The sequence below is a fragment of the Blastocatellia bacterium genome, from assembly GCA_035275065.1.
Classification (GTDB): Bacteria; Acidobacteriota; Blastocatellia; order UBA7656; family UBA7656; genus DATENM01.
In genome coordinates this window covers 1-115,343 of the sequence record DATENM010000023.1, presented here as the reverse complement: position 1 = coordinate 115,343, position 115,343 = coordinate 1, and the positions used below count along the sequence as shown (strand labels likewise).

93 protein-coding genes and 2 pseudogenes (1 of these 95 running past the window's edge) are annotated in these 115,343 nt (G+C 60.5%); 29 read left to right on the top strand and 66 right to left on the bottom strand.

Annotated elements, in window-relative coordinates; all coding sequences use genetic code 11:
• The 15 genes and pseudogenes from VJ464_04480 to VJ464_04410 form a co-directional block, all read right to left on the bottom strand.
• Positions 1–771 carry the 5' portion of an alcohol dehydrogenase gene (locus tag VJ464_04480; GenBank protein HKQ04364.1) on the bottom strand. Its footprint begins 234 nt before the window's first position, so the window shows 771 of its 1,005 coding nt (coding positions 1–771); it begins with the start codon at positions 769–771; the stop codon falls past the left edge of the window.
• Between the two features lie 570 nt (positions 772–1,341).
• A pseudogene (locus VJ464_04475) lies at positions 1,342–1,500 on the bottom strand (SDR family NAD(P)-dependent oxidoreductase).
• Between the two features lie 139 nt (positions 1,501–1,639).
• Positions 1,640–2,329 carry a VOC family protein gene (locus tag VJ464_04470; GenBank protein ID HKQ04363.1) on the bottom strand — a complete coding sequence of 230 codons (690 nt, stop codon included), beginning with the start codon at positions 2,327–2,329 and terminating at the stop codon, positions 1,640–1,642.
• Positions 2,330–2,391: 62 nt separating this feature from the next.
• On the bottom strand, positions 2,392–2,958 hold the full coding sequence (locus VJ464_04465; protein HKQ04362.1) for a cytochrome P460 family protein: 567 nt from the start codon (positions 2,956–2,958) through the stop codon (positions 2,392–2,394).
• Positions 2,959–3,257: 299 nt separating this feature from the next.
• On the bottom strand, positions 3,258–3,527 hold the full coding sequence (locus tag VJ464_04460) for a UBP-type zinc finger domain-containing protein (protein ID HKQ04361.1): 270 nt from the start codon (positions 3,525–3,527) through the stop codon (positions 3,258–3,260).
• A 13-nt stretch (positions 3,528–3,540) separates the two neighbouring features.
• Positions 3,541–5,220 (bottom strand): FAD-dependent oxidoreductase, encoded by a 1,680-nt coding sequence (locus VJ464_04455; protein HKQ04360.1) that lies wholly within the window; start codon positions 5,218–5,220, stop codon positions 3,541–3,543.
• A 100-nt stretch (positions 5,221–5,320) separates the two neighbouring features.
• Positions 5,321–6,325 (bottom strand): alpha/beta hydrolase, encoded by a 1,005-nt coding sequence (locus tag VJ464_04450; protein HKQ04359.1) that lies wholly within the window; start codon positions 6,323–6,325, stop codon positions 5,321–5,323.
• Positions 6,326–6,486: 161 nt separating this feature from the next.
• Positions 6,487–6,912 carry a DoxX family protein gene (locus VJ464_04445; GenBank protein HKQ04358.1) on the bottom strand — a complete coding sequence of 142 codons (426 nt, stop codon included), beginning with the start codon at positions 6,910–6,912 and terminating at the stop codon, positions 6,487–6,489.
• Positions 6,913–7,054: 142 nt separating this feature from the next.
• Complete coding sequence (locus VJ464_04440) at positions 7,055–7,684, bottom strand: response regulator transcription factor (GenBank protein ID HKQ04357.1); 630 nt, start codon at positions 7,682–7,684, stop codon at positions 7,055–7,057.
• Positions 7,685–8,959 carry a histidine kinase gene (locus VJ464_04435; protein HKQ04356.1) on the bottom strand — a complete coding sequence of 425 codons (1,275 nt, stop codon included), beginning with the start codon at positions 8,957–8,959 and terminating at the stop codon, positions 7,685–7,687.
• 170 nt (positions 8,960–9,129) lie between these two features.
• Entirely contained in the window at positions 9,130–12,099 is a 2,970-nt protein-coding gene (locus VJ464_04430; protein ID HKQ04355.1) for a two-component regulator propeller domain-containing protein, read from the bottom strand.
• 100 nt (positions 12,100–12,199) lie between these two features.
• Positions 12,200–13,132 (bottom strand): glycoside hydrolase family 16 protein, encoded by a 933-nt coding sequence (locus VJ464_04425; protein ID HKQ04354.1) that lies wholly within the window; start codon positions 13,130–13,132, stop codon positions 12,200–12,202.
• Positions 13,133–13,755: 623 nt separating this feature from the next.
• Positions 13,756–14,280, bottom strand: coding sequence for a cytochrome P460 family protein (locus VJ464_04420; protein HKQ04353.1), 525 nt, complete (start codon positions 14,278–14,280; stop codon positions 13,756–13,758).
• A gap of 137 nt (positions 14,281–14,417) precedes the next feature.
• A complete protein-coding gene (locus VJ464_04415; GenBank protein HKQ04352.1) occupies positions 14,418–14,936 on the bottom strand; it encodes a hypothetical protein in 519 nt (172 codons plus the stop codon).
• A 6-nt stretch (positions 14,937–14,942) separates the two neighbouring features.
• Positions 14,943–15,404 carry a hypothetical protein gene (locus tag VJ464_04410; protein ID HKQ04351.1) on the bottom strand — a complete coding sequence of 154 codons (462 nt, stop codon included), beginning with the start codon at positions 15,402–15,404 and terminating at the stop codon, positions 14,943–14,945.
• A gap of 338 nt (positions 15,405–15,742) precedes the next feature.
• Between VJ464_04410 and VJ464_04405 the strand changes: the two genes are divergently transcribed.
• The gene (locus tag VJ464_04405; GenBank protein ID HKQ04350.1) at positions 15,743–16,657 is read left to right on the top strand and encodes a pirin family protein; all 915 of its coding nucleotides are present in this window, start codon (positions 15,743–15,745) and stop codon (positions 16,655–16,657) included.
• 359 nt (positions 16,658–17,016) lie between these two features.
• Here VJ464_04405 and VJ464_04400 read toward each other — a convergent pair whose 3' ends face one another.
• Positions 17,017–17,412, bottom strand: coding sequence for a hypothetical protein (locus VJ464_04400; protein ID HKQ04349.1), 396 nt, complete (start codon positions 17,410–17,412; stop codon positions 17,017–17,019).
• Positions 17,413–17,558: 146 nt separating this feature from the next.
• Here VJ464_04400 and VJ464_04395 point away from each other — a divergent pair, with 146 nt between their 5' ends.
• Positions 17,559–18,890, top strand: coding sequence for a sigma-54 dependent transcriptional regulator (locus VJ464_04395; GenBank protein HKQ04348.1), 1,332 nt, complete (start codon positions 17,559–17,561; stop codon positions 18,888–18,890).
• Between the two features lie 38 nt (positions 18,891–18,928).
• Here the strand turns inward: VJ464_04395 and VJ464_04390 are convergent, their stop codons facing one another.
• The 32 genes from VJ464_04390 to VJ464_04235 all read right to left on the bottom strand — a co-directional run bounded on the left by VJ464_04390 (position 18,929) and on the right by VJ464_04235 (position 60,165).
• Positions 18,929–19,264: a hypothetical protein gene (locus VJ464_04390; GenBank protein ID HKQ04347.1), complete on the bottom strand. Its 336-nt coding sequence runs from the start codon at positions 19,262–19,264 to the stop codon at positions 18,929–18,931.
• Positions 19,261–19,989, bottom strand: coding sequence for a hypothetical protein (locus tag VJ464_04385; GenBank protein HKQ04346.1), 729 nt, complete (start codon positions 19,987–19,989; stop codon positions 19,261–19,263). The genes VJ464_04390 and VJ464_04385 overlap by 4 nt, the downstream gene beginning before the upstream one ends.
• Positions 19,990–19,998: 9 nt before the next feature.
• Entirely contained in the window at positions 19,999–24,306 is a 4,308-nt protein-coding gene (locus tag VJ464_04380; GenBank protein HKQ04345.1) for a hypothetical protein, read from the bottom strand.
• Position 24,307: 1 nt separating this feature from the next.
• A complete protein-coding gene (locus VJ464_04375) occupies positions 24,308–26,326 on the bottom strand; it encodes an ATP-binding protein (GenBank protein HKQ04344.1) in 2,019 nt (672 codons plus the stop codon).
• A 239-nt stretch (positions 26,327–26,565) separates the two neighbouring features.
• Positions 26,566–28,584 (bottom strand): hypothetical protein, encoded by a 2,019-nt coding sequence (locus VJ464_04370; protein ID HKQ04343.1) that lies wholly within the window; start codon positions 28,582–28,584, stop codon positions 26,566–26,568.
• Positions 28,585–28,604: 20 nt separating this feature from the next.
• Positions 28,605–29,858 (bottom strand): hypothetical protein, encoded by a 1,254-nt coding sequence (locus VJ464_04365; GenBank protein ID HKQ04342.1) that lies wholly within the window; start codon positions 29,856–29,858, stop codon positions 28,605–28,607.
• 27 nt (positions 29,859–29,885) lie between these two features.
• Positions 29,886–32,402 (bottom strand): hypothetical protein, encoded by a 2,517-nt coding sequence (locus VJ464_04360; protein ID HKQ04341.1) that lies wholly within the window; start codon positions 32,400–32,402, stop codon positions 29,886–29,888.
• Between the two features lie 15 nt (positions 32,403–32,417).
• The gene (locus VJ464_04355; protein HKQ04340.1) at positions 32,418–34,310 is read right to left on the bottom strand and encodes a helix-hairpin-helix domain-containing protein; all 1,893 of its coding nucleotides are present in this window, start codon (positions 34,308–34,310) and stop codon (positions 32,418–32,420) included.
• A gap of 19 nt (positions 34,311–34,329) precedes the next feature.
• The gene (locus VJ464_04350) at positions 34,330–35,727 is read right to left on the bottom strand and encodes a hypothetical protein (GenBank protein HKQ04339.1); all 1,398 of its coding nucleotides are present in this window, start codon (positions 35,725–35,727) and stop codon (positions 34,330–34,332) included.
• Positions 35,728–35,743: 16 nt separating this feature from the next.
• On the bottom strand, positions 35,744–38,404 hold the full coding sequence (locus tag VJ464_04345; GenBank protein HKQ04338.1) for a phage tail protein: 2,661 nt from the start codon (positions 38,402–38,404) through the stop codon (positions 35,744–35,746).
• Positions 38,405–38,412: 8 nt separating this feature from the next.
• On the bottom strand, positions 38,413–40,356 hold the full coding sequence (locus VJ464_04340; protein ID HKQ04337.1) for a putative baseplate assembly protein: 1,944 nt from the start codon (positions 40,354–40,356) through the stop codon (positions 38,413–38,415).
• Between the two features lie 4 nt (positions 40,357–40,360).
• Positions 40,361–40,768: a GPW/gp25 family protein gene (locus VJ464_04335; GenBank protein HKQ04336.1), complete on the bottom strand. Its 408-nt coding sequence runs from the start codon at positions 40,766–40,768 to the stop codon at positions 40,361–40,363.
• Positions 40,761–41,150: a PAAR domain-containing protein gene (locus VJ464_04330; protein HKQ04335.1), complete on the bottom strand. Its 390-nt coding sequence runs from the start codon at positions 41,148–41,150 to the stop codon at positions 40,761–40,763. The genes VJ464_04335 and VJ464_04330 overlap by 8 nt, the downstream gene beginning before the upstream one ends.
• Before the next feature lie 10 nt (positions 41,151–41,160).
• On the bottom strand, positions 41,161–41,739 hold the full coding sequence (locus tag VJ464_04325) for a phage baseplate assembly protein V (protein ID HKQ04334.1): 579 nt from the start codon (positions 41,737–41,739) through the stop codon (positions 41,161–41,163).
• On the bottom strand, positions 41,736–42,860 hold the full coding sequence (locus VJ464_04320) for a hypothetical protein (protein HKQ04333.1): 1,125 nt from the start codon (positions 42,858–42,860) through the stop codon (positions 41,736–41,738). The genes VJ464_04325 and VJ464_04320 overlap by 4 nt, the downstream gene beginning before the upstream one ends.
• Entirely contained in the window at positions 42,861–43,559 is a 699-nt protein-coding gene (locus VJ464_04315) for a peptidoglycan-binding protein (protein ID HKQ04332.1), read from the bottom strand.
• A 9-nt stretch (positions 43,560–43,568) separates the two neighbouring features.
• On the bottom strand, positions 43,569–43,766 hold the full coding sequence (locus VJ464_04310; GenBank protein HKQ04331.1) for a hypothetical protein: 198 nt from the start codon (positions 43,764–43,766) through the stop codon (positions 43,569–43,571).
• 48 nt (positions 43,767–43,814) lie between these two features.
• The gene (locus VJ464_04305; protein HKQ04330.1) at positions 43,815–44,255 is read right to left on the bottom strand and encodes a phage tail protein; all 441 of its coding nucleotides are present in this window, start codon (positions 44,253–44,255) and stop codon (positions 43,815–43,817) included.
• Positions 44,248–45,936, bottom strand: a complete 1,689-nt coding sequence (locus VJ464_04300; protein ID HKQ04329.1) for a phage tail sheath C-terminal domain-containing protein — start codon at positions 45,934–45,936, stop codon at positions 44,248–44,250. Before VJ464_04300 ends, VJ464_04305 begins: the two co-directional genes overlap by 8 nt.
• A gap of 16 nt (positions 45,937–45,952) precedes the next feature.
• Positions 45,953–46,387 (bottom strand): phage tail protein, encoded by a 435-nt coding sequence (locus tag VJ464_04295; GenBank protein ID HKQ04328.1) that lies wholly within the window; start codon positions 46,385–46,387, stop codon positions 45,953–45,955.
• Between the two features lie 14 nt (positions 46,388–46,401).
• Positions 46,402–48,045 (bottom strand): phage tail sheath C-terminal domain-containing protein, encoded by a 1,644-nt coding sequence (locus VJ464_04290; protein ID HKQ04327.1) that lies wholly within the window; start codon positions 48,043–48,045, stop codon positions 46,402–46,404.
• Positions 48,046–48,055: 10 nt separating this feature from the next.
• Positions 48,056–48,991 carry a carboxypeptidase-like regulatory domain-containing protein gene (locus VJ464_04285; protein ID HKQ04326.1) on the bottom strand — a complete coding sequence of 312 codons (936 nt, stop codon included), beginning with the start codon at positions 48,989–48,991 and terminating at the stop codon, positions 48,056–48,058.
• 31 nt (positions 48,992–49,022) lie between these two features.
• The gene (locus tag VJ464_04280) at positions 49,023–49,616 is read right to left on the bottom strand and encodes a DUF4255 domain-containing protein (protein ID HKQ04325.1); all 594 of its coding nucleotides are present in this window, start codon (positions 49,614–49,616) and stop codon (positions 49,023–49,025) included.
• A 12-nt stretch (positions 49,617–49,628) separates the two neighbouring features.
• A complete protein-coding gene (locus tag VJ464_04275; protein HKQ04324.1) occupies positions 49,629–49,877 on the bottom strand; it encodes a DUF3467 domain-containing protein in 249 nt (82 codons plus the stop codon).
• Between the two features lie 42 nt (positions 49,878–49,919).
• Positions 49,920–50,717 (bottom strand): hypothetical protein, encoded by a 798-nt coding sequence (locus VJ464_04270; GenBank protein HKQ04323.1) that lies wholly within the window; start codon positions 50,715–50,717, stop codon positions 49,920–49,922.
• A gap of 497 nt (positions 50,718–51,214) precedes the next feature.
• Entirely contained in the window at positions 51,215–53,722 is a 2,508-nt protein-coding gene (locus tag VJ464_04265; GenBank protein HKQ04322.1) for an HYR domain-containing protein, read from the bottom strand.
• Positions 53,723–54,037: 315 nt separating this feature from the next.
• Complete coding sequence (locus tag VJ464_04260; GenBank protein HKQ04321.1) at positions 54,038–55,060, bottom strand: SDR family NAD(P)-dependent oxidoreductase; 1,023 nt, start codon at positions 55,058–55,060, stop codon at positions 54,038–54,040.
• A 97-nt stretch (positions 55,061–55,157) separates the two neighbouring features.
• Complete coding sequence (gene xth, locus VJ464_04255; GenBank protein HKQ04320.1) at positions 55,158–55,925, bottom strand: exodeoxyribonuclease III; 768 nt, start codon at positions 55,923–55,925, stop codon at positions 55,158–55,160.
• Between the two features lie 34 nt (positions 55,926–55,959).
• Complete coding sequence (locus tag VJ464_04250; GenBank protein ID HKQ04319.1) at positions 55,960–57,153, bottom strand: PQQ-binding-like beta-propeller repeat protein; 1,194 nt, start codon at positions 57,151–57,153, stop codon at positions 55,960–55,962.
• Between the two features lie 165 nt (positions 57,154–57,318).
• On the bottom strand, positions 57,319–59,091 hold the full coding sequence (locus tag VJ464_04245) for an SLC13 family permease (GenBank protein ID HKQ04318.1): 1,773 nt from the start codon (positions 59,089–59,091) through the stop codon (positions 57,319–57,321).
• A gap of 46 nt (positions 59,092–59,137) precedes the next feature.
• The gene (locus tag VJ464_04240; GenBank protein ID HKQ04317.1) at positions 59,138–59,527 is read right to left on the bottom strand and encodes a response regulator; all 390 of its coding nucleotides are present in this window, start codon (positions 59,525–59,527) and stop codon (positions 59,138–59,140) included.
• A 203-nt stretch (positions 59,528–59,730) separates the two neighbouring features.
• Entirely contained in the window at positions 59,731–60,165 is a 435-nt protein-coding gene (locus tag VJ464_04235; GenBank protein HKQ04316.1) for a hypothetical protein, read from the bottom strand.
• A gap of 39 nt (positions 60,166–60,204) precedes the next feature.
• Between VJ464_04235 and VJ464_04230 the strand changes: the two genes are divergently transcribed.
• From VJ464_04230 to VJ464_04220, 3 genes are all read left to right on the top strand, one after another.
• Positions 60,205–61,218, top strand: a complete 1,014-nt coding sequence (locus tag VJ464_04230; GenBank protein ID HKQ04315.1) for an abhydrolase domain-containing 18 — start codon at positions 60,205–60,207, stop codon at positions 61,216–61,218.
• Between the two features lie 215 nt (positions 61,219–61,433).
• The gene (locus tag VJ464_04225; protein ID HKQ04314.1) at positions 61,434–61,700 is read left to right on the top strand and encodes a zinc ribbon domain-containing protein; all 267 of its coding nucleotides are present in this window, start codon (positions 61,434–61,436) and stop codon (positions 61,698–61,700) included.
• Between the two features lie 253 nt (positions 61,701–61,953).
• Entirely contained in the window at positions 61,954–62,214 is a 261-nt protein-coding gene (locus VJ464_04220) for a hypothetical protein (protein ID HKQ04313.1), read from the top strand.
• A gap of 109 nt (positions 62,215–62,323) precedes the next feature.
• On the opposite strand, the gene VJ464_04215 is transcribed toward VJ464_04220, so the two are convergent.
• The 3 genes from VJ464_04215 to VJ464_04205 form a co-directional block, all read right to left on the bottom strand.
• Positions 62,324–63,505: a tetratricopeptide repeat protein gene (locus VJ464_04215; GenBank protein ID HKQ04312.1), complete on the bottom strand. Its 1,182-nt coding sequence runs from the start codon at positions 63,503–63,505 to the stop codon at positions 62,324–62,326.
• Between the two features lie 165 nt (positions 63,506–63,670).
• Positions 63,671–64,534, bottom strand: a complete 864-nt coding sequence (locus VJ464_04210; protein HKQ04311.1) for a 3-hydroxybutyryl-CoA dehydrogenase — start codon at positions 64,532–64,534, stop codon at positions 63,671–63,673.
• Between the two features lie 64 nt (positions 64,535–64,598).
• Positions 64,599–66,611: a tetratricopeptide repeat protein gene (locus VJ464_04205; protein ID HKQ04310.1), complete on the bottom strand. Its 2,013-nt coding sequence runs from the start codon at positions 66,609–66,611 to the stop codon at positions 64,599–64,601.
• A gap of 273 nt (positions 66,612–66,884) precedes the next feature.
• Here VJ464_04205 and VJ464_04200 point away from each other — a divergent pair, with 273 nt between their 5' ends.
• Complete coding sequence (locus VJ464_04200) at positions 66,885–67,835, top strand: hypothetical protein (protein HKQ04309.1); 951 nt, start codon at positions 66,885–66,887, stop codon at positions 67,833–67,835.
• Between the two features lie 118 nt (positions 67,836–67,953).
• On the opposite strand, the gene VJ464_04195 is transcribed toward VJ464_04200, so the two are convergent.
• A complete protein-coding gene (locus VJ464_04195) occupies positions 67,954–68,346 on the bottom strand; it encodes a response regulator (protein HKQ04308.1) in 393 nt (130 codons plus the stop codon).
• Between the two features lie 334 nt (positions 68,347–68,680).
• Here VJ464_04195 and recF point away from each other — a divergent pair, with 334 nt between their 5' ends.
• The 3 genes from recF to VJ464_04180 all read left to right on the top strand — a co-directional run bounded on the left by recF (position 68,681) and on the right by VJ464_04180 (position 73,240).
• Positions 68,681–69,961 carry a DNA replication and repair protein RecF gene (gene recF, locus VJ464_04190; GenBank protein HKQ04307.1) on the top strand — a complete coding sequence of 427 codons (1,281 nt, stop codon included), beginning with the start codon at positions 68,681–68,683 and terminating at the stop codon, positions 69,959–69,961.
• 10 nt (positions 69,962–69,971) lie between these two features.
• Complete coding sequence (gene gyrB, locus VJ464_04185) at positions 69,972–72,401, top strand: DNA topoisomerase (ATP-hydrolyzing) subunit B (protein HKQ04306.1); 2,430 nt, start codon at positions 69,972–69,974, stop codon at positions 72,399–72,401.
• Between the two features lie 140 nt (positions 72,402–72,541).
• The gene (locus VJ464_04180) at positions 72,542–73,240 is read left to right on the top strand and encodes a hypothetical protein (GenBank protein HKQ04305.1); all 699 of its coding nucleotides are present in this window, start codon (positions 72,542–72,544) and stop codon (positions 73,238–73,240) included.
• A 7-nt stretch (positions 73,241–73,247) separates the two neighbouring features.
• On the opposite strand, the gene VJ464_04175 is transcribed toward VJ464_04180, so the two are convergent.
• The gene (locus VJ464_04175; protein HKQ04304.1) at positions 73,248–74,249 is read right to left on the bottom strand and encodes a YafY family protein; all 1,002 of its coding nucleotides are present in this window, start codon (positions 74,247–74,249) and stop codon (positions 73,248–73,250) included.
• Between the two features lie 141 nt (positions 74,250–74,390).
• Between VJ464_04175 and VJ464_04170 the strand changes: the two genes are divergently transcribed.
• The gene (locus tag VJ464_04170) at positions 74,391–75,239 is read left to right on the top strand and encodes an LLM class flavin-dependent oxidoreductase (GenBank protein HKQ04303.1); all 849 of its coding nucleotides are present in this window, start codon (positions 74,391–74,393) and stop codon (positions 75,237–75,239) included.
• A gap of 42 nt (positions 75,240–75,281) precedes the next feature.
• On the opposite strand, the pseudogene selD reads toward VJ464_04170, so the two are convergent.
• Positions 75,282–76,262 (bottom strand): annotated as a pseudogene (gene selD / locus VJ464_04165) (selenide, water dikinase SelD).
• Positions 76,263–76,544: 282 nt separating this feature from the next.
• Here selD and VJ464_04160 point away from each other — a divergent pair.
• Positions 76,545–76,790: a hypothetical protein gene (locus tag VJ464_04160; GenBank protein ID HKQ04302.1), complete on the top strand. Its 246-nt coding sequence runs from the start codon at positions 76,545–76,547 to the stop codon at positions 76,788–76,790.
• A 9-nt stretch (positions 76,791–76,799) separates the two neighbouring features.
• Here the strand turns inward: VJ464_04160 and VJ464_04155 are convergent, their stop codons facing one another.
• The 5 genes from VJ464_04155 to VJ464_04135 form a co-directional block, all read right to left on the bottom strand.
• Positions 76,800–77,762: a threonine/serine dehydratase gene (locus VJ464_04155; GenBank protein ID HKQ04301.1), complete on the bottom strand. Its 963-nt coding sequence runs from the start codon at positions 77,760–77,762 to the stop codon at positions 76,800–76,802.
• Positions 77,759–79,117 (bottom strand): 16S rRNA (cytosine(967)-C(5))-methyltransferase RsmB, encoded by a 1,359-nt coding sequence (gene rsmB, locus VJ464_04150; GenBank protein ID HKQ04300.1) that lies wholly within the window; start codon positions 79,115–79,117, stop codon positions 77,759–77,761. Before rsmB ends, VJ464_04155 begins: the two co-directional genes overlap by 4 nt.
• A gap of 63 nt (positions 79,118–79,180) precedes the next feature.
• The gene (locus VJ464_04145) at positions 79,181–79,585 is read right to left on the bottom strand and encodes a YkgJ family cysteine cluster protein (GenBank protein ID HKQ04299.1); all 405 of its coding nucleotides are present in this window, start codon (positions 79,583–79,585) and stop codon (positions 79,181–79,183) included.
• Positions 79,586–79,825: 240 nt separating this feature from the next.
• Positions 79,826–80,005: a lysine biosynthesis protein LysW gene (locus VJ464_04140; GenBank protein ID HKQ04298.1), complete on the bottom strand. Its 180-nt coding sequence runs from the start codon at positions 80,003–80,005 to the stop codon at positions 79,826–79,828.
• Positions 80,006–80,219: 214 nt separating this feature from the next.
• Entirely contained in the window at positions 80,220–80,972 is a 753-nt protein-coding gene (locus VJ464_04135) for a hypothetical protein (protein HKQ04297.1), read from the bottom strand.
• Between the two features lie 269 nt (positions 80,973–81,241).
• Between VJ464_04135 and VJ464_04130 the strand changes: the two genes are divergently transcribed.
• Positions 81,242–81,631 carry a hypothetical protein gene (locus VJ464_04130; GenBank protein ID HKQ04296.1) on the top strand — a complete coding sequence of 130 codons (390 nt, stop codon included), beginning with the start codon at positions 81,242–81,244 and terminating at the stop codon, positions 81,629–81,631.
• Positions 81,632–81,660: 29 nt separating this feature from the next.
• On the opposite strand, the gene VJ464_04125 is transcribed toward VJ464_04130, so the two are convergent.
• A complete protein-coding gene (locus VJ464_04125; protein ID HKQ04295.1) occupies positions 81,661–82,047 on the bottom strand; it encodes a hypothetical protein in 387 nt (128 codons plus the stop codon).
• Between the two features lie 118 nt (positions 82,048–82,165).
• On the opposite strand from VJ464_04125, the gene VJ464_04120 reads away from it, so the two are divergent.
• From VJ464_04120 to VJ464_04080, 9 genes are all read left to right on the top strand, one after another.
• A complete protein-coding gene (locus tag VJ464_04120) occupies positions 82,166–85,156 on the top strand; it encodes a ComEC/Rec2 family competence protein (GenBank protein ID HKQ04294.1) in 2,991 nt (996 codons plus the stop codon).
• A 406-nt stretch (positions 85,157–85,562) separates the two neighbouring features.
• Positions 85,563–86,708, top strand: a complete 1,146-nt coding sequence (locus VJ464_04115) for an AAA family ATPase (protein HKQ04293.1) — start codon at positions 85,563–85,565, stop codon at positions 86,706–86,708.
• A gap of 51 nt (positions 86,709–86,759) precedes the next feature.
• Positions 86,760–87,170, top strand: coding sequence for a response regulator (locus VJ464_04110; protein ID HKQ04292.1), 411 nt, complete (start codon positions 86,760–86,762; stop codon positions 87,168–87,170).
• Between the two features lie 417 nt (positions 87,171–87,587).
• Positions 87,588–88,073, top strand: coding sequence for an ATP synthase F0 subunit B (locus tag VJ464_04105; GenBank protein HKQ04291.1), 486 nt, complete (start codon positions 87,588–87,590; stop codon positions 88,071–88,073).
• Complete coding sequence (gene atpF / locus VJ464_04100) at positions 88,070–88,621, top strand: F0F1 ATP synthase subunit B (GenBank protein ID HKQ04290.1); 552 nt, start codon at positions 88,070–88,072, stop codon at positions 88,619–88,621. The genes VJ464_04105 and atpF overlap by 4 nt, the downstream gene beginning before the upstream one ends.
• Entirely contained in the window at positions 88,618–89,166 is a 549-nt protein-coding gene (gene atpH, locus VJ464_04095; protein ID HKQ04289.1) for an ATP synthase F1 subunit delta, read from the top strand. Before atpF ends, atpH begins: the two co-directional genes overlap by 4 nt.
• Positions 89,167–89,275: 109 nt before the next feature.
• Entirely contained in the window at positions 89,276–90,808 is a 1,533-nt protein-coding gene (gene atpA / locus VJ464_04090) for a F0F1 ATP synthase subunit alpha (protein ID HKQ04288.1), read from the top strand.
• A 127-nt stretch (positions 90,809–90,935) separates the two neighbouring features.
• On the top strand, positions 90,936–91,853 hold the full coding sequence (atpG, locus tag VJ464_04085) for an ATP synthase F1 subunit gamma (GenBank protein HKQ04287.1): 918 nt from the start codon (positions 90,936–90,938) through the stop codon (positions 91,851–91,853).
• 131 nt (positions 91,854–91,984) lie between these two features.
• Complete coding sequence (locus tag VJ464_04080) at positions 91,985–92,482, top strand: VanZ family protein (GenBank protein ID HKQ04286.1); 498 nt, start codon at positions 91,985–91,987, stop codon at positions 92,480–92,482.
• Positions 92,483–92,561: 79 nt separating this feature from the next.
• On the opposite strand, the gene VJ464_04075 is transcribed toward VJ464_04080, so the two are convergent.
• The 4 genes from VJ464_04075 to glpX all read right to left on the bottom strand — a co-directional run bounded on the left by VJ464_04075 (position 92,562) and on the right by glpX (position 98,482).
• Positions 92,562–94,715 (bottom strand): DUF4910 domain-containing protein, encoded by a 2,154-nt coding sequence (locus VJ464_04075; GenBank protein ID HKQ04285.1) that lies wholly within the window; start codon positions 94,713–94,715, stop codon positions 92,562–92,564.
• 177 nt (positions 94,716–94,892) lie between these two features.
• Complete coding sequence (locus VJ464_04070; protein HKQ04284.1) at positions 94,893–96,809, bottom strand: glycosyltransferase; 1,917 nt, start codon at positions 96,807–96,809, stop codon at positions 94,893–94,895.
• A 90-nt stretch (positions 96,810–96,899) separates the two neighbouring features.
• A complete protein-coding gene (locus VJ464_04065) occupies positions 96,900–97,409 on the bottom strand; it encodes a hypothetical protein (GenBank protein ID HKQ04283.1) in 510 nt (169 codons plus the stop codon).
• Positions 97,410–97,450: 41 nt separating this feature from the next.
• A complete protein-coding gene (gene glpX / locus VJ464_04060; GenBank protein ID HKQ04282.1) occupies positions 97,451–98,482 on the bottom strand; it encodes a class II fructose-bisphosphatase in 1,032 nt (343 codons plus the stop codon).
• A gap of 294 nt (positions 98,483–98,776) precedes the next feature.
• Here glpX and VJ464_04055 point away from each other — a divergent pair, with 294 nt between their 5' ends.
• The 4 genes from VJ464_04055 to VJ464_04040 all read left to right on the top strand — a co-directional run bounded on the left by VJ464_04055 (position 98,777) and on the right by VJ464_04040 (position 110,125).
• Positions 98,777–104,737 carry a lamin tail domain-containing protein gene (locus VJ464_04055; GenBank protein HKQ04281.1) on the top strand — a complete coding sequence of 1,987 codons (5,961 nt, stop codon included), beginning with the start codon at positions 98,777–98,779 and terminating at the stop codon, positions 104,735–104,737.
• Positions 104,738–104,770: 33 nt separating this feature from the next.
• Positions 104,771–105,742 (top strand): MBL fold metallo-hydrolase, encoded by a 972-nt coding sequence (locus VJ464_04050; GenBank protein HKQ04280.1) that lies wholly within the window; start codon positions 104,771–104,773, stop codon positions 105,740–105,742.
• A 757-nt stretch (positions 105,743–106,499) separates the two neighbouring features.
• Positions 106,500–108,245 (top strand): vanadium-dependent haloperoxidase, encoded by a 1,746-nt coding sequence (locus tag VJ464_04045; GenBank protein HKQ04279.1) that lies wholly within the window; start codon positions 106,500–106,502, stop codon positions 108,243–108,245.
• 224 nt (positions 108,246–108,469) lie between these two features.
• Positions 108,470–110,125 (top strand): amidase, encoded by a 1,656-nt coding sequence (locus tag VJ464_04040; protein HKQ04278.1) that lies wholly within the window; start codon positions 108,470–108,472, stop codon positions 110,123–110,125.
• An 86-nt stretch (positions 110,126–110,211) separates the two neighbouring features.
• Here the strand turns inward: VJ464_04040 and arsM are convergent, their stop codons facing one another.
• Positions 110,212–111,114 (bottom strand): arsenite methyltransferase, encoded by a 903-nt coding sequence (gene arsM, locus VJ464_04035; GenBank protein ID HKQ04277.1) that lies wholly within the window; start codon positions 111,112–111,114, stop codon positions 110,212–110,214.
• A 134-nt stretch (positions 111,115–111,248) separates the two neighbouring features.
• On the opposite strand from arsM, the gene VJ464_04030 reads away from it, so the two are divergent.
• Positions 111,249–111,644 (top strand): metalloregulator ArsR/SmtB family transcription factor, encoded by a 396-nt coding sequence (locus tag VJ464_04030; GenBank protein ID HKQ04276.1) that lies wholly within the window; start codon positions 111,249–111,251, stop codon positions 111,642–111,644.
• A 10-nt stretch (positions 111,645–111,654) separates the two neighbouring features.
• On the opposite strand, the gene VJ464_04025 is transcribed toward VJ464_04030, so the two are convergent.
• Positions 111,655–113,217 carry a putative porin gene (locus VJ464_04025; protein ID HKQ04275.1) on the bottom strand — a complete coding sequence of 521 codons (1,563 nt, stop codon included), beginning with the start codon at positions 113,215–113,217 and terminating at the stop codon, positions 111,655–111,657.
• Between the two features lie 226 nt (positions 113,218–113,443).
• Between VJ464_04025 and VJ464_04020 the strand changes: the two genes are divergently transcribed.
• From VJ464_04020 to VJ464_04010, 3 genes are all read left to right on the top strand, one after another.
• Positions 113,444–113,746, top strand: a complete 303-nt coding sequence (locus VJ464_04020) for a PilZ domain-containing protein (GenBank protein ID HKQ04274.1) — start codon at positions 113,444–113,446, stop codon at positions 113,744–113,746.
• 81 nt (positions 113,747–113,827) lie between these two features.
• Positions 113,828–114,595, top strand: a complete 768-nt coding sequence (locus VJ464_04015) for a glucose 1-dehydrogenase (GenBank protein ID HKQ04273.1) — start codon at positions 113,828–113,830, stop codon at positions 114,593–114,595.
• Positions 114,596–114,697: 102 nt separating this feature from the next.
• Complete coding sequence (locus VJ464_04010; protein HKQ04272.1) at positions 114,698–115,291, top strand: DUF3471 domain-containing protein; 594 nt, start codon at positions 114,698–114,700, stop codon at positions 115,289–115,291.
• Positions 115,292–115,343: the final 52 nt, after the last annotated feature.

Sequence of the window (115,343 nt, the reverse complement as noted above, 5' to 3'; positions counted from 1 at the left end):
GACCATTAGCTTGCCGTTCGGCCCAAGACCGTCAATCACCTCAGACATTGCTTTCGAGCTTGGCGCCGTCGCCAGAATTACCTTTGCGCCGCCCAGCTTTTGCAGCTCCTCTGCCGCGTTCGCCGCCCGGCTGTCTATATACACAGCCGCTCCGAGTTGCTTTGCGAGCGCGGCGTTTTCCGGCCCACGCCCGATGGCCGCGACCCTGTAGCCGAATTTGTTGGCGAATTGAATGCCGAGATGGCCCAAGCCACCGATGCCCTGTACCGCCACCAAATCGCCCGGCGACGCGCCGCTGTGTCGCAGCGCGTTGAAGGTGGTGACCCCTGCGCAGAGCAGCGGCGCGGCTTCTGTGTCGCTCAGACTTTCCGGTATCGCCGCCAGAGCTTCAGCGGGAGCGATCATGTACTCCTGATAGCCGCCGTCATAGCTGATGCCCGCAATTTTCATATTCCGGCAATTGATAAAATCTCCGCGCCGACACGCGCTGCACGTGCCGTCGTAGCCGCCATGCCAGCCGACGCCGACGCGCTGTCCCACTGTCCACTCGGAAACGCCGGCACCTACTTCATCAATGATGCCCACGACTTCGTGTCCCGGCACGCGGGGATACTGAATGCCAGGCAACCCGCCGTCCTTCGTGAGCACATCGCTGTGGCAGACGCCGCATGCCTGCACCTTGATGCGCACCTGTCCCGCGTCGGGGGTGGGAATCTCGCGTTCGACGATCTGGAAATCGGCTCCCGGCGTAGGAACCTGCGCCACCTTCATTGGCGCTGTTGCGGCTTTTGTCGTTGCCATAAGTCCTCCATGAATTTGAAGCCATTGTTGAAAGGCACTCGCTGCCGCCTTCGTGCCCTTTGCCTACTAACCATCGCCTGGTTCATCGCTCTTGCGACTACAGACTATGAACCTTCGGAGTAGGTTATACATCACGAAATCGAATAGTTTTTCACTACCACTTTCAAGGGTAGCGAGGCATCCCTATTTCGTGGTACTACGGTTCGCTTATGCAGTGCCGGTCTTTGATCAGCAGCTAAGCGAGGACCATCCTGGCCCGGGCTACTAAGCCAAAATCTGGTCTCCCATACCGCCGTACATAAAGGTACGCGGCAGTTCCTTCTCCCTTCGTTGTTGCTGTTGCGATTTGTGTCTTTGCCATCACTCCTAATGATGGGATAGTCAATCCCGAGTCTCGCGGTCAGGCGATTTTGATTCCAGGCATTCATAGTCGGACACCTCTAAGACCACTTCAATCTTAACGGGAACCCGAGTGGAAAGCTTGCGACCTCGTACACTAAACAGCAAGGGCTTTGTCTCCTTGAAGCGTCAGGCTTCAACCGCGTCAAAGGCGGCGCTGCTCCGCGCATCGAGTTCTCGCGCCGCCTGCTGGAGGCGCTCCGGGTTGCGTCCGGTGATGACAACGTCGGCTCCCTCGGCGCGTGCTCGTCTGGCTGTCTCAAGTCCGATTCCGGAGCTGCCGCCGATCACGACGACGATCTGCCCCTGAAGTTAGGGTTCGCGCAGGGGCGGAGAGATTGTGTTTGTGGTGGTCATGGTTTCCTCAGGCAGTCACTGTAGAAGACAGTCACTACCCCAGCGGTCGGCTGACTTGGAGAATGCCTTCGCTCGTAGGGCTTCATCGGGGAAGAATGTGAAGGACCTCCTCCGCGTAGCGGTCGGCTGCGGCGGCGGCCTGCTCCGGACTGCTCCCCTGCTGGCGCGCGCTCAGGTAGGGCGCGTACCAGTCCGACCAACGGTGCTCGGCATGCGTCTTCTCGAATTGGCCGTGGTGCTCCTCTGTCTCGTGAAGAAGCTCTGCAAGGGTTGCGACATCCGTAGCTTCGGCTCGCGTCTCCTCCCACTCGCGGCCCGGAAGCCGCGTCGTGACCTCCTGGAGCAGCCAGCCATTTCCATCCGGGTCACTGAATGTGGCGAACGAGCGGTAGCTCTCATGATCGGGCGCAGGCCCGCTGATGCGCCCGCTGCTGCCGGACTGGAACTGCGCGCCGGGCGTCCCGGCGTGAAATACTTCGCTAACATCGACCCCGTGGCTCGCGAGTTCGTTGCGTGCAGACTCGATGTCAGAAACGATCAGATAGAAGCCCTGGGCCGAGCCGGGCGCAGCCGAGGTGACGTTGCTGCCGAATTGGATCGAGCAAGCCGAGTTGGGCGGCGTGAACTGCAAGACACGGAGGCCGTTATCGAAGGCGAAGTCGGCGTCGAGTCGCCAACCAAGGTTTCCGTAGAACTCCTTTGCGCGGTCAACGTCCGAAACAGGGATGACGACCGCCTCTAGCTTCAAGTCGCCGTTAGTGATTTGTTTCATGGTATCTCCTATGGTTTGTCGTCGATCTACGCCCCTTCAACGATCAGGTGCAAGCTGATTCATTAAGGCGCGTAACGAGTGAAGACAAAGTCGTGATCTTTGGCGGGCGCGTGGCAGGCATAGCAGGTCTTGTGCAGCGCCGCGCCGTCAGGTTTATCATTGGTGAATTGAGCGAAGCCCCAGCCGCCGGTCGCGGCATATTTTTTTGAGTCCTTGACCATGAACTGAACGTTGGTCGCGGGGCCGGCCACCAACGACCCGGCTAAGAGCTTCGTCACCTGTTCAGGCGGGAGACCTTGTCGCTCGGCAGCCGCGCGAAAGACTAGGTTGTTTTCCTCCGACGTGACCGCTCGATAGGCGAGCCGGGCAATAATCGCGCCGTCAGGAAATGGCTTTCCCTCTTGATAAGCCTTGATCGCTATATCGTTGCCCAGTTTGACGCGTAGATCGTTCAGAGGTTCCCCAACGTGGGCGACGGAGATCATGCGCCAATCGCGATATCCCGCAGGGAGCTTAATCCCGTAGATTGGTGCGGCCTCTCCATCGGCTTGTCCAGATGCGGGTGCCATATAGGCGATCACAGCGGTCAGGGCTGCAACTGCAACCAGCAAGAAAATCTTCTGTCTCATAAACGTTCCTCCTGCCAAGACGAACCAATCGTCCGTCGCGCTGATCAACACCATAAGCAATCTGGAGCGAGAACACATCACGAGAAGGAATAGTTTTTTGCTACCACTATTGGCGGCAACCGAGATACCTTGATTGTGGTAGATGGGATCGGGATGGAGTTCGGCCCGAAGATGGTCGGGTCGTGTTGCAGAAAAGCGTCGCCGAACCGCACCAGACAGAAGCTAGAGCCAAGAGGGCAACGCTGAGTGAGTCAATCCGCCTGCGCCTGAAATGGTCGGTGGCGTCGGGATTAGTCGGCTCAGTATTCCGCGAAGGCGTCATGCGGATAGCAGTACAGCCATCGCTCGCCGGGCTCTGCCGAGGCGATCACCGGATGCCCGCTTGCTTGCGCATGTTTGGTGGCGTGGCGGTTCGGCGAGTTGTCGCAGCATAGCGTCGTGCCGCACTCCTGGCAGGTGCGTAGATGAACCCAGCGCGCGCCGATCTTCACGCACTCTTCGCACTCGCGGCGCTTCGCGTGTTTGACTGTCGTGATCTCGTCGAGATGAGGACAAGTAACATCAGCCATGCTCGTCTCCTTGTTATTCATGCAGCGCTTGATGTACGAAGGCGACGGCAATTGAGCCTTCGCCGACCGCCGACGCCACGCGCTTGAGACTGCCGCCGCGCACATCGCCGACGGCGAACACACCGGGCAGACTGGTTTCGAGCAGGCGCGGCGCCCGCGTGAGCGGCCAATGCGCCGCCGCCAAATCCTCCGGCGTTAAATCCGGCCCCGTCTTGATGAAGCCTTTCCGGTCAAGCGCGACGCAGCCCGCGAGCCAGTGCGTGTTTGGAACTGCGCCGGCCATACTAAAAACATGGTTGATCGCGCGAGTCTCGCTCTCGCCGGTCTGATTGTTCCGCCAGCGCACGCGCTCAAGATGGCCGCTTCCTTCAAGGGCAACGATTTCGGTGTTTGGTCGAAGGACAATGGCCGGGTTCTCTTCGATGCGGCGAATCAGGTAGCGCGACATCGTCTCCGCCAGCCCGTCTGAGCGCACGAGCAAGTGCACGCGCCTGGCCGACTGCGCGAGAAACACCGCCGCCTGTCCCGCCGAGTTGCCGCCGCCCACGACAATGATTTCTTCACCGCGGCACAACTGCGACTCGACGAAGGTCGCGCCGTAGTAGACCCCCGCACCCTCAAACTGCGAGAGATTATCGAGCGGCAGCCGGCGGTACTCTGCGCCCGTAGCGATGATGATCGTGCGCGCCGGCACGCGCGGCCCGCTGACGATTTCGACGGCGTAAGGCTTGCGCTCGCATGCGATACGGCTGGCCCCTTTTGCAATCAGCAGCTCGGCGCCGAACTTCTGCGCTTGCGTGTAGGCGCGCGCCGCGAGTTCTTGTCCTGAAACGCCTGTGGGAAAGCCGAGGTAGTTTTCGATCTTAGAACTCGAACCGGCCTGCCCGCCCGGCGCGTTGGCTTCCAGCACCAGCACGTTCAGTCCTTCCGACGCACCGTAGACTGCCGCCGCCAATCCCGCGGGGCCTGCGCCAACGATCAACAGGTCGCGGACGTGCGTCTGGTCTATGGCTTCGTTGAAGCCGAGACAGTCGGCGATCTGCTGATTGTTCGGATCACGAAGCACAATCTCGCCGCGACAGATCAACACGGGCACGTCTTCGACGCCGACCCGGAAATGATCAAGCAAGTCCTGCACGCCTGAGTCGTGATCAAGGTCGATGAACGCGTAGGGATGGCCGTTGCGCGTCAGGAATTCTTTAATGCGAATCGTTCCCGCGCAATGGTTCGACCCGATTAGGACCGCGTCGCCGAATCCATGCGCAATCAACTCGACGCGGCGGAGGATGAATGCGCGCAGCAGGATGTCGCTCAGCTCGCTGTCGGTTTGCACGAGCGCGAGCAACCGATCACGCTCCACTTCGATGACTTCGCCCGACTCGCTGACGCGGATTTGGGCGAAGCCGCGGCGGCCTGAAAGCAGATTCACTTCGCCTGTGAACATACCGGGTCCGTAGACGACGATGAGGTCTTCGCTCGTGCTCGTCGGTCTGACGATTTGGATCTGACCGGCGACGACGACAAAGAATTGCGCCGTGCGTTCGCCGGCTTCGACCAGCACCTCGCCACGCTCGACCCGCCGCACGTGGCCGTGCGCAGCGAGGCGCGCCATCTGAGCCTCTGTCAGCTTCGGCACCATCTCGTCGAAGCGTGACGCCTGCGCCGATGAATTAAGTAGCGGTCTGTCGCTCATAGGACTAGGTGTAGCCCCTTCGCTTGCCGAAGGCAAGCCGCCGCGCCTGACCGAGGGATTCGCAACGCGGCCCTCACCTGCGCGCGGCAGCCGACCATCCTCACTCCGGTCGCAGGTATTTCTTCAACTCCGCCGCCGCATGTTTGAACAGGGAACGAACGGCGGGTTCTTCTGCCAAACCATTCAGCAGCCCGAAGTCATGAATCATGCCGTTGTAGCGCACCGTCGTCACCTCGACGCCGGCCTCGTCCAGCTTGCGCCCGTAGGCTTCGCCCTCGTCACGCAAGATGTCGCTTTCGGCGACCTGAATCAACGCCGGCGGCAAGCCTCGCAACTGCTCCGCTGTGGCCTGTAAGGGCGATGCGAAGATTTCCTTTCGCTGGTTTGGGTCAGTCGTGTAGAGGTCCCACATCCACTTCATCAACGGCGTCGTGAGGAAACGCTTCTCGCCGAACTGTTTGAATGACTCTCTCTCGAAGTTCGCGTCTGTCACCGGCCACATCATGATGTGAAGCTTGATTTGCGGGCCGCCATTCTCTTTCGCCTTCAGCGCGGTCGCCGCCGTCATATTGCCGCCGACGCTGTTGCCAACGACGGCCAGGTTCTTGCCGTCGACATCAATCTCGCCGCCGTGCTCGGCCACCCAGCGGGTGGCGGCGTAGATTTCGTTGATCGCCTGCGGATACTTCGCGTCGGGCGTGCGCGTATAGTTGACGAAAACAGCGGCCATCCCCGAAAGCACGACGAGGTCACGAACCATGCGCTTGTGCGTCGGGTAATCACCCAACACCCAGCCGCCGCCATGTATGAAGACAAAGACCGGCAATTGCCCTTTAACACCGGCCGGGCGCACGATGTTGAGCTTGATCGTGTAGCCATCGGCGTTGATCGTCTTTTCGGACTCCTCGATGCCTGACAGGTCAACCGAGACCGATGCCTGTGCATTGACCAGCACCTCGCGCGCGACGAGCGGCGGCAAAGCCTCAAGCGGCGGGCCGCCCGCAGAATTCAAGACTTCTAAGAATGCCTTCGTGCCCCGCGAAAGCCGTGGGTCGGCAGCGACATCCAACGGCCTTTCGGCCTGCGACGTTGTTGTACCACTCATAAGTCCTCCTTCGTTGTTCGTAGTCTCTGTGGCCCCTACCCCACACTATGGCGGATCAGAGCGAAGATCACATCACGAGAAGGAATGGTTTTTTGCTACCACTGTCGGTGGGGCATGGAGATACCCCGATTGTGGTAGCCGCGATTCAGGCGGCACGACAATCAGCATTTGGGCGAGCGGTTATTGTGCGGGATGATAATCTCGCGGCGTCCGAACAGACGGGCATCGAGCGAAAACGCTCCCGGCCCGAGCAGAATAATCGCGACAGCCATGATATTCACGAAGATGAGCGACGGTTTGCTATTGAATAGACTCAGCGGCGGGGCCGGCAGCCACGGCAGCGCGACGGCGATGCTCGCGAGTGCCGTCAACACGCAGGCCGCTTTCGTCAGAAAGCCGATGAGAAGAGAGGTGCCGCAGACGATAGCCAACAACCCGATGGCCCACGTCCAAAGCGATAGGTTGCTGCGGTCGGCCAGATAGACTCCGCCTTGCGTGATGGCGGCCGAACCGACACCGGCTCGCAACAGCAGCAAGCCGATGCCGGGTTTTCCGCCGGCGAATGTAGAGAAAAATAGCCTTTGCAAGTCCGGGCCTCCTTGACCGTCATCGGTGTACTTGCGGCGCTCCTCTACTTTAGATTAATCATCCCATACGGAAAGCGAATCCCTAAAGGCAGGAATTTTTTTATACCACTTCCGTGATCGCGCCTTGTGTCAGGCAGGCCACTCACAACTGGATGATGCCGCGGCGTACGGCGATGGCCACCGCCTGGGTGCGGTCGCTCGCGCCCAGCTTTTCCATGATGTGCTTGATGTGCACCTTGACCGTCTCTTCAGAGATGAAGAGATGTTCGCCGATCTCGCGATTGCGGTTGCCGCTGGCGACCTGCCGCAGGACATCTATCTCGCGCCCGGTCAAATCATCGTCGCCGAAAAACTCGGTCAGGTGGGCCGCCACCTCCGCCGGGATGCGCTTCTTGCCTGCGTGTACCTGGCGGATGGCTTCGACCAGATCTTTCGGCGGCATATTCTTGAGCATATAACCGCGCGCGCCGGCCTCAAGCGAACGCCGTATGTCTACGTCGCCTTCGAATGTAGTCAGCATGACGACGCGCGCCTGGGGGAATTCCGACCGCAGGGCGATCAAGACATCAATGCCGCTCATATCGGGGAGTCGCAAATCCAGGAGCGTCACGTCGGGCTGATGCTGTCGGAACAGTTGAATGGCTTCGCCGCCGGTGGCCGCCTGAGCGATCATCTGCATATCCGGTTGATTGTTGATGATGGCGGCAATCCCCTCGCGCAGCAGGGGGTGGTCGTCAACGCTAAAGACGCGGATGCTTGCCGGGTCACTCATTTACTCTCCTCCCTTACCGGGTTTCGATAATCCCGGTCTGGCGTTTAGCGGATACAAGCCGGCCAGCCAGCTCAACGAACGATTTGCGGGCTGGCCTGGGAAAGCAACATAGCCTGGAACCGTCAGTTCAACCAGGGTTCCGGCGCCGGGCCGGCCTCGCACTCTGAGCCGCGCGCCAAAGGCTTCGGCTTGCTTGCGCAAACCTCGTCGCTCGTCGTTCTCTGAGCCTGGCGCTTGCGCATCTGTCCCGCGACCGTCGTCGCGGATGACAATGCGCAGGTGTCTGGCTTTATATTCTACCGCGACTTCGACGTGCTCGGCGTGCGCGCGGCGCAGCGCATGAGCTACGGCTTCACGACCGAGGCGGTAGATTTCATCGCGAATGATCGGGTGCACGGGCCGTGGGCGGCCCTCGACGGTGACGCGAAAATCGATCTGCTCACGGGCGACGAACTCCTGCCGGATGCAGGAGAATACCTGTTCGATATCAAGTGAGTCAGCGCTGTCAGACGAGCGCAGACGTTGCAGCGCCTCCCTGCCTCCTTCAAGGACCTGCCCCAGGACATGCAGGACATGGGTGAGCGAAGCGCGCGCCGGCAAATCTTCGGGCAAGCCATCAACCGCGACATGCAGTTGCATCGAAGCGCTGATTACGCCCTGCAACAGCGTGTCGTGGAGTTCCTGGGCGACGCGTGTGCGCTCGGCGAGGCGTTCTTCAACGCGCAGGTTCAGTCGCCGAGCCGACTGGTGTAGCCGATAGCTGTAAAGCGCCAGCAGGGCAGACATGGCAGCCAGCGCACACAACAACAGGAACCACCACCGCTGCCAGAAGACCGGTACGCCTTTCACCATTGCCGCAGCAACTACTCCGTTGCCTTCACCGGGTAGCGCGTCCGTGACCGTTGGCGGTTGATAGCCAGGCTCGACGAGCAAGGCGGCATACTCGGTTCCGAGGTGCGTCGCGCTCCGCCATCTGGAATCGGGCTGAATCTGCGTGGAGGTCTGATTCGCGAAGGGCTGTACGTACCACGCGCCGCTACGAGCATACAGGACGATCTGCAATTCGGAATGCGCGCCGATGACGCGCCCTTCGATCACGTCGAGTTTGTCCGGGCCGCCCTCTTCAGCGAGAGGGACGCGGGTGAATTCGATGAACGGCCCGACGTTCGTTTGCCGAGTGCGACAGCCGCCGGCTAACATGCCGCAAACGGCCAGTAGGAGAAGTCCCGTCCAGGCGAGACGGCTTGTCGTAGATGTTTCCAGTTCTGAACTCAAGGTTCTTTTTTTCGGAGGAGCCAGGCTGTCGTTGTCAGCCTCACAAGATTGTTTCCAGCGGTACAGCAGTCCTCTCGTAGAGTATGGGTTCCAACTGAAAAGCGAATCCCTACAGTCAGTAATTTTTTAATAACACGAAAGTGGTAGTGGATCAGGCTTACCGCACGGCTCTACTTTCCTTGCCGTTTGGCTTTTGCCTTTTCCGGCCTTGTTTTTAGCGCAATCAATCTGGCGACCCACCGGCGGCGGTCAGAGGGCAAAGTTTCAAAGGCGATATGGCCGGGGATGAGGAGTTCGACTTCCGTACCGGCGTCGGCGGCGCTAAAGAGTCTCAGCCTCGCACCAATCTCTTCGGCCCGCTCGCGCATGCCTGAAAGTCCCCAGTGCCCTTCGCGCCCTGTGTTGAGCACCTGCGGATCAATCCCACAGCCGTTATCGCGGATGTGCATTCTTAACTGTTTCGACGCGTATTCGAGCACAACTTCGATGGTGTCGGCACGGGAGTGACGAAACGCATTGACCACGGCTTCGCGACCGATGCGGTAGACTTCATCGCGGATGACAGGGTGTAAGGGCCTGGGACGCCCTTCGACGCTGACGCGATAATCTATTCGCGCTTCGAGGGCGAGTTCCTGCTGAATGTCGGAGAATGACTGGGCGAGATCGTGAATGCCGCGATCAGACGAACGCAGACCTTTCAGCGCCGTCCGCCCCTCCTCGATCACTTGCCGCATCAGGTCGAGCACGCGATTGACTAGCGGCTTTGCCGCCGACCCTTCGGGCAAATGATCGGCGGCGACGTGGAGCTGCATCGACGCGCTCAAGAACCCTTGCAGCAAGGTGTCGTGCAAGTCTTGAGCAACGCGCGTGCGCTCGGCGAGCCGCTCTTCAAACCGCAGGTTCAACTGTTTGGCTAGATGATGCAGGCGCAAGCGGTAAAAGACGAGTACGGCCAGCGCGATAGACATCAAGACTGAGAGGCGAAACCACCAGGTCTGCCAGAATACCGGATCAATCTCGATTTGGATGATTGATTCCGCACTATTCCAGAGTCCGTCGCTGTTGCTTGCCATGACCCGAAAGCGATAGGGGCCGGGGTCGAGGTTCGTGTAGACGGCCTCGCGGCTGGCGACCGGCTCGCTCCAGTTTTGATCGAAGCTATCCAGCTTAAACTTGTACCTGACGCGATCAGGCACCGTGAGGCTCAGGCCCGCATAGCTGAAGATGATCCTTTGGCGGGCGCTTGAAATATGTAGCGCGCCATGAAGATCAACGGCGCTGCCATCCGCCGTCACCCCTTCGATGCGGACCAGAGCGGGGGTTGAACGGTCTGCCACCTGCCGCGGATCAACGACCGAAAGCCCGCTTCCGGTAGACAGCCAGATGCGTCCGAGCGCGTCCCTGATGACCGACCGGTGGCGCCTTACTCCTCCGACACTGCGTAACCCGTCGGCAAGACCGAACTCTCGTATGTCGGTTTCGACGATCACGCCGCTCAGTATCCGGTCGCGGTCAACTCGCAATACATGATTAGTCGTCGCGATCCAGAGCCGCCCATTCTGATCCTCGGCTAATCCCAATATCGTTGCATGTAAGGCTTCGGGCACTTCACGAGGAACTTGAATGTCGCCGTCACTGAGAATCGCAATCCCGTTGTCGGTGCCGATCCAGATCATGCCGCTGGAATCTTCCATCAGACAGTTGATGTTTCCAGGTGGCAGGCCATCCAGGTCCGTATAGACTGCCCAGCGATCATGTGATAACCAACACAATCCGTTCGCCGTCCCGAACCACATGCTCCCGTCGGAGCTTTCCAGGATCGAGGTTATAGAGTTCGAGGGCAGACCTTGTGCGGTTGTATAGGTGATGAATTTGCCGTCCTTCAGCCGGCTGAGGCCGCTGCTGACGGTTCCCGCCCAGACGCTGCCGTCGCGACTCTGATGAACGGCGTAGACGCTGTCTTGAGCGAGTCCGCCGGCCCGCGTATAGGTCTCAGCCGTGAAGGAACTCCCGTTGTACCTGAGCCGGGTCAGCCCGCCTCGCCGACGGCCTACCCACAACTCGCCTGCACTGCCCGCGAGCGAATAGATTTCGTCTCGGTCAAGTCCGGCGTTCTTCACCTGTCCCGTCTGTCCGCCCTGCTGCCAAAAGAGCCCGCCGCTCGAAGGGGCAAACCAGGTGCGGCCATCGCCGTCAACGTAAATGGCACCATTCCCCTGTGACGCAGAGTCGCTCGAAACCGCATAGGTCATAAAAGCTGTGTCACGCAGGCGCTCAAGACCTTGCGTCGTTCCGACCCAGAGATTGCCTTCGCGGTCTTCAAAAATCGTGTTCACAGCCCCGGTCGAACGGCGGTCGTTTGCTTCCAGTGAAGCCGCCCCGCTGGCGTTGACCCGCAACAGTCCGTTGCTGGTGCCGATCCAGATGTTCGACTGGCGGTCGCTGAGCATTGCAAGGGCCTGCGTTTGATCGAGCGAGCCCGTGCCGCGAACCATCGCCGGCGCGTCGCCGCTCTGTCGCACGATGCCACTGTCAGTGGCGACCCACAATTCACGACCCCCAGCCGCCAGAAGACAATTGATCTTTTTGTCAGGCACCCCATTCGTCAAGGCGACAAGCTGGCCATCGCTCATAGAAAAGAGGCCGGCATCTCTGGTTCCTACCCAGACTTTGCCATCGGCCATCTCCGCCAGGGAGATGACCAGCCAGTTAGAATGTTCAGCCGTGCTGGCCAGCTTTACAAATCTTCCACCGTCATCCCTGAAGATGCCCGAGCCGCGCACCGCAAACAGCGCTTCGCCACGCGGGCCTCTACACATTGCCGTGACCCCTGGGCGCGCCGGGTCGAGGTCAGCCATGACATCTTGAAAGACTCCGTCTTGGTAACGCAGCATATTCCGGCTCTGCGGTCGTATCCAGAGGCTTCCGTCAACGTCTGCCATCAGGTCGAGAATGGGACCAGCCGGAAGCGCGGCAGAGTTCGTATGATCGAACAGGCGGAAGCTTAATCCGTCGAAGCGAACCAGCCCCCTCTCCGTGCCGACCCAGAGATACCCATCGGCGGTTTGCGTAATGGCGTAGACAGGCCCGCCCGGAAATCCCTGTTCGTTGACCCATCGGTCACGCACGTAGTCGGACATCGCCCGATTAGGATCTAAGGCCCGCGTGCTAGCCGCAAAAGAGACCATGATCAGCCCCGCCACCAGCCACCTGAATGGCCAGCGAGCTTCTATGTTCCAGTCACGGAAGGTATTCAAATTTCTCGATGACCACCTCGGCGCCATTCTGCACCGGGTTATCGGTCTTGCCGTAGACATAAAGCGCCATTCGTACCGATGCCACACCGGGAGAAGGAACGCCCGACGTAAAGACATGTTCGCCGACGACATCAGAGCGAGGATCGTTTATCGCCCCGCGAACGGTTCTGAAAGCTACTCTTCCCGGCTCCCAGCGGAATGAATGAGTGAGCATTCCGCTGGGCGTTGTAAAGCGAGCTACGTTAGCCGGCACAAAAAAAGGCTGGATATTATATTGCGCATTCTTGCTGGTCGGATCGCCCCAGCGGCTGATCTCTATATCCATCTCACGGTTGTTCTGATCGTCGCCGGCGTAGTCCCAGGTGTACATGCCTAAAACGACCGCCGGCTCAAATTGTGATGTATCACGCACGACGAAAGAATAAGTGCCGTAGCCAAGACTACGCGTGAGGGTCACCTCCGCGCACGTCCATTTGCCACTCTGCTTCGCGACGCGGAGATGCAGCGCCCCGTCGGCGTCAGTCCAAGCATTGGCCGGGTCGTAGAGATTCATGGTATCGCCGCGGCTGCTTGGCGCACTGCGTACACGCCACTCATAGCCGCTGAAGGAAAGCGGAGGAGAGGTGCTTGGCCCGGATGTTGCGCCTTCCGCCATGACTACAGCCGCCACATCACCGCCCGGCTCTGGCAGCGCACTCATCGTGGTGCGGGGCTGATACCCTGGCTCGACTAGCAGCGCCGCATAAGCCGACCCAAGGTGAGTTGAGTTGATCCAGCTTGAGTCTGCCTGAATCTTTGTGAAGGGGATGTTCGACAGGGGTTGTAACCACCATGCCCCCGCCTTGGCATATAAGACGATCTGCTGCCCGGGACGGGCGCCGGTCACCCGCCCTTGAATAATGTCGAGCTTGTCCATGCGGCCCGCTTCTGCCGGAGGAATCCTGGTGAGCTCGATGGAGGGAGTGACGCTGCCCGATTGCGGGCGGCAACCGTTGAGCAGCAAGCAGCAGCCTAGCAGCAGGACGCTTGGCCATCTGAGCTTGCCCAGTGCGGAAATTGAATTGATGATTGCAGTCACACGGGGGTGCGTTGAGGGGCTCGTCGCGAGGCTTGCATTTGGCCTCAGCAAGCGCCAGCACTCAGCCGAGTCCAGGTCGCCAGACTGGCGGGCTTGAAAACTGCGGAAGGCTTTCGGTGTGTGCTGTGCCAGCGCCACTTGAGACCTCAGCTTGTAGTGTAGCGCGATGAAGGCACTATAGCCGAGGATTTCTCATGGCGTCCAGACGTTCAGGGCTCACTCTTATACCGGGTACGCGCCGCTGCTGTGGATGACTTATCATTTCATCTCGCCGGGTTGGTACGATCAAGGTGCAAAGCGACCGGGGCGGCACAAGGTTAGATTCTTTCTGACGCTGCTCGTTTTTATAGTCATCCTATTAGGGGCATTCATATGCTTGATGCACCGGAAAGCAATTGAATCCTTGATTGGCGGTTTGTGCGCGGCCATCGCCTCATTCTTTTCTTCGGTCGTTCCGCGTATCAAGGCGCGTAACGGGTGAAGACCAGATCGCTCTCTTTCATCTTCTGGTGACAAGGAAAGCAAGTCTTCATAAATGCGTCGTCAACTGGTTTGCCGTCGCTGTTGAAGTGACCGAACCCCCAACCTCCAGTAGCGGCATACTTCTTCGAGTTCTTGATCATAAACTGCACGTTCGTCGGCGCCCCGGCGACGAACGATTGATCACGCCCAAAAGCTTTATTGTTTTCCGCAGACGGGACGAAGCGGTAGTGTAGGGCTGCAATAATGGCGCCGTCTGGGAATGGAAGCTTGCCTTTGCGGTAGGCCTTGATCGCGATGTCGTTGCCCAAAACGGAAGCGAAACTGTTGAGGTTGCCTTCCTCGTGTGCGACAGAGATGAACCTCCAGTCGCGGTATCCGGCGGGGATTTCAGTTACGAAGACTGGTGCGGCCTCCCCATCAGTTTGTCCAGACGCGGGGGCCTTGTAAGCGACAACGCCGACCACGATTGCAACTACAATAAGCAAGAAAGTTTTTCGTCTCATACTGATTACTCCTTCAGGTATCGTTGATTGAATCCGTGCGTGATCCAGCAACCACGAACAGGCATTGTGTCAACTTTGCCCCCCGCTAATGCTTCCTATGGTGAGGAAACGATCTGAAAAGACCCGTCGTGGTCACACTACGGCGTTGGGTAGTCCCAAACATCGGGCGGCAGCTTATCCTTGAGCGATGCATACATGGCGTCGCGGAACAGTTTCACCGCCGGATACGGACGAAGAGCAATAGTGCGCTCCACGATCAGCCCCTGCTCGTTGTCCACGATGACCTCCAAGCTCTCGATCTTGTGGCCATCCATGGTCCCCTGCCAGCGCAAGAAGGTGGTGCGCTCGTCGAGCTTAAACTCGGCTGTATAGGTACCGGAACCACGCGTAGAGCTCGACTGAGCGAAAATCGCCGCGATGACTTCACGCCCCTCAATCGGCCGTACCAGGATCGGGCTTTTGAATACGATGTTTTCGGCAAGCAGCGCGCTCACCTGGGCGGGCGTGGCTTTACCAGCTTCCCGTAGTTTGCGTAAAGGATGCATCGTGATTTCTCCTATGAGAGTGACAGTGCCGGTTACCCAAAGGAGCGCTTCCTTGCCGGGCGGAATACCTGCGAGGTAGAGCTCCCACGTTTCTTGGTCAGTGGCTTCCATGCCCGTTTAGGCATGCATTTTCCTCTCGCTGTTCCGGGCTTCGAGGGCTTTGACGGAGTTCTTAAACGCCTTTTCCAAAACGCCCTTGCCGATGGTCCCGACCACGAAGCCGAGCAGCCGCCCCTTGAGATTCTTGCCGTCGCGTACGACGACCACGTCAATGTCGGTCATGCCGTCGGGCCGACGCGTGAAGGTGTAAGTGTGGCCCGACGCGCCTCCCCACAAGTTGGAGTCGGTCGTTGTGAGGACGACGCGGTTAGGATCGGACCAGTCGTAATGCAGGCGTTCCCAGATGCCGCCTGAGCCTTCCGTCACGTCGGCCTGCGTGCGGCCCTGATCATGCACCTTGAGGTACTCGTCAGCGCTGTTGCCAAAGAGCTTCGCGCGGCCAGGCCCGAAGTCTGTGAGCCCGGCGACGTACTGCTCGGGCGTCAAGGTGGTTGTCTGGTGGAGGTGAATCGTTGACATGTGTTCTCCTTACTTGGGTGGTGTCACATCGTTTCTGATTATGAGCGCCCGGGGCGAGCAGTACATCACCAAAACGAATGGTTTTTCGCTACCACTTTAAAGAGTATGGGAGCATCCCCCTATAGTGGTATTGCGCTTCGCTGATGCCGCGGCGTTACCCTACCTCTTTTGCTTCGTCGTCCATAGGATGGTAAGAATCATGTTGGCGGCTGCGGCGCATCGAAGAATAAGCATGCAACAAAGCATTTCTATCACACACAACATCCTCGTCGGCCCTCCACCCAGGACGCGGCAGGATTCTACCTTAATTAGCAGAGATATTCTGCGGAGGAGTTCAGATGTCAATCCGACCTGTTAAGCGATTGAGCAAGTCGAAACCGACGCTCGAAGGTGCCGGTGTGCATCTGCGTCGGGCATTCGGTTTTGGCAATACCAAGGACTTTGACCCCTTCCTCTTGCTTGATGATTTCCGCAACGATGTCCCAGAGGACTATCTGGCAGGATTTCCGTGGCACCCGCATCGCGGCATCGAGACCATCACCTATGTGTTGGCGGGAACCGTCGAGCATGGCGATAGCATGGGCAACAATGGAGTCATCGGTGCCGGTGATGTGCAGTGGATGACCGCCGGCAGCGGGATCATTCATCAGGAGATGCCAAAGGGCGATCCGGCGGGGCGGATGCATGGGTTTCAGTTATGGGGCAATCTGCCGTCCGCTCTGAAGATGACTGCCCCGCGTTATCAAGAAGTGAAGGCCGCAGACATTCCAGAGGTCACAGATGACGATGGCACACACGTGCGCGTCATCTGCGGCAGCTTCTGGGGGAAAACCGGCCCTGTCAATGGCGTCGCCGCTGATCCGATTTACCTTGACGTGTCGGTCTCTGCGGGCCGGCGAAAAACGCTTCCCGTTGAGACCGCGCGCCACGCCTTCGCTTATGTTTTTGCCGGCAGCGGAAAATTCTGCAATGCTTCGGAGCCGCTCGCTGTGCCGACCGAGGCAATCAAGTGGCTGGACACTTCTCCTCCCGTAGAGGCGGACAACCGCTCGCTGATCCTCTTTGATCGCGGCGACGAAGTTGCGGTGCAAGCTGGCGATGACGGAATCCGCTTCCTGCTGGTTTCTGGAAAGCCGCTTGAAGAGCCGGTCGCCTGGTACGGCCCGATTGTAATGAACACACAGGAACAACTGCGCCAGGCATTCACCGAATTGCAGGAGGGAACCTTCCTGAAAGAAAAGCGAGATAAATAGAAATCCAATTCGCTACCTAAGGGTGGCTCGTCGAAGCAATACCGGCGCTCCGCTTCTATACGATTCTAGCAACAGGTTACAATGGCGCTGCTATGAGCTCCCCATTTCTTGATTTGCTCAAACAGATCGCTGATGGTGTCGTCATCTATGAGCCGTTTCGTCGCGATACCCCTTTAAGGCCCGGTGCTTTATGGCAGCTGCGGGATTGTTAAACAAAGCCAATCGGTGTATATTCCAGGGGAAATAGTTATATCGTATGCTTCGCTACAGGCGGCCGAAGCTAAACAAACACAATGGCCGCCACGGTAATGTTTCAGCTCCTCAACTCATGAAACGCTTCACCGTAGTTTCAAGCTATCTCAAAAATAAGCCCTGAGTAAGATCAGGACGCAGCCGAGATGGGCGAAGCCCAAGTGGTTCGCATCATGATACGCATAACGCCCCAATCCCCGCCGGTGGTTTTGCAACCACGCAAACAGCCGCTCGGCTTTCCCGCGCCGCCCGTAGCGCCGCAACCTCCGCCCGTCTTGCGTCTTCGCCTTCTGGCGGTTGCTCTTGTGCGGCGCGATCATTTCAATGTCGAGCGCCTCAAGCTCCGCATCCAGCGGGTCAGAGTCGCAGGCTTTATCGCCGATCCATCCTTCAGGCTGCTCAGCGATAAAGCGTTCAACGAGAGTTTTGGTCACAAGGGTGACCCCATACGGGCTAGCAGATTGAGTGTAGGCGGCGACAGCGAGACCGGCAGAGTCTGCCACTCGCGTAGTCCCCTTGCCCCGCCTGGTCTTTCCGACTTTGCCGCCCCTTTTTTGGCGACCATGAAGGCGCCGTCAATCAAGCATTCGGGTAAGTCCAACTCGCCTCTGCGGCGGAGGTCTTCGGCCATGGAGAGGAGAAGCCTGTCATGACTGATTCCAAAATCATGGTCATTGAATCTGCACGCCCGGTCATAGCAAGCCTGATTTCACGGCAAGGCTTTCAGGTATTGCATTCCTCGGATTGCGCCGACGCGTTGAAGCTCCTCTCTTCCTTGATACCCGACGTGGCTATTATCAGCGTGCCGCCGGGCAAGGCCAAGCCAGCGCTCGAATTCGTCCGCCAGGTCCGTGCGTTGAAAATGGAAGTCCCTATCGTATTGGCCGTGGCCGAGAGTTCCGAGGAGATGGCGATTGAGGCCCTGAACGCCGGAGTAAATCGTTATCTTAAACCTCCACTTTCCGATCAACAGATCATAACGATCCTCGCGGAGTTACTTTCCGGCGATAGAGAACCCATCGCCAAAATTGAGCAGAGTTGCGCATTACGATGGGGCGAGCGGCTGATCGGTAATAGCCCGGCGGTTTGTGACTTGCGGGCTCTCATTAACAAATTGCGCAAGTGGACAAGCAATGTCTTGATTACGGGCGAAACGGGCACGGGCAAAGAGCTCGTAGCCGAGTTGATTCACGCAAACAGCCCCCGCTCCAACAAGCCTTTTGTCTGCTTGAACAGTGCAGCCATTCCCGATTCGTTGCTCGAAAGCGAGCTCTTCGGGCATGAGAAGGGAGCTTTTACCGGAGCGCAATACGCTTACCAAGGCAAGCTGGCGCTCGCCAATACGGGGACGATCTTTTTCGACGAGATCGGAGACATCAGTTCCTCAGTCCAGGCCAAGCTGCTGCGCGCCTTAGACGGCAAGGAGATTTACAGATTGGGAAGCAACAAGCCCTTGCCTTTGAGTGTGCGAATCCTTGCGGCCACTAATCAGGATCTCGATGCAGCGGTCGAGCAGAAACGCTTCCGCCAGGACCTCTACTACCGCCTGAATGTGATTCGCATGCAACTGCCATCGCTGAAAGATCGCACCGAAGACATCCCAAAGCTGCTTACCTATTACGTCAAGGCAATGAACCAATCGTTTAGCATGCACGTTGAAGGATTTACCGGCGAAGCCATGAATTTACTTATGTCGCATAGCTGGCCGGGGAATGTCCGGGAGCTTAAGAACGTGGTCGAAGCAATCTTCGTCAATCTTCAGGGCAGGATAATAGATATCGTCGATCTTCCGGAGCAGGTCAAGAAACACATATCAGAGATAACCTCTGCCAACCCCAACGAGCGAGAGCTTATGATCCAGGCGCTTGTCGCAACGAACTGGAACAAGACGCGCGCTGCCGACAAGCTCCACTGGTCAAGGATGACTCTTTATAGAAAGATGAATCGTTACAAGATTCTGCGCAGCACCGACCTGCCCTAACGACTCGAAGTCGCGCACGCTGATGGCAGGCTGCCAGGTCACGAGTCGCCTGATTCTTTCGTGTCTGTCATTTTCTTATCTTCTGTTTTCTTATCTTCGGCCGGCCCTGGCGGCCCCTGTCTCAGTTTCTCGATGAACCGATCTGCTACTGCCCGCGCGCCGTCAAGCATCTTGCCGAATTCGCCCTTGAGCCATCCCTTTGCTTCCTGCTCGCTTATTTCGTACTCAGCCAGAGCGGTTGGGTCAACCTCCATCTCCCGGCCCGTGAGCGTGCGCAGCACGAAGTCACCGAGTGGAAATTGCTTGTCGTCAGGGATAAGGAAGAACCGCGTGCGGGCGGTGTCTGTCCAAAGACTGAAATTCGCCAACGTCATTGCTCATCTATTCTGGGCTGGCGGTAGCCGACCGGTTGTGGGTTGGGAGCCGAACGCAATCTTTCTAGAAACTCAGGGCTCGGCCATTGCGAAAGGCTCCTGACCACCTGTAGTAGCCACCCCTCGCCGAACGGCTCAGACCGCGTTGCGGGGAGCCGGTCGAGAAAGCGCCGCCGCTCTTGCGTCAGGCAATCGGGGCCTATGTAGTTCCAGGGGGTAAAAAAAGGCGGCAGTTCTCCCGGATGTATCTCCGCAGCGTTCGGAAGGTATTCAGTATAATCATCCTCTTCGGGCGAGCCTGTAGCCATGGCGAGACCGGGTTGAGTAGCTTCGACGAATCGTGGCATCACATCTGTCATGAAATCCCAAACCCGATCTAGTTCCGGCCCACTGGCAATCACAGACGGGTATACGCGAATCTGTTTCACGTCCGGATGCGTGCCAAGGTAAGAGTGGGTCAGGAAGAAGGTCGATCTATTCATTTCGCGAGCCAGTGGCTCATGGTTGAAGATAATTGCCTGTCCGCTCGCTTCAAATGCGGCTGCGTCCTGTTTGGTAAGTATGTCAGACTGGTGGTCAAGGTATGCCTTAAATGGCACACCCATGTACGGGCCTAGCCCTTCGATTGCGAGCTTAATCAGGCGGAGACCATCCTTGGATGAAAGTGGTTGCTGAAAATAAAGCGACCCTCCAATCAGTGTATCTATCTCTAACATGTCTATCATTTCGCAGACTCAATTCTTAATCTCAATCGTGACCTTTTCGTTCGCGGGCTTGCTGTCGCTATGCTTCTTTACAGCTTCAAACACATTGTTGAACGCGGCTTGGCTGGTAGCGTCCAACCTGGAGAATGCCGGCCACGCGATAATCAGACGTCGATAATCATTACCCCCGGTCCGCGCGTGATCGACATAGGCTGTCAATTGCGTCAAGAGTTTTGCGGCTAACTCTGCGCGCCGCTCATCCTTCAAATTACCGGTCCAGTGTTTATACTCGACCAGCGCGTTCTCTACCCCTTCACCCCTATCAACTGTTATCGTGTAATCGATTCGCTTGCGGCCAAGCATTACTTCTACACCGGTAACATTCTGTCCGCCGTCGACCTCCCTAATGAGTTGCTCCATCTGAGCACGGATGCCTTCATTAAAATGCGGTGGTTTATTAGCGCCGCTCACAAGCATGTTTACTGGCATTTCTGGATTGCCCGGCGCTTCGTCCCCATCCAGCTTCGCCCTCGTAAGCGCAGCATTATACCTCTTGACGAGGTCGTAATCATAGCGAAGTATTCCCGCACCTGACTTTACTATCCCCACCTCATCGACGTGGACCTGAGGGTATTGTTCTGGACCTTCCTTACCCCTACCCGCCGCTCGCTGCAATTCTTTAAACCCATGGCTTATTACAAATACATATCCTTCTGGCTTCGGCTGTTCGGGCAGCGGGTCAATCGGCTTCCCTATAACATCAAAAATAGTGAGTCCGTCCTTCGAGATCGCGCCCAGGATGTCGGTCAATAGGTTCGCCAGTTGGTGTTCCACGGTTTTGACCTTCTTGTTCTCTTGCGTGGCCTCGTCCTCTTTTTGCCCCGACATGAAACTCAGTACTTTTTCCGCATCAACATCGGCCTCGTTGGCTAGCTCCCTGGCGCGTGGCACCTTGTCTTTGATCTTTTTATCCGCAGGCTTCTGGTCGTCACTATCGACGGCCTTCTGTACGCGCTCGCTATTCAAGAAGTCAAGTAGAGCGGCTGCTCCGCTGGCGAGCATGATGACGGCGTTGCCGCCCTTAACCGCAATCCAGAGCCGGTGCTGCTCACCGCCGGCGGTAAATGCGACCGACTCACCGACTTCTCCTTCGTCCGGCTTTTTCTCGCCCTCCTTGCCACCCAGCCCGACGGCCTTAAGCAGAGCTTTGCCCTTCTCTACAAGCCAGCCGATCACCTGGTCGAGTATTCCTTCGATCCACGCCTGGAAGCCGAGGATAGTCTCCTTCACCTTATTCGGGAGGTCGCCGAAGCCGAGGTAGTCTGCGAGGAAATCTATCACCGGCGCGATGAGACCGGCGAGTGCTTTCTCGACAGCGTTGGCCATGCCGCCGATGTTGCCCGCGATGATGTCCGCGATCCCGTTCACGATGGTTTCGATCAATCGGAATATGCGCGCCGCGTTTGTGAAGATCCACTTGAGAACTTTGTAGATTGCCTCAATCGCCTGAAGGATTGCGCCCACCGGGTTGAACAGCAGGAGGATGCGCGCGCTCACGGCCTTGATGATGGCGCTCATCATGTAATCTACTGCCGCCTTGATGATCTGATCGAGAATCTCCTGCGGGTTCAACTTCTCCTTGATCATCTCGAAGATGCCCTCAGGCCCCAGCGCGACCAGGTTGGCGACGATGGAATAGGCCTTTTCAAGCAGCGCGACGTTCTCTTCGCCAATGTGTTTCGCAAGAAGTTTTCGAATGCGCGGCCACGTAATGCCCATCAACTCCAGGACGAATGTGATGATGCTCTTGAGCGACAGGTCCTTCGGGAGCGTGACGCCGGCCGCCGCCAGCCCGCCCGTCAGCCAATCGAGGAAGCCGTGCAGCAGGTGGTCAAGGATGTTGTCGAAGAACTGTGTGAACCCCTTGCCGACGGCGGCCATGAGATTGTTGGCGAACTTCTCAGGATCGTCCGCTATGTCGCCGATGACCTTCTGTATCTTCGCCACCACCGCCCAGAACGAGGCGGGCGGGATGCCGAGCAGGTCGAGCAACCCTTCGAGGATGAACTTCGCGGGGTCTTGGGCGAAACGATCAATCGCGTCGGCGAGCCTGCCGAGGAACCCCTTCGCCTTCTCACGCAGCGCGTGGATTTCCTCGCGGACTTCCTGCACGCTCTGCGCGGCGCGGCCTACGAGTTCGCGGTCAAAGTTGTCGCGGACTTCGTGCGCGTGATTTTGCAGCGTATCGAGCTGCGCGCCAAGCTTTGCTTGCTCGCCAGCGGCCCACGCTTGCAGGCTTTCGGGCAGCGAAGCAAAGAGATTTGCGATCTTTGTCCGTGCATCGGCGATAATCGCCTCGCACGTCATGATGATGCCGTTGACTTCAATAGAAATCTCGCGCGCAAGGTTGCACACGTCGTTGCCGAAGTTTTTCTCGGCGATGTTGTATTTGGCGGTGACCCACGGAGGCAGACCAAAGAGCCGGTCCGCAAAACTGACTAAGATACTCTCATGGCGCTTTTCGATCCACTCCTCGACCGTCTTCAGTTCTTGTTTGAACTGACGTTTGGCGATGGTGATCCCCGCGTCCCACTTCTGCATGGCGGTTTGCGGGAGCGTCTGGAGCAGGCCGTTGACGCGAGTTTGAGCACCCGTAAAGATAGCCTGTGCCTGCGCGCTCACCTGTGTACGTTTCTGCTCTTCAGACCCAACCATCTGCTTCTGCTGGCCGGTCGTGCCGGAGACTGTCTTGCTGCGCGAGGTGGCGAGCGCGTTGAGCGCCTGTTGTTGCAATGCCGCCATATCAGCGCTGGCCTTGCTCAATGATGCCTGCTGCGCGGCCAGCACCTTGGCCGGGTCCTCGGCGGCGGTTTTCTCAAGCTCGCCCTGCGCGGCGCGGGCTTCGGCAACGGGACCGGTCTGGACCAGTTTGGCAGGCGCTTTGTTCATGCCTGCCTCGCCCATGCGCGCTTTGGCATCTTCGGAGTCTTGATTAAGCGAGACGTTCTGCGCTGGCACTGAGTCGGGCGCTGCATGGGACGCATTCATAGCTGGAACAGGCGCACTGGCGGGCAGAGCTTCAAGCGGCTGGCCCTGCTGCGGCGTACCTGTGGGCGTCTTCTCAAGCGAGTCGTAGCTCTGATCGACGCGCTTCACGTCCCCCTGCACATTGCCCTTCACCTTATCGCCAGCCTCCTGTCCCATCTGTTCCGGGTCAGCCTTGACCAGCGATTTTTCGTCAGGTGGGCGCTTCTCCTCGATCACCAGTCGGATCTCTGCGCAGATTGCCTCGATCTGCGGGCTCGGTTTTGGCCGTTGTCCTAGTGCGTCAACCAGGTCTGCGCCCGCGTGGGCGTTGGCTTCCTGCTGCGGCTCGGTCACGGCGGTGCGCGCCTGCTTCACCGATTCCGGGGCCGACGGCAACGCCGCGTGCGAGGCTGCCGCCTGGCCAGCCGATGCCTTCACTTTTTGAACACGCTGGCGAGCGGCTGGCGTCAGGTCCGAAGGCGGCTCAGGCATCTTAAGCTGAACCGAACGTCCGCCTTTGCCGCGCCCTGCGCCCGATCCGCCTTCTTCTGCCGCGCCTTCGGGGGAAGCCGTCTGCGCTTTGCCCGCTTCGGCCTTTTCCCCAGGCTTGGCGCCGCGCGCGGTCGAGCCTTTCTTCGCCGGCTGCGCGGCCTCAACAGATTTGGCTGATTCTTCTGAGCCAGGCTCGGGTGCCTTTTCAGTCGCGGCAGTTCCAGTCGCGGCCTTTTTGGCCGACACGGGCGGCTCTTGCGATTTGGCCGGTGTCGCTGCGAATGGAACCGTCTGAGCCTCGGCGGGCGATGTAGGCGCGGGTGAGATCGGCGCGAGCAGAGTCGGCACAGGCGCGGTCTTTGCTGGTGGCAGAGCTGTGGGCCTGGCAGGTTCCACTTGGGTCGGGGGCACAGCGGGACTGACCGGCTGTGCCGGTACTGCTGAAGGTATGGGCGATGGGCGATTCGACTCCTGCGCAGGCGAAGCAATTGGCGGCGGTGCAGGCGGAGAAGCCTTAGGTCCGGCCATCGCTCCGAACATGGCCCCCATGCGTGCGTTGCCGACATTGCGTTGGAGAGCGATGCTCATCTGTGCGCGAGCAGCGACATCGGGCAACGTTTCCGCAGCGGTCATGAGGTTGGCAGCGCGGGCTGCCGACGGAACACCGTTAGACGGAGGCAGGACACCTTCGCGCTCTGCCGCAGGAGCGAATAATGACTGACCAGCGCCAATGCTTGAATCCATACCGGTGGATGCTTCGCGCGGGCGGCGGTCGCGCTGCGGGGTGACGTCTAAAGACAGGTCCTTAGTGGCACTCATATCACCCTTCAGCGGGAGGAGAGAGGATATCAGCGACAACCCATCCGAAGAACTCTTTGCCGAAATCTCCCTGAGTGATAGGCTTGCCGATCTTCTGGTATTCCCGCGCGATTGAATCCACAAGGTCGCGGAGAGTAATCCCCGCACGGTGGTCTGCCAGCGCGCGGAAGGCTGCATCGATCACGATGTTGCGTATGTTGCCACCAGTGATTGCAAACCGGTTAGCCACGTTTCGCAAATCGTCTTCACTGATGTCTGAATGTGGCGGCGGCGGGAGACTCCGCTCCCATATCTTTAAGCGTAATTCCGAGTCCGGAGAAGGGAACTCTATGATGACTTGAATGCGACGCAGGAAAGCATCATCGATATTCTGCCTCAGATTCGTAGCCATAATGACTACCCCTGAATACTCCTCCACGCGCTGTAAAAGGTAATTCACTTCGAGGTTGGCCCACCGGTCTTTCGCCTCTCTGATCTCGCCGCGCTGCCCGAACAGGGCGTCGCATTCGTCAAAGAACAGCAGCGCGTTTGAGTCCTCAGCTTCCGCAAATACTCGGTTGAGGTTCTTTTCAGTCTCTCCCACCCACTTGCTCACGATGGCGGAAAGGTCAACCTTATACAGGTCAACCCCCTCTTCGCTGGCAAGCAGCTCGGCCGACATGGTCTTGCCGGTGCCGGACGAGCCGGCGAACAAAACCAGCAGGCCCTTGCGCTCGGCGAGGCTTCGCCCGAATTTCATCTCGGAATAGAGGCGGCTGCGCAGACGTATGCGGTTCAATAGCTCCTTAAGCTGCCGTTTATTAGTCTCGGCCAGGATCACGTCGTCGAGCGAGAGCTTGCGCGAGGGCTCGATCCGCCGCGCGAATCCGAGCAAGCGACGACCGGCCTGTTTACGGCAGGCGTCGTAGAGGTCTTCGCTCGTAACCTTCGGATTGAAGACATCGCGCCGCCGCGCAAGCTCTCGCGCAGAGACGACCGAATCGCGTACCTGCCCTTCGTTGAGCTGAAACGCCCCGGCAAGCGTTTCCGCGATTTCATTTCTGTTCGGCAGCTCATCTTCGGGCGGCAGATAGGCCAACCATATCTTGCGGCGGCGTTCGAAGTGAGGGACAGGGAAATCGACATGCAGAGGCAGGCAGGTGCGAAACTGCGCGTAACTTTCTCCCGCCACAGTTGCGGACAGAATCGTTAGCCCCTGAAAGTTGCCGGCGGCGCGCCGCAGGTAATCCACGCGATATGACGCCTGCTCATCCTGCGGCAGAAGATCGACATCTGCCCAGTAAATGGCGGCCCCGGCGAGCCGCGCTTCTCGAAACGCGAGATCGACGATAACCTCCCATCGCGTCTGTTCCTGAAGGGCCGCCGCCACGTCCACGCGCAGAAGCTGCATACCGTTTTGAGTGCAGATGGCGTGCGCAGCCTTTTCTCGACCGCTGCCGCGAAGGCCGTGAAAAAACAGGATGGCTTTGCCGAGACTCACGTAATCCGCCAGGTGGCGCAGGTGGGCGATGAGCGCATCATCAAACAGTAGCTCATCCCATTTCACCGCCTCCGCGCTTCTCACCACGACATTCGATAGGCGAGCGTCCAGGCCGTCCGAGCCGAGAAGGTATGACGCGATTCTTTCATCCAGCCGAACAGACCGCGTTGCGCGATTGTCATCTTCGCCGCTCAAGACAAGAAGCCGTTTTGACAGAAGCGTGCCTTCGGGCTCAAATGCCGCACGGGCCTCTTCAAGCGATTCGGCCCGCGGGCGCATTATCTGGAGCAGCAGCTCAACTGGCGGCTTTTTGTGGGAAACATCATCTTGGAGATAACCGAGCATGCGGCGGTAGCGGAAGTCGAGTTCGGCCAGCAAACAAACCAGCACGAGGTCTCGCTCAAGGTCGGTTAGCTGAAATGCTGTGGAGAGTGAATTCACCCTCAGATCGACTTCAGAAGCCGTGGCCTGCACGTTCTCGCGGATTTGTCGGCCTGCTAAAGCTTCAGCCTCCCAGAACGGCTTGAGGGCGTGCAGCAACGATTCGGGCAGTCGGTCGGGCGGCGCGATAGGAGAACTCATATACCGGTCAATCTCGGCGTCGGTCACATAAACCATGCCCCACATCTCTTCCGCCTTTGTCTGTCCGATGGTCAAACGCCAGCGCACTACCTGCGCGCGCACAAGCAGGTCTACGCGTGCAAGTTCGTCGCGCAAGTGTTCCGCGCTGCGCCTGTATGGGCCGCGATTCAGCAGGACTTCTGGAGGCATGTGGGACTTCATTCGGAGCTCCGCTCGATGTGGAAGATAACCTTCCGGCCTCCGAGCCACGTGACCCCGGAGAGTTCCTTCGTGTAGGAGGCCATCTCAAGCACAACGTCGAACGGGCCGGGCTGAAGACGGACATCTACGCAATGATCGCTGATTTGCAGCGCGCCCGCTCGCCGCAACATATTACGCAGCAGGTAAAGCGGGCTCGAACCGGACAGGCCGGGCAGCCACTGCGCCCAAAGTCTGATCGCGTAGATCGCTGTGAGCGCGAGCGATTCGTTGACGATCACGCCGGGAGGCAGGTCTGCGATCAAATCGGCCAGACAGGATTCTGGCGCAGCAATCTCTTTAAGAGACGAGTAGAGCGCGGCGCGGTCTTCAAACAGCTCACGCACCTTCACAAGAAGTCGGTGGCAACCCTCAACGTCAAGGGCTGCGAGCATCTCTGTGGCGCAATGCTCCTCAGGAGCAAGGCCGCACCAGAAGGCGAGGCCCTCGTCAGTAATCGTATCGCGAAGCGCGCGCGGTCCCATCCATACGATACCGATGGCAAGCAAAACAGATGAGACCGGCCCCGCCCCGCAAGCCGTGGCCACCTGCGTAATGCGCGCATCAATGATCGCTCGCGCCGCCAAAAAAAGTCCCGCACACTCGGTTTGAAACCGCTTTGTGAAAGCCTCTGTGCCTCCAGCCACTCTTGACGCGATGATCTCTTCCAGAGCTTCTACAGCGGCGGGGCCATAACTTGCAGCCGTGTTAAGTGCGTCTTGTGCGCGGCGAGGGAGTATTGCGAACGAGGGCGCGCCGCCGCCCATTCGCATCGCAGCCAGGATTGTGTGGGGGCCGGAAGCTTCCGCAAACGACCTGGCGCATATCAACAGGTGATCGATAACGGCTCGCGCGGCGGCCCGGCTTGCAAGCTCAGGGTCGGCAGCCGCCAGCGCTGCATAGAGCCTGATAGCGTTCAGTGCCGTGTCCGCCTCATTTAGATTGAGCCTGACTTTGCCCGCCCGCAACAGGTCGCGGATGCGCTCGACAATCTGGCGGTGCAGGGGGGTGGCTGCCGGATTGCGAGATGGCAAAGTGGACTGCCGTAGTTCGGGCAAGGTTTTAGCCAGAATCGCAAACAGCGCGTTGCACAGCCATTCAACATCGAGCCAGTCGAATTCCGACGAGATTTGTTCGCCGATTTCCGGGAGCTTCTCGGCGGTTTCGGAGTTCAAGCCCGACACGTATGCGCGGTCAGTTGCGTGGCGTATTACGTTAAGCACTGCTGCCGCAAGCGAGCGACGGTCCGTCCAGTCCGGCATCAATGGACGGTTCTTCAGGTACTCTTCAAGAACGGCTGACTCAGAAGGCGCTGAGGTGGGCCAAACGCCGAGCAGGCGGAGTATGTGAATCGCGCTGCGAACGAAAATGCGATGCCCATCTGCGTTGTGGAGCTCGGCGCGAGTCTCCCCAGCTTCGGACCAAAGAGCGCGCGCGGCAGGTTCGTCAATCAGCGCGAGGACTCGGCTGAGGCAGCCGAGGATCGCCAATCGCCGGAGGATTGCCGAAAGATGCTCTCGGTGCTCCATCAATAAGAACAGCACTGCCTCTTTTTTCGGACGACCACGGAGCTTTGAAAACGCGCCGTAATACCAGCGCTGCCATGCCATATCATTCAACAGGTCGAGGAGGAAGTGCGCCACATAATCAGGCTCATCCATGAACCGAACGAGGTTGTCGCTATGGTCGCCGTCACGCGCAATGCTCGTTACCACGGCAGACCCTAAGCGGTCGGCCCATCTACGTGCGAGGTTCGCCTCGGTTTCGGCCATTGCGCCGTCGAGCACAAGCCGCACGTTGAGGCGGCGCAGACAATAGACCGCCGGATCGTTTTCGAAGGCGTGGGCGAGGGCGTCGGCATAAGCCGCGGACACGCGCGGCCGCACCGTTCGCTCAAGGCGTTCGACCGCAAGCGCAGCCTCCTGGCGCGCGCCTATTAGCCTGTAGCGGCAGTGCCAATGTCCAATGCGCGGTTCCATATACCGCTAGCCCCTCCCTGCTATACGTTATTGCTGGCGGCGACCCCCGCCTGGAAGCTTGCCAGGATGGCGTTGAAGGCTTCCTGACTCAAGGCGCGCGGAACTAAATTGCCTCCTACCACCTCGCCATTCAACATGAGGTCTCCGTTAATCGTGACGAGTGGCGTCAGTTTATTTGGATCATTGTCCTTCAGCTCTAGCTTGAGGCAAGTGACAAACTCACCTTCCTCATTAGAAAACCCGATGACGAACTCACGGTCGATAGTGTTTTCTGAGCCGAGGTCTATTCGTAACTGGTCGCCCCCGCCGGCTGTGGATGTTATCCGGTAAATTGAAGGCTTCTGCGGGGCGTTCTCCGGGCTAAAGCTGGCCGGCTCGTTAAACTGAACGGCCCCATCGGTGATCTGTAGGTTGCCGTTGATTATAGTTCTGCCGCGGATACGCATTACTCCGCTTTGGAGAATGTCGAAGCGAGGCGATATTTTCACTTGCTGTTCAGCCGACCCCGACACGTCAGCTTCAGGGACGAATATAGCGAAGCGCCGCGACTGTTTCCGCTGAGCGTCTTCGCCTTTCTCATATTCGTATGTAACCTCACCTATATTGCGCTTGTCGTTGTTGCTCGATTGTTTGCCGATCTCCAGGCGCGCACCATTGGCCGGATGATCTATCACCTCGCCTACCAGTCCGACATAAGACCGCTGCGCGGAATCGATCATAATCGTGCCGTCGGGAAGGCGAATGATACGGCCGAGATAGACCCTCCACCTGTCATTATCATCGTCAGAGATCAGGGGCACTTTCGAGCTCAGCACACTCTCCTGCACGCCCGGCGGACGCCGCGCATCAACAGTATTTGAAACGGGCCTCTCGACAATGACCCGTGGAACCTCATCTGATCGATAAGCGTCGCGCGCACCCGCAGGTCCGCAGCCACCATATCCTTCGGGCGCAGCCTCCCCATCGCGGCGGGAATAGACGAGCCAGACATCGAGCCGGTCTGCGCCTAGATCATCAAAAGCTCCCTCCGCAAGGTACTCCTTGTCGGGCAGCACCAGCTCGCGCCCGTAGCCATCAATAGCCATGCCGGGGCGAACGATCACCGCCCCATCTTCCTGCGCGATCTCCAGGCCCAGAACGATGCCCCAGGAATGATGGGCTACGTTATGACGACGCCTGGCAGCAAGCTGGTATAACTGCTCATCTCTGAATTCGTCCACCCGCAAAAACTGTTTGTCAAAAAAATGCACTCGCGGGACAATCACGGTCGTCATAAATTTCGGACCTCCTTCCGACTCGGGTTAACTTCCATCGGTGACTTCGATCTCATCTGAGAAAACCGGCTTCAAAAGCCAGGCCCTTCCGCCCCGTTCGTATTGCGCCTCGATCTCCACCCGGACTGTCGTGTCCTGGGTCGAAACCGGAGCTTTGACGCCGGCAATATGTAACGAAAGCGTGGACTCGTTCGGGTCCAGAGTTGTCGGCACATCGGGTATGGCTACAAACGGCATTACGGGAAGGTTTTCGCTTATGAGCCTGTGCTTGAGCGAGATTTCGGTCAACGGCATCGCACTCTTGTTCTTCAGCTTTAACCCATACGCCCAGTCCCTTTCTACTTCGATTTCGCCCGGGGTCTCGAACTCAACAAACTGGAGTTGTTGTTCTACTTTTACTATTTTCGGCTCATCCAGCGAGAGCGTATCTTCCGGGCCGTTCTGCCACTGGTATTTCATGGATAAGGCGATTCTCAGGTCTGACGTTACCTCGATTGGATGCGGGACCGGCCCGACAACTCTCTCACCCCCAGGTAATATCTCGGTCGGCATAGGCAACAGATTGCGGACGGTCGCATCTTCGGTAACGATCACTTCCTTCAATGTCAGGGGCAGCGTAGCAGTGTTCCTGATAGTGAATTCATGGCTCCAGGTTGCCGAAGGCGGCACCGAATCGGGGACATCCGAGGTATCGATCACCGGCGTTTCCAGGACGGGGATATGTTTCTTCTCGTTGGATTTCCACCAGGGGAAGTTTCCGATCTTTCCGCTGGCCATGATTTCGATGTCCATAAATCCCGCCGGGATTTCATCCTTCTCGTGACTCACAGAGATGGTGGTGCTGCTGCTGGGAGGGATTGAGACTTGCGTCCCCAGGCTTCGTATCGGCGCTTTCTTAGAAACGGGTATGGTCTCAAGCAGCTTGTCAGCGGTGATCTCTTTTTTCTCGTTGTTGGTCAGGCGCACGGTGTAGCCCCATGGCTTTTTGGTTTCGATCAACTGGGGGACTTGCTCGAAGGTAACGTTAATAGTCGTCGAAGCCTGAATCGAGCTACGCAATCCGGCTAACCATGCGGCGACGAGCAGATCTCGAAAGAGTGGATTCGTGGGGTCGGGCTTTATAGGCGACTGCTCAATCGAGCCAGTTACCTCGATTCTAGCGGGAAGGGTTTCTTCGTCCTCGTCCTTTGGGTCCTTCTTGGGGTTGAGAGAAACCAGGCAATTGCCGCTGACCGACAGCCACATGCCGGAGGGCGTATCGTCCTGAGGTGGCGCGCCTATCGACAGCCGCACGGTGGTATCGTTTTCCTTCTTTTCGCCAAGATCAAGGCGCAGCCGTTCTATAGTGCGGTCGCCGGATTGCACTGTTACGCTGTAGATTCTCGGCCGCGGTGTGCCTTTGGGTGGCTTCGATACAGGACGAAAAGATAGACCATTCGGCTCGTCCCCATCAGTTAAGCTCTCGTTGGGCAATGGATCATAGCACCCGCGCCGTATGATTTCTGCCGGAGCCTCTTTCGACCAGTCGGCGAGCTCTAACATTGCCCTGGCGCTGGTCAGAATGGCGTGGACATCGTCTTGCACACTCAGCAACTGGACATTCTCATCACCGGGTTCAGTATCTTTGTTGACAAGGATGAACGTCGCCAGTGCCGATTTCTTGTTTAACTCCTCTACTATGTCTTTGGGCGGTCTGCCGGCCGTGACAGTTAGCACTTCGGGCTGCGGAGTACCGCTTTCGTCAATCAATGTCAGATTAATCTCATTCCCTTGTTGTGTCTCCCTTATCATTACCTGAATCTGCTTTCCAGATTCTCCAGGCTTACTGGCCTTGACCATCATGCGCAGCGTATTCTGAAGCAATGGCACAACGAGCGTCCGTTGGCAATCGAGTAACTGCACCATGCCGAACAAGTAATTATTGCCGCGCCGGTCCATCGCGATTCTTTTAGCGAGGTTGCCTGACTCATCGGCAACTCTCAACACAAAGCCATAAGGGTCGCGATCCGTACGCGGGCCGACCTGCATCAGCGCGCGCACGCCGGGGTCAGCGACTCCTATGCCGCGCAACCCCGTATAGGCGATGTCTCGTCGGTCCCCGCAGTTGATCCTGCCCAGGAAAACCGCACCCTCTGCCGGCAACTCTGGATCATTGTCTTTGTGAGCAGGTGTAACGAGTACGCGTGGGGCCTCGCGCCACCGCTCGAAAGTATTCTCTGAGCATGGGGCGCGGCCGGGCTTACGCAGCCGCGACTGCTCGCGGCAGTAGATGAGCCAGGTATCAACGCACTCGGCGCCTTCATTAAGCGATAGGGGCTCTGCCTGTTGAAGCAAAAGCTCGTGGCCGAACGAATCAATCGCGATGCCGGGCTCAACCTGGAACTGGCCAGAGGCGAGTCGGATTTGGAGACCGCGAATGATGCCCGGCATGTGTTGGTTGAGGTTGTGGCGCAGGTCCAACCCGTTCAGGTATTCCTGCTCGGACTGAAGATCCGCGGCGGTGAGCCGCTGTCTTTCAACATAATAGACGCGCTTGCTTTCCATCACGATTACCGGAGGTTAAGTTCCTTCCTTCAACTTTCTGATCCGCTCTGCGGCTTCCTGGACAATATCTTCGGCCGGGCGATTCGGCGGGCCGCCGGCCAGCGCCTGCTTCACTGTGGCCGGATTGCTCTTGGACAGGTCTCGCAGGTTCATAATGCCAGCCTCTTCGAGGCGCATCGCGTAAACGGGCCCGATACCCTTCACTTGCTGAATCTCAAGCAGGGGGTGGGTTGGCGGAAGGGTGTCCGGGTCAATTGCCGTCCTGCCAACCGGATTTGCAACGGCTGGCGTGATTGGGACATCCGGCGCTATGACTATCTCAGCGGCCGGGCTGTTATTTGCAATTAAGGCCGGACCGTTTGAGTTTACCGGCGGTCCCGCTGTCGGATCAGCAAGGGGCGTAGTCGGTGAAGCGGGCGGCTCTAAGCCCGGCCCGGTAGCCGGCTTTGCATCCTCCGCGTTGGCTGTGGTTGGTGTAGAGCCTGAGCTTGCGGCTGTGCCTGTGGTTGTTTGATTCACCGGCTTCACATCTTCTTTGGTCAATGCAGCGTTCACGTTTACATCTGTTCTGATGGGCGCCGTTTCGACCCCGAAACGCACCACGCGGCTCTGCTGGCAGATGTCCTGGTATGAATAGATGATCAATCTTTGGGCTCTCGTGCCATCCCCGCGCGGCACGAACAGATGATCATCGGCAAACTTCGTGCGCAACCCTTCGAGGTTTCCATATGTAAACGGCGCCGTCGAAATACTGCCAAAGCCAAGACTGCTCAACTCTCCTACGACGTAGTCGGTAGGCTGCCAGATGAAGCGCGCGACGTTTAAATAACCGGGCCTGCCGGGCCAGCATTCCCTCTGAAGCGGGCGGCGGAACGGCGGATAGGGATTGATATATATTACCTTGCAGTAAGCCCTGCCGCGCTCGTCCTTTCGCCGCCAAAGCCATACCCTCGCCAGATGCACGCCCGTGTCGGGGCCGCAGCCGTAACATTCACACCCGAGGTAATGGCTGCGCCAGTCCTGCACCAACCAGAAGATCATCTTCTCGAACCAGCCGGCCGTCGGTTCGTTCAGTCTTTGAAGTTCGCACAGCCATTCTCGGATGAAGCTGAAGCTGTGGAGCGCGTGGCTCGTGAGCCACTGGCTCAACCTCTCAACCCTCTGCTTTGCATTGCCAATGGTGGAGATGGCTTGAAGATCATTGAAGAGTTCTTTGAGCTTTCTTCCGTACTCTTCTTCCCAATCGAGCGCGCGTCGTTCAGCGGAATGGTCGCAGTGTTCGGCCTTCTTCGCGTAGAGATGATATCCCTCGTGCGTCCGCGTGTATTCGCATACTTCGACGGCGTCGCAGGCTCTTTTGGCAAGGGCGTTTCGCGCGTCGCTTGCGGTCTCAGCGTAACCGATGAAAAGGTCAACCGCCTGGACCTCGCTTTGTTGAATCTCCCATCCGCCGAAACTAAGATTCGGCCCCGGAGTGCCGGGCGTTGTTCCCGATTGCGCTGCCGATCTTTGCGCGGACATCGGAGCCCGGTCCCTGCAAGGGCCTTCATCGACAAGGCAGTATTTCGACAGGTCTATCTCGGCCTCTTCGCGAACGATGATGTCGTTGCCACAGCAGTCTATCGCATATCCCGGAGTCACCGACACGAACCCTTCCTTGCCCGGCCCCGCGCTGCAATGCACATCAAGTCCGCAGGCCACTCCCCAGCCGTCACGGTAGCGCGCGAGCGCCGTTTTGCCTTTCACCCATTCAAGCAGGGCGTTGAGATCCTGGTCCGTCAACAGCTGACCACAAAAGAACCGCGGCTGCACCAGATACTCCAACTCGCAGCACTCACCCATACAGTCGGAACATCCGCAGTTGCAGCGGTGGCCGCCCGTTTGCGGCGCCATCGTCATGGTGCTCATATCCGTAACTCCTTCCAGTCTAGTCGCGACTGTGCTCGCGCTTGTAATTCTCGTACTCGTGATCAGGCAGCACTCGGAACCAGCTCTCGAACGTGCCGCCGCGAATTCCATCTCCCGTCGGCAAAAGCCCTCCGAGGTGGTTGCCGTCAACCGGCACGCCGTGGCAGTCTAAAATGAAATCGCATTTCAGGGTCACGAAAACGACCTGGTTTTCGAGATGCGAAAAAGCCCGCTCGCCCTCGGCAGCCCCCTCAGGGCTAAGCGAATAAACCCCTATGCAGTCGTGCTCGACGTGCGGGGAAGTCGTGTAGGGGACGAAATCCAGGTCCTCTTGCCTTGCGCCATACTGCACGACGAAGGTCGAAGCGTTGACGCCGTAGGGGCCGCGCCTGCCCGCACCTTTTTCCGGCTTCTTCAGCCTGCGGTCGAATCGCACCTTCAATCGCTTGAGCCGTTCGAGGTGACCGCGCGACATGACTCCCCCATGCGGCCAGTTGATTTCGCAGATGTGCGTGAGCGATTGAACCGGAGGGCGCAGCGTCGGCCTGCCCATCATAACGATTTCGTCATTATCAATTGGCGAGCCGGGGCGGGAGCGTATCCAGGCAATCGGGATACAGTGGTGCGGCGGACAAGCGGGCGCGAGGCAACTCTTGTAGTGCTCGCCGTCAGAATCGCAATCGTCCTCAGGACACGGGCGCGGGCGTGAGCTTGCGCGGGCCTCGTAATCCGCGCGCTGCTCAGGGGTCTGTTCCTTGCCCCCTTCTTCGAGAGCTTGCTCTGATTGCGTCGCCTGTTGATCGGCCGTGCTATCGTAATCTGTGCGATCCTGTTCATACTCATCGTCGCAACCTCTGCTGCGCACCTTCCAGTGGTACTTAGGCAGGTCGCGGCGGCGCACCCAGCTCCACTTGAATTCGTACCCTTCCAGTATGCGGCTGTATTCGCGCCTCTGCTCGTCGCAGTTGCCTTCACTGTAAAGGACCGGGACCTGTTCTATAAGCTTCTCTTCATACACCAAGCAAAGCAGCGGGTAGTATCGCCGGTCACCCTCATGGTCTTTTTCATGATCTTTGCTCTCGTTTGATGACTGACCCGTTTCGGCGGGCCTTTCCTTCCACGGTATCGGCGGAGGCACGAGGTTCTTGCTGACGACTACCTCTCTTCCGCAACAATCTATGGCCATGCCGGAACTGACCTTTACGTGATCATCACGACAGTCCTTTGAGGGATGCTCGGTTACATGTAACCCGCAGACCACACCCCAGCCATGTAGAATCCGGTTGTGCAGGAGCCTGTGCGTCCAATGATAAGCCTGCTCGTCTCGAAAATCGCGTGCAGTCATAAAACGCCCTGTGAAATATCGCATCCGCTCAAGGGCCAGGTCGGCGCATTCTTTGTAATCCTCTTCGCTCATATTCGCACTCTCCTTTTTAGGCAAGCAGCGACCCCTTTCCGACGGTAGCGCCCGGGGCGAGTCGCATCACCATGTCTCCCCTGGCCGAAGTCAAAATTGTGTCCAACCCGAGACGCCCGCTGCGGGGCAGGCTCGGCGGACGGTCCGTTACATGTTCACAGCCCAGCGTCGTCAGTGGCGTTTCGCCCATAATCGTGTCAACGCCGACGGTCGATTGCACGCCGACTCGGAATCGCGCATCAAGCAAGCACAGGTCATAGCGGGTCTGCGCGGGCTTCTCGGCCTCAATCGCGCGCCGTATCTTGCGCTCGTCGTCGGCGGTTCGCACCCAGCTTGCGGGGACAAGCACTCTGAAGCGGTGAGCGTAGTGGTGAAAGATGTCGCGCGAAGGGTCGCCCGTAGATACAAGCTCTGCTTCGCCTTCGCGGGAGAAGACCCCGAGTTGCAGCCTTCTTGTGACACTCGCGCTCCACAGCGGTGGTCCTGATTGTCCGAGCCTGCTTGCGCCCTCCGCGAGGATAAGGTGTTGCCGCTCTCTGAACCCTTCGACGATGACCGGGAAATCCGTGCCGCGCACCTCGTCGGCAGGCAGGTTCGCCATGTTCGCCAGATAAACCGCGATGAAATCGCGCAGGCCGCGAAGCTTGCCGCGATGCGGGTATATCTTCGGCACAGCGGCGAGCAGTTTACGTTTCTGGCCTTGATTCCAGTCGCCTTCAAGCGGTAAGGCCAGCCACTGCCTTGCGAGGTATTCGAGGAAAGGTCCGTCCGGCACCGCTTCGGGATCGAAGTATTGCGCGATCTCGTCGATCCGCAGTTCTATGTCGTCCCACTCGGTCTGGAAGATGGCCAGGAATCGCTCCAAAAACATGCGACTCTCGTCGTCGGCAGACCAGGCCGCGGGCAGGTATTTCAGATAAGACTCTCGCGGGTAATGCGCCTTGATCGATTGCACGACAGGGGTGCTGAAGCTGTCCGCGTCGAGCTTCATCATGATCGACAGGTAACGCCCGCTGCCGCTCTGAACCAGGAACTCAAATCTACGAACATCCTTCTGGTCGCACTGTGGCGGTTCAATAGGAGCAAGGATTGTGTAAGCGTGCTGCCACTGTTGGTCAGGCACGCCTATAACATCTTCCTCTTCCTCGTGCGCGTAGGTTCTCACTTCGATGCGGCTGCCTGGAGGAAGGCCGGAGGCGTTCAATTCTATGCGATGCCACTGACATCTGTAGATCGAGCTGTCGAGCGGTTTGCCCTGCCACGTACCTGAGGTCTGATACAGCGCAAGCCCTGACTGATCCTTTGGGTCGAGCGATTCGACCGGCTCGCCCTGCTTGTCAAAGATCAGGCCGGTAGATAGCGAGGGCGCTTCCTTCGGTTCGGCTGCTTCAAAGAGGTCGGCGACTTCGCTATAGCGTCTCTCCCCGCGTCTGCTCTCCCGGCAGTCATAGACAAGGACCGTCGGCTCGCCGGGCGCGTGAAGAAGGATCGCTCCTTTATTGTCAATGGCGATGCGCGTAGGGATCGGCGGCCTTTCGCGCGTGGGCACAACGGCGCGTATCTCTTCCCGGCCAGCCCTGTGTCGATAGACCGTCCCGTCTTCGTCTAGCACACAGGCCATCATGCCGCGCGCGGCCACATCGACCGGTTTCCAGTCGAGTGCGTGGCCCCAGGCGTGGCGCAGTCTTAGCCCATCAATTGTGTAAGCGCGAACACGACGTTGCTCGCGCTCAAGGACGTAGACCAGGAAAGCTCCTGCCGCGGTCCGAACCGTCCTCGGAGCCGCCGGTTCTTCACATCTCCGCAGCTCCCTATCGAATGGCGCGCACAGACCTAGCTGCGCCTCCGGGGCGGGCGCGGCTCGCGGCATTTGCCGAGCGCATAGTCTTGCGAGCGACGGCGGAAGACAGAACCGCCCGGCCTCATCGAGCCTTATTGCCGGAGGGTCGAATCGGTCGCGAAGCGTGCCGGCGTCTTTAAAGCCAGGCCCTTTGCAGTCAGACATCTCAAGGACAGGTTCTTGATCTTTAATCTCTTTGAGCAAGTAGATGCGACCTTCCCGGTCAACCGCAATTCTGGTCCACTGGTCCTCGCGGCCGGGACACGAGGAATGCTCTCGAAGAAGGCTTCCGGGCGTATGGCGATAGATGCGGGCTTTGTGACGGTCGAGTATGTAAACACTCCTTTTGTGTTCGGCGACATCAACAGGCTGCCACTCGGCGCGCGCTCCCGTCGGCCCCCAGATTTCAGTGAGCGCGAGGTTTTCGAGATCAAATACCTGGACGCGGCGGTTTTCAGAGTCCGCTACATAAAGCCATTTGCCCGCAATGGCGATGTTCCTGGGCTTCTTAAACTGGCGCGGCTCGGACCCCGCGCCGCCAATCTCAGGCAGCCGTTGAAATGTGCGCGTCTCCGGGTCGTAGCGTTTGATGCAGAGGTCTTCACGGCTCAAAAGGTACAAAGTGTTCTGGCCGTCGAGCGCAAAGCCGCGAGGAAGAATAAGACCTCCGAGGCTGCAATCTGGCGCATCAAGCGAGAGCGGCCCGCCGCGCGCCGCCCCAAGGCGAACGCCATCAGAGTCGTTTACGGCAGTCTGGCTCGTCTCGGCGGTTCGCTTCTCCCAGCCGCCCTGGCCGCCGATCAACCAGAATGTCGCACCTTGAGGTTCAAGTCGCATAAACGGTCCTATTGATCCTGTCGAGGCTCAACCGTGATGATGTGATTACGGCCGAAGACCAGACCGTCGAGAGGCACTTGGATTGGCTTAAGACCTTCGTGCCGCCTGCCGTTGACGAAGACATTCAGCGACAGCACGGCCACCACGCTCGGCACTTGCAAGATAGTGCCGTACAAGCTTGTTGGGAACAGCTCCTCGCCGAATTTTCCCTGGCGTGGGTCCAGCAGCTTATCGAGTGCTTTGATAACAGAGATCGTGACGGCATTGAATGAAGCGTATGGCTCGGCCGTCACGCGCGCCTCGACGCGCACTTCCTGATACTCGGGGCCTTTGACGAAGACCTCGGTCGTAAGCAGCCGCTTTTCATCGAGCGCGGCGCAGATTTCGCGAATCAGATCACCCGAAGGCTTTGGTGGTTTCTCTTCATTGTCAGGGACAATCACGACCGTGACAGCGCCGGGCACCTCTACGCCCGGATGATCCGGGTGGAACAGCGACAAGGCCCTCGCTTTAGCCACACCGCCCATCTCTTCAACCGAAGCCTTGAAATCCTCTGGCGTCACCGCGCGATTACGCTGCCTGAGCAGCGAAGGCGCTTCGGTTTTTATCTCTTCCAGCGTCTGCTCGTCGGCGCCGCCGACAGCGGGCCTTTCGTTGGTAACTTTATCTATGCCTTCCAGTACCGTTTGCGGATTCTTTATAGACCCCTTGCCCGCGTTGTTGCCGCGCGCGCCGCCGCCGTATCGGTATTCCGTGGCAATCACCTGCGCCCCCGCTTCGGGGATGCGGCCCTTCGTCCCGTCGCCGAACTGAATGATCGCGGCTGTGGCGTTGAGGGTGTAATGCGAATCGCCCGCCTTTGAGGCATAAAAATCCTCTACCTTTGTCCACTGTTCGGGCTCGCTGTCGGGCAGCTCGGTTCTCAATTTCAGCGATGCTTTGTCAACGGGTTTTCTCAAGAGTTGAAACTGCTCGCCCGGCTGCCCCTGGCTCTCGCCGAGTATCTCCCCGCGCACAGTACTGAGGTTCACGGCATTGACTGTATTCGGGCGCAGGAAATCAATCTGCGGAGCTCGGCCCGCCGGGTAAGTAGCTGGCCCGGCAATCCGCACGCGAATCCAGAACCGAGGCGTCGGGCTCAGGCGCGCCTCCACAGACGGTTCTATCTCCCGCGGCCCTTCCACGCGGATGTATCCTTCGCGAGTGAAGGCCGCCGTCTCGTCTTCGAAGACGTTCAGTCGCTGCCAGGTCGTGTCGTTCGCCCTGGGGCGGAATTCCCAGACGAGACTGACAGGGGGCACGGGCGGGCTCTGCTCGCCTGTGCATTTCTGCGGCCTTCCGGCAGTTGTCTCCGGCGGCAAAAAGACGGCGAAGGTCATCTCTTGCGGGAACGGTTCGGCCTGCGCATCGAGCGGCTCGTCAGGCGGCTTGAACCCCAGATAAAACGCGTTACCTACGTCGGGGGCAAACCCGAACGGGCGGAACTTTGTGCCGGGGGCCTTATTCGCTTCGGTTACATTTATGAAGGCCGCGCCATCGAAGATGCCCACGTCTTCGAGCGGGAGGCTTATCACATCCAGCCCTCTTTCAGTTTCAAAGATCAGGGGCTCGCCGCCATCATCGATCTGCGCGGAAACCTGCGCCCGTTCCGGGACCGGTTTGGCCTGCGCTCCGGGGGTTGCCGTAAAGGTCAGGCGCGCTCTGGCAGGTCTCGCCGGCCGGAGTTCCTGGCCGAGCAGTTTCAGGAACTTTATATAGTTCTTGAGCGGGACCTGATTCATTCGGAAGAGCATCATCTCTGAAAGCCACGCGAAAAGGTGTAGCAGCGTGATGCCAGGGTCACTGTCGTTGAAGTTGGTCCAGTCCTTTGTGTAGCGCGGGATGCGCAGGCGCAGTTCCCTGACCAACTGCTCGAACTCCCGGTCGTCCAGTTTTGGCTCTTCGAGAGGCATACGATCACCCTGCTCCTTCAATCAGGAAGAATGGGTAGACCAGATTGAAAAAAGCGTTGTTGGCGCGGATGCGATAATCGACCTGGATCAACAACAGGTTGCGCTGTTCGGGCGGCGCTTCAACCCGCACATCGATAACGTCTATGCGCGGCTCCCATTTGGTAAGGGCCGACTTCACCTTCTCCTGCACCAGGCCGTGCAGCATAGCCGTGTTTGCATCAAAGACCAGATCGCAAATGCCGCATCCGAACTCCGGCCTCATCTGCCGCTCGCCGGGTGCGGTCGTCAGGATTAGCCATATGCTCTGGCGTATCTCCTCGTCGCCTGAAACCAGGTTCAACCGGCCCTGCAAATCAGGCTTGACCGGAAACCGCCAGCCCTGACCTATGAAATCTCCGCGTATGTCAGCCACCTATATTCACCGTTCCTTGCGCCACAACTGTTCCTACAGGCATATCAACAGGGTCATTGCAGGTCAGCGCGGTGTCGCCGGAGCGCGCCGCCGGCTTTCCATTGATCGAAACCGTCAGGCTTCCGGTGATGATCGTCGCGCGGTTTTTCGGCGGGACAACGAACGTCCCGCCCTGCGGGATGTGTGGGGGCGTGTTGGTCGCCGTGCTGTTCACGGTCGCCGCCGCGCGACCTTCAATATTGACGTTGCCGCTGAGATTCCCGTCTATGACCCCGCTGAACGGGTGAGGCGTCGGGACGGGCGAACTCGGCCCGGGCGGCTGTATGAGATGGATGTCGGTCGCCGTAATACGGTCCCCTTGTTTTGCTGCCGGCTGCCCCATGTCGCCCCCTTCAGTTAATGTCTACCTTGTTGCCCTGAATCTTGAGCTGGGTCCCGGCCGTCAGCGTCATGTCGGCCGATGCGTTTATCTCGATTGATTGCGCATCGACTTTGACGGAGCCGGCCGGGGCCTTCACTTCTACATTCCCGCTGTCGCAGATGATCTGGATTTTATCGCCCGATGCGTCGAGCACGATCTTGTGCTTGCCGCTTTTATCTATGACTTCGACCTTCTCAGCTCCGCTCGTGTCATCGAGCTTGAGTATGTGGCCCGAACGCGAGACGATGAACCGCCAGTTGTTATCTTTTTTGCCGTCATCCGGCGGCGGGGCATCGACCTTGCTCCAGAGTGCGCCAAGCACGTAGGCGCGGCGCGGGTCTCCGTTTTCGAACGCGATCAGAACCTCGTCTTCTTTTTCAGGCCGGAAGAAAAAGCCGCGCTGCTTTCCCGCCATTGGCGCGACGAGCCTCGCCCAGCAACTCTGCTCGTCGTTGTATTGCGCGAGCCGCACTTTAACCCGCCCAAGCTTTTCCGGGTCATCAAGGTCCATGACCGTACCGATCACGATGCCGTTTTCTCGTTGCTTCATATTTCCTCGCGGCGGCATTCGAACTGCGTCGTATACCCGCTATCGCCGATGGCGTGTGTGGTGGAGGTTATGAAGTACCTGCCGGTGAAACGCTTTCCGAGCCCATCTATCTCGACGACGTTGCCCGCGCGCAGGTCGGGCAGCCCCACGGTCGAGCCGCTCCCTTTCACCATATCTTTGGCGATCTTTTCCAGGGTCTGGACCGCAAGCGTTTTCGCCTCGGCCTCGCTCTCGATTGGCTTGGTCGCTATGATCTCTTTCCGCTGGTTGAATGATTGCTCGATGGCAGACTGATTCCCTTCAGCCCCGACCCCCTTGGTGACTATCTCGCTGCGCTTTGCCGTGTACTCGATCTTTTTCTTGTTCAGCGAGTCCCATCCCCGAACCGTAACTTCGCCTACCTGGTTTGCGGTTGTCAGATCGGGCTTGAACTCGATGAGCGAGCGCCCGTAGCTCAGGCGGTAGGTGAGCTTGCGGGTGTTTAAAGAGGGTGCGAATTTAAGGACGGTCTCTGCGGCCTGTCCGTTCTGCCCCTGTTCCTCGGCTACAAGCTCATACCCTATGCGGCGGGCGCGCTCCATGAGAAAGATGATGTCGTACTGGTTATCCTGGAAGATGTACTTGTATTTCTCTTCGCCCGCACCATTCCCGGTCAAAATCTTTATGCCGAGCCGGGAGCCGACCAGTCGTGCGATCTGAGAGTCGGTCATGTTCTCATAAGCATGAGACTCCTGCTTTGTGCGAAGTTTGTGCAGCACATTAAGGCCGCTGATGGCGAGCGTCGAACTGCCGCTGGCGGGGAAGGCAGGGCGCAGCGCCGTGATCTGCCCGCGAATCATCAATCGCAAACTATCCTTGCCGAAATAGCCCATCCAAAGCTCCAATTCCTTGCCCGGGTCGAACAGGTTGCTGTCGCTATACTTAAAGGCGCGCTCGGCCGCGTCCCAGTTGTTGATCGTGATCTCGAAGCTGTCGATTTCCTGGATATTGTCCTTATAGCTTACCTGTTGGATGTCGCGTATCACGTCCTGCCCTGGCGGCCGGCCGGCGATCTTGACCTGAAATTGTGGGACGTAAAAATCCTGTCCCCCGTAAATTGGAACGGCCTCCGTCGATGACATCTAAGTCCTCCGGTCCGGGTTGCCGAAGACATCCAGCGCCGGGATGACGATCTCCGTGCCGGGAACGAGGCGGCGCGGGTCGGCCAGGGCCGTTGCGTTTGCGGGCTCTTCAGCGATGCGCCGCCACTTCGAAGCGTCCCTGTACTCTTCGAACGCGATCTGAGCCAGGGTATCGCCCTGGCGCACCTTGCGGCGCTTGGTGTGATCGGCCGACTGAAGGTTCAGCTCTTTGAGTTGCTCTTCGAGAGTCTTGTACTCGCGGAAGGAAACGGCGAGCGCGGCGCGCAGCGGGATCCCTGCCGGGTTAAAGACTGTGAATTTTTGCTGAACGCTCTCGACTATGGCGCGAAAGGAGAGGCCGTTGCCCCAGATGAAGCGAACGCGTGGCGGCGCATGCGTCTTCGACTGTATTTTGACGAGCTGATAAACCGGGTCGGTCAATTCGCGCACGTCGCGCACTGCCTGCTCGCCCATCCCGGACTGCGTCGTATCGAAGAAAAGCTCCAGCGTCAGCTTCTCATTTTGCCCCCGGACGAATTGGAGTATGGGTGAGTCGATGCCAGGGATCGCGATCTCGGCAATCTGCGCGCCCTTCGCCAGGGTATATTCGGCCGGATTAAACTGCACGACGATTCGCGCGGGCAGGTTCGGCCCGCGGTCATTGGCATCGACTTCTATGACCGCCTTCTGAAGCGACATCTGGCGTCCTCAGCTACCCGGCTCGAACGGCTCGGCGGCTTGCCGGCGAAGCTGTATCGCCTCGCGCCTCCGCCTGTCGTCCCGTTGGTTTTCGGCGAGCCTTTTCAGGACCAGTTGCACGAGCTTTTCGACCTGCGACGGGCTGAGCGGCAACTCGCCTTCGGCCACAGAAACATCGCTGGTCATCTCCTCTACAAACACTGGCATCTGCTTACGCCTCCAATTGTTTTGTCATTCTCACCTGTTCGGTCATTGTCACTTGATCCGTTCGAGCCCTTGATGGGCGAACTCGACAGTTTCAACAGCTATATTGTTCTGAGCCGCGCTAAGCTCAGGCCCGACCCATTTGATCGGAAAGGCTTGTATGATCTGGAATTCGAGTACATCGCTCTTCCCCGAAGGGTCGTGGACAAGGATCGTTACATTGCGGAATCGCATCTTGCCCTGTATCTGATCTTGGTACCAGTCCCAGAGCGCCTTATTGACGATGCCCCGCTTGAGCGTCAGGTTCGACTGCTTCGTGCGAGTGACAAACTTCCATGTGTGCGTATTGAGCCCGCCTTCGTGGAAGTCCTGCACTTCGGTCTCCATCTGCAAGCCCGAGCAATCGCTGAAACCGCCGGGCGGCAGATCGTCAAACCGCACCGTAAAGCGGAAGCTAGGGATCGGATCTTTTCTTGAGCCTGAATCAGCCATTCTGGCCTACCCCCTGCTCTTGCAAGACCTCCATGGCGTCGAGCGTCTTGCCAATAACTACAACTACAAATTCGGCCGGATATGGCGGCTGCACTCCGACCTGGCAGACGACCCTCCCGGTGTCTATCTGCTCAGGCGGGTTGATCGATTCGTCGCATTTCACAAAGTATGCTTCTTCGGGCGTGGCGCCATCGAGCATCCCCTTGCGGAAGAGCGTCTGCAAATAGGAGCGCACGACCCTGTCCATCTCTCTCCTCAGCAAATCGTTGTTCGGCTCGAAGACAGTCCACTGGGTCCCCTGGTCAATTGCCTTTTCGATCATCGACAACAGCCTGCGCACGTTGACGAAACGCAAATCCGTACTGAGCGTCCGCGCGCCATACACGCGCAAGCCGCGCCCTGCAAATGGGCGCAGCGCGTTGACCCGGTTGTCGTTCAAGAATCCATGCAATATGTCATCGACCGTGAAGCTCAGATCAACCGCCCCTTCGATCATGTCGTTGGCCGGAGGCTTATGAACACCGCGCGCGAAGTCGCTGCGGGCGTATATGCCTGCCAGGTGTCCGCTCGGCGGAATAATGCGCACCAGTCCGGTCAGCAACAGCGGATCATCAACCATGATCCAGGGATAATAGAGGGCCGCGAAACTGCTGCTCCCGAGGCCGCGGCCCCACTTGGCCGCCGCCTCAGGCAGCAAAGGGTTTGATGGGAGCGAACCGTTTGGCATGTCGAGTATGGCTACGCGATAGCGCAGCCTCTCGCAATGCATGATCATCGCCTGCTGTAAGATCAGTATCTGCTCGCTACCGAATGCCGGCGGAAACTCAGCCTCCGGCTGCTTGAAGGTTTCCGGCTGTTGAACGTCAAGGCTAGTGCAATCGAACAATGGCGGCTTCTCGTCGGCCGACACGGGGAGCTTCGGCATGATGTCGGGCATGGCGACGACCGACACTTCTTTGACCTGTTCGAGCGCCGCCAGTCCCCACGGCTTATCGAAGGGCGTGCCCTCGCCGCTGAAGTGTTCCGGTTTTATCCCCGCGAGGCCGTCCGACCCTCCCACGAGCCAGCCTTGAAGGGCGCGGATAGGAGCGACCGCCTGCGCCTGTGCCGGGCTCAGTCTTTTTTTTGGAGTTGACCGTTCAATAGTCACGAGCGGCGTAAGCCGGCTTGCTGGGAGCGCATCCGGTTCGAGCGCCTGGCCCTCCGGCCCTTCTGTCTGAGAAAACCTGAGCGGGTCGCGCTCAAGCTGCTCGGTCCCGTCCGGAAAGTGAAGGGTGAGCGAAAGTATTTGATCGCCGCGTATGAGCCACCGCACAAGTATACGGTTACCCCACGAGCCGGGGCTGCCCGCCGTTATGCGCAGAATGTGGGTCCCGGCGTCGTCGCTGATGTCGAGCGACGCGACTCTGGCCGTAGCGGGGTCAGCGACCCGAACGACCCAGCAGGTCTGCCCCTTGTTTTTGAAAAAGCCCTCGACGGCGTAGGCCAGATACCCTTGTGCGATCTTTCCTCCGAATACATTCATAAACTGCGTGAGCGATTCGATCTTCACGCCTTTGTGCAGGGGTCCCCGCTCGGCGACGCCCACGAACCCTGCGATGTCGGTTCGCAGGGGGCCGATCAATGACGCCGCTGCGTCCTGTCGCTCGAAGTAGACCCCGGGTGTTCGGTAGGTTCGCATAAGGCGATCTCACCCCTTATTCAAGTTCCAGCCCCTCGTGGGCGATCTCAAGCGTTTCGATGGCCATATCATTATTCTTCGCATTCAAGGCTGGCCCCTCCCATTTAGATGGCCATCCTTCGAAGAAGCGCCACACCAGCGCAGGCTTGCGCGATTCGTCCAGCAGCGTTATGGTGCCCGACAGCCGCTGGGTTTGCCCCTGTATCACCTTCTTGCGCCACTCCCAGAGGTCTTTGCTGTTTGTGAACCCGCGCTTGAGGCTGATCTGGGCATACTTGCGCTTGCCCGGAAGCTTGCGCACGGTGATGTCCTCGTTCCCCTCGCGGTATTCAATAATGTCTGTCTCTGTGTTCAGGCCGCCGACCTCCGCAAATCCGGCCCGCATGCCCTGAATGTTTACAATAAAATTAAAGGAGGTGAAGGGGTCGTCTCTGTCTCCGCTCCCAGCCATGTCTGAGCTCCTTATTACTGCACCGCCTCAACGGTCTTCTGCGAGATGCGGAAGATCACGAATTCGGCGGGCTTCACGGGTGCGATGCCGATCAGGCAGATCAGCCGCCCGTTGTCCCAGTCATCTTGCGTCATCGTGGTGCGGTCGCACTTTACGAAGAACGCCTCATCTTGTGTGACGCCGGCTAGCGCACCGTTGCGCCAGACGGTCCTGAGGAAAGCGGTGATTGAAAGGCGTATGGCCGCCCAGGTCGATTCGTAGTTAGGCTCGAAGACAGACCACTGCGTGCCACTGTCTATCGACTGCTCTACGAAGATAAACAGCCTTCGAACGTTGATGTATTTCCACATCGGGTCCGACGACATCGTGCGCGCGCCCCATACGCGTATGCCGCGCCCGTCAGGGCGAAAATCACAAATTACGTTTACGCCCCTGGGGTTGAGCAGGTCCTGCTCCCGCTTACCGAGGAGATGTTTGAGCGGCCTCTTCTCGCCGCTCAGGTCAGTCGTGATGATGCCCCGCACCACTTCGTTGGCGGGCGCTTTGTGTACGCCGCGCTCCACGTCGACGCGGGCGTAGATACCGGCGATGTGGCCCGTCGGCGGCACGAGCAAGTGCCCCTCAGCGGTGTGCCGCGCAGAGACGCGCACCCAGGGCAAGTAGAACGCGCCGTAGGTGCTGTCCTGCGGCGGCCTGATGTTGGCGATAGGCCCGTCTTGGACGGCGTTTGTGGCGCTCATAATTGCGAAGCGATCTTTAAGCGTCTCGCACTGTATCAAGATGCTCGACCTTAGGGCTGCGACCCCTTGGTCATCGAGCGACACTTCGTCCGGGACTGCCAACAGCGAGATGTCACGGATGGCCGACAGCCCCAGCAGACCCGTCATTCCTAGTAAGGGTTGGGCCGGGTTGGCGGGCGCACCCTGATACTCGACCTCGGTCGGTTCCCCATTGGCCGGAGCCCCACCGGCGAGCCGTATAGCGTTGGGGCCGAATGGCACGTCGGGCGGGCGGCCTCCGGTGTTATCCATATTCAGAGTGATGAGCCGTGAAGAGGAGTTGACGACCGTCTGCGCGAAGTTCGTGTCTGTCGACACGAGCGACAGGTTGTCAAAATCCTCAAGGACATCCGGCTCATTGAGGTTCGGATTGCCGATGTTGGCGGCGGAAGTCGGATCAGGATCAGGAACGTCGTTCGGGTCACGGTAATAGATCAGCGTCAACCGAAACCAATCTGCCGTCGGCGAACCAGCGGCTCCTTGAAGCGAGGCCGGCCTGATACTGACGAAGATATTGTTTCCCCAGGTGCCGGGCCCGATGGCTGTCGCTATCGTGGCGTTCCCGATATCGCCCGAAGCGGGGATTGCGCCGGGCGGAGTGATGCGGGCCACAAACAGCCGCTGTCCGCCGTTATCAAAGAACCCGCGGACGGCGTAGGGCAAGAATTGATGAACGGCCTGTCCTGGTGGGAGGTTGAAATCAACGTAGCCGCCGAACCATCGGTAATAATCCTCCCAGCTCGTCACAAGGCGCGGCACAGTGGGTCCGCGCTCAGTTTGCCCGACCATGCCGGCAGTGCTCGTGCTGACGCCTTCGATGGGTCGAGTCCCGGTGCTGACTTCTTCAACGTAAACTCCTGGCGCGAGGTACTCAGGCATTGCGGTCTCCTTAATTCATTGCGATTTGGAAAGTCGGGACGACAACCGTCGCGCGGCGTCGTATTTGGATGTCTTGTTCCTGCGTGCGCCCGTTGGGTGCGCGCGCGGTAACACGCGCCTGCGTGTCGTCTTGGAGCATGCTCATGTAAAAAAACCATTGCCCGTCGGAGAGCGATAGCGACTGGCCGGGCTGGGCCGAAACCGTCACCATCGAGCGAGGGATCGGTGTCCCACTCGTATCGAGCACACGCCCGCGCAAGGCCGTCTGCGGCAGGCCGTTATCCGTACCCGGAAGCACCGCCACATTTGAAACATTGAACGAGCTACCGCCCGGCAACGCGAAGTTGAGCGTGAGCGCAATCGGCGGCGTACTGCGGTCGAGGACCATTGCCACGACCCAGTCGCCGTTCGGGCCGGTCAAGCAACTGTTAAAGGGCGACTCTACGACCGGCTCTATGATCGTCACCTTCGCCCCGGCTATTGGTTTGCCGGGACCGATTTCAAACAGGCTGCCACGCAAGAGGGTCAATCTGTTCTGCTTCAGCGTCAGGTCCGGAAACGGGTATGCCGGGCCGGGCAGAAGGCTCAGGGTTTGTGGTTCAGCGGATTCGAGCGGGAAATTCATATCGTGTTCGATAGTCTGATAGAAGTCGCCTTCTACGCGCAGGCGATAGCGGCCCGCCGGGATGCTGACCGCTGATGTCGTGCCTATCGAAACCTCTTTTGGGAACAAGTAAACGCCACTAGGGTTTGTTTGGGGTTGCAGCCGAAGTGGCGGATCGAATGGTAGGGTGTTGTCTCCGAGGATTTGCGCCACGAGCAGGAATCGAATCTCGCCCACCACGGTAGGAAATGCTCCGCGCGTGCCGCGAAGTTGTGCGAACCGATCTACCAGCGTGATAGCGCCTATCGGTGCGGCTGTGAATCTCTCGAAGACTAAAGCCATTCCCTGTAACCTCAAGCTTCTTCCTTTATCTTCAAACGGCCGCCGGGCTCTGTTGGAAATCCGCCGTGCGTTCAAGGACGCGGCCAGTCTGCTCCGTGCGCTCGGAATCTATCCTTACCACGCGGACCTCGTAGCAGACCGAAAGGCGATAAGGTTGCTGCAATGCTTCCCAAACCTCCGCAAGCTCGCGCAAGTCGCGCTGGCACATGCTTATGCGCAACTCCTCGGCAGTGCCGGGCTTTTCCTTGCTTTCGAGCCGCAATATAGAGTTGTCGTGAAAAATCTGGAGGCTTCTACCAAGAACCATCTGGTCGCCTTCCATGCTCTTTGTCGAAGGCGTGAGCAGGTAATAAAGATTCAGCGGCAGCGGCGGGTATTGAATCGTATCATCCTGCTGCGGCATACGTGATGGAGCTTGGTTTCGCATGAACTCGTTTCCCTGCACCTGGTATAGCCAAAGCGAAAGGCGGAGGTCCTTATTACTCGCGGCATCTGCCGGGTTAAGCAAAACTATCGCCTCTTCGTTGTCCACGTGCTGCGTCAGCTCAAGGTCGTCTTTGAAGCCGTCCCACAGCGTGCTGTGAAGTAGATTGCTAACCTCCGCAATAATCTTGTAGCTGCCCACGTCTCGCTCCCGTCATTCGTCTTCATGCCGGATCGCTCCAAACGACCTGTAGTATTCAGCTAATGCATCGTTGAGCAGTTGGCATAGTTTCCTCGCGCCTGAAGGCGAGGTGATAACCCGCAGATAGATGTGCGCAGGTTCCGTTTCAAGACCCAGTTGACCGAGGTCGAGCAGGAATTCAAAGGCGTTATGGCCGATCTCAAAATAATTGGCATACCTGCCTTCACTAAGTTGGGAACGATCTGCCTCGCTTATCTCCATGCTCTTAGACTTTCCCACTTTACCGGAGTCTGCTCGCGCCATTCAGGCCGGCGGCGGCGCGGCGGCTTCCTCGATAGAAGCGAGGGTATTCTTGCGTCTGTTGTCCGTCTTGTCCTTCCACTCTTTTTGCTTGCTATCGAGCTGGGCATTTGCATTATCCAGATCGGCTTTGGCCTTCGCCTCAGCATCGGCCGCGACAGACACAGCAGTGGCTGCGGCGTTTACCTGTTCTTCGTAGTTCTTGAGATCAGGAGTATTCGCTTCGAGTTGGTCGAGACCATCCTTCATCTCCAAAAGGAGGAAGTACATACGCGCGTAATTACCCTTGGCGTATTCGCCCTCGACAAGGGTGTGTAGCGAGGCCAGGTCTTTTAATAAATCGTTATCGCTTTGAGCAAGGTTTACCTGTTTATCATAATCCTTCTTTTTCTCTGCGGTGACAGCTTTGGCCTGTTCATAAGCAGCTTGCAGGTCGGGAATGGTCGTCTCGCGGAGGGTCTTGATCTCACCGGCAAGCTTGTCGATCTCGCCTTTGTCCGCTTCCTTCTTATCTTTGAGAGCTTGCCTTTCCTCATCGCTCAGGTGGCATTTGAGCGTGGCTAACCTGTCAAGGGAGAATTTCGATTCCTTTTCCATCTTCTCCAGGATAAGTTTGCGAGCCGCGTCCCAGGAGCCTTTCTTGCCATTGATCTCTTCGACGGTCTTGCCCAGGTTATTTACCTTACTCTTCAACTGCTCTATCTCTTTGGCCAGGTTCGCGTTCTGGGTTTGCGACTCTTGCAATTTGCCTTGGAGCAGTTCAAGCTCTTCCGCGGGGGTCTTGGCGGGTCCATGCGACATTGATAATCTCCTTTGCAGACCATCTATATGCATAGCCCGTTCCCGGAGAGTTCCAAGAACTTCGGAATCCGCATAAGTGGTTCAAACCGATAGCGATCTATGATTTTCTTGCGCGAGGCGCGGGAAGAGTCGGATGGTTTTGTGTAGCAGGTAGTGTTACAACCAGGGAGCCGGCGAATTAAAGTTCGATTAAGTTTATCGGAACTTTATAGCAATAGAACGGTTGTGACAGGGCCCTATACCAGGCTGTTACAGTTGTGACACCTTCTGAAGCTGTACCACAGAATGTTCCGAACAGTAGCTAAGAAGGCGGATCAAGAAGGACGTAAATGGAAGAAAGAAAAAGAACGGGTAACAAGAATTCGGGTTGCTAAACCGCTAGAGGCTGTAAAGACCTATCGAGGGTTCGAATCCCTCCTTCTCCGCTCTCATTTTACAAAGCAAAACGCCGGTGCTTGACGTCAAGCACCGGCGTTTTCTTTTCAGGCTGGCTGCCGTCACTGGCACTGGCAGGTGTTGTTGCGCGTGTCGCGGTCGTTGATTGTACAGCGCGGTGTACCCGGCGGGACTTGCAGGCTCGCCGTGGCGCGGTGAACACCTTCGTCGTCGGTTACCAGCACGCGCCGGTCGGCGGCGGTGTGGTCGAGCGTGTAGGTGTTGCCGCGTATCGTGATCTTGCCACGGCCTGTGAAGGTCGTGCCATTGCAGCAGAAGCGGTAATCGCCCGTCAGTGTGTTGACCAACACGACGGTCGTCGGGTTGCTGTCGTCTTGAATGCAGAGGTCGAAGACCGTCACGCGGAACGAACAACTCGCCGTGTTGCCGCCGGCATCGGTCACCGTGCAGTTGACGGTCGTCGTGCCGCGCGCAAAGCAGCTGCCGGAGGGCGGCGAGCAGACCACGGCGTTCGGCGGCAGTGGGCAGTTGTCGCTGGCCTTCGGCGCCGGATAGGTGACCGTGGCGCAGGTCGCCCCCGGTGTCGTGACGACGGTGACGTTCGCCGGGCAAGTGATCGAAGGTGGGGTCGTGTCGTTGACCGTCACGGTAAACGAACAGCTCGCCGTGTTGCCGCTGGCATCAGCAACCATGCAGGTGACGGTCGTCGTGCCCCCCTGGAAAGTTGACCCCGAAGGCGGCGAGCAACTCGGCGCGCCGACATTCGGGCAATTGTCGCTCACGGTCGGCGGCGGGTAGGTGACGGTGGCCGAACACTGCCCCGGGCCGGCGCTCTGCGAGGTGTTGGCCGGGCAGGTGATCGCAGGCGGCTGGGTGTCGTTGACCGTCACAGGGAACATGCAGGTGCCGACATTCTTCGAGCTGTCGGTCGCCGTGCAGGTCACGGTCGTCGTGCCTTTCTGGAAGATCGAGCCCGACGGCGGCGTGCAGGTCGCCGGCACCGGCCCATCGCAGTTATCGTTGGCCGTCACCGTGTAGGTAACGGCTGCCTGGCACTGGTTGGGGTCTGTGCTCTTGGTGACGCTCGCCGGGCAGGAGAGCGCCGGCGGCACCTGATCGGTAACCGTGATCGTAAACGAGCACATCGCCGTGGCGTTGTTGATGTCGGTTACCGAGCAGGTAACCGTAGTGGTGCCGCGCGGGAAGTTTGAACCGGGCGGCGGCGAGCAACTCGGTGTGCAGGAGGCCGCCCCTCTGGGCGAAACCATCTTCGGCGAGGACGGTCTAGCGCCACCGCCACCACCCGCGTTGCACGGGCAGTCCACCGGCGGCAGCGAATAGTCCACCTTCGCCGCGCACTGATTGGCGTCGGTCGAGACAGAGAAACTTTCTGGGCAGAAGATCGCCGGCTGAGTCGTGCAGGGCACCGCTTCATAAGAGCCGACATCGCAGGCCGAGCCTTGCGGGCGGAGAATGCCGCGCTGATCCGTTTCGAGAGGGGTCTTGCTATTTAGCGGGGTACAGTCGGGCGCGGCGTCAATGGCGACGCTGCCCGGCAGCAGCGCGTGCGTCTGCGTCGGGCCGCCGTTATCCGCGAGCGGGCCGAGGTTCAGCCCGCCCGGACCCGTTGACGGCACCTGCGTGAAGCCGCAGCCGCCAGTAGTCGTGAAGTTGACTCCCGAGGCCACGGTCGCTCCGTTGCTTGCACAGTCGCCCCCCGACGGGTTGTTAGCGACGATGGAGTTCTTGACGTTCACCGTCGCGCCATTATTGTAGATGCCGCCGCCAGCATGGGCGGAGTTGTTCGCTATCGTCGTGAAGCTGATGTCCGCCGTGCCTCCGATGCCGTTGTAGAAGCCGCCGCCAGCGCCCACCGTCGAGTCGGTGAAGTTGCCTGATAAGGTGCTGTTGATGATCGTCAGAAAGCCCTCATTGTAGACGCCACCGCCGGCGGCGGCGGCGCTGTTGCCAGAGAGCGTGCTATTGATGATGGTCAGGCTGCTGCTGCCGAAATTGTAGACGCCGCCGCCGTTGCGCCCGGCAGAGTTGCCAGAGAGTGTGCTGTTGGTGATCGTCAGCGTGCCCAGGTTAAAGATACCGCCGCCATCCATGCCTCCGCTGACTGAGTTGCCTGACAACACGACATTGGTAAGCATCAGCGTTCCTTGATTGTAGATGCCGCCGCCATTCACGCCGGCGAGCCCGCCGTCGCTAATGGTGAGGCCGGAAATATCTACGGTAGCGGAACTGCCGATTTCGAAGATGCGCGACTGGTGGTTGCCGCTGATGGTCAGGGTGAAGGGGCCAGGCCCGGTGATCGTCAGGTCGTCGGTGATCAGCAGCTCGCCCGAAGTCAGCGTGATCGTCCCCCAGGCGGACTTGTCAAATTCTATTGTGTCCGGGCCGGGGTTCGCGTTCGCGTCCATGATGGCCTGCCGTAGCGAGCCTTCGCCGCTATCATCCCGATTGGTTACGAGATAGGAGTCCGGCACCCGAGTCGTGCTGTGCGCCCGCGCGCCGCCTGCGCGCACCCCCAACAGGATCGCCAAAAAGATCAGCGGTAACGCCGCTGCTACAACGGTTCTGCGCTTCGATTTCGCCTGGCTCATTCGTTGATTCCTCCTCGCTGGTCTGGTGCTGCAAGGGACGACTGAACATCCCGGCTGTCCACGGCGGGTCGTTACGGATGGGGATGCGAATCAACCTACCACAGCCGCTTTGCTCCGTTCAAGCGGGCCGGGCATCACAGCAGGGCCTATTCATTCTCGAATAACCATTGGGGGATGAACCGCCAAGACGCCAAGACCGCCAAGAAAAGCTCTGTCTTCTCTTGGCGGTCTTGGCGTCTTGGCGGTTTAAGTCTGGAGAATGAATAGACCCTGGGCATCACAGCAGGCTTGCTCACATACGCAGGGGCGCGGCGCTCAGTGAATCTGGTTATTCTCTGCGGCGGCGCGGTCAGTGAGCGCCGTCAGCCACGAGCGGCTCATCTCGGATTCGCTCTGGCGGCCTTTCGCGCGACGCGTGCCGATGCCGCCGGCTTCGGGCAAGAGCTGATTGACCAGGCCGAGCAGGTCTGCCGTCAGTCCGGGAAAGACGCCGTGGAATAATGCCGCCGCCTTTGCCTGAACGGTTAATACGACCTCGGCGTCGCCGTGTCGCGTGGCGTCAATGATCTGCCGCGCCGCGCGCCGCGCGTTGATCGAGGTGAGCGGCAGCGAGTCGCTGATCTTGAACCAGGCATATTCGGCTTCGTGCTGGCCCTTGAAGCTGGCATTGCGCGGGCTGCCGGTTCGCATCAGGCCGGGGCAAACGGTCGTCACGATAATGCCATCTTTGCGCAGCTCGGCACGCAAGCCTTCGGACAAGCCGACGAGCGCGAATTTGCTGGCGCTGTAAGGCAGCAGGTGCGGCACGCTGAGCTTGCCGCCGATGGACGAGACATTGACGATGCGCCCCTGGCCGCGCAGCCGCATCCCCGGCAGCACCGCCAGCACCGCGTAGAGCGGCCCCCAGAAGTGGACGCGCATGGCCTGCTCGTAATCTTCGACGGTCATCACGTCCATCGGCCCGACAGAAATAATGCCGGCGTTGTTGATCAGCACATCAATCTGGCCGAAGTGGTTCTGCGCCGCCTGCACAAAGGCTTCGACCTGCTGGCGGTCGCTGACATCGCAGGGCAGGGCGATGACTTCGGTCATCTGGCCAAGTTCTTCTTGCGCCCGTTGCAGTTCGTCCTGGTCACGAGCGCAGATGGCCAAACGCGCGCCTTCGCGGGCCAGCTCGCGAGCGATCAACAATCCCAGCCCGCGCGAGCCGCCGGTGATTAAAACCACCTGCCCGCGAAAGCTGTAGGCGGTGGCCTGACGAATGAGCGCCCGCGCCGCAAGCAAGGCTCCGGCCCCCAGCGCACTAAGAAGCAGTTTGTTGTTTATCCGATTACCCATAGCTCGCTCCTAGATAGTGATGAGTGATGAGTAATGAGTGATAAGTAAAATACGCGGCGTTCAGCGTGCCTTCTTTTCACTCATCACTCACCACTCATCACTTGATTTCGACAATGACCGGCGCGTGGTCGGATGGCCGCTCCCAACTGCGCGGCGCTGCGTCAATGGCCGCGCCGGTCGTGCGCGCCGCCAGCCGCTCGGTCGTCCAGATGTGATCGATGCGCAAGCCGAGGTTGCGCTTGAACGAGCCGGCGCGATAATCCCACCACGAGAACTGCTTCGGCTCGTCGTTGTGCCGGCGAAAGGCATCTACGAAGCCCCAGTCTTTGATCTCGGCCAGCGCCGCGCGCTCCGGCTCGCTGAACAGCACGCGATGTTCCCAGAGCTTCGGGTTATGCACGTCGCGGTCTTCGGGCGCGACGTTGAAGTCGCCGCACAACAGCACCTGCTGGCGCGGCGTGTAGCCGGCATCAAAGAACTCGCGCAGCCGCCGCATCCACTCCAGCTTGAAAGCGTACTTGTCGGTGCCGACCGCCTGGCCGTTGGGGATGTAGACGTTGACGATGCGCACGCCGTCAACCGTCCCGGCGAGCAAGCGCGCATGGGCATCCGCCGCGTCGTCAGGAAAACCGCGCTGCACATCACGGCACTTGTCGCGTGACAAGATAGCGACGCCGTTATAGGTGCGCTGGCCGAAGATGGTTGACTCGTAGCCGAGCACCGCAAACGCCTCAGCCGGGAAGCGGTCGTCGGTGCATTTGATCTCTTGCAAGCAGAGTACGTCGGGCCGCGCTTCTTCAATCCAGCGCGTCACCAGCGGCAGGCGCGCGGTGATCGAATTGACGTTCCAGGTTGCCAGTTTCAATTTGCTCGTTCCTTTCCGAGTGATGCGCGGCGGCTTATTTCTTGATCGCGTTGGCAGGATGGTCCGCGGGGCGCGTGGCGGTGGCGACGACCAGGCCACGGCTCGTAGCAAGAATCAGCCGGTCGCCGGCAAAGATGGGCGCGGCGACGATCTCGTAATCTTTATCGAGCTGGTAAAGATTCACGCGCCGGCCATTGGCATTGAGGAAGACGGCGACGTAATCGCCGCGCAACGGCGCGACCATCGCCGCATCGCCTTCGACGATGGGCGCGGCGGTGATGCGATTCTCCAGCCGCCGCTTCCACAGGCGGTCGCCGCTGGCGCGCGCCAGCGCATAAACGAAATTGTCGAACGACGCGATCAGCACACGGTCGCCAACGATGACCGGCGGCGCTTCGATGGCCGCGCCGGTGCGCGACCGCCAGCGCAGCTTGCCCGTCGCCTGCTCGACCGCGTAGACGTAACCGTCGCCGGAGCCGACGTAGAAGACGCGTTCATCGCTGGCCGGCTGCCCGGTGATCTTGCCGCCGGTTTGCAGCTTCCAGACGAGCTTGCCGGTCTCGGCTTCGACGACGCGCAGCGCGCCATCATCGCTGCCAAAGGCGACGACATTCGCGGTGACGAGCGCCGCGCCGCGCACGACGTCCTGGGTGGCGACTTTCCAGACCGTGTTGCCGTCGCGGGCATCGAGCGCATAGAAAGCGCCATCGGTGCTGCCGCCATAAAGCCGCCCATTGCTGACCGCAAGCGGCGAAGCGAAGGCGCGCGGGTAATCTTTCACCCAGGCGGTCAGGCCGGTCGTCTTATCAACCGCGAGCAGACTGGCGCCGGCTTCCGAGCCATCGGCGGCGAGCTTGCGCGTCACGACATAGATGACTTGATCGCTTGCGGCAATCGGCGCGCTAATCAGCCCGCCGGGCTCCGCCGACCACAACAGCGTCCCGGTGTCGCGGTCGAGACAGAAGACGCGCCCGCCCGTAAGCGGCAGATAGATGCGCGCGCCGTCGAGCGTCGGCGGCACCGCCAGCGCGTCGTCGGTCAGGTGCTGCCAGACGCGCTTGAACGGCAAGGCCAGCCGCGAAGTCGAAACCGCACCCGGCTCGGCCAGTGGATTAGCCGTCGCTGCTTTGTTCTGTTTTGCCTGAGCGGGCGTTTCGTTGCTTTGCGCGAGCACACGGGCGCTGAAGATTAAGAGCAAGGCGGCGATGATGAGTGCCGGAATCCGCATGATGAATACTCGGGCTAAATTCTATTTCACTACAGATTCCAGCCGCACGCAATGTTCAAATGATGAACGATGAATGATGAATGATGAACGACCGGAGCTAACGCCCATTGCCGCCCCGCAGGCTCTCTTTAATTCATCATTCATTATTTATCATTCATCATTTCTTCATATTCCCCAGCGCAGATGAATGACGATGAGGGTGACGATCATTACAATGAGCGTCAGCAGGCCGCCGACTTTGACGTAATCCGAGAAGCGGTACTTGCCGGGACCATAGACGATGGCGGTCACCGGCTCAAGCGGCGTCGGGAAGGTGCAACTCGCGGCAATCGCGATGGCCATCGCGTAAGCGCGCGGGTTGGCGCCGATCTGGTTGGCGACGTTGATGGCGATGGGCGCGATCATCAGCGCGCAGGCGGCGTTGGCCATCGGCTGCGTCAGAATGATCGTGAAGAGGAAGAAAGCCGCCAGCACCAGCAGCGGCCCGCCGAAGCCGAAATAGCGCGTCACGTAGTTGGCCAGCATCATCGCCGCGCCGGTCTTCTCCATCGCAATGCCGAGCGGGATGGTCGCCGCAATCAAGACAATCGCCGTCCACTCGACGCGGTCGTAAGCCTCTTTGATCGTGATGCAGCGCGTCAGGATCATCGCCGCCGCCGCCGCCAGCGCCACCAGCGCAATCGGCGCAATGCCGAAGCCGGCGATGATGGCCGACAGCACGAAGATGCCGACGGCGAGAAAGGCTTTGTTGCGGCGCAGCGGCGTATGCTCGACATCTTCGAGCGTCAGGAAATTCGGGTCTTCGCGCAACTGGTCGATGTTTTCGGCGCTGCCCTGGATCACCAGCACGTCACCGAAGGCCAGGCGAATGCCGCTCAGTTTTTCGTGCAGGGCGCGCTCGTGGCGGTAGATCGCCAGCACGTCCGCGTGATAGCGCGAGCCGAAGCGCATGCCTTTCAGCGTGCGCCCGGCGAAGGCCGAGTTCGGCGAAAGGATGGCTTCGACGATTGCCGTGTCGGTCTGCTCGTCGGGGCGGTACGGCGTGTGGTCGCTTTTGATCTCTAAGCCCTGCGCGTCTTTGATGCTGAGAATCTGATCGAGCTTGCCTTTGACGAGCAGCGTGTCGCCGGTTGCCAGCCGCGAGTCGCGCTGCGGCAATAATCGCTCGCCGCTGCGCACGATGCCGAGAACTTGCAGGTCGTAGGTTCCGCGGAAGTCGGTTTCGGCGAGCGTCTTTTCGGCGAGCGGCGACTCCGGCGCGATCACCACTTCGGTGACGAATTCCTTGGGCGCGAACTCTTCTTCGAACTCTTCGGCGTTGTGCTTCGGCAGCAATCGTGTGCCGACCGTCAGCAGGTAGATGAGGCCGACGATGACCAGCGGAATGCCTACGGGCGCAAAGTCGAATAAGGTGAACGGCTCGATGTGGTACTTATCATAATTTGACGACAGCAGGCCGTTGACCGCCAGATTGGTTGACGAGCCGACGAGCGTGCATTTGCCGCCCAGCACCGCGGCGAACGACAGCGGCATCAGGAACTTCGACACAGGCTCTTTCAAACGGCGGGCGATGGCAAAGACCGCCGGCATCAACACCGCCGTGGTGACGACGTTGCTCAGGAACGAAGCCAGCGCCGCCGCCGCCAGCATCAACACGCCGAGGAAAATTATTTTGTTGGAGCCGGAGACTCGATGGATGTGCCGCCCGATGGCTTCGACAACGCCGGTGTTGAACAGGGCCGCCGAGATGACGAAGAAGCCGGCGATGGTCATCACCGCCGGGTCGCTGAATCCCGACAGCCCCTCTTTGACATCGAGCACGCGGGTTAGCGTCAGCCCGAGCAGCATCAGCACCGCCACCAGATCAATCGGCAGCGCTTCGGTAACGAACAAGATGACGGCAATGATGAGGACGGCGAGAACGATTGCGATTGCCACTCGGACGGTCAACCTCTCATATTGGTTTCAAACAAACTTCCGCCACTCAGGCGGCGCGATGCGCCCCGGCCTTCAGGTCATCAATCGCGCGGATGAGGTCGTCGAACTCGACGGGCTTGGTCAGAAAGCCATCAGCGCCCAGAGCGACCGCTGACCGCGCGGCGTGGTCTTCGTCGCCAGTGACGACGAGGATCGGCACATCGGCGAGCGGCCCATCGTTACGAATCATCTTGATGACCGCCTTGCCGTCAATGCCCGGCAGATTCAAATCGAGGACGATGACGTCCGGTTGCGTTTCGTGCGCTTTCTTGAGACCGCTCTCGCCATCGCTCGCCGATTGCGCTTCGTAGCCCTCGGCGGCTAGCAGATGCGCCAGCGCGTCGCGCGAGTATTCGTCGTCTTCGATGACTAGAATCTTTTCTTTTGATTTCGCCATATCGCTTATCTAAGCCCTCTTGGTGCCCCGGCTGATTGCAAGCTTTTCGTGCAAGCCGCGGACAAGCCAGGTCTCCGTTGTTCGTTTTTAACACGCTCGCCCGTGCGATTGCTGCTCGCAGCGTTTAGAAGGGCAAGAGAAGTGCCAGGAGATGAATCGCTCAGGTAATGGCGGTCCTCGGGTTCAAGCGCGAGTCGGGCGAGCTATCTGTGGCGTAAGGTGGGACAATCTTGATTCACCTGGAGGTGGACGAGCTGCGCAAGGTCAGCATTCTTGGCAAGCGCCGTCTGCCAGCGCGCTTCGGCAAATGCGCAGCCGAGCCGGAAGCAGATCGGCGCCAGCTCATTATCCGGCTGGCCGCAGTCCAACGCGCAGTCGTAGACGCAGACCATCAGCGGCGCGCCTTCGGGGGGATTGCTGATTGCAGAGATCATCACGTTTTCGCCCTCTATACCTAATAGACGCGAAAGCGCGCCGGATTCTTGCAAAAAATTTTCAATCCTGTGAAAAAAGTTGTAAAACGCGACGATCTGCCATTTAAAGACGCAGCGCTGCTTGAGTGCGTCGCCGCAGTTCTCTACAATAGGCGTCTTCCTTGTCCTGCGAAGTGAGCCATTATGTTGCGGCACGTGATTCATCGCTGGGAACGCAAACTGTCGCGGAGAGACGTCAATCGCATGGCGATCCCCTTCGACTGGGGGCTCGACCATCTGGGCGAGCATCTCGACGCGCCGCCCGCCCGTCGCCATCAAGGCAATGGGCGGGCGGCGCGCGATCTGCTCTTTGCGCTCAACGAGCGGGCGCTCAGTGAAAGCGACCACTTCTTTACCGCGCCGCCGGTGCATGAGTTCGTTTTTGACGGCGAATGGTTGAAGTTCCCAAGCCATGTGCGCTCGCCTTATGCCCGAAACAACACGGTGCATGCGCGCTACTTTCCTGTGGTGGCGCGCGTCAACACCGCGGCGGCGAGCGATGCCGAGCGCGCCCGCCGTCGCGCCGTTATCGTGCTGCCGCAATGGAACGCCGACGCCGAAAGCCATGTCGGGCTTTGCGCGCTGCTCAACCGCATCAACGTCGCCGCCCTGCGCTTGAGCCTGCCCTATCACGACCGCCGCACGCCGGAGGGGCTGGTGCGCGCAGACTATATGGTCAGCGCCAATGTGGGCCGCACGCTGCAAGCCTGCCGGCAGGCGGTGCTCGATGTGCGCGGCGCGGTGGACTGGCTGATCGAGCAGGGCTACGAGCGCATCGGCATAACCGGGACGAGCATCGGCTCGTGCATTGCGTTTCTGGCCTTCGTGCATGACGAGCGGCTGCGGGTCGGCGCTTATAATCACGTATCGAGCTATTTCGGCGACGTTGTCTGGGAAGGCATCAGCACGTCGCATGTGCGGCGCAGCCTGGAAACGGCGCTGACGCGCGACGAGGTGCGGCGCGTCTGGCTGGCCGTCAGCCCGAACGCTTATATTGAAAAGCTGATGCGCAACCCGCGCCACGGCCTGTTTATTTCGGCGCGCTATGACCTGTCGTTCCCGCCGTCGCTGTCGCGCCTGTTGTTTGAAGAGTGCGAGCGCCACGGCCTCGCCTACGAGCGCCGCCTGGTGCCCTGGGGCCACTACACCATGGGCAAAACGCCGTTCAAGTTCTACTTCGGCTATCTCGCCTTGAGCTTCTTCAGCAAGCACCTGTGAGCCGCGCCGGGCGCACGATTATGAATCCGCGCTGAACTGAAGCAAGACAAATCATTGATGGTTTCTCGCGCGTCCGCCGACGAGCGGCCTGCGCATTTTGGAAAAATGCGCAGCGGGCCGGCTTTCGCCGTCATGCGTCAAGTCTTGTAGCGGCCATGCCTGCGTGTTAGAATTGGACTGCTGTTGCGAGAATTGTCTGGAGGTAATGCGACGCTATGCCGATTTATGAGTACGTCTGCGAAAAGTGCGGCTCGCACCTTGAGGTCATGCAGAAAGTGTCGGACGCGCCGCTCAAGCGTTGCGCCAAGTGTCGCGGCAAGCTGGAAAAGATCGTTTCGCGCACCAGCTTCCAACTGAAAGGCGGCGGCTGGTATGTGACCGATTATTCGGGCAAATCCGCTCCTAAGTCGGACAAGGTAGAGAAGCCGCCGAAGTCTGAAAAGCCCAGTAAGAAGGCCGAAAGCGCAACTTCTGCGGATTGAGGGCTGAACGTCCAATGGTTATGATTTCACTCTCTCGACACTCTTCATTTCGCGCAGCGGGCCGGTAATTGTTGCCGGCCTTCTGGTTCTTGTCCCCGCGCCCTCGTTCGCAAGTCCTCGCCCCCGCATCGTTCTCTCCGTAGCCGCAGATCGTACAAAAAACAACTTCACTCGCGGCGGCGGCATCCTAATTGCTGAGTGAAACAAACTAAAGGTGGTTGAGACACGTAAAGGAGAATGAAAGGAGTTAAAGATGGCTAGCTTCCGGGACCCGGCAAAAACATTTTCCCCGATTGAGGTCATCGAGCGGCTCCTCGAAATCACAGACTACTTCGGGCACCAGCCGATTCTGTACATTTCCAGGGACGACGATCTCGCGATGTATCTCGACAGTTTCGGATTTGATGTTTATAGCCTGACGACAGACACCAAGAAGCGATTCGACCTGACGACGCGCAGCGTGCTGGTCATGCCGAACGGCAGCCGCTCGCACGAAAGCATCACGACGCATTAAACGAAGTCTACAACAAACGCCGGAAGCAAAAGACGGACGGCGGGACAAGGAGCAGAAGCGATGGGACAGCCCCCGGCGCTTCTGCTTTTTGTTTGATGGCGAGATTTTCTCAGCCGCGCTTATGGCCTTTGCGGCTCTCGGATTCGACCAGGGCGGGTTCAAGCAGATCATTGCGCAACAGCTCGACCAACCGCTCGTCGCCGCTGGTGACGACCTTGCGGTTGGCCACCGCCGTGCGCCCGAAGACCGGCAGCGGCGCGAGCTGGGCGGCCTTGCGCGCACGCAGCGCCGTGCGGTAACGCGATTCGCGGGGGTTAATTTCGTAGGCGGCGCGGAAGTGCTCTTGCGCCAGCGTCAGATCGTCCTGCCGCAGATAGATCAGCCCCAGGTGATAAAGCGCCGCGTCGAACTGCGGGTCCATCTCGACGCAGCGGCGCAGGTGACGCACGGCGATCTCTGTGCGCCCTTCTTCCAGGTAAGCGCGCCCGACGATGTAATACATCTCCGGCGTCGGCTTGAGCCTTAGCGCTCGCTTCAAGTGCATGATGGCTTCGTGCAGCTTGCCTTCGCTGACCAGAATGCGGCCCATGCCATAGTGCGCCGTGAAGGAGTTCTTCTTGATCTTCAGGGCGCGGCCCAGGTGCCCTTTGGCTGAGTCGAGGTCGCCGTCGTCGCCGCAGATGACGCCGAGCATCAGCAGCGCCAGGCAGTTTTCGGCGCCGCTTGAGACGGCGCGCTCCAGGTATGCGCGCGCCAGCACAGGCTTGTTGATGCGGAAGAAGTGCTCGCCGATGAACGACGCCAGCTCTTTGTTCAGAGCGTCGAGCAACAGCGCCTTTTCGAAGTAACGAATGCCGCGCTTGGGATTGCCTTCGATGAAGAGATCGGCGCCGGTATCGAGCAGGCGCGCGAAGAGATCGAAGTTGTCGCCGTTGAAGCTTTGCAGCATGCGCTCGATGCGCTTCTCGAACTGTTCCTGCTCGCTGACCTCTTCGTAATGCTCGGCGACGCGGTCACGCCACAGGGTTTCCAACTCGTTACCTTCGACCGCGCCGCGCGCCGACAGGTGCTCGACCAGCGCGTCGAGCATGGCGTGGTCATAGAGTCCGCTGGTCGCCTGCCGGTGCAGCAACTCAAGCAACAGCTCGATGCGCTCGTGAGCGCCGCGCATCTCGGCTTCGAGCGCGCTGATGCGTTCGAGCAGATGTTCTTCGATAGTCGGGCGCAGCAAACTTTCGATGCCGCCATAGGCAGAGAGCGTCGGCGTCGGTGTGATCACCATCAGCTTCATGCCACACGCCCCGCAGGTCTCGCGCGCGTAAGAATTCGGTTGAGTGCAACGTTGACAGAATATCATTTCAACCAGGCGACTCACTTTCCCGACTAACAACTTTGGCCCGACCGCCTTGAAACTGGCTCCGGGGGCCAATTCTACGAATGCGTTGGGAGCGGGCCGTTAATATTCGTAAAAGCCCTTTCCCGTCTTGCGACCCAGCCAGCCGGCGTCCACATATTTTTTCAGCAGTGGGCACGGCCTGTACTTCGAGTCGTTGAAGCCATCATATAACACATTCATGATGGCGAGGCAAACATCCAGGCCAATGAAATCGGCGAGCGTCAGCGGCCCCATCGGGTGATTCATGCCGAGCTTCATGATCTCGTCTATTGCCGCTGCCGTGCCGACGCCTTCATAGAGGGCAAAGACCGCCTCGTTGATCATCGGCATCAAGACGCGGTTCGAGACAAAGCCGGGCGCGTCGTTGACTTCGACCGCGGTCTTGCCCATCGTTTCGGCCAGCTCGCGCGTGGCATCATAGGTTGCCTGCGAGGTGGCCAGGCCGCGGATGATTTCGACCAGCTTCATCACCGGCACGGGATTCATGAAGTGCATGCCAATGAAGCGTTCCGGGCGCGTGGTGATTGCCGCCAGCCGTGTGATCGAGATCGAGCTGGTGTTGCTGGCGAGGATGGCTTCGGGGCGCAAGAGACGGTCGAGGGCGCGGAAGACTTCCGCCTTGGCATCGAAGTTTTCGGTGATGGCCTCGATGACGAAGTCGCAGTCGCCGAGGTCTTTGAGGTCAACCGTGGTGCGCAATCGCGCGACGATCTGTTGTTTGTCGTCGCCCGTGAGCCGCGCTTTGTCAACGTCGCGTTGCAGACTCTTATCAATAGCCGCCAGCCCGCGCTTAAGAAAATCATCGCTGACATCGCGCATCATCACCGCAAAGCCGGCGCGCGCCGCCACCTGCGCGATACCGTTGCCCATGGTTCCGGCGCCGACGACGCCGATCAGTTTGCTCACCTTGCTCCTCCTGTTCATGAGAATCGTTTGGCGCTCGCCGAGCGTCAGGATTATAACCAACCGCCGTGCCCGCCGCAGCACTTTATTTGCGGCCACGGGGCGGCTCAGGCGCGGGCTTATCCGAGTTGGAATTCTGTAGCCGGTTGTTCACCCGATTAAGCAGTTCCTGGGTGCTCTTCACCTCTGGCGCGTCGGGCGGCGCCAGCGCCAGATACTTCTGATACTCGTCGCGCGCTTCTTCGAAGCGGCCCAACTGACCATAGAGGTCGCCCAGCGACAGGTGAATCGGCGCGAAGCCGGGCGGCAGGCGGCGCGAGGCTTCCTGGTAAAGCGGCAGCGCCGCTTCGTACTGCTTGGCGAGGGAGTGCATGAAGGCGGCGTAGAAGTAACCGGTGGCGCGCGGCCATAACGCCAGCGATTGCTGCGCGGCGTCAATGGCGTTTGGGTAATCGCGCTTCTGCGAATAGAGCATGCCGAGGTTGAGATTGAGCGTCGCCAGGTTGCTGCGGTTGGTTGCCGTCTGAGCGATAGATGACTTCGCCTGCTCCAACTCATCAATCGCTTTGTTGACCCCGCCCTGTTGCTGCATCAGGAAGCTGAGTTTGAGGCGGCCGTCAACATATTGCGGGTCAAGCTCGACGGCGCGGCGGGCGCTGGCTTCGGCATCGCGGATGCGGCCCGTGGCGGCCAGCTCGATGGCCAGCGCCGAATGCGCCGCGGCAGAATCGGGCGCGACGGCGACCGCCTGACGATAGACGGCGAGCGAGTCGCTCCAGTGACGGCTGTGCAGAATGTAAGCTGTGCTATAAAGCAGAATCAGCGCGGCGGCGAGCGCCGTGACCAACCGCGCGGGCGGCAGCTTGAGCCAGGCGCGCGCGGCCAGCCATTCGATGCCCGCGGCCAGCGCCAGACAGAAGCCGAGCGACGGCAGGTAGAGATATCTTTCCTGAACGAGGTGCTCGATCTCGAAGCGGCTCATCGCCAGCAGCACCGGCAGCAGCGTCAGCAGGAACCACGCGCCGGCAAAGCGCAACTCGCGTGAGCCATAGCGCGCCACGACCGCGGCAAGGACGATGACCAGCGCCAGCGGCGCGAGCAGCTTGAAATCCAGAACCGAGGTGACCGGCAAGGTGTAATGTTGATAACTGTAGCCGAAGGGCCAGAGCAGCAAGCCAAGATATTTAATGATGGCCAGCGGCATAGTCAGCAGCGCCGCGTCGAGCGGTAAGCGCGTCTCGTCCGCCGCAAAGATGGCGCCGTTGGCGAGGTAACGCATCAACGCGTAAACCGCCGTCACCAGCAGTAGCCCCGCGCCGAGCATCGTGAAGCTCACGCCGCGCCCTTTGCCTGACGCGGATTGGCGCGGCGGCGTCAGTTCCAGGTAAGCGACGACGAGCGGAAAGGCCAGCGCCGCTTCCATGCCCCAAAGCGCCAACAGGTAAAACGCCAGCGTCAGCGCGAGTTGATGAGGTTTGCCTGACTTGCGATAGCGCAGGTAAAACGCCAGCGCCGTAAACAGCAGCAGCGCCATCAGCACGGCGGCGCTGCCCGATACCCAGGCGACGGCTTCGGCATGAACCGGCAGGACGGCGAACAGGCAGGCGGCGACGAGCGCCAGCCGGCGGCGTTCGAACAGCTCGCGGACGACGACATAGACCATCCCGGTCGCCGCCGCGTGCAGCAGCAGCGCGAGCAAGTGCCAGCCCCAGGGTCTTTCGCCAAACAGCGCGTTGCTGATCATCAGCCAGGCATTGAACAGCGGACGGTAGTAGGATTGCGTAACGGCGGCGATATCGGGTGGCGCGAACCGCCACACGCCCGCCGTGAAAGCCGCCGGCAAATTGGTGAGACTCTTGAGTAGCGGGTTTTTAAGGATTTGCGGCGCGTCATCGCAAGCAAAGTCGTTGGCCAGCGCCACGAGCGAGGCCAGCAACGCCAGCGCCAGCGGAAGCCATACCAGCAGAGGGCGCGGGGAAGTCCTCAACCGGTTAATGAATGAAAGTGGCGGCGGCGCTTCAGGGGCGCGGGCGGCGGCTGATTTCGCCGACACGCCCGCCGCGCCGGAACGTCGAGCCGATGGATTCTTTTTTTGCATGAAAGCCTGTGTTCAATAAATTGCATTCGCCGGGCTACCGTCTGCGTATTACTCGGTGTGAAGGGAGCTTCCGCGCGGTAAGAGGAATTCTAAGCAACCCGTCGAGGCGCGCGCAAGATGGCTTCACTGGATACACGGTTTTCGAGCCGGACAATTTAACCTAAACTCGGGACCGGCGGCGCTCGTTATTTGCATATGCGCCCGAAGAAGAGATCGCGCCGGGCGGCGCGGAGCGAATTCGCAATGTATGATAACCACAGGAGAGAAAGAGTCATGAAGAGAGTCGTTTTTGTAGCCATCATGCTGGCGTTCGCCGTGAGCGCGGGCGTCCGTTCGTCAGCGGCGCGAGTCGCCGGGCAAGGCGGCGCCGAGCTGCTCAACGCGCTGCCGGATGGCAACGCCGTGTTGTTGATTGACGTGCAGCGCATCACCTCAAGCCAGTTGTGGGGCATGCTGTCGGGGCAGGAGAAGTTCCGCGCTGCCTTCGAGAAGATTCAATCGGAGCTGAGCGAAGCCGGCATCAGCCTCAGCGACGTGCAGACGGTCGCCGTGTCGTTTGCCAATGGCAACACCAACAACCCGGCGGTCGCCGTCTCGGGCCGGCTCAATCAGAGCGCCTTGCTGGCGCGGCTGCGCGCCGACGAAAAGATAAAGCTCACCTCGGAGACCTACAAGGGCGTCGAGGTGTTCAAAGTCGAGTCGGTCAACCAGAAGGCGAGCAAGCCGAATGAGGCGGGCGGCTTCGCTTTTCTCGATGCCACTACGGCGGTCGCCGGCACGCCCACTTCGGTGCGCGCGGCCATAGACGTGAAGACCGGCAGCCGCGCCAGCATCGCGCAGAACGCCAAATTAACCGAAGCGCTCGCGACGACCACCGGCGCGGTGCGCTTCGCCCTGGAGATGTCATCAATTGCCGGCAAGCTGCCGACCGGGCCGATGGGCGATTTCAGCTCGATCAAGATGATCTTTGGCGGCGTTGACGTGACCAACGGCGTTGACCTCAACGCCACGCTGCGCAATGACACGGTCGAGCATGCGCGCGCCCTGACCACGCAGCTCACTGGCTTGCTGGAGATGGCGCGTGGCTTCCTCGGCGCGTCAAACGATCCGAAGATGGCGCCGCTCGTCACGGCGCTCAAGTCGATTACGATCACCGGCAACGACATTGACGTGCGCGTTACCGGCAATGTGCCGATGGAAGTGCTGGCTCAGATTCTGCGCTAATCCTTCACAGGGATAGTTCGTGGAATGATGGCCCGCCGCGAGTGGATCGCGGCGGGCCATTGATTTTGACAGACAAGGCGGAAGGTCCGGCCCGCGTGCGCGGGTTTCGCTAGCGCCCTCAGGCCGTGCCGTTTGCCTCGCTCTTGGCGGAGCCGAGCAACTGGCGGATGCCGCGGATCAACGAGTCGAAATCTATCGGCTTGGTCGCCGCATGGTCGGCGCCGGCGGCAATCGCCTCTTTGGCGACCGCCGGGCCATAAGCGGTGATCGCCATGATCGGCACGCGGGTGAATTCGACTTCGCCGCGCAGCAGGCGAATCATCTCGATGCCATTAAGGATCGGCATATGGATGTCTGTGATGATGATGTCCGGGCGCTCGGCCTTCGCCGTGTCGAAGCCGGCACGCCCGTCCGCCGCCGTGACGACGTTAAAGGATTCCATCTCTAACAACTTGGTCATCATTTCAAGCGTGTCGTTGCTGTCGTCTACTACCAGTATTTTTTCGGTCACGTGCGCAAATCCTCTCTACGGGCATGATGGGGGAGTAATCAACTGTAGAGCTGAGTCGGGCGAACCGTTGAAGCGAGAATGCGGCAGCGGCAGGTGTGCGGCCGGTCGTTTCAGGAGCGAATAGACCTTCGCCACAGCGCGAATCAGCAAGGCGCTGGCGTCGGTCATTGATCTGCTGTAATCCGTCCGTGAGGCGGACGTGATCCGGGTTGCCCACTTTGCTTTCTCCGTACTCAAAGTGACACAACCTTAAAGGGCGCGTCCGATTATAGGCCAAGTGACGAAGGCTGTCTACCGCGATGACGCGCTGGCGGCGCTGTGATAAAATTCCAGTATGCTGCTCACGCGCCTTGAAGCCACCGGCTTTCGCAATCTCGAGGGCCTGGGTGAGTTTGGCCCCGGACTCAACATCTTTTACGGCGACAACGCGCAGGGCAAGACCAACTGGCTCGAAGCCATCTACGTCCTCGGCAGCACGAAATCCTTTCGCACCTCGCAACTGCGCGAGTGCGTGCGCTTTGACGCGCCGCAAGCCTTGCTGCGCGGCACCATCGTGCGCGGCTCGGTCAGCAAGCAGATTCAACTGGCGCTCACCGACGCCACCAAAGAGCTGTACGTCAACGGCAAGCGCGAAGCGGTCACGCGCTATCTCGGCAACCTCGACGTTTTCGTCTTCTCGCTCGAAGAGATGGACGTGATTCGCGGCGAACCGTTAGAGCGCCGGCGCTTTCTCGACCGCGGCATCGTCACCACAACGCCCGGCTACCTGAACACCATCGCGCAGTACAACCACATCCTCAAGCAAAAGAACAAGCTGCTCGCCGCCGCCTCGGAAAGCGAGCAGCCGGCGGCCTTTGTCGCCCAGGTCGAAGCCTGGAACGAAGAGCTGATCGAATATGGCGCGGCGCTCCACGACGCGCGCCTCGATTACGTCGCGCGCTTGAATCGCGTGCTGGCCGAGAACGATTACGGGCGGGCGATCTTTGCCGCCGAGCGCCTCAACGTGCGCTATCGCTCACAGCTCGAAGGCAAAGGTGATCTGGATAACTTTGCGCAACTCTTCCGCGAGCGCCTGGGCGTACGCTTACAGGCCGAGCTGGCCGCCGGGCACGCCTTGATCGGGCCGCACCGCGACGATTTGGAGATTCTTGCGGATGCGCGCGAAGTCAGCCGTTTCGGCAGCGCCGGCCAGCAGCGAAGTGCCTTACTTTTGCTTGATTTAGCGCAGGTTTCGATTTATAATAGAGTGTACGAAGAAAGCCCCGTTTTGCTCATAGATGACATTGACGCCGAGCTGGACCGTGGGCGTATCGAGGCGTTGATTTCTAGCCTCGAAGGGCGCGCGCAAACCTTCGTCAGCACGTCGCGTCGGGCGATAGCCAACCGCTATCGTGACCGCGCGGCGGCCTTTTATGTCGAAGGTGGGCGGGCGCGGCGCGAGCCGACCGGCGACCGCTCCAGCGTCAATGCTGTCTCTGCCGCAGGTAGCGCGCCGGGAGCGTTTGAAGAGCTCGAACGCACCGTGCGCGAAATGACCAAAGAACGCGAAGAGGCCCGCGGGCCGGCAGACGACAGAGGAGATTATGAGCAGAGCAGTAAAGCAAGTTACCAATAAGGAGAAGCGTGTGACCAAACAAGCACAGGATTACGGCGCGGCATCGATCACCGTCCTCGAAGGGCGTGATGCGGTGCGCAAACGCCCGGCGATGTATATCGGCTCGACCAGCGAGCTGGGCCTGCATCACCTCGTCTACGAAGTCGTGGACAACTCGATTGACGAAGCCCTCGCCGGCTACTGCGACCGCGTCGAAGTATTTATTCACATCGATAATTCGATCACCGTTATCGACAACGGGCGCGGCATCCCCGTCGACATCCACAAGCAGGAGAAGGTCTCTGCCGCTGAAGTCGTGCTGACCAAGCTGCACGCCGGCGGCAAGTTCGACACCAACGCTTACAAGGTGTCGGGCGGCTTGCACGGCGTCGGCGTCTCGGTGGTGAACTTTCTGTCGGAATGGCTGCGCCTGGAAATCTGGCGCGACGGCAACACCTACGAACAGGAGTATGTGCGCGGCATCCCGCAAGAAAAACTGAAGCTCACGGGCAAGACGCGCCGCCGTGGCACGAAAGTCTCGTTCAAGCCCGACACCGAAATCTTCGAGGTGACGACCTTCAACTTCGACACGCTGTCGCAGCGGCTGCGCGAGAAGGCGTTTTTGAATTCCGGCATCCGCATCACCATCATCGATGAGCGCAGCGAGCCGCCGAAGGCGCACGACTTCTTCTACCGCGGCGGCATCGCCGAATTCGTCAAGCACCTGAACAAGAGCAAGACCGTGCTGCACACGCAGCCCATCCACTTTGAGAGAGAAGGAACCGAGAGCGACCCGACCGGGATCGAAGTGGCGATCCAGTACAACGATAGCTACAACGAGATCGTCCACTCGTTCGCCAACAACATCAACACGGTGGATGGCGGCACGCACCTGACGGGCTTTCGCGCCGCGCTGACGCGCACGATCAACAACTATGCGAAGTCGGCGGGCCTGTTTAAGAAGGACGACGAAAAGCTGGCCCCCGAAGATGTGCGCGAGGGCCTGGTCGCCGTTGTCAGCGTCAAGCTGCCGCAGCCGCAGTTTGAAGGACAGACCAAGGGCAAGCTGAACTCGGACGTCAAGGGCGTCGTCGAAGCCTTCGTCAACGAGAACCTCGGTCGCTACTTTGAAGAGAACCCAACAGTGGCGCGCAAGATTATCGCCAAAGCGATTGAAGCGGCGCGCGCCCGCGAGGCGGCGCGCAAGGCGCGCGACCTGACGCGGCGCAAGGGCGCATTAGACAGCGCCGCGCTGCCCGGCAAGCTGGCCGACTGCTCCGAGAAAGACCCGGCGCTGTGCGAGCTGTTCATCGTCGAAGGCGATTCGGCAGGCGGCTCGGCCAAGCAGGGACGCGACCGTCGGACGCAGGCGATCCTGCCGCTCAAGGGCAAGATCCTCAACGTTGAGAAGGCGCGCTACGACAAGATGCTGTCGCACTCAGAGATTCGCACGATGATCACGGCCATGGGCACAGGCATCGGCAAGAACGATTTCGACGTGTCGAAGCTGCGCTATGACCGCATCATCCTGCTGTGCGACGCCGACGTGGACGGCTCGCACATCCGCACGCTGCTGCTGACGTTCTTCTACCGGCAGATGCCCGAGTTGATTGATCGCGGCCACGTCTACATCGCGCAGCCGCCGCTGTTCAAGATCAAGAAGGGACGCAGCGAACAGTACCTGCGCGACGAGCGCGACCTGCAAAAGTTCCTGATGAAGAAGGCAACCGAAAACGTCACCGTGACGGTGAAGGCGACCGGCACCCAACTGAAAGGCGCTGAGCTGCGCAAGGCGCTTGAGAAGCTCTCGGATTTGAATGCTTATCTCGACAAGCTCGAACGGCGGCTGCATGACCGCAAGCTGGTCGAAACCGTGGTCGAGGCGTTCGGCGAAGTGATGGCGTCGAAAGAAGGCGGCCTGAAGCTGCACGAAGTCTTCGAGAAAGAGAAGCTCTTGCAGCGTGTCGCGGCGGCGCTCGAAAAGGAGAGCTACGACACGGAGCTTGGCACAGACGAAGAGCATGGCACCTATGAAGTCGTCGTGCTGCGGTCGCGCGGCAACGGGCGCATCGTCATTGACTGGGAGCTGGCGACGCACGTCGAGTTTCAGAAGGCGGTGCAGTTGCTCGGCGACTTGCAGGCCATCAGCCGCGCGCCGTTCGTGATTGCCGAAAACGACAACGAAACGACGGTGAATTCGCGCGTCGCGCTGCTCGACCACATCATGACGGCGGCGAAGAAAGACATTTCGATTCAGCGCTACAAGGGGCTGGGCGAGATGAACCCCGAGCAGTTGTGGGAGACGACGCTCAGGCCCGACACGCGGACGATTTTGAACGTCCAGGTGAACGACGCGGTCGAGACTGACGAGATGTTTACGGTGCTGATGGGCGATGCGGTCGAGCCGCGCCGCCGCTTCATCGAAGACAACGCGCTCGACGTGCGCAACCTCGACATCTAATCCAAACGGCGCGACTGCTGCTCAAACCTGAAAGGCCGGGGATCACACCCCGGCCTTTTCCTTTTCGTCTACTCGGCGGGCGGCGTTGACAACTCAAGCGGCCAGCCGTGACCATAAAGCGAGGAGGTCAGAGATCGAACATGGGTAAACGTCACACCGCAACCGTCCTGACGCGCAATCAACCGACAGAGGGGGCGCGGCACTGCCGGCAAAAGTTCCTGCGCTTCTTCCCGCAAGGCTTCCGCGACGAGACCTACATTGCCTGGGAGCGCGGCTACAAGTGGCAGGCGCACGAGCAGTGGCATGAATCGCTCGACCGCGCCGCCTATCGCGCGCTGCTCGAAGCGGGCCGCTTCGCCGAAGTCGCGGCGCACGCCGTACGCGTCGAGTCGCGCACCAACCTGCTCTTCTCATTTGAAAAGATGGCGCTGCGCGACGCGGTGAGACCGGCGGCGGGCGCGCGCGCCTTTGCCGAAGGTCTCTATGATTTTCTCTACGGCGCGGGCGGCGCCGAGCGCAAGTTCGAGCGCTGGTGCGAAGTCGTCGCCGCGCTGCCGCGCCGGCAGACGCGCGTCCTCACCTGGCCGCTGGCAACGGTCTTCGGATTCATCGCGCGGCCCGATCAGCACATCTTCTTAAAGCCGATGGTGACGCGCCGTGCGGCGCGCGAATACGGCTTCGACTTCCATTACCAGTCGCGGCCTTCGTGGGAGACGTATGCGAGCATGCTGGCGTTTGCCGAAACCGTGCGCGCCGATGTTAGGGACTTAGAGCCGCGGGACATGATCGACCTGCAATCGTTCATGTGGGTGCAAGGCTCGGACGAATACGACGAGTGACCGCTGGCTAAGATTTATTGTACTGAGCTTTTCCTTTGGCGCGCGGCGGCTGCACATAAAAATCAATGACGCGGCGGGCCATCTCGATTACTTTATCGCGCAAGGCGGCGGGCGCGATCACTTCGACCTGCGGGCCGAAGCTCAAAGCATACTCAATCGCCATCTCTTCGACATCGAAACGCACCTGCACTTCCGACCAGCCATCGGCGGCGGGCGCGCTCGTCTGTTCAATGCGGGCGAAGCGGCCCGCGAAGGCGAGCCGTGGCAAAACCTCTGCTGCCACCCGCAGCCGCGCTTCATAACGCGGCAGGTTGGCTTTGAAGCTCGCCGTAGACGCTTCCCAATACGCCGCCAGGTCAAAGTCCTTCGGGCGCTCGCACGCTTCATCCAACAACGTCGCTTGCGTCACACGCGACACGCGGTAGGTGCGCGGCACGCCTTCCGCCGCCGCGACCAGATACCAGGCGCTGCCTTTGGCCACCAGCCCCAGCGGGTCAACGACGCGCTCGACCGCTTCACAGTGCGGGCCGCGCTCGTAAACCACTTGCAGTCGCCGCCCCTGCCAGACCGCTTGCTGAATCACCGGCAAGCTCGCAATCGCTTCGTTGGCGCGGTGCCAGCCGCTCAGGTCAACGTGGATGCGCTGGCGCGCGTACTCGGCGTCGTCGCGGTGCGTGGCCGGCAGCGCCGCAAGCAGCTTGATCAACGCCGCGTCTGCCGCCTTGCCCAATCCCAGGTCGGCCAGCAACCGCGCCGGCTGGATCAGAAAGAGCGCCTGCGCTTCGTCTTTGCTCAAGCCCGTCAGGTTGGTGCGGTACTCTTCCATGAGCGACCAGCCGCCATTGCTGCCGCGCTCGGCGACCACCGGCACGCCCGCCATGCCGAGCGCTTCCATGTCGCGGTGAATCGTCCGCTGGCTGACTTCCAGACGCGCCGCCAGCTCGCGCGCCGTCACCCGCCGGTGAACCTGAAGCAACAACATGATCGAAAGCAGCCGATCCGCACGCATCGCTCGTTACCTCTTCACATCATTTCGAAACGCCGACCACTTTATCACAGAAATATGACAAAGGATGTCAGCTTTGCAGGCGCATGCTCTTTTTGCACTGACCAGCAGGAGACTCTTTCAGTGACAAGTAAGGAGGCGTGTATGCGATATGGAATCGTGCTTTCACTGGGCAATGCGTGCGACCTGGTTGATCTGGCTTGCGAGGCCGAGGCCGCCGGCTGGGACGGCGTCTTTGTGGCCGACGCGATGGCTATGGGCACAGACCATTTTCCTGATATGCCGTGGTTCGATCCGTGGGTGGTGCTGGCTGCTATGGCCGTGCGCACCGAGCGCATTCGCATCGGCACGTTGCTGACGCCGCCATCGCGCCGCCGCCCGTGGAAGCTGGCGCGCGAAGTGGCAACGCTCGATCACCTGTCGAAGGGACGGATGATCTTATCGGTCGGCCTCGGCGCGGCAGATCACGACGGCGGCTTTTTCAAAGTCGGCGAGGCGACGGATTTGAAGACCCGCGCCCGCTTGCTCGATGAAAGCCTCGACATTCTCGCGGGCCTCTGGAGCGGCAAGCCATTCAGTTATGCGGGCGAGCATTATCACATTGACAAGATGTCCATGCTGCCGCCGCCTGTGCAAGTGCCGCGTGTGCCTATCTGGGTCGTCGGCGTCTGGCCGAAAGAGAAATCCATGCGGCGGGCGTTGCAATGGGACGGACTGATTGCGCAACGCTATGGCGGGTCACCTGCCGACGGCAGCCTGACCGTAGACGAGGTCCGCACGATCAAGGCTTACGTTGACGAGCACCGCACGGCGACGAGGCCATACGATATCCTCGCGGGCGGCTCGACCGGCAACAAGAGCCGCAAGCGGGCCGTCGAAACCGTGCGCCCTTATATCGAAGCCGGCGCAACCTGGTGGATGGAAGAAGGCTGGGCCAGTAGTGAAGCGAAATTGCGAGCCCGCGTTCGCCAGGGGCCGCCGCGGGTGGAATGATGCTAATTGAAGATCGGATTATCTGACAACTTGAGGGTCGGATTATCTGACTATGAGAGCGTGGGTGCCGCGCGTCATCACGCCTCCGATGATTGCCGCGTCGGTGTAGGTCTCGCGCAGCCGCGCCAGCATGGTTTCGGCGCGCGTCGCGTCAATGGCGATCAGCAATCCGCCGGCGGTCTGCGGATCGAAGAGCAGGCTGGCCATTGGCTTGTTGAGGCTTTCGCTCAAGTCAATGTTGCCGCCGACGTACTGACGATTGCTGCGGTCGCCGCTGGTCAACAATCCCTGCTCGGCTAGCTCGTAAGCGCCGCGGATGAGCGGCACGCGCGCCGCTTCGATCTCGATAGTCACGTTGCTGCCGCTAGCCATCTCCCAGGCGTGGCCGAGCAGGCCGAAGCCCGTGATGTCGGTTGCGCCTTTGACGCCGAATTCACGCATCACGTCGGCGGCGCGACGGCCCGCCCGCAACATCGTCGCAAGCGACGCGGCGGCGACCTCAGGCGGCGCTTTTTCGAATTTGATGCCGGTCGAAATCACGCCCGTGCCGATGGGCTTGGTCAGGATCAGCGCATCACCCGGTCGCGCGCCGCGATTGGTCATCACCTGTCGCGGGTCAATCGTGCCGGTCACCGCGTAACCGAACATGATCTGCGGGTTATCGACGCTGTGACCGCCGAGCAAGGCGACACCGTTTTCCGTCAGCACATCCAATCCGCCGCGCATGATCTCGGCGAGAATCTCGAAGTCAACGCCTTTCTTTGGAAAGCAGGTGACAGCGAGCGCCGTCAGCGGCGTGCCGCCCATCGCCCAGACATCGTTGATCGAGTTGAGCGCCGCGATGCGCCCGTAATCATATGGGTCGTCAACGATGGGCGTGAAGAAATCTACGGTCTGCACCAGCGCCAGATCATCGCGCAGCAGGTAGACTCCGGCGTCGTCGGCAGTCTCGATGCCAACCAGCACCTTTGCAGATTGTGGAATGTTCAGCCCGCTCAGAACCTGAGCGAGCTCGCTCGGCGCGAGCTTAGCCGCTCAACCCGCGCACGAGACCATCTCGGTCAATCGCATACCTGCTCCCTTCGAATCATTGCGCCTCACCTGCATTGTAGAAACAAATCGCGCCGCGTGCCATCGCGCTCGCAAAATTACCGACCTAGGTCTTGACAGCAGGTGGTACAATGTTGGGCAGACAGCACCCGAAACGCCGTCTCAAGCCCGAGCAGCCCTCAACAGGATTCCGTTGGCGACAAGGTTGACCCCGAACCCTTCTATACGTTAGCCCTGCGAATCTCGGAGGTCGTCGTGAGCTTTTTCGGACATGGGTCTGCGGTTATTTCCATCAAAGAAATCAAACGTTCTTTCCCCGACGAGTGGGTAGCCGTCGCGGTGCTAGAGACCGACGACGATGGCTTTGCCGAAAAAGGCCAAGTCCTGGCACATGCCGCCGACGAGCGCTTCGTCTGGTCGGCGGCGCGGCTCGGCGACAGCGAGAACCCGGTCTACGTCTTCTTCACCGGCGCGCGGCGCACACGGATGGCGCGCCACTGAATCTCATCTTTAAGCGCTGGCTACGATCTTCGTGAACAGGTCGAGCGTGATGTTGCGGCCCGTGACAATGGCGGCGACGCGCTGGCCTTGTAAGCGCGCATCCTTGAGCGCCGCGATGCTGACGGCGGCAGACCCTTCGACCATCAGGTGGTCTTCGCGGGCGACACGGGCGATGGCGCGACGGATCGCGGCTTCATCAATGACAATCATATCGTCAATCAAATCGCGAGTGATCGGGAAAGTCATCGAGTCGGGCTCGATGTTACCGGCCAGGCCATCGGCGACCGTCTCTTCTTCAACAATCTCGACAATCTGACCTGCGGCAAGCGCGGCGCTCATCGTCGGCGTCGTCGCCGGCTCCGCGCCGTAGACTTTGACGTGCGGGTGGAGGGCCTTGACGGCAATCGCCACGCCGGCGATCAATCCGCCGCCGCCGACCGGAACCACGATGGCTTCAACGTCGGGCGCGTCTTCGAGAATCTCAAGCGCCACTGTGCCTTGCCCGGCAATCACCTGCGGATCGTTGTAAGGCGAAACGAAGACGGCGGCGGATTCGCCTTCCATGCGACGAGCGGCGCGCTCGGCCTCGTCGTAAGTTTCGCCACACTCGACCAGCGTCACCGGGTAGCGGCGAATGGCTTCGACTTTGGCGCGCGACGCCGAGCGCGGCACAACGATGCGGACGTCGAGCTTGAGCGCGGCGGCACAGTGCGCCACCGCCAGCCCGTGATTGCCCGCCGACACCGTCAGCACGCCGCGCCGGCGCTCTGCTTCGGTCAGCCCTGAGAGCCTGGCCATCGCGCCGCGCAGCTTGAACGAGCCGGTCAGTTGCCAGCATTCGAGCTTCAACATCACCTCTGCGTTCAGCTCGCTTGATAGCCAGCCGGAGCGTTCAAGCGGCGTGCGCCGCACGCCCGCCTTGATGCGCTCGGCGGCGCGGCGTATGTCATCGAGGGTCACTTGTTCGGTCATCTCGTCTTTTCCAGGACGGCGGCAAAGAAACCGTCGGCGCCATCGCGATGCGGGAACGTCCGCACGAAGCCTTCGCCGGTCAGCAATGCGGCAGGCGCGGTTGGCGCAACGACGCGGAACGGCGCGCCGCTTTCAAGAAAGCTGTGAATTACCGCTTCGTTCTCTTCGCGCTCTATCGAGCAGGTTGAATAGACCAGCCGCCCGCCTTGCTTGAGCGTGACGGTCGCCCGCCGCAGCAAATCAAGCTGCACACCGGCGAGCCGCGCGAGGTCGCTTGCGGCGAGCCGCCACTTAATCTCAGGGTTGCGCCGCAAGGTGCCTGTGCCCGAACACGGGGCGTCGATCAGAAGGCGATCAAACAATGGCGCGCCGTCGAGCAGCGGCAGCTCGCGTGTCGCGTCGAGCGCCACTGGCGCGATTGATTCGATGCCCAGCCGCTTGCAGGTCGCCGCAAGCGTCGCCAGCCGGTGCGGGTGAATGTCGCAAGCCATCACCCAGCCGCTCGCGCCGGCGAGCGCCGCCAGGTGAGACGACTTCGAGCCGGGCGCGGCGCACAGGTCGAGAATGCGCTCGCCGCTTTGTGGATCGAGCAGCAACGACACCATCTGCGACGCCTCGTCCTGAATGTAAATCTCGCCACTTTCCGCCGCTTGCGCCAGCGTCGCTGCCTGCCCGGCCTCGACCACGAAAGCGTCGCGCGCCATGCTTGATGGGCGCAAGCGCAGCCCTGTGCTTTGCAGAGCGGCAATGACTTCATCCACCGCGGCGCGCCGCGTGTTGACGCGAAAAGCGAGAGGCGGCGGCTGATTATTGGCGAGGGCAAGGTGGCGCGCTTCCTCTTCGCCGAAAGCGGCGATCCACCTTCCGAGCAGCCAGCGCGGGTGCGAAGTCTCGACCGCGAATCGCTCAAGCGGTTCATCGATGCTTGCGCCCGGCAACTCGTCCAACTGGCGGGCGGCGCGGCGCAAGACGGCATTGACCATTCCTGCTGCGCTCGCGGCGCGGGCGCGCTTCACGAGGTTGACCGATTCATTGACCGCCGCCGATGCCGGCACACGCGACAGGAAGCGCAATTGATAAAGTCCCAGGCGCAGGGCGATCAACACCGCCAGATCAAGCTTCTTGAGAGGCCGCCCGCTGTAACGCTCAATAAAGTAATCCAGCGCACTTTGCCAGCGCAGCACGCCAAGCGTCAGCTCTTGCGCCAGCCGGCGGTCATCGCCCGCGAGCGTCGTCTGCGGCAGCGCGGCGATGAGCGGCGCGGCGTAAGCGTCTTCGGCATAGACGCGCCGCAGGATGTCGAAGGCGGCGCGGCGCGCGGGGCTGACGGCAGGGTGGCTGGCTTGGCGATTCACGCGATGTTACTCAGGCCACCGAAGCGGGCGCGTGGCGTCGGGATGATTTCAGCGCCGATCACTTCACGCCGACGGGATGAATTCGTCGTCCTGCTGGCGGCGGCGCTCGGATGCGAGAAAGTCGTAATAGCCACAGCGCTTGCTGTCGGGGTATTCGCGGCAGACGCCTGGCCGGGCGTGGTAGATCGTGCAGCGGCGCTCTTCGAGGTCGAGGAACTGGCAAACCCGCTTAAAGATGTGATCCTTTTGATGGCGCAAGACGCGGTCGCCGTACGCCATCTTGGTATAACGGCGCTCGGCCTCTTCGTAGGTGACGTCGAAATGCCGGGCGAGTCGCGCAACGTCACGGCGCGTGACTTCGATGCGGTCATAGCTACAGCAATAAGCGGGACATTTTAAGCAGTTGAAGAGGACGCGTAGCTCGCGGCCATTTTTCTTCGCGCCCTTATTCGGAACCCCTGTGGTCATAGATCGCGTGCCTTTGAAATTAAGAACGTGTGTTGATGCGGCCTGTATTCTAGCACGCGCCGTCGGCGGCGCGAAAACCATCGCTGCTCAAGCGCGCCCTTGAGACAAGGGGATCGCCAACGAGATGATCGCCGCGCCATCCATCATCAGCGACCGCGCCCTGCATAATTGAAAGAGCCACCCCGCCGGGGTGGCTCTTTGGTTCGGCTCAAAGTGCGGATGGTCGCCCGCCGCCTAAGATTAGGTTTCGTCCCATTCCTCTTCTTCTTCTTCGACAGCAGCCACGTCTAGTTCGATGGGATCGAGCCCGACAACTTCTAACTGCGTGCCGCAGTCATCACACTCGACCGTGTCGCCCTTATCGGTGTCTTCGTCCACCTGAACCTCGGCCTCGCATTCGGGGCACGTTCCTCTTGGCATCGCCTTTCTTCCTCCGTAATCGTCGCGCGTGCCTTCCACGACCGCGCTGATTCGTACAACCTAAAAAATCTAAACCTAAACGCGGCGGATTTGCAAGAACACCGCCGGAAGAGAGACGCGGCGACACGGTGACACGGCGACGCGGAGAAAGAGGGATGGTCGAGCAAAGCGGCAGCCGCTCTCCCTCGCCGCGTCTCCGCGTCGCCGCGTCGTCTTATTTCTCCTTCGCCAGGTGCGGTTCAAGGTTTTCGAGGTGGTGGCGCGCTGTCTCGGCTTCCTTGCTCTGCGGAAAACGGCGAATGATCTCGCGGTAGCCCTGGCCATCATATGCGTAGTGCGCTTGCGCGCCATCAAAGCGGAAGGCGATGCGCAAACGGCTGTAGCGATCAAGGCCGGGATCGCTCAGGTAATAATCTTCAGCCTCTGTCGTGGCGCGCGCGTCATCCAATGTCTTCAGCCGGCGGCGCGCATGCTGGCTGAGCGTCGTGGCGGCGCGCTCGGCCTCTTCGCCCATAAGCAGCAGGGCGCGCGGCACCAGGCGCGAATGGCCGAAGCGCTCAAGGAAAAGCCGGCACAGCGCCAGGCGATCCAGGCCGTCGCCGGTTTCTTCAATGACTCGGATCATGCGCTCGTCTTCGCCGGCGCGGCCCGGCAGCATCACCGCGCCTTGATGAATCCAGCCACGCGTTCGCCGCGTCACCGCGACGCGATAAAAGGCCGGCGGGCCGCTTCTCGCAGACATGACGTAGACCGCCCGCCCGATGCGCAGGCGTTTTAGGACCGGGGCGTGCAAGTCGGCTTCCTGGCGCAACGCCGAGAGTCTTTCGTCAATCACGAACGCTTTGATAAAAGGCGCGCGGCCGGCTTGCGGCTGGCCGGCGCGATGCTGTGCCGACGCCGGCGCGGCTAGCGCAACCAGCAGGCTGAGCGAAATTCCGAGGGCAAGTGATAAGCGGTTGCGTGGCATATTCAGACCTCCCGCAAAGTTCCTCTGTTATGAAAAGACGCAAGCCGATGGCAAAACATGCGGAAAATGTGAGGCCGGGCAAAAGAATTATCGTCACGACGCAGGCGGCGCGTCGCCGCGGCTTTATGCATTGAAACGCTTGAAACCTGCCCCGTCTGTGCTAGACTAGCGCGTGCCAATCAGTTTTAGGCCCCCGGACATCACCCAGTTATTCGAGTGGAGTTTCATCGCTTTAGGATCACTGAATGCTCTTGGGATTGGAGAATGAGATGGCAGACGAAAAGCCGTTCAACATCACGACTACCGAGCGCCGTGGCCAGGATCGCCGCGCCGGCGAAGACCGTCGCCAGGCCGACATCGGCCCGCCGCCCGGCATGGCCGAACGCCGCAGCGGGCGTGACCGCCGCCTCTTCGACCGCCGCGCACAGGGCAGCACCACCGGGCAACTGCTGATCGAAGTGGGCCGCTTTGCCGCCGAAAACATGACCTTTCGACAGAAAGGCAACAAGGCCGCCGCGCGCCGCGCCCGCAAACACCTGTCGTTGATTATGAAACTGGCCAAACAGCGGCGCGCCGAAATCTCTGCCGAAATCAAGGGGCTGGCGCCCGGTGATGCGGAAGCCGGCGACGACGGCGACGATAACGATAACGACGAATAGTCGCCAGGGCTGAACGCGCCACGGCGAGGCTACTTTGCCAGCTTCTCCGCCCGCGGCGCCACTTCCAGTTGATGGCGCAGGTCGTAGTACTCTTCGAGAAGGCGGTTGAGGGTCACGATGAAGGGAATCTGCATGGCCGCCGCATCGTCGGCGCGGCGTTCCATCTCGGCAGCCTCCGGCGTACCGGGGGCGACCGAATCGAGCTTTTCCATGATTTCGTGAACATTCTCGCCGCGCGGATGGCGGTGATAGCAGAAGCTGATCAGCGACAGCGTCATGCCATCAATGATCGATTGCACTTGATCCGGGTCGTCGAGTGAGAAGCGCCGCATCATAAACGATTCCGGCGGCGCTTCGGTCGCTCTGGCAAATTCAATCACTCTTTGTTGCAGGTCTTCGGTTGGCCCAGCCCTCATACCTCTCATGAGTAACGCTGAGGCCCGCGCTTGTCAACCAGCGCGAAAAGAAAAGACCGCCGCCGACCGGCTCGCTTCCGCTTCTACTGACTCGGGCTTCCCCAAACGGTGAAGCGCGATGTCTATTGACACCCGCACAATCACGGACGCCGCGAGGCGGTCGGCAGAGGCGGCGACTCGCGTTGTTGCGCGGCGGCGTCCCGCCTTCCGCTCGGCGCTGAGCGTCAGCCGCCAGCCCTTCCTTTATCTTACCGCCGCGCTCGCCACAGGCATTCTTCTCGACCGCTGGCTCGAAGCGCCGCGCTGGCTGATTGCGCCGCTCGCCCTCGCGGCAATGGCGCGAGCGGCGGGACTGGTTTTAGTGAAGAAAGCTACACAGGCGACGCTGACGCTGTTCATCGGCCTTATCCTCGCCGGTGCGTGGTTATCATTACAGGAGCGCCAGGGCGTCGAGGCGACACGCTTGCGCCGGCTGTTTGCCGCCGGGATCATCCGGGCCGAAGACCCGGTTGAATTGATCGGTGTGCTTGCCCGACCGCCGGAGCCTGCGCCCGACGCCTTCTTTCTCGACCTTGAAGCCGAAAGCCTGCGGGCGCGGGATGTCACAACCAAAGCGTCGGGAACGGTTCGACTGCTCATCTCGCCCGGCGACGAGGAGGCCGCAGGCGAATTCAGACAGCTCGCGCTCGACACCGGCGCGCGGCTGCGTGTGCTGGTGCGGCTTGAACGGGCAAACCGCTACAGCAATCCCGGCTCACCCGATTTCAACGACTTCCTCGAACGGCGCGGCTACGATTTGAAGGGCACGATCAAAAGCCCGCTGCTCATCGAGCCGCTCGGCAGGGCGAAGACCCATCGCGCCCTCGCCTGGCTGTTCCGCCTGCGGATTAAATTGATGGCGGCGATAGACGCGCGCTTCCGTGCGCCGACGAGCGGCACATTGAAAGCCATGCTGGCGGGCAATCGTTACTTTCTCGACGCCGAGGTCAGCGAGCGCCTCAGGCAGAGCGCCACTTTTCACACGCTGGTCATCGCCGGCCTGCACATGGGCATTCTGGCGTGGGCGCTGCTGCGTGTGCGCTGGGATTTTTGGCGAAGCCGCAGGCGCAAGGCAGCAGGTCAGAGCGTGGCGCGCACGCTGGCGGCGATCATTCTGTTATGGGCTTATGCGGCGATGGTCGGACTGGCGCCGCCGGTCATGCGCGCCGCCAGCATGCTGACGATAGGCATTATCGGGCCGTTGCTCTTTCGCCGCGCCGCTTCGATCAACACGGTGTCGCTCTCGGCGTTTGTGATGCTGGCCTTGGAACCGGCAGTGGTGGCCGATCCGGCGTTTCAGCTCAGCTTCGTGGCGGTCGCCGCTATCGTCGCGCTCGCCCTGCCGCTGCTTGATCGTCTCAAGCAGATCGGCGAGTGGCGGCCACAGGCGCGCTCGCCGCATCCCCCTGTTTGCCCGCCGATGATTCGCGCCCTGGCCGAGATATTGTTTTGGGACGAGCGCGAGTTCCGGCGCGAGAGCCGCCGCTCGCCGATCCGTTATCGTCTGGACAAATCGCCCGCGTCGCGGCGGCTGAATCGGCTGCGCTTGCAACCGCTGGCGCGTGTCGTAGCGCAACTGGTCATCACCTCGACGGCCATTCAACTGGCGACCCTGCCATTGATGGCAGTCTATTTCAACCGCGTCTCGCCCATCGGCATTCTCTTGAACATCACGGCGGGGTTGCTGACCGCTGTGCTGATGCTCTGCGGCCTGGCGGTGCTGTTGATTGCGCCGTTGAGCGCGCCGCTGGCCGCAGTCGTCGCCGCTGTAGTCAACGCTGCACACACGTTGCTGGCGCATTCGGTCGTGCCTTTCGCGCACCTGACTTTTGCGACCTTTCGCGTCGCGCACTATGAAGACTGGCATGCGTTGATCTATGCGCTCTACTTCGTGCCGCTCGCGGGGCTTGCCGTATGCCTGGATCGCTGGCGGCCCGTAGACGAGTTCTATGCCGTCGAACGCTCCGGAGTAGGCGACGCGGCGACACGGGGACGCGGCGACGCGGAGAAAGAGAGAGGGTTGAGCAAAACCGCAGCCCCTCGCCGCGTCCCCGTGTCGCCGCGTCGCCGCGTCCCTGTTTCGCTTTGCCTGCTGGCGTTGTTGGCTTCGACGGCGGCCATCCTTCGACCTGTAGCCATAGCGCCGACGGGCAAGCTGACCATCTACTTCCTTGATGTCGGACAGGGCGATGCGGCGCTCGTCGTCTTCCCGCGCGGCACGACGATGCTGGTTGATGCGGGCGGCGGGCTGCAAGTCGGCAGAGTAACGAACTTCACAAAACCAGAAGCCGGCGCCGCGCAAACACCGCAAGCCACGCCGGCAGCAGATCGCCAGGCGAATGATGACGTGGATGCCGCGGACGAGGCGTCGTTTAATGACGATGGCTTTGCGGTTGGCGAAGCGGTGGTTGCGCGCTTTCTCTGGTCGCAGCGCCGAACCTATGTGGATTACGCGCTGGCGACGCACGCCGACGCCGACCACATCGCCGGTTTCACTCAGGTGATGAAAAATTTTCGCGTCGGCCAGTGTTTGATCGGCCACCGCCCGTCCGACGATCTTGAGTATGAGCAGTTCGCGCGCAACGTCAGAGAGCAACGGATTCCGCTCGCTGCGCTTGCCGCGGGGCAGCGCTTCGATATCGATGGCGTGACGGTCGAAGCACTATGGCCGCCACGTACCACGGCGACGGCAGTCACTTCGAACAACAATGACTCGGTGGTGCTGCGGCTGGTCTATGGCGGCCGCGCTATCTTGATGACCGGCGACATCGAAGCGCCGGCGGAAGCGGCGCTGGTGGCGGCAGGTCCCGACCTGCGCGCAGACGTTTTGAAAGTCCCGCATCACGGCTCGAAGACTTCTTCGACCGCGACGTTCCTGGATCGCGTGCGCCCACGCTGTGCCATCATCTCGGTCGGCGAGCGCAGCCGTTTTGGCCATCCCCACGCGGCGGTCGTCGAACGTTACCAGTCGCGTGGCATTCGACTGCTTCAAACCGGGCGCGATGGCATGGTGATGGTCGAGACGGACGGCGCCAGCCTCAACATCTCGACTTTTAACAGCAACCGCTAAAGGCTGCTTGCTCTGCCGCCATCTTCAGTCTTTAAGGGGAGTTGCGATGCGCTCGCCCTCATTTTGGACGAATAGCATACGTGCAGGTTGGGTGATGCATTTTATAAGTACAAGCCGTGTTGCCGTCACCAGAGGCGGCTGGCGGGGTGAAAGATTAGGGATGAAAGATCATTCGACTAAGAAATGCCCATGACTTGTGAAGAATAGATACGCGGGTGTGGCAGCCTTGCGCGTTCGACTCGCTCAACACCACCAAAGGTAACGCCGAGTGAGCCGCTCTGTTACCGAATCCCACTTGGCATAAGGCTTGCCGGGTACGTTGCCGTGATGACGAGAAGACGCAAGACGGTTCAACCAAACAAGTCGGTACAACTGCTTTGTCGGTGAGCTGAAGGGGGGAAAGAAAATGGTAGCGCAACTCAATTATTACACAGAGAGTTTAAGGGCAGTCAGCGACGCTGACTACACGCGGCTGGATCACAACACGAAATCAGACGAGTCGGTAAACTTCGAGCAGCAACTACGCTCGCGGGTCATCGGCCAGGACCCTGCCGTGCAGGCGCTGGCGCAGTTGTATCAGGTCTATCAAGCCGGCTTGAACATGCCTGGCCGGCCCATCGGCACACTGCTATTTCTGGGGCCAACCGGCACCGGTAAAACAAAATCGGTCGAAGCCGCCGCCGAGATTCTCTTCGGCAGCCCGACCGCTTTCATTCGCGTCGATTGCGCGGAGTTTCAGCACTCACACGAGATCGCCAAGCTGATCGGCTCGCCCCCGGGCTACCTCGGTCACCGCGAGACGCCGCCGATTCTGACGCAGGAGCATATCAACAGCTACCACACCGAGCGCGTCAAGCTGACGCTGGTGCTGTTTGACGAGATCGAGAAGGCGAGCGATGCGCTCTGGCAGTTGCTGCTCGGCGTGCTCGACAAAGCGACGCTGACCTTAGGCGACAACCGCCGCGTCGACTTTTCGCGCACCATCGTCGTGATGACCTCGAACCTTGGCGCGCGCGAGATGGAGAAGCTCTCGGAAGCGAAGCTCGGCTTCAGTGTGCCGTGCATCACGCCCGCCGACGTGACGAATAATCACCTGAGCAAGCTCGGCGTCGAGGCGGCGCGCCGCAAGTTCTCGCCCGAGTTCATGAACCGCATCGATAAAATCGTCGTCTTCAAGCAACTCTCGGAGAGCTGTTTGCAACAGATCCTTGAGCTGGAATTGCAGGCCGTGCAGCGGCGCGTGCTGGCGACCGGCGCCGGACGCTTCATCCTGCGCTATACCGAGCGCGCCAAGCAGTTCTTGCTCAACGAAGGCACCGACGCGCGTTATGGCGCGCGCCCGCTCAAGCGCACGATTGAGCGCAACGTCATCTTGCCGCTGTCGAACCTGATCGCCACGCGGCAGATCGGCGAGGGCGACGTGATCCTCGTAGACCTGGCGGCAGACGAAAATATCCTGGTCTTCTTGAAGCAGAACGTCACCAGCATCTTTTCGAGCCGCTACGATTCGCCGTTCGGACGCCGGACGACCCGGCAGACTAGAATTGCTTAAAGCGATGGGGCGGCATCGCCGGATCGCTTAGAAACCGAGGGGATGATGGAAATGAAGAAACCGACGACGGGCGGCCTCGACCGCCAGAAGTTGCTGATCGTTGATGACGACAGCTACTGGGCCGAGGCGCTGCGGCTGTTCCTTTGCGACAAGTATGATGTCGAAGTGGTGAACTCAGCCGCTGAAGCGCTAGATAGGATTCAATCCGACACGCCCGACGCGGTCATCGTTGACCTGGTGATGCCCGTAATGGACGGCTTCGGTCTGATGCGTCGTCTAAGCGATGGCGCATGCGCGCCCGTGCCGATGATCCTGCTGACCGGCTGGAAGACCGCCGAAGTCGAGCAGTGCGCCGCTTCTTTCGGCTGCGCCGCGGTGCTTGGCAAGCCGGTCGAACCTGGAATACTTGAAGAGGTGGTGGCGGCTGTCGTTCAGCATCAGCCGCTCGCCCGCCTGACCTGATCTTTCCCCTATTGCGAATCAAAGAGCCGCCGGCATGAAGCGCTTCACGCCGGCGGCCCTTTTCTTTTTGCTTGCCCGCCGCATGGCGCAATCTCAAGCCAGCTGAGAAAAATGATGAGCGATGGATGATGAGTGATGAATTACCGAGAAGCTGCCAGTCTGCAATAGGCACTCGCTCCGGCAGTTCATCATTCATCACTCATCATTCATTATTTCCTGGGCGATGCCTGGCTTTTTGCGGGGCGCTTGTTACACTTGAGCGTAGGGCCAGGCTTGATGCGCGGTCGCCGCTTTGCGCGTATTTGCGGGACTTTTGCCGGTTTTTGCGTGGGCGCTGTCCTTGACACTGCTTCGAGCCGTGTGTTAAGTTTCGTGGCTTGAGTTGACGCTAAAATTCTTGTTCATGGAGTCCAGACTTTGCTCGCACACGGCGTACTCGCCTTTGCAGAGGGTGGCAGCAGCATCATCAACCCGGACGGCTCGCTCGTCTTCATTCTCCTGCTTTTCCTCTTGTTCGTCTTCGTGATGAACCGGCTGCTGTTTCGCCCCGTCAGTCGCATCCTCGACCAGCGGCAAACCTTAACCGCCGGCGCCGCCAACGACGCGCGCGCCGCCGCCCGCCGCTATGAAATGAAGCTCAGCGAATACGAAGCGACCATCCGGCAGGCGCGCGCCGAAAGCTATAAGAATCTCGAAGCGCAGCGCGCCGTCGCGCTCGCCGAGCGTCAGCAAGTGGTCGAGGCCGCTAAACAAGCGACCGCCGAAGAGATCGGTCGAGCGAAGGCCGAAATCCAACGCCAGTCCGAGCAAGCCCGCATGACGCTAGAGACCGAATCGCGGCAGATCGCCGAAAACATTTCGCGCACCATCCTGGGGCGCACCGTCGGAGGTGGGGCCGATTGATCTTCGCATCCTACATTACGCCAGCCTTGTTGTTTCTCGCCGAAAACGCCGAACAGCTCCCGTGGTGGAGACAGCCGTGGTGGCGACCGATTAACCTGCTCATCTTTCTCATCTTCCTGATTTATTTGCTGGTGAAGAAGCTGCGCGTCGGCCAGGTCTTTGACAACCGCGCGGCGACCATCGTGAAAGAGCTGGAGCAGGCGCGGCGCGATAAGGAAGAGGCACAGCGCCGGCTGGCCGAAGTCGAAGCGCGCTTCGCGCGCCTGGACGAAGAGGTCGCCGGGATTCGCGCCGAAGCTGAACGCGAAGCCGCCCGCGAAGCCGAGCGCATTCGCCAGTCGGCAACCGCCGACGCGGAAAAGGTACGTTTGACCGCGCAACGCGAGATTGATGGCGCGATGAAAGCGGCGCGCACTGAGCTGCGCGCCTTTGTCGCCGAGCAATCCGTGGCGCTGGCCGAAACCATGATCCGCCGCGATATCCGCCCCGAAGATAACCAGCGATTGCTCAACCGTTATATGGATGAGCTGAGCGAGGTCGGAAGATGAGCGCCACCACCGTCGCCCGCCGCTATGCCGAAGCGATGGCCGATGTCGCCATCGCGCGCAATCAGGTTGATCAGATCGATGGCGAGCTGCGCACCTTTGCCGAGATGTTGCGCCAGAGCCGCGAGCTTGCGCATGTCTTCGCCAGTCCCGTGCAGTCGCATCAGGACAAAGGCAAAGTGCTTGAAGCCATCATCGCGCGAACCCGGCCCGGCGTCTTTACGGCGAACCTGCTGCGCACAATGCTGACCCACTACCGGCTGCCGCTGGTTGCGGAAGTCTATGAACAGTATCGCCGCATCATCAACGAGCGGCGCGGCGTCATGGTCGCCGAGGTGACGACGGCGCAACCGCTCGCCGCCACAGAGCAAGCGCAGCTCGGCCAGCGGCTTGAGGCCATCACCGGCAAGCGCATCGAGTTTCAATTCAAGACCGACGCGACGTTGATCGGCGGCGTCGTGACGCGCATCGGCTCGGTGGTCTACGACGGCTCGGTGCGCACACAGTTGCAAGGAATCGAGCGGAGACTGAAATCAGGTGTCGGGTGATGGAGGTGGGGTGTCGGGTGACAGGCACTAAGGATCGGAAGCATCTGGCTCATTCTTAGTCCTCGATCACCCAACGCCTAACACCCATCACCCGAATTGGAGATCATAAATGGAACCCATCAGGGCAGATGAAATCAGCAAGATCATACGTCAACAGATCGAAGGCTATGACGCCAACGTCGAAGTCACCGAAGTCGGCACAGTGATTCAGGCCGGCGACGGCATCGCCGAGATCTACGGCCTGGAGCGCGTCATGGCGGGCGAGCTGCTCGACCTGCCGCACGAGGTTGCCGGCATCGCGCTCAACCTCGAAGAAGACAAGGTCGGCGCCATCCTCTTCGGCAATTACGAGAAGATCAAAGAGGGCGACGAAGTGCGGCGCACCAAGCGCATCATGTCTGTGCCGGTCGGCGAAGAGGTGATCGGTCGCGTCGTTGACCCGCTGGGCCGCCCGCTTGACGGGCGCGGCCCGATTGAAAGCAGCCAGTTCAACCCGCTCGAAAAGATCGCTCCCGGCGTCATGGATCGCCAGCCGGTGCGCGAGCCGATGTTGACCGGATTGAAAGCCATTGACGCGATGGTGCCAATCGGGCGCGGCCAGCGCGAGCTGCTGATTGGCGACCGCCAGACCGGCAAGACCGCCGTCGCCATTGATACCATCCTCAATTCCAAGGGCCGCGACCTGATCTGCATCTACGTCGCCATCGGCCAGAAAGAATCGACCGTCGCGCAGGTCAAAAAGACGCTCGAAGATAACGACGCCATGAGCTACACCGTCATCGTTGATGCGTCGGCTTCGAGCCCCGCGGCGATGCAGTACATCGCGCCCTATGCGGGGACGGCGATGGGCGAATACTTCCGCGACAGCGGCAGGCATGTGCTATGCATTTATGACGACCTGTCGAAGCACGCCTGGGCCTATCGCGCCATCTCGCTGTTACTGCGCCGCCCGCCCGGACGCGAGGCTTATCCGGGGGACGTCTTCTACCTGCACTCCCGCTTGCTGGAACGTTCGGCGAAGCTCTCGGATGCGCTCGGCGGCGGCAGCCTGACGGCGCTGCCGGTGATTGAAACGCAGGCCGGCGACATCTCGGCCTACATTCCGACCAACGTGATTTCGATCACCGACGGGCAGATTTTCTTAGAAGCCGACCTCTTCCACTCCGGCGTGCGCCCGGCGATCAACGTCGGCAACTCGGTGAGCCGCGTCGGCGGCTCGGCGCAAACCAAGGCGATGAAGCAGGTGGCGGGCACCTTGCGCCTTGACCTGGCGCAGTACCGCGACCTGGCGGCGTTCGCGCAGTTCGGCTCTGACCTCGACAAGGCGACGCAGCAACAGCTCAACCGCGGCGGCAAGCTGACCGAGCTGCTCAAGCAGCCGCAGTATTCGCCGATGCCCGTCGAGCAACAGGTGGTGGTGATCTGGGCCGGCACCAAAGGCCATCTGGACGACATTTCGCTCGATCAGGTGAAGAAGTTCGAGTCGGGGCTGCTCTCCTTTATCGAGAACGCCCACAGCGGCCTGCTCGAAAAACTGCGCGAGCGCAAGAAGATTGACGACGAGATCGAAGGCGAGATGCGCGCCGCCGTCACCGAGTTCAAAGATCGATTCACGGCGGAAGCGCAAACGGCTTCGGCTTAATTTGAGAAGTCAGGAGTCAGAATTCAGAAGACAGAATGGAAGAGGAAGTCAGCACTTCGCGCTTCCGCTTTTATTCTGACTCCTGACTCCTGACTCCTGACTTCTGACTCCTGACTCCTGATTTACTATGGCAAACCTTCAAGACCTGCGACGACGAGTACGCTCTGTCCGCAACATGCAGAAGATCACGCGCGCGATGAAGCTGGTGGCGGCGGCCCGCCTGCGCCGCGCCCAGGAGCGCGTCGTCGCCGCCCGACCTTATGCCAACACGATGATGCGCGTACTGGGCCGACTGGCGGCGAGCGCCGGCGAGTATCGTCATCCGCTGCTCGACCCGCGTGGCGACGAGCATTACGTTGCCGTGCTGGTGACCGCAGACCGCGGCCTGTGCGGCGGGTTTAACACCAATCTCAACAAAGCGGCACAGCAGTTCCTGCGCAACAACGCCGACAAGCGCGTCGAGCTGGTTCCGGTCGGGCGCAAAGGGCGCGACTTCTTTCGCCGTCGCCCCGTAGACAAGCTGCGCGAATACATCAATGTCACGGCGCGCACCACCGTCCAGCACTCGGACGCCGCCGAAATCGCTCGCGATCTGATGGAGATGTACACCGCCGAAGACTCGACGATTGACAAAGTCTTTCTGATCTACACCGAGTTCATTTCATTGATGACGCAGCGCGTTACGGTCAAGCAATTGCTGCCGATTCCCGCTGACAGCTTTGACGCCGCCGCGACCGGGTCGGCGGCTTCGCGGGCTGATGCCCGCGAGCCGGAGCAAGGTGGCCTGGATTACATTTACGAGCAGCCGCCGGCGCAGATCTTCGGCAGCCTGCTGCCGCGCTACGTCGAGACGCAGCTCTTCTACGCGCTGTTGGAATCGGTCGCCAGCGAGCAGGGGGCGCGCATGACGGCGATGGATTCGGCGTCAAAGAACGCCGGCGAAGTCATCGACACACTGACGCTGAACATGAACCGTGTGCGGCAGGCGTCAATCACCCGCGAGATCATCGAAGTCGTTTCCGGCGCGCAGGCCCTGAGCGGCTAACGCCGCTCAAGGCAAAAGTAAAAAGTAAAAAGGCAAAAGTTAAGATAGGGAAGTGAATAGATAGAATCGCCTATCTTTTGATCCGACTCCTTACTTTTGCCTTTTTACTTTTTACTTTTTACTTTTACCGTATGGCTGAAAATCTCGACAGCGCCCAGTCGCCGCTGGCGATCAGGATTATGAAGTACTGGCTGCCGGTGTTGTTGATGATCGGCGCGATGTACTACGCCTCGACCGACGTGTTCTCAGGCGAGAACACCCGCAACGTCATCGAGCGAATTGTTCTCTGGCTCAAGCCGCACACCAAAGAGCACACCCTTCAGCAGATCAATTACATTGCGCGCAAACTGGCGCACTTTACTGAATACGCCTTGCTGGCGGGGCTGCTGTTCCGCGCTTTCCGCGCCGATTCGGCAGCGCGCTGGCGCTGGCGCTGGGCGACCTACTCATTCAACATCGCTTTTGTCTGGGCGCTGCTCGACGAGTTTCATCAAACCTTCACGCACTCGCGCGGCGGCTCGATTTACGATTCGCTGCTCGACGCGTCGGGAGCGCTGTTTATGCTTACCGTTATCGCGTTGGTGCATTCGCGGAAGAATTCAGGAGTCAGAAGTCAGGAGTCAGAATAAAGACGGAAGCGTGACAAGCGTACTTGCTGCCGCTGACTTCCTTGCTCATTCTGGCTTCTGACTCCTGACTTCTTCCTCCTCATTCCGTCCGAACGACGCCGATCTTTTCAAGCAGCCGCAGATAATCCGCTACTTCTTCGACAGGCAGAGGGCCATAAGCCGCGGCCAGGTAGTCGCGGATCGCCTGCACGTTGCGCTTGCCGTCCACCAGATTGAGAATTTCGTAAAGCAGGATTTCGCCATTGGGCCGCGCGGCGATGCGCTCCATCGCCTGCGTGTCGCCCGCGGCGCGCTCTGTCACATAGTCATAATAATAAATGCTCATCGGCCCGGTGACTCGTCTTGCCGGCACGCGCTGAAAGTCTACCGAACGCGGGCGCGACGCTTCTTTCGCATTGCGCGGCTTCTCTTTGGATGGCTCTTTGGCTTCGAGCGTAAAGATGACGCGGTTGCCTTTGCGCTGCTCGCTGAGCTTGCCGGTCAGCACCAGCCACGCGCCGCTCAATTGATCCACGAGCGTTTCGACTTTGGCTTCAAGGGCGCGGTCGTTGGGCGCAAGCTGAAGCACCGAAGCAATCGCCTCGGCGTCGCTTTCGACCGAACGGGCGATCAGGTTGCGCGCTTCGTCGGCGGCATCCGCCGCGCCGGCGGCTTCGATGGCGGCGGCACGGGCTTTGACCTTTGGCGCGCTGGCCAGCGCCCGCGCAAAGACTTCGTCGGCCAGCCGCATGGCTTCGCGCCCGCCGGCGCGCGCCAGGAAATAGCCCGACGCCGCGGCGATAAAGACCGAGCGTTTCATCTTCGTCGCATCAATATTCGACGGCAGGTCGTTGTTGGTGTGGATGAAGACATCGGGCCAGTCGCGCAGATAGATCGTCGGAATGCGGAACGAGCCTTCCTCATAAACGTCGTGATCCGAGCCCATCTCGAACGCCGTGGTGTCGGCGACGAAGCTGTCTTTCGCGCCTTCCGCGGCGACCAGCGCGTCCTCGAAACCGGCCCCCGAAGCCGCTTTCAGGGCTCCGTTGATGGCATACTCGGCGAACACATCGCCGACGGCATTAATCGCGCTCGGCAGCGAAGCCGGCGTATGCGTGACGTGCAGAACGGATTTGGTGATGGCGTAATTGCCGCCGACCATATCGCAATGTACGGCGGCTTTCATGCGCCGGACGACTTCGGGGTGCTCGGCGAAGTAAGCGAGCGTGCCGTTGATCTCCGGCGGCCAGATGAAGCGGATGGTGCGGCGCGGACGTTCAATCTCGCCGCGCTGGATCAAGCTGTTGATTGCCCGCGCGGCTTCGAGAATCGCCGCCGCGCCCGACGCGTTATCGTTGGCTCCGGGTTTCTGGTGGCAGAGGTGGCATGAGAAGACAATCTCTTCGCCGGCCATGTCGCTGCCGAGAATGACCGCGCTGACCACGTCGTAGGCGCTCGGCTTGATCTCGGCTTTGACGACGGCGCGCAAGGTGATCTGCTCGCCGCGCGCCAGCCGCTGCTGATAATCGCGGGCGCGGCGCAGCGAAATCATGAAGGCGAATTTATTATCCGGGTTGTAAGGCGACAGGTGTCCCCAGCGCACGTTGTCTACATAATCACCCGACCACGCGGTGACCTGGTTTTGCTGGTAACTGAGAACGCCCGCCGCGCCGCGCTCGTCACAGGCCAGCTTATGCACTGTGGCGACGTTGCCGCCCGCAAGCACGATGTGCCCTTTGACCTCTTTGCCGTCGTAATCTTTCGCCGTTGTGCCAGGGCCGACGTCAACGAGCGCCGCCGTCACGTCGGCGCTCTGCGAATAATCGGCGAGCGCGACATGCATCTCGGCATAGTCGGCCACTTTGGCGCGGCGCGGCCCGGTCTCCCAGAGCGTCGCGGATGCGGCCTCCCAGCCCGGCGTTGATTTCAGCGTATAGTAAGTCTTCTTGCCGTCGGCGGTGAAGTGTTCGATCTGTACCTGCTCAAGACCGTACTGTTTGGCCCTGGCGGCGATGTATTCGGCGGCGTGCGCGTAACCGGATGACGCCTGCACGCGATGGCTGCGGGCCAGCTCGGCAACCGTGTCTTTGGCAATCAGGCCATTGATCTCGGCGGCGAGCGCCGAGACTTCTTTGTCCGCAAGCAGCGACGTTTTTGTGAAGCCATCGCCGCGCGCTTGCGCCATTGCGATGCGGACGGGCGTTGTCTGATTGAACAGCAAGAGAAGGCCAAGCAGCGGAGCGAGTCTTTTCATTACAAGCGCCTCACAAGTCATCCCAGAGATACTTCGCCGAGAGTCTCGGCCAGAGAATAGAAGTTTATAGAGACTGGGCCGAAGAAAATGCAAGCCGTTAACGCAGACCAGCCGTGACTCATCATCGAGTCACGGCTGGTCTGCGTTAATCACGCGTGTCGGAATCCCTGTGCCGCTTCACTTCTTGGCGCCGCGCAGGCTGGCCGTCGCCTGGGCCAGGGCCATGGCCACGGCGTAAGCGTAACCACAAAAGTAGATCAGCAGGAACGGGATGGTGCCGAACGTCTGGCTGTCAATCGCGTACCAGATCGTAAACAGGAAGTAAGCCGCAAACAAAAACTCCAGCCACGGGAAGTTGAGCTTGCGCGGCACGTAGTGCTTCTTCACCCATGTCTTGTCGGTGGTCTGCTCGACCTTGTATTTCGGCGTGCGGACGAACGGCGTCTTGACGCCGATGAGCGCTTCCAGCACCGCCCGCGCATTCGAGAAGGTCAGCGCGATGCCCATGCTCATGACGAAGGGGATGTATTTGATCGATTGCTTCCAGGTCTTCGGGTGCAGGTGCCACTGCGTCACCAGGTAGTAGACGATCACCGAGACGGTCGAAAACGTCAGGATCGGCACGTCCAGCAGGAAGAGGTGAAACAATCCCTGGTTGTAGCGCACGATCAGGATGGGCAGGTTGATCAGCGCCAGCACAATGACCAGCGGCGCCGCCAGATTGCCGGTCAGCCGGAAGAACTGTTCGAGCTTGGCGCGCAGCGGCAATCGCGGGTCGCTCCACATGCGGCGCAGCAATTTCATGCCGACCTGGATGACGCCCTTCGCCCAGCGCTTCTGCTGCGACTTGAAGGCGTTGATCTCTACCGGCAGCTCGGCGGGCACGTCGTCATCCATCAGGTAAACAAAGTGCCAGCCCATCAACTGCGCGCGGTACGACAGGTCTGTGTCTTCGGCCAAGGTGTCGTGCTGCCAGCCGCCCGACCATTCGATGGCTTCGCGCCGCCACATGCCGGCGGTGCCGTTGAAATTGAAGAAGCCGCCGGCGCGGTTGCGTGCCGTCTGCTCGATGACGAAGTGGCCGTCGAGCATGATGCCCTGTACCTTGGTGAGCAGCGAATAATCGGCGTTGATGTGGCTCCAGCGCATCTGCACCATGCCGATGCGCTCGTCGGTGAAGTAATCGACAATCCGCCGGACGCAATCGGCTCGCGGCACGAAGTCGGCGTCAAAGATCAAAATCAACTCGCCCGAAGATTTCTTCAGCCCGGCTTCGAGCGCCCCGGCCTTGAACCCTGTGCGGTCGGCGCGGTGGTGGTGGCTGATGTCGAAGCCCTGCTCGAAATACGTCTTCACCGCCTGCGAAGCGATCTCGACCGTGTCGTCGGTCGAATCGTCGAGCACCTGAATCTCCAGCAACTCGCGCGGGTAATCAAGCTTGGTGACGGCGTCGATCAAGCGCTCGGCGACGTACATCTCGTTGAACAGCGGCAACTGCACGGTGATGCGCGGCAAGCGGTTGGGCGCAAAGCGCGCTTTCGGCTTTGGCGTGTGCCGGCGGTAGCGCAGGAAGACGTAGACTAGCCGATAACGATAGACGCCGTAAACCGACAGCAGGCCGAGGATGCCGAAGTAGACCCACATTAAATAAATGTCGAGCCAGTCGTTGACGTTCAGGTAGCTGATGTTGCCCGCCGGGTAGCGCCCGCCGTTGAGGTTGCTCGACGCGTTGAATTTATCAATCGCCTGGTTGCCGGTCGGCTGCACCGGCAGCGCCAGCAATTCGACTTCAGCGGTCTGGCCGGCGGCGACTTGCGAATGGCCGACGATCTCTTGAATGTTCGGGCACTCGGAGCGCAGCGCGTAACTGCCCGCCTCAAGATGGTCGAATTGGAAAAAGCCTTTGTCGTCGGTGCGGGTCTCGAACTGTTGGCCGGTGTGGTTATTGCGCGCGGTGACCGTCAGGTCATGCATCAGGTAGCCGCGCACCTCTGTGATGCGCCCGTGAATCGCGCCGTCACCGGCGGCAACGCCCGTGGCCGCAAGCATGGCCAAACAGGCAGCAAGCTGAATCGATAATAAGACCTTCTTCATGTAATCACCTGAGCCGGGACTTAAGATGCCGCGCGGCGGTTTTAAGTTCGCAAAGCTAAGCGCAAAGTATAGGGACGCGCGCGGCGTATTTCAAGATGGCGCCGGCCCCTGACCGCCGGCCCCCGCCTTGCGCTTTTCGAACAGGGCGACGCCGATCAGGCCGCCGAGCGCCGCCATGCCGGTCGTGATCAGCGTGAAGATTAAACCGATGAGCAGCATTGCAAGCACGCGGTTGCCTTGCGCGAAGGCGATCAATTGATGCAGCGTTTCTTGCGCCTGCGGGTCGCGGCGCTGCTCGGCCTGCTGTTGCAGGTTGGCGACCAGTTCGGGCCAGTGGCGCAGGACGAACGGCAGGTTGACAAGCAGAATGATCAGCGAGCCGACGAGGCCGGCAAATAAGCCCGCAAGCGCGCCGCCGCCGCTGCGCACTCGCCGCCTGGGCGAGCGCTTGACGAGCAGATAAGCCGCCACGCCGCCGCCGACTATCGCCCACGAGCAGCAGGCCACATTGGCCAGCGACACATAAGGGATCGAAGAGAAGGCTCCCAGCACCGCCCCACCCGCCAGCGCCGGCAGCAGCTTGCTCGATCTGCGAGGCAAAGTGATCTCCGAAGGTTTACTTTGTCCTTAGTCCCTGGTGACTAGAATCGCACGACGGTGTCCGGGCCGCCTTCGATGTGAACGGTATCGATGAAGCGCACGCGCTTGGTGCGTTCGGTCGCCATGATGATCGAAGAGGTGCGCATGCCTGTGCCGAATAAGCGCACGCCGCGCAGGATCGTCCCGTCGGTGACGCCGGTGGCGGCAAAGATGATCTTCTGCCCCGGCGCCAGGTCGTCCGTGTCATAGATGCGCAAAGGGTCTTTAATGCCCATCTCCTGCATGCGCTCGACGATGCCTTCGGGAATCTTGCTGCGGTCTTCGGACTGTTCAAGCTGGTCTTTCAAAGCGAAGCGCGCCAGTATCTGGCCGTTCAAACATTTCATGGCCGCCGCGGTCAGCACGCCTTCGGGCGCGCCGCCGATGCCCATGACCGCATGCACGCCTGAGCCGGCGACCGCCGCCGAGATGCCCGCCGATAAATCGCCGTCGGTGATCAGCCGGATGCGCGCCCCGGCCTCGCGGATGTCGGCAATCAGCTTGCGGTGGCGCGGGCGGTCTAAGACGATGACCACCAGGTCTTCGATGTCGCGGTTCAGCCGCCGGGCGATGGCTTGCAAGTTGTCTCTGACCGGCGCGTCCAGATCAACCGCGCCCTTTGATGATGGGCCGACGATCAGCTTCTGCATGTAAACGTCGGGCGCGTGCAGCAAGCCGCCCCGTTCGGCGCAGGCCATCACCGAAATCGCGTTGGCCGCCCCGGTCGCGCAGAGGTTCGTGCCTTCCAGCGGGTCAACGGCGATGTCGACTTCGGGATAGCGCTCGCCATCGGTCGCTTCAGACTTATGGCCGGCGCCGACCTTTTCGCCGATGTAGAGCATGGGCGCTTCGTCGCGCTCGCCTTCGCCGATGACGATCTCGCCGCGCATCGGCACGGTGTCCATGATCTTGCGCATGGCTTCGACGGCGACGTGGTCAGAGTACTTGCGCTCGCCCTGTCCCATGGTCTGCGCCGAAGCAATCGCCGCCGCCTCGACGACGCGCAGGAACTCAAGCCCCAGCTCGTGCTCCATCTTTCTTTCCATTGCATCCTCCTGGTCTGAATGTCCGAACCGGCCTCCGTCGGTTCCGGCCTTGCTCGCTTAAAGGACTCTGATAATGATTCATCCCCCGGCTTTTTTCAAGCATTCGCCGGCAGCCCGCGGCATTGCGCAATTCCGAAAAATTTGCATAATTTGAAGCCGTTGCCCCGGCCTTCTCGGTGAAGGAGCAACCAGCAACACGACGGCTCAATCAACGGCACCAGGTTACGTCATTAAAGCCAACGCTCATGAACATGGCGCGTTCGCACGCGCAGGAGTCTCTTCATGCGAAAGCATTTCAGTGGCGCGCTCGTCGGCCTCGGACTGGCGGTAGCCGGTCTCTGGCTGGTCGCGGCCTCGGCACACGTTGCCGCCTCGCGGCACGCAGTCATCCTGACCTCGGCAACGCCGCGCGCCGTCGCTATGGCTCCGCGCCCGGCGCAACAATCGCCGCAAGTCGTGTCGCTGGTCATCAACGAATATCTGGCCGACCCGCCGGGCAGCGCCGCCACAGACTTGGTCGGCGACGCCAACGGCGATGGCACGCGCGACGCCACGCAGGACGAGTTTGTCGAGCTGGTCAACAGCGGCGCGACGCCGCTCAACATCGGCGGCTTTACGATCAGCGACGCGACGCAGGTGCGCTACACGATACCGGCAAACAAGATCATCCCGGCGGGCGAAGCGGCGGTGATCTTCGGCGGCGGCACGCCGACAGGGGCTTTCGGAAATGCCGGAGCCAACAACCTGGTCTTTGCCGTCGGCGGCAGCGGCCTGTCGCTCAACAACGGCGGCGACACGATCACCGTCAAAGACACCACGGCGACGACCGTCGCCACCGTGACCTTCGGAGCCACCGAAGGCGGCGCCGACCAATCCTACACGCGCAGCCCCGACATCACCGGGCCGTTTGTCTCGCACACCAGCGCCGCGGGCGCGGGCCATCTCTTCTCGCCCGGCACGCGCACCAACGGCAGCGCCTTCACCACAACCGACCCGATCATTAGCTCGATCTCGCCGAATGTCCTGGTGAGCGGCGGCGGCAACACCGACATCGTCGTCACCGGCAATAACTTCGTAGCGACCTCCAAGGTGCGCGTAGACGGCACACAGATCACGACGACATTTACCAGCGCCATGGAACTCGGCGCCGTCGTGCCGCCCTCGGTGACAGGCGTGCCGGGTAATCATTTCGTCACGGTCGAAAATCCCGGCCCGGTCGTCTCGAACTCGGTGACGCTGACGGTGCTGGGCGCGGTCGGCATCAATGAGTATCTAGCCAATGGCTCTGCCGGCGACGCCAATGGCGACGGCACAATCAGTGCGACACAAGATGAATTCATCGAAGTCGTCAATCGTACGGATGCGCCAATTGATATTGGCGGCTATGCGCTTCGTGATGCGACATCGGTGCGCTTTACCTTCCCGCCGGGAACGATTCTGCCGGCCAATGAAGCGGCGGTGGTTTTTGGCGGCGGCACGCCGACCGGCGAGTTCGGCAATGCGCGGGTCAACGGCCTGGTCTTTACCGCTACGTTATCGCTCAACAATGACATGGACACGATCTCATTGCTCGGCGCTGGCAGTCAGATTCTCGAATCGATCACCTATGGCTCAACCGAAGGCGGCGCGTCTCAATCAATCAACCGTAACCCTGAGGTGTTCGGCTCCGGCTTCGCCGCGCACACGACGATGCCGGGCAACGGCGGGCGCATCTTCTCGCCGGGCACGCTGGTCAACGGCTCGCCGTTTACGACCGGGCCGCGTCTGACCGATCTGATGCCGAACAATGCGCCGCGTAACTCGCCGCCGTTCGACATGACGATTCACGGCACGAACTTCGAGTCAACCGCTAAAGCCTACATTGATGGCAATCAGGTGACGACGACTTTCATGAGCGGCGGCGAGTTGAAGGCGCAGGTGCCCGCAAGCGTCACGGCGGTTGCCGGCAACCATAACGTCCAGGTGATTCACGAAGGCGGCAATCGCTCGAACGTGCTGGTGCTGATGATTACGCTGACCGACCCGGTTATCGATTCGATCTCGCCGACCGCCGCGCTTGTCGGCAGCGGCGAAGTCTCGATCACCGTGACCGGCCACAACTTTCAAGCGGCGTCGCAGGTGCGCGCCGATGGCAATGCCATCACCACCATGTTTACAGATGCCATGCACCTGGAAGCCACCGTGCCGGCCTCGATCACCAACATCGCCGGCATGCATTCGATTACGGTCGTTAATCCCGGCAATGTGGTTTCGAATATCGCGACCTTCACAGTGTTGGGCGCGGTCGGCATCAACGAATTCCTGGCCGACCCGCCCGACGGACTTTCCGGCGATGCCAACGGCGACGGCATTCGCGACTCGTCTGACGACGAGTTCATCGAGGTGGTTAACCGCACAGAGCAGCCCATCAACGTCGGCGGGTACGCGCTGCGCGACAGCGATGCGGTGCGCTTCACCTTCCCGGCGGGAACGATCATCCCCGCTGGCGAAGCCGCAGTGGTGTTCGGCGGCGGCACGCCGACGGGTGATTTCGGCAACGCTCGCCTCAACGGTTTGGTCTTCAGAGCCGGCGGCGGGTTGTCGCTCAACAACGGCGGCGATACCATCTCGCTGCTCGGCCCCGGCAGCCAGGTTATTGAATCGATCACCTTCACATCAGTCGAAGGCAACGCCGATCAATCGCTCAATCGCAACCCTGAGATATTCGGCACCGCGTTCGCGACGCACTCGTCGGTCGCGGGCAGCGGCGGGCGCGTCTTCTCGCCGGGCACACTGGTCAACGGCTCGCCCTTCACGCAGGGGCCGCGCCTGACCAGCCTGATGCCCAACAGCGTGCCGCTCAATACACCGGCCTTCGACATGGCGGTTCACGGCAGCAACTTCGAGTCAACCGCCAAAGTCTACATCGATGGCAGCGCGGTGATGACGACGCCCATCAGCTCGGGAGAGCTGAAGGCGCACGTGCCGACGAGCGTCACGTCGGTCGGCGGCGGTCATAATGTCCAGGTGTTGCACGAAGGCGGCAACCGCTCGAACGTGCTGATCCTGACGGTCGTCGCGACCAACCCGATGATTACTTCGATCTCGCCCAACATGGCCATTGCCGGCACCGGCGATGTCGCTCTCACGGTCACCGGCCACGACTTTCAAGCGACATCGAAAGTGCGCGTAGACGACACCGTGGTCAGCACGACATTCGTGAGCGGCACAGAGCTTGACGCGGTCATTCCGGCTTCGATCATCAATGTGCCGGGGGCGCACTCGATCACTGTGCAGAATCCCGATCTGGTCGTCTCGAATTCGGTGACCTTCACGGTGTTGAGCGCGGTCGGCATCAACGAATACCTCGCCGACCCGCCGGGCAGCGCCGCCACAGACTTAAACGGCGACGCGAATGGCGACGGCGTGCGTAGCTCGTCAGACGATGAATTCGTCGAACTGGTCAACCGCACAAGCGACCCGATCAACATCGGCGGCTACATCATTCGAGATGCCGACGCGGTGCGCTTCACGTTCCCCGCGGGGACGATCATTCCTGGCGGCGAAGCGGCGGTGGTCTTTGGCGGCGGCCACCCGGTGGGCGCTTTCGGCAACGCTCGCGCCAACGGCCTGGTCTTTACCGCGAGCGGCGGGCTGTCGCTCAACAATGGCGGCGATACGATCTCGCTGCTCGCCGGAGCTAATCAGGTGATTGAATCGATCACCTTCGGCTCGACCGAAGGCGGCGCCAATCAATCGCTCAATCGTAAGCCGGAATACACCGGCGGCTTCGTTACGCATTCGAGCATCGCAGGGAGCGGCGGGCGCTTGTTCTCGCCGGGCGCGCAGGTGAACGGCGACCCCTTCACCGCGGCGCCGCACATCACCGGCATCGAGCCCGACAGCGCGCCGCTCAATGCGCCGTCGTTCGATCTGACCATTCACGGCACAGACTTTGACATGACTTCGCGAGCCACTATTGATGGCAACATCGTCAGCACCACCTTGGTCAGTCCCGGCGAGCTGACGGCGCGCGTGCCGTCAATCGTCACGGCGGTTGCCGGCGGCCACAATGTTCAGGTGCGCTACGAAAGCGGCAACCGCTCGAACATCGCTGTACTGACGATCATCCCGCCGCCGCCGGCTCTCTCGGAAGTGCTGCCGCGGGTCATTCAGCAAGGCTCGGCCAACTTCGTCATCTTCGTTCGCGGCGAAAACTTCGAGCCGGCCTCGCAAGTGTTTGTCGAAGGCACAGGCGTAGCAACCACCTTCAACAACTCGCGCGAGCTGCGGGCGACCGTGCCCGCAAGCTTCGCGGCCAATCTGGGAACGCGCTCCGTGAGGGTGCGCAATGGCGACGGCAAAGAATCGAACGCCCTGAGCTTTGAAGTCGTCGCCGCAGACACGCGCCTTACCAGTCTGACGCCGAACGAAGTAACCGCCGGCAGCCCCGCTTTCATCCTCACAGTGACCGGCGCGGGCTTTAAGACAGGCGCCACCGTGCTGTTTGATGACGCGCCGCTCATGACGACCCTGGTATCGGCCACACAGGCGCGCGGCGAAGTGCCGGCGGCATCCGTTGCCGCGCCGGGACTCCACACCGTTCAGGAGCGTAACGGCGATGGCGGCGCTTCGAATCAACTGGTCTTCGTCGTGCTGCCGATTGCGCCCGCGGCGCAGGCGGTTGATCCCGCCTTCGTTATCGAAGGCGCGGGCGACGTGACGGTTTCAATCACCGGCGAACGGTTTGCGCCCGGTGCGTTCGCCCGCCTCGTGGTCAACAATCAACTGACCCAGCTCGACACCGCGTATGTGAGCAATCAGCGGCTGACCGCCGTGGTGCCGGCGCAGTTCACACAGAGTGCCGGGGCGCTGACCATTCAGGTGGTGAACCCTGACTTCGGCGTGTCGAACGCGGTGACGCTGCGTGTCTTCATCCGCGACCCGCTGGTCATTAACGAATACCTGGCCGACCCGCCGGGCAGCGCCGCTACCGACTTGATCGGCGATGCCAATGGCGATGGCTCGCGCAGCTCGTCGCAGGATGAGTTCGTCGAGATCATCAACCGCACCTCGGAGCCTGTAGACATTTCGGGATTCAAGCTCTCGGACGCAGACGCTGTGCGCCATGTCTTCGCGCCGGGAACCATCGTGCCGCCGTTTGAAGTCGTGGTGGTCTTCGGCGGCGGCAGGCCCAAAGGCAGCTTTGGCAACGCCGCCGAAGAGCATCTGGTCTTCACGGCGTCGAGCGGTGGGCTGTCGCTCAACAATGGCGGCGACACGATCACGCTGGCCGACGCGCAGGGCCGCGTCATTCAGCAGATCAAATTCGGCTCGGCTGAAGGCGGCGCGGGCCAATCGATTAACCGTGACCCCGATGGCAATGGCGCGACCTTCGCGTTGCACACGCAGGTGGCGCATGACACCAGCCATCTCTTCTCGCCGGGCACGCGGGCGACCGGCGAAGCCTTCGCGGTCAAGCCCAGCGTGCAGACGCTGACACCGGCGCGCGTGCATGTCGGCGCGGCGGTGACGCTCGTCGTGGCGGGCAGCAACTTCGCGCCGGGCGCGACCGTGCTGCTCGGCTCGACGCCGCTTGCGACCACGTTTATCTCCGACAGCCGACTCGAAGCGCAGGTGAGCGCAGCCCAGCTCGCCGAAGCCGGGCCGTTAGAGATTCGCGTGCGCAACCCGAAAGGCGAGACTTCGGCGGTCGCCACCTTGCAGGTCTTTGACGACCCGCCGCAACTGACGGGCCTCTCTCCGAACAAGACCGGCACCGGCGCAGAGAACCTGGAGCTGACGCTCACAGGCGAACGCTTGCAGCGCGGCGCCGTGCTGCTGCTCGGCAGCCAGATGGTTGAAAGCGAATTCGTGTCGAAGACGACGCTCAAGGCGATCTTGCCCGCCAGCCTCTTCACCAAGGTGGGAACGCTCAGCGTTCAAGTGAAGAACGTGGATGGCAATCTCTCGAACACGCTGACGATTGCGGTAGACTACGGGCCGCTGATCACGCGGCAATCGCTCAAGCGCGTCAGCGCCGGCAGCGGCATCGTCGAGCTGACCGTAGGCGGCGTCGCCTTCAATTCCACCGTCACGCTGCTGGTCAATGATGTCGCGGTGCCGACTACGTTTGTTAGCGACACCTCGTTCACGGCGCGCATACCGGCGGCGCTGACGGCGCAGCCCGGCAAGCTGACCCTGCAAGCGCGCCACGCCGACGGCGGCAGGTCGAACCGCGCCACCTTGCGCGTCGTCGAGTAACGCCGCCGAGGCGAGCAACGCTAGCGAGGAACTATGCGCCGAAAAGGTTGGCGACGGAGCTTACTCTGGCTTGCCGCGCTGCTGTTTGCGGGGCTGCTGCTGCTGGCTTATACGTTCGTGCCGCGGCGGATTGACGTGGCGGCTTACCAGGCCGGCGCCACAGATTTTCACCCGGCGGGCGTGAATCCCGCGGACTTGCCTGACGTGCAACTGTCGCTCATCAAGTGCGGCAAGATGATCAGCCGACAATCGTTCGTCTACCGCGGCGGCAGTTGGAAGCAGACGTATGAAAGCGGCATGGCGGCGGCGCTCATCCGTCACCCGCGCGCCACCTTTCTCTTCGACACAGGCTTCGGCACGAACGTCGACGAAGACTTCCAGCACATCCCTTTCTTGATGCGCGAGCTGACGGTTTACGACAAAGAGCAGCCGGCTATCGCGCAGCTCGCGGCAGGCGGCGTCGGCGCCGAACAGATCAACATGATTCTGCTGTCGCACTCGCATTGGGATCACGTCAGCGGCTGGGAAGACTTCCCGGCGGCGGAAGGCTGGATGATGCGCGAAGAGGCCGATTACAGCCGCGCCTTGCCCGACAGCGAATTGATGAAGCGCCTGCTCGACCGCGTCCATCTGCGCGAGCTCGATTTGAATGGCCCGGCTTACGAGAACTTTGACCGCAGCCTCGACCTCTTCGGCGACGCCAGCATCGTGCTGGTGCCTCTGCCGGGCCACACGCCCGGCTCGATGGGCATGTTCGTGAACCTGCGTTCGGGCAAGCGCTTCTTCTTCATCGGCGACCTGACGTGGTGCCGCGAAGGCGTCGAGCTGCCGGCGGAGCGCCCGTGGCTGTCGCGCCGGCTGGTGGACAAAGACCCGGAGCAGGTGCGCCGCAGCCTCGTTCGCGTCCACGAGCTGGCGAAGCGTTATCCCGACCTGATTATCGTCCCGACACACGACCGCCGCGTCCACGAGCAGATCGCCGCCTTTCCCAATGTTGAGCGTTGACCCGGGCGCTCGGCTTCCCTGGCCGTCTTGACTTTAGTCGCGGGCTGAATTTGGAGCGCGCCGACCAGTCGCCGCACCCCACCGTCCGCACTGAATGGATAGCCATTATAATTATATGTATTTCGCAACACCTTTTTCTTGACAGGTTCGGGGCGAAAGAATATGATAGCGCCGATTCAGCAATTCGTAAGATAAATCGCATACGCAATGATTCTGGCGCGGCAGGATGTAAGCAAGTGCTAGCGATCTGGCTCGGCCTGGGGACTGCTCTTCGCTGCCCTGTACGGCGCAAGCGGCGAGCGCCGAGTTGAATGCTACCTTCACTCTGAAGAAGGGGTGACAGCACCCTATGGTGTTGTCTTATCGAGGGCAGCGGTTGAAACGGGGAAAGCCGCTGCCTTCATTTTTGTTGTGGCTCCGATTGCCGCTGCCGGGCGCCGGCTCATCCTTGACATCAACCGACCATTCAATATAATTCCCTCGCCAGCAGGCGCATCGAAAGCCGCCTTGATGATTTGGATGGAGTGATCTCCCGCGCACCTGTGCCAACCACTTAATGATGGCGGCCAACGTGATCGCCGGTCACCTTCAGCCCCAGGGGAATCGCGCTTCGGCGACTATGCGGGTGAGATATTTTCGGCCCCCGTGCCTCAGATCGCGAACCGGACATGGCGCAACGTGTGGCAACGCAGCTCGGAACGGCGCTCGTCGCCTGGCATGAAACGGCTCGCAGTACTCAGAGAAGGAGAATCAACGTATGACAAAGAAGTCGCCGGTTACGACCGCAGCGAAGCGAATGGCCAAAACCACCAACAATCCCAAACCTGACGCCAGCGACCCGAACGAACAGGGTCAACTGGACGGGGGCGCGACGCTCAACCGGCGGCGTTTCCTGGGCGCGGTCGGCGGGGCAACGGCGGCGGCGATGGTCGCCGGCAGTGGCGGTGCCGCGGCGCTTGCCGCTCCCGCTGCCGCCGAACCGCAGGAGGTCTCGGCGCAGGGGGCTCTGACGAAGGCGAATCGCTTGAAAGAATCCTACAAGTACCGCCTCAACATGGCGCAGATGGCCAAGGACCGGCCCATGGTGGACGCGCAGAGCAATGGCGATGATGACCGCTACGCCTCAAAGATCGGCAGCTATAGCAAAGGGCTGCCGCACAATCAGCTCGGCGAAGTTGATCTGACGGCCTACGCCACGCTGGTCAAAGCCCGCGAGTCGCAGAACCCGGCGGATTTTGAAGCCATTCATCTTGGGCTCGGACGCAAGCTGACCAGCCCGCAAGCCGGCCTGGCTATGGACCTTGAAGGGCCGGATTCGCACCACATCGCGCTGCCGCCGGCGCCGCGCTTTGACAGCGCCGAAGCAGCCGGCGAAGCCGCAGAGCTGTACTGGATGGCGCTGGCACGCGACGTTCACTTCAGCGATTACGCCACCGACCCGCTGATCTCTCGCGCCGCTCAAGACCTGTCGCGAATGTCGGATTTTCGCGGCCCGAAAGCCGGCGGTCAGGTAACGCCCGCGACGATCTTCCGCGGCCCGACGCCGGGCGACCTTGCAGGCCCCTGGCTGTCGCAGTTCCTGACGCTCGACTTTGCCTTCGGCGCCAACTCGGTTTCGCAAAAGATTCGCACGCTGGCGACGGGCGTGAATTACATGACGAACTTCAGCGACTGGCTCGTGGTGCAGAACGGCGCTGACCCGAGCGGCACCATTCAATTCGACTCGACGCCGCGCTACATCCGCAACCTGCGCGACCTGGCGCAGTGGGTACACGTAGACGCGCTGTACCAGGCATACCTGCATGCCTGCCTGATTATGATGGGGCAGGGAACGCGCCTCGATCCCGGCCTGCCGCTTTACGATTCAAAAGTGCAAGCAGGTTTCGCGCAGTGCGGCGGCCCGCACATTCTCACGCTGGTCACCGAAGTGGCGACGCGGGCTCTGAAAGCGGTCTGGTATCAGAAGTGGTTCGTGCATCACCGGCTGCGCCCCGAAGAATACGGCGGACGCGTTCACAACCGGCGCACGGGCGCGGCGAGCTACCCGCTGCACGCCGACATTTTGAACTCGACGGCGCTCGACGAGGTCTTTAGCCAATACGGGACTTACTTGTTGCCGCAGGCGTTCCCCGAAGGCAGCCCGACGCACTCTTCTTACGGCTCGGGCCATGCGACGGTCGCCGGCGCATGTGTGACGGCGCTCAAGGCGTTCTTTGACGAGACCGACACGGTGAAGAATCCAATGGTGGCAAGCGCCGACGGCTCGGCGCTGGTGCCTTACGAGGGGCCGCCGCTGACCGTGGGCGGCGAGCTGAACAAGGTCGCCACCAACGTCGCCACCGGGCGCAACGGTGCCGGCATTCACTGGCGCAGCGACGCCATCAACTCGCTGAAGCTCGGCGAAGAAGTGACCATCTGCATCCTTCAAGAGCAGAAGGCGTCCTACAACGACAACGTCACGATGACGCTGACGAAGTTTGATGGCACGAAGATCACCATCTGACACGGCGGGTGATTGGCGACTGTTCAAATTGATTTAACCGGCGCGTCACGCTCTGCTAACGCGGTGCGGTTAAGCTCGAAGCACTTCTTTCCGAATCGGTAGACCTGCACGGTCGCGCCCCTGGCGATTCAAGGGCGCGACAGATGGCAGACGCGGCGGCGCAGCACCTCCAACGCTTGCGCCGCCGCGTCACTTTTCCCTTTCCACCTTCTCAGGGAGGATCAATGAGCAAGCCCACAAAAAAAGCCTCATCCGAAGTGACCGACAGCCGCCGGCAATTTCTCAAGCTTAGCACCTGCGCAGGGGCGCTGGCAGTCGCCGGCCCGGCCTTCAACGGCTCGACCACAGCGGCGCACACGGCTTATCCGGCAAAGCCATTCGAGTTTGAAGAAGCCACCGTCAATGATTTGCAGAGCGCCATGCAGTCGGGCAAGCACACGGCGCGAGGGATTGCCGAAAGCTATCTGGCGCGCATTGACGAAATGGACAAGCACGGCGCGGCGGTCAATTCCGTCATCGAGCTGAACCCCGAGGCGCTGGCCATCGCCGATGCGCTCGACCGCGAGCGCAAAGCGAAAGGCGCGCGCGGCCCGCTGCACGGCATCCCCGTGCTGATCAAAGACAACATCGATACAGCGGACAAGATGATGACGACCGCCGGCTCGCTGGCGCTGCTCGGCTCGACGCCGCCGAAAGACGCGTTCATCGTCGAGCGCCTGCGCGCCGCCGGAGCGGTCATATTAGGCAAGACGAACCTGAGCGAGTGGGCCAACTTCCGCTCGACGCATTCGACTTCGGGGTGGAGCGGGCGCGGCGGCCAGACGCGCAACCCTTACGCGCTCGACCGCAACCCGTGCGGCTCAAGCAGCGGCTCGGGCGCGGCGGCATCGGCGAACTTTGCGGCCATTGCGGTCGGCACAGAGACCGACGGCTCGGTTGTCTGTCCGTCTTCGACCTGCGGGCTGGTCGGCATCAAGCCGACGCTCGGACTGGTTAGCCGTTCAGGCATCATCCCCATCGCTCACAGCCAGGACACCGCCGGGCCGATGGCGCGCACTGTAACCGACGCGACGCTGCTGCTCAACGGGCTCGTCGGCATAGACCCGCGCGATGTGGCGACCAGCGACAGTCGCGGTAAAAGCCAGACCGATTATACAAAGTTTCTCGACGCCAATGGCTTGAAAGGGGCGCGCATCGGCGTGGCGCGCAAATCGTTCGGCTTCAACGACCGCGTCGATAAGCTGATGCAGGACGCCATTGACGTGATGAAGCGGGCGGGCGCCGAGATCATCGATCCGGCGGACATCCCGACTCACGGCAAGTTCGATGATTCGGAATTCGAAGTCCTGCTTTATGAATTCAAGGCAGACTTGAATGCTTATCTGGCGACGCTCGGCCCGCAAGCGCCTGTGCATACGATGAAAGAGATCATCGCCTTCAACGAAAAGAACGCCGACAAAGAGATGCCTTACTTCGGCCAGGAGATCATGTTGAAGGCCGAGGCCAAAGGCCCGCTCACCGATCCGGCTTATCGCAAGGCGTTAGAGAAGAACCTGCGCATGTCGCGCAAGGAAGGGATTGACGCGGTGATGGCCAAACACAAGCTCGACGCGCTGATTGCGCCGACCGGCGGGCCGTCGTGGAAGACAGACCTGCTCAACGGCGACCACTTCACCGGCGGCCTCTCGACGGCGCCGGCGGTCGCCGGTTATCCGCATATCACTGTGCCCGCGGGCTACGTCTACGGTTTGCCGGTGGGCATCTCGTTCACCGGCCTCGCCTGGACTGAGCCGACGCTGATCAAGCTGGCTTACGCCTACGAGCAGGCGACCCGGCACCGCCGCGCGCCGAAGTTTTTGCCGAGCGTCGAAACGATCTGAAGCCGCAGGCGATCACACATCAGAAGCCGCGGGCGATATGGGTTTTATCAATCTTCCCGTATCGCCCGCGGCTTCTTTCAGGCGCTTCATTCCACCGGCTTGACGGCGTAAACGCGGACGCTGGCGGCATAGTCGTTGACGTTATAGTGCGACAGCATCTCGGCAAGCCGCTGCAAGCCGAGCGTCTCTTCCGATGACTGCGAAGCGGGCGAGCAACAGCCCGCCGCCGCTACCGGCAGCTCTTTGCTCGCCGTCGGCTCGGGCGCGCAGCAGACGACCTGGCTATCGATCTTCGCATAGACGTTCAGGTCAGAGCCTGTGTCAACGATCTCGACATGTGAAAAGCCGACGTCGAGTAATCCTTGCCGGTACTCATCGATCAGAATCGCCCCGGCGATACAGCCGACATAAGCCAGCAAGTCGTTGCCGATCTCCGCAGGCAGCGGCTGTTTCAAAGCGATATCGCTGACCGCCAGGCGACCGCCGGGCTTTACGACGCGGGCGATCTCGCGGAAGACCGCCGGCTTATCGGGCGCCAGGTTGATCACGCAGTTGCTGATGACACAATCCGCCGTGGCCGACGCGAGCGGCAGCCGATCAATCGTTGCCTGATGAAACTCGACGTTTTGATAAGGCTGGCCGTTGGGACCGTTCTCGGCGTTGCGTCGGGCGCGTTCGAGCATCTCTGCGGTCATGTCTACGCCGATGGCGCGACCCGTCGGGCCGACTTTCTGAGCGGCAAGGAAGACGTCGAGGCCGCCGCCGCAGCCGAGGTCAACGACCGTCTCGCCTTCGCGCAAGTGCGCGTAAGCCGTCGGGTTGCCGCACGACAACCCCATGTTGGCCTCGGCGGGAATTGAGGTCAGCTCGTCGGCCGAGTAGCCGAACGCTTCGGCGACCTGACGCACGCCGTCGTGCGCCGTCGAAAGCGTGCTCTCGGCAAATGTGCCATAGCGGGCGCGCACCGCATCCTGAATTTCTTTGGACATTCGAATTCTCCTTTTCAACCTGCGCTTCCAGCAGCCGGGCGGTTTATCATATTCGCCTTGACGAATGTGATGATAGGCTCATCGAACATATCTGTCAAGACGTATTTGTTTGGCTGTGATAAAATCCTGAGGTCATGACAAAAGCGGAAAAGAAGTACCGGGTGGAGACGTTGTTGCGGGCGCTGGCTGACCACACGCGGCTGCGGCTGTTGAACCTGATGGGCGATGCCGAAGTCTGCGTCTGCTACTTCGTCGAAATCTTGCAGACCAACCAGCCGAAGATTTCGCGCCACCTCGCCTACCTGCGCAAAGCCGAGATTGTCGGCGCGCGGCGCGAGGGCAAATGGATGCACTATCGCATCGTCGAGCCGCCGAACGAGCACGCGGCGCGCCTCTTCAAGGAAGTGCGCGCCGCGCTCGCTGAAGACCCCGAGATGCAACGCGACCGGGCGCGGCTTGCCAGCATCTGCTGCGCCGTGCGCCTGCCGACGCGCTTGCAAGGCGCACCGCGTCCGCGCCGCGCCGCGTAGCCTGCTTGCCTCAGAATTTATAAATCACGTCGAACTGGTTGCGGTTGGCGTAACGGTTGAACGGCGACGTCAGGATGACGTGGTTGACGCGCTGCGAATAGAGCCCGTTCCATTGCAACGTCACGCCGTTGGCGATCTGGTAGCCGATGGTCGGCATATGGGCGCGGCTGTTTGACGGCAGGATGTCGCTGAAGTTGAACGGCACCAGCACCGCGTCCTGCTCGATGCGCGTGAAGTCATACCCGAACATCCAGTCGCCTTTCTCCCTCACCTGACCGACCCGCACACCGGCCCAGACGCCGTCCTTCTCGTCGCTCACGCGGCCCGTGGCATTGTGGACATAATCGAACGTGAAGGTCACCGGAAAACGTCCGCTCGCCGCCCAGGTCAGATTGCCGAGGACGTCCACCAGGTTGAAGCCGGCGAGAAAGCCAATCGGCTGACCCGCCGCATTCCTGCGGATGCGGTTGGTGGTGCCGAGCGCGCCATTCTGATTGCCCGTAAAGCCCGCGCCATTCTGAATGCCGCCGTTGACTTGTGTGGTCGCCACGCCCAGCGCCCCGATGATCTGGTCGGGATGGTTCCAGTCGTAATAAGCGACGTTCACGTTGGCGGAAACCTTCGGCGCGAACTGCCAGTCGGTTTGCGCCTGCCCGCCGTAGAGCACGCCGTCCTTGCCCGCCGAGACTTCGTTGAAGGGCAACTGGAAGGCGACCAGCTTCACCTGTCTGAGCGGCGACTTGGTCTTGAAGTAGAGGGATTCGGACGCGCCTTCGACGTTGACATCATCGTCCCACACCATCTGCGTGCGGCGGAAGGTCGGCTCAAACTTGCCGGCGACCAACTGCACGCCGACGTTCTCGCCCTTCGAGTCGTAGCGGATGAAGGCGCGGTCGAGCGCAAACGGCTTGCGCTCGTAGAAATCGGTGAACGTCTGGTTGGAGCTGATGGGGTCGGTGAAGATGCCCGAGGCTAGGCGCATGCCCCAGTCGAAGTTTTTGTTGAGCGTGCCGTCGAGCGCCAGCCGCGCCCTCACCCGCAGGCGATTGCGGTCGGGCGATTCGGTCAGCGCGTCAAAGCCCTGATTGCGGAACGACTCGAAACGGAAGCGCAGGTCGCCGCTGAAGCGCAAGCTGCCGAAGCGCCTGTAGAGTTCGTCAACGCGCTTCTGCGTTTCGGGCGGCGCGGCCTCGTTCTTGCCCGACGCCGGCACTTGATTCGATGCGACGGCGACAGGCGGCGACGCGGCAGCGGCCGCGGGCTGCGCCGCCTGAAGCGGCGATGTGGCCGGCTGCGCCGATGAGTTATTAGCGTCACGTTTTTCGATGACGGCGCGCAACGCTTGAATCTCGCGCTGCTGCTGCTCGACGAGCCGTTCAAGCGTCTGCATGCGGTCTTCGACCGAAGGCGTCTTGGCGCTGCCGTTGTCCGACTTGGGGGCGCTGCCGTTGGCGTCGCTCGCGGCGCTCTTGTCGTCGCCATTCTTCTGACCGGGGCTGGCCGCATGCGTGTTCAGCGAGACGAGCATCACGAGCAGAAGGGCGACGCTTCGGGCGGCTGAGTTGATTCTCATGAATTCCTCCTGGTGAGCGGTTGTGGGTTGCATATCGAGATCATGGGAGAGACCTCTACAAGACATGTAAATGCGATTTGAACAGAACGAGCAGTATACAAGATGACCGTGAAGGAATTGTAACAATGGTGTAACGGAAACGTTAAAAGAAGTACGGGGCGAGTGAAGTAACCGTTGACGGCGCGCGGCGCTGCGCTTATATTCGCCGTAAATAGAGGAGACAACCGTGGGAGATGAACGCCGAAAAGCATGGCGAACGGGGCTGGTACTGGATGTCTGGTACGAGGGCGAGAGTGTGAGCGGCGAGACGCGCATATCCGACCTCAGCGTGCGGGGCGCGTACGTCGAAACCGTCACCCCGCTGCCGGTCGGCTCGACCTTCGACCTGATCTTCGCGCTCCCCGATGGCTCGGTGATCGAGACGCGAGCCACCGTCGTGCGCAACCAGCCGCACGCGGGCATGGGCGTCCGCTTCGACTTCCTGTCGCCGGAACAGGCCAACACCATACGCCAGTTCATCCGCGCCTGAACGAATTCCCGCGAGCGCACAATGACGGCGCGGGCAACGCCGGGCCTTGCGCTCGCGTCCATCCGCAAGCACACTCAGACTATGACTGAAACCGGGCAGCGAGTGATCGTCACCGGCGCGTCGAGCGGCATCGGGCGCGCGACGGCGGCGCGGTTCTTGAACGACGGCGCAAGTGTCGTGCTCGTCGGGCGGCGCGAAGACGCTTTGCGCGCGGCGGCCGGCGACGCGGCTATTCATGACGGCAATGCCGCCGTCATCGCCGCAGACCTTAGCGACGAGCGGCAGAGCGAAGCCGCGTTCGCGCAGGCCGTCGAGCGACTGGGCGGGCTCGACGTGCTGGTCAACGCGGCGGGCATTTTGAAGTCGGGTAACATCGAGGCGACGACGCTGGCCTTGTGGGATGAGATGATGGGCATCAACCTGCGCTCAGTCTTCCAACTGATGCAGTTGGCCGTGCCGCACCTCGAAGCGTCGCGCGGCAACATCGTCAACGTGTCGAGCGTCACCGGCCTGCGCTCGTTTCCGGGCGTGCTGGCCTACTGTGTGAGCAAAGCCGGGGTAGATCAACTGACGCGCTGCGCGGCGTTGGAGCTGGCACCCAAAGGCGTCCGCGTCAACGCCGTCAACCCCGGCGTCGTCGTCACGGGGCTGCACCGTTCGGGCGGCATGAACGACGACGCGTATGCGGCTTTTCTGGAGCACAGCAAGACGACGCACCCGCTCGGCCGCGTCGGTGTCGCCGACGAGGTCGCCGAGTTGATCGCCTTCCTGGCGTCGGACAAGGCGGCTTGGATCACCGGCGAAACCATCAGTATTGACGGCGGTCGCGCGCTCACTTGTGCGCGATAGGGGAGAGCGATAAGTCATTTCCGAACCCGTTTGTCACGAGACGCGTAGTGTATAATGCTTGCGATCACCAATAGATCACCCAACAACAGAGGAGAGAGAGACGTGAAACGATTCAAACTTATCATCGCAGTCAGCTTCGTTGTCGCCATCATGGCGGCGATGGTCACCCAATCATTCGCCTATCCGCCGTTCCTGGCCAAGGCCCGCAAGTTCGGCGCGAAAGATTGCACCTTCTGCCACGTCGCCCCCGAAGGCGGCGCGCCGTGGAACGCGCGCGGCCAGTGGCTCATCAAGGAGAAAGAGCGGCGCGGCGCGGATGCCATTGATGTCGAATGGCTCGCCTCGTACCAGGAAGGCAGCAAGCCCGGCGACACGAAGCCCGGCGACGCCAAGCCCGCCGACGACAAGAAGCCCGCCAACCCCGCGCCCGCCAAGGTTGACCCGAAAGTCTATGACGCCTACGTCGGCCAGTACGACGCGCCCTTCGGCGTGTTGACGATCAGCCGCGATGGCGACAAGCTCTTCGGCGCTCCCGAAGGCCAGGACAAGGCCGAGCTGGTTCCCGAAACCGAAACCGACTTCAACGTGCCGAGCGTCGGCGTTAAGGTGAAGTTCGTCAAAGACAGCAGCGGCAAAGTCACGCACATGGTTTTGAACCATGACGGCGAGGAGATACAGGCCAAGAAGATCAAGTAAGGGCGATTACTCTTTATGGTAGGGGCAGGGCTCGTCCCTGCCCGGATTGGCG

Coding starts and splice junctions, on each gene's coding strand:
- VJ464_04315 (HKQ04332.1), bottom strand. CDS start 43,559: ATGTCGCTTCAGAAGGCGGTCATAGAAGTCGATGCCAATGACCGCGGG.
- VJ464_04135 (HKQ04297.1), bottom strand. CDS start 80,972: ATGCCACGCAACCGCTTATCACTTGCCCTCGGAATTTCGCTCAGCCTG.
- VJ464_04425 (HKQ04354.1), bottom strand. CDS start 13,132: ATGGACAAGCTCGACATTATTCAAGGGCGGGTGACCGGCGCCCGTCCC.
- VJ464_04180 (HKQ04305.1), top strand. CDS start 72,542: ATGGGTAAACGTCACACCGCAACCGTCCTGACGCGCAATCAACCGACA.
- atpH (HKQ04289.1), top strand. CDS start 88,618: ATGAGCGCCACCACCGTCGCCCGCCGCTATGCCGAAGCGATGGCCGAT.
- VJ464_04075 (HKQ04285.1), bottom strand. CDS start 94,715: ATGAAAAGACTCGCTCCGCTGCTTGGCCTTCTCTTGCTGTTCAATCAG.
- VJ464_04205 (HKQ04310.1), bottom strand. CDS start 66,611: ATGCAAAAAAAGAATCCATCGGCTCGACGTTCCGGCGCGGCGGGCGTG.
- arsM (HKQ04277.1), bottom strand. CDS start 111,114: ATGTCCAAAGAAATTCAGGATGCGGTGCGCGCCCGCTATGGCACATTT.
- VJ464_04130 (HKQ04296.1), top strand. CDS start 81,242: ATGGCAGACGAAAAGCCGTTCAACATCACGACTACCGAGCGCCGTGGC.
- VJ464_04365 (HKQ04342.1), bottom strand. CDS start 29,858: ATGACGACCGTGATTGTCCCGCGAGTGCATTTTTTTGACAAACAGTTT.
- VJ464_04125 (HKQ04295.1), bottom strand. CDS start 82,047: ATGAGGGCTGGGCCAACCGAAGACCTGCAACAAAGAGTGATTGAATTT.
- VJ464_04285 (HKQ04326.1), bottom strand. CDS start 48,991: ATGGCTTTAGTCTTCGAGAGATTCACAGCCGCACCGATAGGCGCTATC.
- VJ464_04170 (HKQ04303.1), top strand. CDS start 74,391: ATGCGATATGGAATCGTGCTTTCACTGGGCAATGCGTGCGACCTGGTT.
- VJ464_04045 (HKQ04279.1), top strand. CDS start 106,500: ATGACAAAGAAGTCGCCGGTTACGACCGCAGCGAAGCGAATGGCCAAA.
- VJ464_04270 (HKQ04323.1), bottom strand. CDS start 50,717: ATGTCGCATGGACCCGCCAAGACCCCCGCGGAAGAGCTTGAACTGCTC.
- VJ464_04390 (HKQ04347.1), bottom strand. CDS start 19,264: ATGACGTTGGCGAATTTCAGTCTTTGGACAGACACCGCCCGCACGCGG.
- VJ464_04325 (HKQ04334.1), bottom strand. CDS start 41,739: ATGAAGCAACGAGAAAACGGCATCGTGATCGGTACGGTCATGGACCTT.
- VJ464_04220 (HKQ04313.1), top strand. CDS start 61,954: ATGGCTAGCTTCCGGGACCCGGCAAAAACATTTTCCCCGATTGAGGTC.
- VJ464_04210 (HKQ04311.1), bottom strand. CDS start 64,534: ATGAACAGGAGGAGCAAGGTGAGCAAACTGATCGGCGTCGTCGGCGCC.
- VJ464_04120 (HKQ04294.1), top strand. CDS start 82,166: ATGTCTATTGACACCCGCACAATCACGGACGCCGCGAGGCGGTCGGCA.
- VJ464_04420 (HKQ04353.1), bottom strand. CDS start 14,280: ATGAGACGAAAAACTTTCTTGCTTATTGTAGTTGCAATCGTGGTCGGC.
- VJ464_04055 (HKQ04281.1), top strand. CDS start 98,777: ATGCGAAAGCATTTCAGTGGCGCGCTCGTCGGCCTCGGACTGGCGGTA.
- VJ464_04410 (HKQ04351.1), bottom strand. CDS start 15,404: ATGTCAACGATTCACCTCCACCAGACAACCACCTTGACGCCCGAGCAG.
- glpX (HKQ04282.1), bottom strand. CDS start 98,482: ATGGAGCACGAGCTGGGGCTTGAGTTCCTGCGCGTCGTCGAGGCGGCG.
- VJ464_04225 (HKQ04314.1), top strand. CDS start 61,434: ATGCCGATTTATGAGTACGTCTGCGAAAAGTGCGGCTCGCACCTTGAG.
- VJ464_04030 (HKQ04276.1), top strand. CDS start 111,249: ATGACAAAAGCGGAAAAGAAGTACCGGGTGGAGACGTTGTTGCGGGCG.
- VJ464_04040 (HKQ04278.1), top strand. CDS start 108,470: ATGAGCAAGCCCACAAAAAAAGCCTCATCCGAAGTGACCGACAGCCGC.
- VJ464_04215 (HKQ04312.1), bottom strand. CDS start 63,505: ATGAAGCTGATGGTGATCACACCGACGCCGACGCTCTCTGCCTATGGC.
- recF (HKQ04307.1), top strand. CDS start 68,681: ATGCTGCTCACGCGCCTTGAAGCCACCGGCTTTCGCAATCTCGAGGGC.
- VJ464_04200 (HKQ04309.1), top strand. CDS start 66,885: ATGAAGAGAGTCGTTTTTGTAGCCATCATGCTGGCGTTCGCCGTGAGC.
- VJ464_04265 (HKQ04322.1), bottom strand. CDS start 53,722: ATGAGCCAGGCGAAATCGAAGCGCAGAACCGTTGTAGCAGCGGCGTTA.
- VJ464_04015 (HKQ04273.1), top strand. CDS start 113,828: ATGACTGAAACCGGGCAGCGAGTGATCGTCACCGGCGCGTCGAGCGGC.
- VJ464_04295 (HKQ04328.1), bottom strand. CDS start 46,387: ATGGCTGGGAGCGGAGACAGAGACGACCCCTTCACCTCCTTTAATTTT.
- VJ464_04115 (HKQ04293.1), top strand. CDS start 85,563: ATGGTAGCGCAACTCAATTATTACACAGAGAGTTTAAGGGCAGTCAGC.
- VJ464_04140 (HKQ04298.1), bottom strand. CDS start 80,005: ATGCCAAGAGGAACGTGCCCCGAATGCGAGGCCGAGGTTCAGGTGGAC.
- VJ464_04330 (HKQ04335.1), bottom strand. CDS start 41,150: ATGGGGCAGCCGGCAGCAAAACAAGGGGACCGTATTACGGCGACCGAC.
- VJ464_04235 (HKQ04316.1), bottom strand. CDS start 60,165: ATGAATCACGTGCCGCAACATAATGGCTCACTTCGCAGGACAAGGAAG.
- VJ464_04465 (HKQ04362.1), bottom strand. CDS start 2,958: ATGAGACAGAAGATTTTCTTGCTGGTTGCAGTTGCAGCCCTGACCGCT.
- VJ464_04345 (HKQ04338.1), bottom strand. CDS start 38,404: ATGCGACTTGAACCTCAAGGTGCGACATTCTGGTTGATCGGCGGCCAG.
- VJ464_04380 (HKQ04345.1), bottom strand. CDS start 24,306: ATGAGTGCCACTAAGGACCTGTCTTTAGACGTCACCCCGCAGCGCGAC.
- VJ464_04370 (HKQ04343.1), bottom strand. CDS start 28,584: ATGGAACCGCGCATTGGACATTGGCACTGCCGCTACAGGCTAATAGGC.
- VJ464_04450 (HKQ04359.1), bottom strand. CDS start 6,325: ATGAGTGGTACAACAACGTCGCAGGCCGAAAGGCCGTTGGATGTCGCT.
- VJ464_04260 (HKQ04321.1), bottom strand. CDS start 55,060: ATGGGTAATCGGATAAACAACAAACTGCTTCTTAGTGCGCTGGGGGCC.
- VJ464_04440 (HKQ04357.1), bottom strand. CDS start 7,684: ATGAGTGACCCGGCAAGCATCCGCGTCTTTAGCGTTGACGACCACCCC.
- VJ464_04230 (HKQ04315.1), top strand. CDS start 60,205: ATGGCGATCCCCTTCGACTGGGGGCTCGACCATCTGGGCGAGCATCTC.
- VJ464_04110 (HKQ04292.1), top strand. CDS start 86,760: ATGAAGAAACCGACGACGGGCGGCCTCGACCGCCAGAAGTTGCTGATC.
- VJ464_04080 (HKQ04286.1), top strand. CDS start 91,985: ATGGCTGAAAATCTCGACAGCGCCCAGTCGCCGCTGGCGATCAGGATT.
- VJ464_04250 (HKQ04319.1), bottom strand. CDS start 57,153: ATGCGGATTCCGGCACTCATCATCGCCGCCTTGCTCTTAATCTTCAGC.
- VJ464_04395 (HKQ04348.1), top strand. CDS start 17,559: ATGACTGATTCCAAAATCATGGTCATTGAATCTGCACGCCCGGTCATA.
- VJ464_04300 (HKQ04329.1), bottom strand. CDS start 45,936: ATGCGAACCTACCGAACACCCGGGGTCTACTTCGAGCGACAGGACGCA.
- VJ464_04240 (HKQ04317.1), bottom strand. CDS start 59,527: ATGGCGAAATCAAAAGAAAAGATTCTAGTCATCGAAGACGACGAATAC.
- VJ464_04310 (HKQ04331.1), bottom strand. CDS start 43,766: ATGCCAGTGTTTGTAGAGGAGATGACCAGCGATGTTTCTGTGGCCGAA.
- VJ464_04155 (HKQ04301.1), bottom strand. CDS start 77,762: ATGACCGAACAAGTGACCCTCGATGACATACGCCGCGCCGCCGAGCGC.
- atpG (HKQ04287.1), top strand. CDS start 90,936: ATGGCAAACCTTCAAGACCTGCGACGACGAGTACGCTCTGTCCGCAAC.
- VJ464_04025 (HKQ04275.1), bottom strand. CDS start 113,217: ATGAGAATCAACTCAGCCGCCCGAAGCGTCGCCCTTCTGCTCGTGATG.
- VJ464_04470 (HKQ04363.1), bottom strand. CDS start 2,329: ATGAAACAAATCACTAACGGCGACTTGAAGCTAGAGGCGGTCGTCATC.
- VJ464_04305 (HKQ04330.1), bottom strand. CDS start 44,255: ATGGCTGATTCAGGCTCAAGAAAAGATCCGATCCCTAGCTTCCGCTTT.
- VJ464_04405 (HKQ04350.1), top strand. CDS start 15,743: ATGTCAATCCGACCTGTTAAGCGATTGAGCAAGTCGAAACCGACGCTC.
- VJ464_04145 (HKQ04299.1), bottom strand. CDS start 79,585: ATGACCACAGGGGTTCCGAATAAGGGCGCGAAGAAAAATGGCCGCGAG.
- VJ464_04320 (HKQ04333.1), bottom strand. CDS start 42,860: ATGTCATCGACGGAGGCCGTTCCAATTTACGGGGGACAGGATTTTTAC.
- atpA (HKQ04288.1), top strand. CDS start 89,276: ATGGAACCCATCAGGGCAGATGAAATCAGCAAGATCATACGTCAACAG.
- VJ464_04455 (HKQ04360.1), bottom strand. CDS start 5,220: ATGAGCGACAGACCGCTACTTAATTCATCGGCGCAGGCGTCACGCTTC.
- VJ464_04290 (HKQ04327.1), bottom strand. CDS start 48,045: ATGCCTGAGTACCTCGCGCCAGGAGTTTACGTTGAAGAAGTCAGCACC.
- VJ464_04460 (HKQ04361.1), bottom strand. CDS start 3,527: ATGGCTGATGTTACTTGTCCTCATCTCGACGAGATCACGACAGTCAAA.
- VJ464_04385 (HKQ04346.1), bottom strand. CDS start 19,989: ATGATAGACATGTTAGAGATAGATACACTGATTGGAGGGTCGCTTTAT.
- VJ464_04050 (HKQ04280.1), top strand. CDS start 104,771: ATGCGCCGAAAAGGTTGGCGACGGAGCTTACTCTGGCTTGCCGCGCTG.
- VJ464_04415 (HKQ04352.1), bottom strand. CDS start 14,936: ATGGAAGCCACTGACCAAGAAACGTGGGAGCTCTACCTCGCAGGTATT.
- VJ464_04430 (HKQ04355.1), bottom strand. CDS start 12,099: ATGTCCGACTACGTGCGTGACCGATGGGTCAACGAACAGGGATTTCCG.
- VJ464_04275 (HKQ04324.1), bottom strand. CDS start 49,877: ATGGAGATAAGCGAGGCAGATCGTTCCCAACTTAGTGAAGGCAGGTAT.
- VJ464_04350 (HKQ04339.1), bottom strand. CDS start 35,727: ATGAGCGAAGAGGATTACAAAGAATGCGCCGACCTGGCCCTTGAGCGG.
- VJ464_04340 (HKQ04337.1), bottom strand. CDS start 40,356: ATGCCTCTCGAAGAGCCAAAACTGGACGACCGGGAGTTCGAGCAGTTG.
- VJ464_04070 (HKQ04284.1), bottom strand. CDS start 96,809: ATGAAGAAGGTCTTATTATCGATTCAGCTTGCTGCCTGTTTGGCCATG.
- VJ464_04175 (HKQ04304.1), bottom strand. CDS start 74,249: ATGCGTGCGGATCGGCTGCTTTCGATCATGTTGTTGCTTCAGGTTCAC.
- VJ464_04355 (HKQ04340.1), bottom strand. CDS start 34,310: ATGAGCACCATGACGATGGCGCCGCAAACGGGCGGCCACCGCTGCAAC.
- VJ464_04360 (HKQ04341.1), bottom strand. CDS start 32,402: ATGGAAAGCAAGCGCGTCTATTATGTTGAAAGACAGCGGCTCACCGCC.